The organism is Georgenia sp. EYE_87 (genome assembly GCF_023148685.1).
Lineage (GTDB): Bacteria > Actinomycetota > Actinomycetes > Actinomycetales > Actinomycetaceae > Georgenia.
Map to the genome: position 1 here is coordinate 399,123 of NZ_JAHXNL010000002.1, position 115,343 is coordinate 514,465.

Genomic DNA, 115,343 nt, shown 5'->3' on the forward strand with positions numbered 1-115,343 from the left:
CGCCAAGGCCCTGGTCGCCGGCGCGGACTCCGTGATGCTCGGCTCGCTGCTCGCGGGCTGCGAGGAGTCCCCGGGCGAGCTCGTCTTCGTCAACGGCAAGCAGTACAAGCACTACCGCGGCATGGGCTCCCTCGGTGCCATGGCGTCCCGCGGTCGCGTGTCCTACTCCAAGGACCGGTACTTCCAGGCCGACGTCGACACCGACGACAAGATCGTCCCCGAGGGCATCGAGGGACAGGTGCCCTACCGTGGCCCCCTGTCCGCCGTGGCCTACCAGCTCACCGGCGGGCTCCACCAGTCGATGTTCTACGTGGGCGCGCGCACGATCCCCGAGCTGCAGCAGCGCGGCAAGTTCGTGCGCATCACCCCGGCCGGGCTCAAGGAGTCGCACCCGCACGACGTCCAGATGACCTCCGAGGCGCCGAACTACTCCGCCCGCCGCTGACGGACGGCGGGGTGCGGTCGCGCCCCGCCCCGCCGTCGGTCATGCTCCGCCGTCGGTCATGCCCCGGCGACCGCCGGCGCCGCCGTCAACGGCTGGGGCCAGCCCGGGTCCACGCCGGGCCCGGTGAGCCCCTGGTCGGCTCGCCAGGCGTTGAACTGCTCCGCCCACTCGCGGTACCGGACGACCTGCCAGCCGTGCAGGTCCTCCAGCGTGCGGTCACCGATGCGCGGGAACCGCGCGGCGATCCGCGCCAGCACGTCCAGGGTGGCGACGACGTCCACCTCGGCCGTGTGCAGGTTGCCCTGCTCCGGCACGTCGTAGTGGATGCAGAGGTCCACCAGCTTGCGCTGGCCCTCGCGGTCCGGGTCGAGCCCGCGGTCCAGCACCAGCGGATCCACCACGGGCAGGCAGTCCCGGCCGAGCCGCTCGGCCAGGCGGGGCAGGCCGTGCCTGGTGAGCTCGTTGTCGAGGATCGCCAGGTCGAACGCCGCGTTGTACGCGACCACCGGCACTCCCTCGAGCTGCGCCTCGACGATCAGCGACGCGATCTCGTCGAGCCCGACCGCCGGCTCGGTCCCCTCGGCCCGGGCGTGCGCGGTCGAGATGCCGTGGATGGAGCTGGCCGCCTGCGGGATCTCGACGCCCGGGTCGAGGAGCCAGGTCCGCACGCGCGTCGAGCTTCCGTCACGGTGCACCAGGGCCGCCGAGACGATGCGGTCCGAGACGACGTCCACCCCGGTGGTCTCGGTGTCGAAACCGAGGAACGGGCCGTTGCACCAGCTGCTCATGAGGCCTCCTTCACTGCTCAGCACTGTGCCAGCGCCCACCCACATCCCCCGGTAACCGGGGCGGCGCGCCCGGCGGATCGGTCGTGTCTCGGTCGTGAGATCCCCCGCTCGCCGTCGTGTGGTCGAATGCCTCAGACGGCGGACCGAGGCGGCGCGGGAAGGGACGGGACGTGGACGAGAACCAGAACCCCTGGGCGGTGCGCCGCGCCTCGCTGCTCGACCTCGCACGGAGCGCCGCCGGGGGCGGCGCGCCCCTGCGCGGTGTGAACGCCTACGACGCCGAGGCGGCCCGCAACTTCCGCCCCTCGGCCGTCCTGCTGCTGTTCACCCCGCCGGAGCGCGGCACGGAGCCCGACCTCTTCCTCGTGCAGCGCTCCCGGGAGCTGCGCCACCACCCCGGGGAGATCGCGCTGCCCGGCGGGCGGCTCGAGCCGGGGGAGGACGCCGTGACGGCGGCGCTGCGCGAGACGCACGAGGAGATCGGCGTGCACCCCGACCACGTGGACGTCCTGGGCGAGCTACCCCCGATCCTGGTCCCGGTCACGCGGTACGTGGTGACTCCGGTGCTCGGATGGACCGACCGCGCGGACGAGGCCACCCACGTCGAGCCCGGAGAGGTGCTCCACACGATCCGGGTCTCGGTCGGGACCCTCACCGACCCCGAGCGGCGCCGGACCGTCCGGATCTTCGGACGGCGCACCCACGGGTTCCTCCTACCAGACGGGCTGGTGTGGGGGATGACCGCGAACCTCCTGGACCACGTCCTCGCCGAGCTCGGCTGGGCGCAGGAGTGGGACGCCACACGTGAGGTCGTCATGCGGCGCGGGGACGACGGCAGGGTCTGGGAACCGGACCTGTGAGGCGGCCGGTCGCGTGACACCCGGCTTCAGGAGGCACCGGACCGGGACGTGGCACGTCGGGGCGGGGCCCGGCCGGTCCCGGTAGCCTGCAACGGTGACCAACGAGATCGAGATCGGCCGCGGCAAGCGCGCCCGCCGGGCCTACAGCTTCGACGACGTCGCCGTCGTCCCCTCCCGCCGCACCCGTGACCCCGAGGACGTCTCGGTCAGCTGGCAGATCGACGCGTACCACGTCGACCTGCCGGTGCTGGCCGCGCCGATGGACTCCGTCATGAGCCCTGCGACCGCCATCGAGCTGGGGCGCCTGGGCGGCATCGGGGTGCTCGACCTCGAGGGACTGTGGACCCGCTACGAGGACCCCGCGCCGGTGCTCTCCGAGATCGTCGGGCTGGCGGACGGCGACGCGACCCGGCGGATGCAGGAGATCTACGCCGAGCCGATCAAGCCCGAGCTCATCACCCAGCGGCTGCGCCAGATCCGGGACTCCGGCGTCACGGTCGCCGGCAGCCTCAGCCCGCAGCGCACCCAGGAGCACTGGCGCACCGTCGTCGAGGCAGGGGTGGACCTGTTCGTCATCCGCGGTACCACCGTCTCCGCGGAGCACGTCTCCTCGCGGGCCGAGCCGCTCAACCTCAAGCGGTTCATCTACGAGCTCGACGTGCCCGTGATCGTCGGGGGCGCGGCCACCTACACCGCGGCGCTGCACCTCATGCGCACCGGAGCCGCCGGCGTCCTCGTCGGGTTCGGCGGGGGCGCCGCCCACACCACCCGCCGCTCCCTCGGCATCCACGCCCCCATGGCCTCCGCCGTCGCCGACGTCGCCGCGGCCCGTCGTGACTACCTCGACGAGTCCGGGGGCCGCTACGTCCACGTCATCGCCGACGGCGGCGTCGGCCGCTCCGGCGACCTCGTCAAGGCCGTCGCCTGCGGCGCGGACGCCGTCATGCTCGGCGCCGCGCTCGCCCGCGCCTCCGACGCGCCCGGCAGGGGCTGGCACTGGGGGCCCGAGGCGCACCACCCCGAGCTGCCGCGCGGGGAGCGCGTGCGGGTCGGGACCGTCGGCACGCTCGCCGAGATCCTCCACGGCCCCTCGAGCTCCGCGGACGGCACCCTCAATCTCATCGGCGCCCTGCGGCGCACGATGGCGACCACCGGCTACTCCGACGTCAAGGAGTTCCAGCGGGTGGAGGTCGTGGTCTCGCCGTACAACCCGTTCTGATGTGGATCGGGGCGACCGCCGGCTCGCCGGCGCTCGCCCCTGACGGGCGACGACCCATCGCGGACGATTTCGGACCTGTACGGATGGGTGGATACGCTCGCAGGACCAGTGCCGGCACAGATGCCCACCGTTCAGTCTCGAAAGGATCAGCCATGGCCCAGCGCAGCGCCGTCGTCGCCTCCAAGGTCGGGCTCCACGCCCGCCCCGCCGCCGTCTTCGTCAAGGCGGTCGCCGCGAGCGGGGTGCCCGTCACGATCGCCAAGGAGGGGGCCGAGCCTGTCGACGCCGCGAGCATCCTCGGCGTGATGACCCTCGGCGCAGAGCACGGCGACGAGGTGGTCCTCACCGCCGAGGGCGACGACGCCGAGCGTGTCCTCGACGAGCTGGTGGAGCTGCTCTCGCAGGACCTCGACGCCTGACGGGCCGCCCGCCATCCGGCCACCGGGCAGGCCCCGGGGGTCGACGGCGCGATGCGAGAAGATGGCAGGGCCGGCGCACGGCCGCGCCGGTAACGCGAACGAGAGGCATGGAGCAGCAGTGAGCCAGCAGCAGCCCGGCAGCGCGGACGACTTCCGCATCGAGCACGACACGATGGGCGAGGTGCGCGTCCCGCGCGACGCCCTCTACTCCGCGCAGACGCAGCGGGCGGTCGAGAACTTCCCCATCTCCGGGCGCGGCCTCTCCTCGCACCACATCGCCGCGCTCGGGCAGGTCAAGCGCGCCGCCGCGATCGCCAACGCCGAGCTCGGTGTCCTCGACAGGGAGGTCGCCGACGCCATCGTCGGTGCCGCCGAGGAAGTCATCGCGGGCCGGCACGACGCGCAGTTCCCCATCGACGTGTTCCAGACCGGCTCGGGCACGTCGTCGAACATGAACACCAACGAGGTGGTCGCCAACCTCGCCTCCACCCGGCTGGGCCGCCCGGTCCACCCGAACGACCACGTGAACGCGTCGCAGTCCTCCAACGACGTCTTCCCGTCCTCCATCCACATCGCGGCCGTCCAGGCTGTCGTCGAGGAGCTGATCCCCGGCCTGGAGGTCCTGGCCACCTCGCTCGAGCGCAAGGCCGAGCAGTGGAAGGACGTCGTCAAGTCCGGGCGCACGCACCTCATGGACGCCACCCCGATCACCCTCGGGCAGGAGTTCTCCGGGTACGCCACCCAGATCCGCTACGGCATCGACCGCGTGAACGCCACCCTGCCGAGGCTCGCCGAGCTGCCGCTGGGCGGCACCGCCGTCGGCACCGGCATCAACACCCCGCTCGGATTCTCGCAGCGGGTCATCGAGCTGATCGCCGAGCACACCGGCCTGCCGCTGGTGGAGGCGCGCAACCACTTCGAGGCCCAGGCCGCCCAGGACTCCCTCGTGGAGACCTCCGGCGCCCTGCGCACCATCGCGGTCTCGCTGACCAAGATCGCCAATGACCTGCGCTGGATGGGCTCCGGCCCGCGCACCGGCATCGGCGAGCTGCAGCTGCCCGACCTCCAGCCCGGCTCCTCGATCATGCCGGGCAAGGTCAACCCGGTCGTGCCCGAGGCCACCGTCATGGTCGCCGCCCAGGTCATCGGCAACGACGCCGCGATCGCCTTCGCCGGCGCGCAGGGCAACTTCGACCTCCTGGTCATGCTGCCGGTCATGGCCCGCAACCTGCTCGAGTCGATCACTCTGGTCGGTAACGTCTCCCGGGTGCTCGCGACGAAGACGGTCGACGGGCTGGTCGCCAACGAGGAGCGGTGCCTGGAGCTCGCGGAGTCCTCGCCGTCCATCGTCACCCCGCTGAACCGGATCATCGGCTACGAGGCGGCGGCGAAGATCGCCAAGCACTCCGTGGCCAAGGGCATCACCGTGCGTGCCGCGGTCGAGGACCTCGGCTACGTCGAGCGCGGGGAGATCACCCCCGAGCAGCTCGACGCCGCCCTCGACGTGCGGTCGATGACGGCGCCGAAGCAGGCCTGACCCCCCGACGACGACGGCGCCCCTCTCCACAAGAGGGGCGCCGTCGTCCTGCGTGGGCTCACATCGCGTTCGGGGTCAGAGCAGGGAGACCGCCTGGCGGGCGATGGCGAGCTCCTCGTTGGTCGGCACGACCAGCACGGCCACGCGGGCGCCGTCGGGCGAGATGAACCGCGCCTCCTTGCTGCGGGCCTCGTTGCGGGCCTCGTCGATCTCGACGCCGAGGAACTCCAGTCCCGCGACGGCCCGGGCCCGGACGATCGTGTCGTTCTCCCCGACGCCGGCGGTGAAGCTCAGGACGTCGAGCCCGCCCATCACGGCCGCGTAGGCGCCGATGTACTTGCGCAGCCGGTGCGCGTAGACCTCGACGGCGAGCGTGGCCGCCTCGTCCCCGGACTCCGCGAGACGGTGCACCTGACGCAGGTCGTTGTGCCCCGTCAGGCCCTTCATGCCCGAGCGCTTGTTGAGCAGGTCGTCGATCTCGTCGATGCTCATGCCCGCGTTGCGGGCGAGGTGGAAGACGACGGCCGGGTCGATGTCCCCGGTGCGGGTGCCCATCACCAGCCCCTCCAGGGGCGTCAGGCCCATCGAGGTGTCGACCGCGTGCGCGCCGACGACCGCGGAGGCGGACGCCCCGTTGCCCAGGTGGAGCACGATCTGGCGCAGGTTCGCGCTGTCGCCGCCGACCAGCTCCGCCGCCCGGGCGGAGACGTACTGGTGCGAGGTGCCGTGCGCGCCGTACCGGCGGACCTTGTACCGCTCGGCCACCTCCCGGTTCAGCGCGTACGTCGCCGCCGGTGCCGGGAGGTTGCGGAAGAACGCGGTGTCGAAGACCGCGACGTGCGGGACGTCCGGCAGCAGCTCCCGCGCCACGCGGATGCCGGTGAGGTTCGGCGGGTTGTGCAGCGGCGCGACCGGGGAGAGCCGGTCGATGACGCCGACCACCTCGTCGTCGACAAGCACGGGCCCGTCGTAGTACTCGCCGCCCTGCACGACCCGGTGGCCCACCGCGACGATGTTCGCGTCCGCCAGCACCGGCCCGACCTTCTCGAACAGCCCGAGCACCGTCCGCATGCCGTTCGCGTGATCCGGCACCGGGTCGTGCAGCTCGGTGGTCTCGCTGCCGGCACGGTGCTTCACGTGCCCCTCGCTCTCGCCGATCCGCTCCACGAGCCCGGACGCCAGGGACTCTCCCGAGGCGGGGTCGACGAGCTGGTACTTGATCGAGGACGAGCCGGAGTTGATGACGAGGACGGTCGAGCTCATGCGTTGTTCTCCTTGAGGGTGGCGGCGACGGCGGACTGCTCGGTCCCGCCCTCGGCGGGGCGGCCGGCGGTGTCGGTGGCGGTGCTCGTCGTCGGCGCGGTGCTCGTCGTCGGCGCGGTGCCCGCCGCGGCGGCGGCGTCCGCCTCCGCCTGGACGGCGGTGATGGCGACGGTGTTGACGATGTCCTGCACGAGGGCGCCGCGCGAGAGGTCGTTGACCGGCTTGTTCAGGCCCTGCAGCACCGGGCCGATCGCGATGGCGCCGGCCGAGCGCTGGACGGCCTTGTAGGTGTTGTTGCCGGTGTTGAGGTCGGGGAAGATGAAGACCGTCGCCCGGCCGGCGACGTCGGACTCCGGAAGCTTCGTCGCGGCCACCGAGGCGTCCACGGCGGCGTCGTACTGGATCGGGCCCTCGACGAACAGGTCGGGGCGCCGCTCCCGCACCAGGGCGGTGGCGGTGCGCACCTTGTCCACCTCGGCACCGGATCCGGACTGGCCGGTGGAGTAGGACAGCATGGCCACGCGCGGCTCGATCCCGAACTGCACCGCGGTCTCCGCGGAGGAGATCGCGATGTCGGCGAGCTGCTCCGCCGTCGGGTCCGGGTTGACCGCGCAGTCCCCGTAGACGAGCACCCGGTCCTCCAGGCACATGAGGAAGACCGAGGACACGATCGACGTGCCCTGCCGGGTCCGGATGATCTCGAACGAGGGCCGGATGGTGTGCGCCGTGGTGTGGTTGGCCCCCGAGACCATCCCGTCGGCCGTGCCGGTGTGCACCATCATCGTGCCGAAGTAGGAGACGTCCCGGATGATCTCGCGGGCCCGCTCGACGGTCATGCCCTTGTGGGCGCGCAGCCGGGCGTACTCCCGGGCGAAGGGCTCGAGCAGGTCCGACGTGGCCGGGTCGACGACGGCGGCCGCCTCGATGTTCAGGCCCAGCTCGGCGGCGCGGGCCCGCACGTGCGGCTCGCTGCCCAGCAGGGTCAGGTCCGCCACGTTGCGCGAGAGCAGGGTGGACGCCGCACGCAGGATACGGTCGTCGTCGCCCTCGGGCAGGACGATGTGCTTGCGGGCGGCCCGCGCCCGCTCGAGCAGGCGGGACTCGAACATCAGGGGCGTGACGACGTCGCTCGGCGGGACGTCCAGGAGGTGCAGGACCTGCTCGGGGTCGACGTGCTGCTCGAACAGCCCCAGGGCGATGTCCCGCTTGCGCTGGGTCCCGCGGGAGACCACGCCCCGCGTGCGGGCCACGATCGAGGCGGACTCGTAGGTGTCGTGCGGGGTGGCGATCACCGGCAGGCGCTGGCCGAGGCCCTCGACCATCTTCACCACCTGGTCCGACGGCTTGTAGCCGCCGTTGAGGACGATGCCGGCGAGGGAGGGGAAGTTGTCCGAGGCGTGCGCCGCCACGAGGGTGATGAGCACCTCGGGCCGGTCGCTGGCCGCCACGCACAGCTGGCCCTCGCGCAGCCGCTCGAGGATGTGCTCGGTGTTCATGCCGGAGACGAGCATGTGCTCGGCCTCGCGGTCCAGGAGGGCCTCGTCGCCGAGCACGAGCTCCCCGCCGAGCGCCGTCATGAGGTCGCGGACCACCGGGGCGGAGAGGAGCGGGACCTCGGGCAGGGCCCACGCGGGCAGGCCCTCCCGCGCGAGCCGCTCCCGCACGGCGTCGAGCTGGTCCGGGTCGCACCGGTTGGCGAGCACCCCGACCGTGGTGGCGTGCTCCTGGGCGATCTCGGCGATGGCGAGCTCGGCGACCTGGGCGACCTCGTCGGCGCTCCGGCCGAGCGCGGAGACCACGAGGAGCACGGGCGCGCCGAGGTTGGCGGCCACGCGGGCGTTGAACGCCAGCTCCGCGGGGGTGGCGACGTCGGTGTAGTCCGAGCCGACGACGATGACGACCTCGTGGTCCCGCTCGACCGGCCGGTACGCCTCGACGATGCGGCTCAGCGCCTCCTCCTGGTTGGCGTGGACCTCGTCGTAGGTGACGCCCAGCGCGTCCTCGTAGCCGACGTCGACGCCGCCGTGCCCGAGCAGGAGCTCGACCACGGTGTCCCGCTCGCTGCGGCTGCGGGTGACGGGGCGGAAGATGCCCACCTTCTCCACGCGCCGGGCGAAGAGGTCGACGAGCCCCAGCCCGACGGCCGACTTCCCGGTGTGCCCCTCGGCGGAGGCGATGTAGATGCTGCGGGCCACGCGCGGGTCCCTCTCTCCTCGTCGCCGGCCTGGCCGGCGGGTTCGTCGTCCTACGGCGTCGTCACCGACGCCCGGCAGTGGTGGTCCCGGCGCGGGGCGCTCTGCCGCCCGGCGCCGGGACCGCTGCTCCTGCGGGTGCTGCTACTCGTTGTCACCGCCGGTGGTCAGGAAGGCGTTGGGGCCGCCCTGCTCGGTGCCCGTCTCGCCGACGTCCGGCCACACCCAGTCGGCCACGGCCGGGATGTCGGTGCCGTTGTCGTACGCGTACATCCGCGCCTCGAGGCGGGCGTCGATCATGCGCTGCTTCAGCGGACCGTACTTGGACCCCAGGCCCGGGACCCGGTCGATGACGTCCATGACCAGGTGGAAGCGGTCGAGGTCGTTGCGCATGACCATGTCGAACGGGGTGGTGGTCGTGCCCTCCTCCTTGAACCCGCGCACGTGGAGGTTGCTGTGCCCGTTGCGCCGGTAGGTGAGGCGGTGGATCAGCCACGGGTAGCCGTGGTAGGCGAAGATGATCGGCTTGTCCGCGGTGAAGATGTTGTCGAAGCCGCGGTCGGAGAGCCCGTGCGGGTGCTCCTTCTCGTCCTGCAGCCGCATGAGGTCCACGACGTTGACGAAGCGGACCTTGAGGTCCGGGACGTTCTGGCGGAGCAGGTCCGCGGCGGCCAGCGCCTCCAGGGTCGGCACGTCGCCGGCGCAGGCGAGGACGACGTCGGGGTCCTCGCCCTCGACCTCCGAGCCGGCCCAGTCCCAGATCCCCAGCCCGCGGGCGCAGTGCTTGATCGCGTCGTCCACGCTCAGGAAGTCGGGTGCGGGCTGCTTCCCGGCCACCACGACGTTGACGTACTGCTTGGATCGGAGCACGTGGTCGTACGTGGACAGCAGGGTGTTCGTGTCCGGTGGCAGGTAGACCCGGATGATGTCGGCCTTCTTGTTGACCACGTGGTCGATGAACCCGGGGTCCTGGTGGGAGAAGCCGTTGTGGTCCTGGCGCCACACGTGCGAGGACAGCAGGTAGTTCAGCGAGGCGATGGGCTGGCGCCACGGGATGTGGTTGGTGACCTTCAGCCACTTGGCGTGCTGGTTGAACATCGAGTCGACGATGTGGATGAACGCCTCGTAGGAGCTCATCAGGCCGTGCCGGCCGGTGAGCAGGTAGCCCTCCAGCCAGCCCTGGCACTGGTGCTCGCTGAGCACCTCCATGACCCGGCCGGCCCGGGCGAGGTGGTCGTCGGAGTCGGTCGGCAGGTAACCGGCGTTCCACTGCTTGTCCGTGACGTCGTAGACGTCCTGCAGGCGGTTGGAGGCGGTCTCGTCCGGCCCGAAGATCCGGAAGTTCTCCGGGTTGAGCCGGACCACCTCGCGCAGGTACTTGCCCAGGACGCGGGTGGCCTCGGTCATCGGCCCGCCCGGCGTCTCGACGTCGACGGCGAACTCGCGCCAGTCGGGCAGCTTCAGGTCGCGCAGCACGAGGCCGCCGTTGGTGTGCGGGTTCGCGCTCATGCGCAGGTGCCCGGTCGGGGCCAGCGAGGCGATCTCGGGCAGGAGGCGGCCGTTCTCGTCGAAGAGCTCGTCGGCGCGGTAGGACTTCAGCCACGTCTCGAGGTCCTGCAGGTGCTCGTCGGTGTCGCGGGCGCTGGCGAGCGGCACCTGGTGGGCGCGCCACGAGTCGGTGCTGCGCTTGCCGTCGATCTCCGCCGGGCCGCTCCAGCCCTTCGGGGACTTGAAGACGATCATCGGCCACAGCGGCCGCTCCAGCTCGTCCTCGGGCGTCTCGGCGGCGCGGGCCTTGATCTCGGCGATCTCGTCGAGGACGACGTCGAGCAGCTCGGCGAACCGGCGGTGGAAGTCCGCCGGGTCGTCGCCCTCGAACCCGCCGGTGAAGAAGTGCGGCGTGTGGCCGTAGCCGCGCATCAGGTCGGCGAGCTCCTCCTCCGGGATGCGGGCGAGCACGGTGGGGTTGGCGATCTTGTAGCCGTTGAGGTGCAGGACGGGCAGGACCACGCCGTCCTTGGCCGGGTTGACGAACTTGTTCGAGTGCCAGGAGGTGGCCAGGGGGCCGGTCTCCGCCTCGCCGTCGCCGACGACGGCGAAGACCAGCAGGTCGGGGTTGTCGAACGCGGCGCCGTAGGCGTGCGAGAGCGCGTAGCCGAGCTCGCCGCCCTCGTGGATCGAGCCCGGCGTCTCCGGGGCGACGTGGGAGGGGATGCCGCCGGGGAAGGAGAACTGCTTGAACAGCCGGCGCAGACCCTCCTCGTCCTGGGTGATGTGGGGGTAGGTCTCGGTGTAGGTGCCCTCGAGGTAGGTGTTCGCCACCAGCCCGGGGCCGCCGTGGCCGGGGCCAGTGATGTACATGGCGGAGAGGTCGCGCTCGTTGATGGCGCGGTTCATGTGCGCGTAGAGGAAGTTCAGGCCCGGCGTCGTGCCCCAGTGGCCCAGCAGGCGCGGCTTGACGTCGTCACGGCTGAGCGGGCGCCGCAGCAGCGGGTTGTCCAGCAGGTAGATCTGTCCGACGGACAGGTAGTTCGCGGCCCGCCACCAGGCGTCCACCTGCTCCAGCGTGGCGTCGTCGAGCTCGTGCGGGGCGGCGTCGGCGCGTGTGCGCCAGGCCGTCGGGGCTGGGGACGTGGTGGTCATGCGAGATCTCCTCCGTTGATCGTCTCCGACCGGCGCATCCTGGGCTCCCGGACCTCAGCCCGAGGCGCCGGGACCGGCCGGGTCGAGGCCTGCATTCCGACGTCGTTCAGTCTCCTCCATTTGTCCCATTCGTGCGTGGGCGGGCGGTCCCGGCCCGGCGCAGGACGACCGCCCTGTGCCCAAGAGCACAGGGCCGTGAGCACGGGCCGCGGCACGTAACCTGGGACCGTGGACCCACGCCGCACCCTCCGGTCCGACCCTGCCGGGGCCGAGACCGCGCCCGGCGGTCCCCGCGGCGCCCGTCCGGCCGACGACCACCTGCCGGCCGACGACCACCTGCCGGCCGACGATCTCCCGGCCGACGACGTCGCTCGCGACGCCGTCGGGCCCGGCGAGCTCGGGTCGCTGGAGCTCGGGCCCGACGACCTCGCGCCCGCCGACGGCCAGCCGCCGGCGGACGGCACCCTCCGCGACTACCGCCGGGTCGCCCTCACCCCGCGGATGATCGGCCTGTTCGTCCTCCTGCTCGCCGCCGCCCTGGTCTGCGTGCGGCTGGGGGCGTGGCAGCTCGACCGGGCGAGCCTCCGGGGCGCCACCGAGGCCGAGGAGGCGCACGCGGCCGTGCTGGCCCGCGACACGGTCCCGATCGAGGACGTCCTCGCCCCGCAGACGTCCTTCCGGGCCGAGCACCTCGCCGTGCCCGTCGAGGTCACCGGCCGCTACGACGCCGACCAGCAGGTCTACGTCACCGGCCGCGCCGTCGACGGGCGCGACGCCGTCCTCGTCGTCACCGCCCTGCGGGTCGGCGAGGGCGCCCACGCCGGCGCGATGATCCCGGTGCTGCGCGGCTGGGTCGACCCGGCCGACGTCACCACGGCCGGCGGCGCGGCCGCCCCGGCCGACGACGCCACCGCCGACCTCCTGGCCGTTCCCGCGGGGGAGGTGACCGTGACCGGCTACCTCAAGGACTCCGAGGTCGGCCGCGGCGGGAACCTGCCCGACGGCGTCGTCGAGACCATCAGCTCCGCCGAGCTCGCCAGCCTGTGGGGCGGGCCCACCTGGAGCGGCCACCTCGTGGAGTTCACGACGACGGCGGACGGCCGGTCCGACGTCTCACCCACGAGGCTGTCCCACGTGCCGCCGCCCGGGATGGCGCAGGACACGGGGCTGAACATCCAGAACCTCGCCTACGCGGTCGAGTGGGTCATCTTCGGCGGCTTCGCGATCGCCCTGTGGGTGCGGATGGTCCGCGACGAGGTGAGGCACCGCCGCGAGGACGCCGGCCTGCTCTGACGCCCGGCCGGCTCCTCGGCCGCGGCTACTCCTGCTGCCAGGAGTGCCACAGCGCGGCGTACTCGCCGCCCGAGGCCACCAGCTCCTCGTGCGGACCGAGCTCGACGATGCGCCCGTCCTCGACCACGGCAACCCGGTCGGCGTCGTGCGCGGTGTGCAGGCGGTGCGCGATCGCCACCACGGTGCGGCCGGAGAGCACCGCGGACAGCGAGCGCTCGAGGTGACGGGCCGCGCGCGGGTCGAGCAGCGACGTGGCCTCGTCGAGCACCAGCGTGTGCGGGTCGAGCAGCACCAGGCGGGCGAGGGCCACCTGCTGGGCCTGGGCGGGGGTGAGCTCCAGCCCCCCGGAGCCCACCTCGGCCGCGAGACCGTCGTCCAGCCGGTCGACCCAGTCCAGCGCGTCGACGGCGGCCAGCGCCTCGCGCATGTCGGCGTCCGAGGCGTCGGCCCGCGCCAGGCGCAGGTTGTCCGCGAGCGTGCCGACGAACACGTGGTGCTCCTGCGTCACCAGCGCCACGTGCGAGCGCAGGTCCTCCTCGGGCAGGTCCACCAGCGGAACCTCGCCCACGGTGACCGTCCCGCCGGTGGGCGGGTGGATGCCGGCGAGCATGCGGCCGAGCGTGGACTTGCCGGCCCCGGAGGGCCCGACGACGGCGAGCCGCTCGCCGGGGACCAGGTCGAGGTCGACGTCGTGGAGGACGTCGGTGCCGGCGCGGTAGGCGTAGCGCACCTTGCGCGCCTCGACGTGCTCGTCCGTCGGCCGTGCGCCGGTGGGTGCCCGGTCCGGCTCGACGAGGCCGACGCCGAAGATGCGGGACAGGCTCGCCAGCGCCACCTGCAGCTCGTCGACCCAGAACAGCAGCTCGGAGACGTACGGGCGCACCTGCATGGAGTACAGGGCGATGGTGGTGACCGCGCCCAGGGACGCGGCGCCCTGCTGCACGAGCCAGGCGCCCCAGACCAGCGCGGCGGCCACGGGCAGCATGAAGGAGATGCCGAGCCAGAGGAACAGGCTCACCCGCATGCGCAGCGTGACGACCTCCGTCTGCCACGCCTCGGCGACGGCCCGGTCGGTCCGGGCCCGGCGGCGCGCACCCAGACCCAGGGCGTCCACCGTGGCGGCGTGCTCGACCGACTCGGTGAGCACGCCGTTGAGCCGCGCGTACGCCTCGGAGTTGCGCAGGTAGGCGGGGGTGGCGGTCCGGAGGTACCGACTCACCGCGAGGACGATGATCGGCACGCCCACCAGCAGCGACAGCGCCACCACGGGGGAGGCCAGGAAGGCCGCGACGACGGTGAGGAGGATGGTCGCGCTCGTCACGAGCACCCGCGGGACGCCGAACCGCACCATCCACTGGACGCGGTCGACGTCGTTGGTGGTCCGGCCCAGCAGGTCGCCCGTGCCGGCGCGCTCGACGGTCGAGAGCGGCAGGTGCGTGACCGTGGCGAGGAACTCCTCGCGCAGCCGGGCGAAGACCTCCTCGCCCAGGATCATCGCGTCGCGGTGGGCGAAGCGGGTCAGCAGCGTCTGGGCGAGCACCACGGCGACGAGCGTGAGGCCCGTGCGGTCCACGAACGACGCCGTCGTCCCGGCCGCGACGGCGTCGACGAGGTCCCCGAGGAGCCACGGCAGCGCGAGGGCGGCGAGGGCGGCGAGGGCCTGGACGGCCACCACCCGGGAGAGCCGGCCGCGGTAGCGGAGCAGCAGGGCGCCCGCCTGCCGGCGGACCGTCCGGGCGTCCGCGACGGGGAGCAGCATCAGGCGTCCTTTCCGTGGGCCGGGGCGGCCGCGGCGGGCTCGTCGGCGGCCGTGGCCTCGCGGGTGACGACGAGGCGGTAGGCGGCGGCGTCGGGGTCGCCGGCGACGGCCCGGGCGAGGAGGTCCCGGTGGGTCCCGCGGGCGCGCTCGCGGCCGCCGTCGAGCAGGACGACCTCGTCGGCGTGCTCGAGGACCAGCGGGGAGGCCGAGACGACGACGGTGGTCCGGCCGGCCCGGTGGTCCACGAGGCGGGTGGCGATCCGCGCCTCGGTGTGGGCGTCGACGGCGCTGGTCGGCTCGACGAGGACGAGGGTCTCGGCCTCGGTCAGCAGGGCACGCGCCAGCGCCACGCGCTGGCGCTGGCCCCCGGACAGCGAGCGGCCCTTCTCGGTGATCTCGCCGTCGAGGCCGTCCGGCATCGACGACAGCACGTCGTGCGCGTCGGCGACCTCGAGGGCCCGGTACAGGGCCGCCTCGTCGCCGCGGTCGCGCACGTCGAGCTCGTCGCGCAGGCGCCCGGTGAAGAGCTGCGGCGTCGCCCCGGCGACGACCACACGCTCGCGGACCTCGGCGAGCGGCAGGTCGGTCAGCGCGGTCCCGTCCAGGGTCACGGCGCCGTCGGCGTCGTCGAACCGGCCCAGGCGGGTGGCCAGGGCGGCGGAGTCCTCGGGCCGGGAGGAGACGATCGCCGTCGTGCGGCCGGGCCGGATGCGCACGCCGGTGGTGAGGTCGACCAGGTCGGCCGCGGCCCGGTCCTCCGACCCGCGCGCGTCGGACCCGCGCGCGGCCGCGCCGGCGGCGTGGTCGGTCCCGACCTCGGCCCCGTCGGTCGTGCCGACCCCGTCGGCCGCCTCGGACTCGGCGACCGTGCCGGCCGCGGGCCGGACCTTCAGGACGGCGATGACCTTGCGGGCCCCCACGCGCGCCCGGGTGAACATCTGCACGAACTGCGTCGCGGCGCGCAGCGGCTCGGAGAGGAAGGCCGTGTAGCCGTAGAACGCGACCAGCTGCCCGGCGGTGATCTCGCCGCGCAGCGCCAGGTGCGCGCCGAACCAGACGACGCCGGCGACGAACAGGCCCGGCAGAAGCACCTGGAGGGCCTGCAGGACCGCCGAGGTGCTCGCGACGCCGACCCCGGCGGCGCGCACCCGCTGGGACTGCTCGGCGTAGCGGGCCGCGAAGACGTCCTCCCCGCCGATGCCGCGCAGCACCCGGAGGCCGGAGACGGTGTCCGACCCGAGGGTCGTGAGCCGGCCCGAGGCCTCGCGGTGCACGGCCTGGCGGGCGTGCAGGGGCCGGACCAGGAGGGCGAGGACCGTCGTCGTCACCGGCAGGCCGACGAGGATCGCGAGCCCGAGCGGCACGGACTGCTGGAGCACCACCGCCGCGACCACCACGTAGGCGACGACTGAGCCGACGAAGCGGGGGAAGACCTCCATCATGTTGCCGATGTGGAACGCGTCGGACGCGACGGTCGAGACGACCTCACCCGTGGGCAGCTCGTCGGAGATCGCGTCGCCGGTGCGAGTGACGTGGTGCCCGACGAGGCGGGAGGTGCGGAAGGCCCCGTGCAGCCAGCCGCCGATCTCGCCGATGTGACCGAGGGCGGAGGCTCCGGCGCCGACGAGCCCGACCAGGACGAGCAGCCCGCACGTGCGGAGCAGCGCTTGGGAGAGGCCGTCGGCGAGGCCCTCGTCGAGCGCCGTCCCGAGGAGGTAGGGGACGGCCGCGAGGGCCACCGACTCGACGACGGCGAGCGCGACGGCGAGCAGGAGCACGCCCGCCTCGCGCCGGGCCAGCCACCCCAGGAAGGTCACCGGGCGGGTGAGCGGGGGATGACCGGGATGGCCGGAGGGGACGTCGAGCACGAAGGTGCAGGCTACGCGGCCACAGGGCGGGCGGCGACCGAATTACCGCGGCGGCACGCGCACCGCCGGAGCGCCGGGTGGACGGCGTGAGGACCGCACGTCGTGCTGGGGACCGACATCCGGACCGGGGTCCTCGGCGCAGAAGGAGGTCCTCGCGCGCACCTGAGAGACTGGGGGTGCAGCCACCGAGAGGAATCCATGAGCACCGAGCAGCCGACCCCGGCCCCCGCCCCCGCAGCCCCCGCCGTCGCCGAGCGGGAGCGGAAGGCGCGCAGCGCGTTCCGCAGCTACAAGGTGATGGCGTTCGTCACCGGCGGGATGCTGCTCCTGCTGTGCCTGGAGATGATCCTCAAGTACGGGTTCAACGGCGGTCAGCCGGTGCTCGGCACGTGGATCGCGATCGTGCACGGATGGATCTACGTCATCTACGCGGTCACGGTCTTCAACCTGTGGTCCACCATGCGGTGGGGCTTCGGCCGGGTGGTCGTGCTCATCGCCGGCGGCGTGGTCCCGGTGCTCTCCTTCGTGATGGAGCGGCGGGCGCAGCGCTGGTTCGACGCGGACCTGCCGGCGGTCCTCCGGCGGGTGGCCGCCCGCACGCGCTGACCCGAGCGCCGTCTATCCTGGCGGGCGTGAGCACCCCCGAACAGGCGTCACCGGCGCCCACCGACACCGCACCGCAGACAGCCCCGGGGACCACGTCGCCGGCCGCGCCCCGGCCCGTCCTCGTGGTCGACTACGGCGCCCAGTACGCCCAGCTCATCGCCCGCCGCGTGCGCGAGGCCAGCGTCTACTCCGAGATCGTCCCGCACACCATGCCCGTGCAGGACATCCTCGCCAAGGACCCGGCGGCGATCATCCTCTCCGGCGGGCCGTCCTCCGTGTACGAGGAGGGTGCCCCGGCCACCGACCCCACGCTCTTCGAGGCCGGGGTCCCGGTGCTCGGCATCTGCTACGGCTTCCAGTCGATGGCCCGCGCGCTGGGCGGGAAGGTCGCGAGGACCGGCACCCGCGAGTACGGCGGGACGGTCGTGAGGGTCGAGGGCGACGGCGAGCTGCTCGCCGGCTCGCCCACGCAGCAGACGGTGTGGATGAGCCACGGCGACTCCGTGCAGGAGGCCCCCGAGGGCTTCGACGTCCTCGCCACCTCCGACGGCTCCCCGGTGGCGGCCTTCGAGGACCGCAAGCGCCACCTCTACGGCATGCAGTGGCACCCCGAGGTCAAGCACTCCGTGCTCGGGCAGGAGGCCCTCGAGCGCTTCCTCTACGACGGCGCGGGGCTGGCCCCCGAGTGGACCCCCGGGAACGTCATCGCCGAGCAGGTCGAGGCCATCCGCGCCACGGTCGGCTCCGACCGGGTCATCTGCGGCCTGTCCGGCGGCGTCGACTCCTCCGTCGCGGCCGCGCTGGTGCAGAAGGCCGTGGGCGACCAGCTCACGTGCGTCTTCGTCGACCACGGGCTGCTGCGCGCCGGCGAGGCCGAGCAGGTCGAGCAGGACTTCGTGGCGGCCACCGGCGTCAACCTCAAGGTCGTCGACGCCTCGCAGACCTTCCTCGACGCCCTCAAGGGCGTGACGGACCCGGAGACCAAGCGGAAGATCATCGGCCGGGAGTTCATCCGCGCCTTCGAGAAGGCCGCCCGGGAGATCGTCGCCGAGTCCGGCGACGGCGAGGGCGAGGTCAAGTACCTCGTCCAGGGCACCCTCTACCCCGACGTCGTCGAGTCCGGCGGCGGCGAGGGCGCGGCGAACATCAAGAGCCACCACAACGTGGGCGGCCTGCCCGACGACCTGCAGTTCGAGCTGATCGAGCCGCTGCGGACCCTGTTCAAGGACGAGGTCCGGGCGGTCGGTCTCGAGCTCGGCGTCCCGGAGGCGATCGTCTGGCGCCAGCCCTTCCCCGGGCCGGGCCTGGGCATCCGCATCATCGGGGAGGTCACCGCCGACCGTCTCGAGGTGCTGCGCGCCGCAGACGCCGTGGCTCGCGAGGAGCTGACGAGGGCGGGCCTGGACCGGGACATCTGGCAGTGCCCCGTCGTGCTGCTGGCCGACGTGCGCTCGGTGGGGGTGCAGGGCGACGGCCGGACCTACGGTCACCCGATCGTGCTGCGCCCGGTCTCCTCGGAGGATGCGATGACCGCGGACTGGTCGCGCCTGCCCTACGAGGTGCTCGCGACGATCTCCAACCGCATCACCAACACGGTGCCGGAGGTCAACCGGGTGGTCCTCGACGTCACCTCCAAGCCGCCGGGCACCATCGAGTGGGAGTGAGCCCCGCGGCGCAGGGCGACCCCCCGCCGGGGCTGCGCGTCGTCCACGTCTCCGACTGCTTCCCGCCCCGGGTCGGCGGCATCGAGACGCAGGTGCGCGACCTCGCCGCGCACCAGGCCGCAGAGGGGTTCGACGTCCACGTGCTGACGGCGACGGCGGACCCCGCCCTGCCGGGCGGCGGCCGGAGCGGCAGCTCTGTCGTCGACGGCGTGCGCGTGCACCGGTTCGCGTCACGGACGACGCTCGGCGCGCCGTTCCACCCGCTCGAGGACGTGCTGGTGCCCCGGGCGCTGCGGGAGCTCCGCCCGGACGTCGTGCACGTGCACGCCGGGGTGGTCTCGCCGTTCGCCTTCGCCGGCGCCTCGGCCGCCCGGCGCATGGGTCTGCCGCTGGCGATCACGTGGCACTGCATGCTCGACGGCATCGTCCCCGCGCTGCGCCTCGGGGCGAGGGCGACCGGGTGGGACACCGCCCCGGCGGCACTCTCCGCGGTCTCCCGCGTCGCCGCCGACCGGGTCGCCGCCGCGCTGGACCGGCCGGCCGCCGACGTGCTCGTCCTCCCGAACGGGCTGGACGTCGCGAGGTGGGCGCCGGCGGTGCCCGACCTGCCGGAGGATCTTCCGCCGTCGGGCCCCCTGCGGGTGGTGGCGACGCAGCGGCTGGCCCCGCGGAAGCGGGTGGTGCCCCTCGTCCGCGTCGTCGCCGCGGCCCACGAGCGACTCGGCCGCTCCGACGGAGCGTCGAGGATCCGGCTCGACGTCTTCGGCGGCGGACCGGTCGGGCCCGTGGCGCGTGCCGAGGCCGCCCGAAGGGGTGTCGGCGACCTGGTCACCCTCCACGGGAAGGTTCCGCGCGGCGAGCTGACGCGGCACTACGCCGGCGCCCACGTCTTCCTCTCGCCGTCGCGGCTCGAGGCGTTCGGGATCGCGGCCCTGGAGGCCCGCGCCGCCGGGCTCGCCGTCGTGGCCGGGCGGGGGACGGGGATCAGCGAGTTCGTCGTGGACGGCGTGGACGGGCTGCTCACCCCCGACCGGTCCACCGGTCTGGACGACGACGCCGCCGACGCCGCCCTCGCGGAGGCGCTCGTCCGGCTCGCGGAGGACGGCGAGCTGCTCCGCCGGATCCTCACGCACAACCGGGGCCTCCCGCCCTCGGCCGGGTGGCCGGACGTGCTGGCCGCGGCGCGGCGGCTCTACGACCGGGCACGCGCCCTGGGCTGAGACGGAGGTCACCACCGCAGGTAGGGACACGCGGGGCGTCTAGGACCTTCGGCACGCCGAGGGGCGATATGTCCCCAATAGTGTTCTTCATGTCAGAACGGATCGGGCAAAACGCCTGAACCGGAAAGCTCGCCGGTGCACCCGGCACCTAGTCCTGAAGGGCATCTGCCATGAAGAACAGCACCGCCAAGCTCGCGGGCATCGTCTCCATCGTCGCCGGCCTCATCTTCATCATCGCCGGAGCCGTCACGTGGGGTCTGATCACCTCCAACCTCGCGGAGCAGAACATCACCGTGGCCGAGGACTCCTCGATGCTGCCCGGTGACGACGTCAACGGCCCGTTCTCCGCCTTCGCCGAGGCGCAGATCATCAACGAGCACGCGCTCTCCGCGACCGACGGCAAGACCTACGCCGAGCTCGGCGCCGAGGTCCGCGCCGCCGAGGAGGCCGGCGACACCGCCCTCGCGGAGGAGCTCCAGGGCCAGCGCACCACCGTCATGAACGCCTCGTTCCTGCGGGCCTCGCTGTTCACCTCGGTCGTCTCCTACGGCGTCGCCGCCCTGGTCGTCGGTCTCGGCGTCCTGCTCCTGATCTTCGGTGCCGCCTTCAGCTCCCTCGCCAAGACCGCCCCGGCCGTCGCCGCCGCCCCCGCTCGCAGCGAGGTGCCCGCCCGGGTCTGACCCTCAACCCGACGCACGGGAGCCCCGCCACCTTCTGGTGGCGGGGCTCCTTCGCGTCCGGGAGCGGTCAGGTGACGGGCCCGTCGTCGCGGTCACGCCTGCCGCGCTGGAGCAGCGGCACGAGGAGCAGCGCCACGGCCGCGACCACCAGCACGACGATCACCGAGAGCTGCAGGTCGAGCTGGTAGCCCAGCCCGGTGACCAGCGCACCGAACCCGGCCAGGGCCAGGACGAGGCCGAGGATCAGCGTGCCGGTCCGCACCCCGCGCGGTGCGGCCACGGGAGGGGCAGCGGTGGCCGCGGACCACACCGGCGGCTCGGGCGACGGGGACCAGGGCCGGGGCTCGGGAGTTGCGGACCATGCCGGCGGCTCGGTCTGCGGTCCGGGAGTCGCGGACCACGCCGGCGGCTCGGTCTGCGGCCCGGACCATGCCTGCCCGGGGGAGGCGGTCGGCGCCAGGCCGTCCGGCGTCGTGGAGCGCCACGTGCCCGTCTCCCCGGGCGGTGCGGCCGGGGACCCGCCGACCGGTGCGGCGGCTGCCGGCGCGTCGGGCGACGCGATGCCGGCCGCCGGAAGCGTGTGGGTTCCGGCACGGGCCGGCAGGACGTCGGTGTCGCCGTGGGTGGGCAGGACGTCGGTGCCCCCGCCGGCGGGCACGTTCTCGGGACGCGTCCCGCCGTCGTCGGGCAGGTCGTCGCGCTTGTCGTTCATCGTTGCTCCTCGATGTGGATGTTGCCGGCGCCCACGTGGACCTGGACGACGAGCTCGGCGTCGTCCTCCTGGGCGGCGGGCGAGAGGAAGGTGGCGTCGATCGCGTTCCCGTCGGCCCAGGTGACCGGGCCGACCGAGTCGGAGGAGCCGGAGCTGATCGGTCCCGACCAGCCGGGCTGGGTGAGCCCCCGGATCCGGCCCGCTCCCAGCTCGGCCTCGATCCGGACCGCGGCACCCTCGGGGACGGCCAGGCGGAGGTCACCCGCGCCGAGCGACAGGGGGACGGTGACCGGCTCGCCGGTCAGGTCGAGCTGGCTGAGATCGACGTCGAGGTCGCCCGCCACCAGCTGGTACCCGGCCGCCGCCGATCCGGCCGTGGCCGGGGTGAAGCTGCGGTCGCCGAACCCGGCACCGGTGCTCAGCCCCTCGTGGAACGGCGCGACCGTGGAGGCGAGCGTCGCCGGCACCACGACCAGCGCGAGCAGCACGCCGAGGATCGCCAGGGCGCCGCCGCGGCGCCCGCGCAGGGCGGAGGCCATCACGCCGAGCCCGAGCAGGAGCAGGATCGAGCCGCCGATGGTGACGGGCAGCAGCCAGCCCTGCGGGTCGGCCAGGTCCCACAGCAGCAGGGCAGCGGTGGTGAGGAGGCACAGCGCGAGCACCACGGCGACGACGGCGGAGCCTGGCCCGGGAGTCCGCGGGCGTGGAGGAACCGGAGGCAGGGGCCGGGCCTGGTACGGCGCGGGCGCAGGTGCGCCCTGGTACGTCGCCGTGGCCGGGTAGGCCTGGAAGTACGGCGGTTGGGCCGGGGTGTACCCGGTGGTGGGGGCAGGGTCAGGCCGCTGCGCGGCTCCCGGTGCCGGGTCGCCGTAGGCGGCGCGGCCGTACGCGGTGGACGCGGCCTCGTCGCGCTCCTCGGCCCAGGTGGCCGCCGGTGTGGAGGGCGGCGGTGGCGTCGACCACTCCTGGGGCCCACGAGCGGGCTCGGCAGCCGCCGGCCCGGCCGGGGGACGCTGCGGCCCGCGCCGGGAGATCGCCGCGACGACGATGAGCACGACCGCGACCACCGCCAGGCTGAAGAGGAACCAGCCGCCGCCGCGGTAGTCCCAGCCGCCCCACCAGGTCCCCGGCCGCGAGATGCCGATCACGGCGAAGGCGACGGCGCCGGCGAGGGCCGCGTCGACGTTGCCCCTCAGCGCCTCCTGGAGGTGGATCCGGCCGTCGGACTCCTCGGGCAGGAGCGCCCAGCCGAGGCCGTACAGCAGCAGGCCGAGGCCCCCGAAGAAGCTCATCACGACGAGGATCCCGCGCACGAGGAGCGGGTCGACGTCGAGGCGGCGGGCGACGCCGGCGGCGACCCCGCCGATCCAGCGGTCCTGCCCGCGCCAGATCCCCGTGCGGCGCAGGGAGTCGAAGAAGCCCGCGGTGCTCTCCTGCCGGGGCGGGCCTGCCCACGCGGGCGGCTCCTGCCGGGGCGGGCCTGCCCACGCGGGCGGCTCCTGCCGGGGCGGGCCTGCCCACGCGGGCGGCTCCTGCCGTGGCGGGCCTGTCCAGGCGGGCGGCTCCTGCCGTGGCGGGCCGCCCTCCGGGCCGGCATGAGCCGGTCCCGACTGCGGGCCGGACGGGGCCGGTCCGCCGTCGAGGGGACGTTCGTCGGGCGTCCGGTCCGGGCGTCCCGGCTCGGACGAGCTGTCATTGGTGGTCATGGACCAAGCCAACCGCTCCGGGGTCCCTCGCCACCATCGGGGACCACCCTGGTCGGACCCTGACCTTGCCCTCAAGGAACCCTGGAACATGGTCCCGCCGCCCGTGGGACGGGCCGCCGACGTGTGACGATGGGCCCGTGAGTGCACCCGCCGCACCCGGCGTCCGACGCCGGCTCCCGCTGCGCCGTCCCCGACAGGGGCGGTGGATCGCCGGCGTGTGCACGGGCCTGGCTGCGCACCTCGGCGTGCCGGTCCACTGGGTCCGGCTCGGCTTCGTCCTGACCTCCCTCGTGGCCGGCGCCGGGGCCCTCCTGTATCTCTGGCTGCTGATCACGGTCCCCGCGGGCGACCCCCTGGAGACGGTTCGCCCGGCGGGGCTGAGCCGCCTCGCCCCGCGCCTGCGCCTGGGGCAGCTGTCCGCCACGGCCCGCGACGTGACCATCGCGGTGGTGCTGCTGCTGGCCGCCGGGGTGCTGCTGCTCGTGCGCACGGACGTCGCGCTGCCGGCCTCGTGGCTGGTCCCGGCGCTCTTCGTCGCGGCAGGTGCGGCGCTCGCCTGGGGCGAGCTCGCCGCCGTCTCCAAGGACGACGGCGCCACCCGGGTGAGCCGCGGCAGGATCGTCCTGCGGGTCGGCGTGGGGGTGGCGCTCGCGGTGGTCGGCGCGCTCCTGCTCATCGGCCCCGGCCGGTCCCCGCTCGAGCTGATCCAGGCCACCCTCGCCGGGCTCGCGGTGGTGGCTGGGGTCGGCGTCGTCCTCGCCCCGCTCGGGCTGCGCCTGGTCCGCGAGCTCGGGGCCGAGCGCGTGGCGCGCGCCCGGGAGTCCGAGCGCGCCGACATCGCCGCCCACCTGCACGACTCCGTGCTCCAGACGCTGTCCATGATCCGTTCGCGGGCCGGCGACAACGAGGAGGTCGCGCGGCTGGCGCGGGCCCAGGAGCGTGAGCTGCGGGAGTGGCTCTACACCGACCGGCCCGAGCCCGGCACGTCCACGGCTGACGCCGTGCGGCAGGTGGCCGCCGAGGTGGAGGACCTCCACGGCGTGGCGATCGACGTCGTCACGGCCGGCGACGCCGAGCCGGACGCCCGAACCGAGGCGCTCACCGCCGCGGCCCGCGAGGCGCTGTCGAACGCCGTCGTCCACGGCCGCCCGCCCGTGAGCCTGTACGTCGAGGTCACCCCCGAGCAGACCGAGGTCTTCGTGCGCGACCGGGGGGACGGCTTCGAGGTCGACGCGGTGCCCGCGGACCGGCACGGTGTGCGACAGTCGATCATCGGGCGGATGGACCGCCACGGCGGGCGCGCCACCGTGCGCTCGCGCGCCGGCGGCACCGAGGTCCATCTCGTCATGCCACGGAAGGGGCAGCAGTGAACGACCAGCAGATCCGGGTCCTCCTCGTCGACGACCACGCCCTCGTCCGCACCGGGGTGCGGGCCGAGCTGACCAAGCGTGCCGCCGACGTCGTCGTGGTGGGGGAGGCGGAGGACGTCGAGGGCGCCGTGGCTGCCGTGCACGCCCTCCGCCCCGACGTCGTCCTGCTCGACGTCCATCTCCCCGGCGGCGGGGGCGGGGGCGGGGCCGAGGTGGTGACCGCCTGCGCCGACAGCCTCGCCACCACGAAGTTCCTCGCCCTGTCCGTCTCCGACTCCAGCGAGGACGTCGTCGCCGTGATCCGCGCGGGGGCGCGGGGCTACGTGACCAAGGCCATCAGCGCCGAGGACCTGGCCGACTCCATCCGCCGCGTCGCCGCGGGGGACGCGGCGTTCTCGCCGCGCCTGGCCGGCTTCGTGCTCGACGCGTTCGGCACCGCGGCCGCGGACGTCGCCGTCCGCGACGACGAGCTCGACCGCCTCACCGCGCGCGAGCGGGAGGTCATGCGTCTGATCGCGCGGGGGTACACCTACAAGGAGGTCGCCTCCGAGCTGTTCATCTCGATCAAGACGGTCGAGACGCACGTCTCGGCGGTGCTGCGCAAGCTCCAGCTGTCCTCCCGCCACGAGCTGACCCGTTGGGCCGCCGCCCGCCGGCTGCTCTGACGCGCCCGACGGCTGTGAGGCCCGCCACGAGCCTCCGGTTTCCGACGCCGTGCCACTGATCCGTACGCTGACCAGCATGGACATCCTGTCGGGCATCATCCTCGTCATCCACATGATCGGCTGGGCCATCGTGCTCGGCGGCGCTCTGACCTCGATGCGCGAGCCGCGCATCGCCAAGGGCGTGACGCACGGTGCCCTGACGGCCCTGGTGGCGGGCATCCTCCTGGTGGGCCTGGTCGAGATGGGCGGCGGCGAGGTCAACAACATCAAGATCGCCGTCAAGCTCGTGGTCGCCCTCGTCATCACCGCGATGGCGTTCTGGGGCGACAAGAACCAGGAGAAGGTGAGCCGCGGCTTCCTCGGCGGTCTCGCCGGCCTGACGGTGCTGAACATCGCGGTCGCCGTCCTGTGGCGCTGAGCGGCACCGCACCGGCCGGCACGGCAGGATGAGGCACCGTGGACCCCATCGCTGAGCTGATCGTCGGGCTCGTCATCGTCGTCGGACTCGTCGGCGCCGTCATCCAGATCTACCCGGGCAGCATCATCGTGGCCGTCGCGGTGGCCGTGTGGGGCGTCGTCACGGGCGGGACGATCGGCTGGGTCGTGGCCGTCGTCGGCGTGCTCGCCGTCGCCGTCGCCGGGGTCGCGAAGTACCTCTACGCGGGCCGCTACCTCAAGAGCGCCGGCGTGCCGAACCGGACGCTGCTGCTGGGGGCGGTGCTCGGCGTCGTCGGGTTCTTCGTCATCCCCGTCGTCGGGCTGCCGATCGGCTTCGTCCTGGGCGTGTACCTCTCCGAGATCGGGCGGCACCGCGACCACCGGGGCGCGTGGCGGGCCACCCTGGCCGCGATCAAGGCCACCGGGCTGACGATCCTCATCGAGCTGGCCGGCGCGCTGATCGCCACGGGGGCGTGGGTGGTCGGGCTCCTGGCGACCTGACTCCTGAGTCGGGCGCCACTGTGGGTGGAGGCCGCCGGTGTCGGTGCGGGCGCCTAGCATGGCTGCAACATGATCTCCCTGTTCGACAACCTGCCGCTGCCCGGCATCGCCGGCGCAGGAGTCCCGCCGCTGCCCGCCGCCGTCCCGCCGCGGGACGACGACGCAGCGGAACGACCCGGGCCCGCTGAGCCGGCGCCCGTCGACGACCCCGTCGAGCGGGCGCGCCGCCGCGCCGCCGGTGGTGGGCCCGCGGGTCGCGGCGCGGGTGGCGGCCGTGGTGACGCGACCGGCCGCGGCGACGAACCTCGCCTCGGTGGCGACCCCGCAGCCCTCCTGGAGGGGCTCAACCCGCAGCAGCGCGCCGCCGTCGTCCACTCGGGCGGGCCGCTGCTCATCGTGGCCGGCGCCGGCTCCGGCAAGACGCGCGTCCTCACGCACCGCATCGCGTACCTTCTCGCCACCGGGCAGGCCCGGCCCGGCGAGATCATCGCGATCACGTTCACCAACAAGGCCGCGGCCGAGATGCGCGAGCGGGTCAGCGACCTGGTCGGGCCCGCCGCGGGCCGGATGTGGGTGTCCACCTTCCACTCCGCGTGCGTGCGCATCCTCCGCCGCGAGCACGAGGTCCTCGGCCTGCGGTCGAGCTTCTCCATCTACGACGCCGCCGACTCCCAGCGGCTCATGACCCTGGTCTGCCGCCAGCTCGACCTCGACCCGAAGCGGTATCCGCCCAAGACCTTCTCCCGGAAGGTCTCCGACCTGAAGAACGAGCTGGTAGACCCGGAGGAGTACGCCCGCTCGGTCAGCGACTCGAACCCCTTCGACTCCGCGCTCGCACAGGCCTACAGCCTCTACAACCAGCGGCTGCGCCAGGCCCACGCCCTGGACTTCGACGACCTCATCATGACGACGGTGAACCTGCTGCAGGCCTTCCCCGCGGTCGCGGAGCACTACCGACGCAGGTTCCGGCACGTCTTGGTCGACGAGTACCAGGACACCAACCACGCCCAGTACGTCCTCGTGCGCGAGCTCGCCGGCGTGGACAGGGACGACGACGGGCGCGCCGACGGCGACCCGCGCGGCCTGCCGCCGGCGCAGCTGACCGTGGTCGGCGACGCCGACCAGTCGATCTACGCCTTCCGCGGCGCGACGATCCGCAACATCCTCGAGTTCGAGGAGGACTACCCGCAGGCGACGACGATCCTGCTCGAGCAGAACTACCGCTCCACGCAGAACATCCTCAGCGCCGCCAACGCGGTGATCTCCCAGAACCCCGGGCGCCGCGCCAAGAACCTGTGGACCGAAGCGGGCGACGGCCCCAGCATCGTGGGCTACGTCGCGGACTCCGAGCACGAGGAGGCCCGGTTCATCGCCGAGGAGATCGACCGGCTCGGCGACGAGCACGGCGTCCGGCCGGGCGACGTCGCGGTCTTCTACCGCACCAACGCCCAGTCCCGCGCGCTCGAGGAGGTGCTGGTGCGCACCGGCATCCCGTACAAGGTCGTCGGCGGCACGCGCTTCTACGAGCGCAAGGAGATCAAGGACGCCGTCGCCTACCTGCGCGCCGTCGCCAACCCCGACGACGCGGTGAACCTCCGCCGCATCCTCAACGTGCCCAAGCGCGGGCTGGGCGACCGCGCCGAGGCCATGCTCGCCGCGCACGCCGAGCGCGAGCGGGTCTCCTTCGGCGAGGCGATCGCCCACGCGGCCGCCGAGGGCGAGCAGCGTGACACCGTCCCGGAGGTCATCGGGCTGGCCACCCGCGCCCGCACCCAGGTGCGGGGTTTTCACGAGCTGCTCACCGGGCTGCGTGACCTCGAGGCCTCGGGCGCCACCCCCGCGGAGGTCCTGGACGCCGCGCTCGACCGCTCCGGCTACCTCGCGGAGCTGCGCGCCAGCGAGGACCCGCAGGACGCCACCCGGGTGGAGAACCTCGCCGAGCTGCACGCCGTGGCCGCCGAGTTCTCCAAGCTGGACCCCGAGGGCGGGCTCGGGGACTTCCTCGAGCGGGTGTCCCTGGTCGCGGACGCGGACCAGATCCCCGACTCCGACGGCGTCGACCAGGGCCAGGTGACCCTCATGACGGTGCACACGGCCAAGGGGCTGGAGTTCCCCGTCGTCTTCGTCACCGGCATGGAGGACGGCACCTTCCCCCACCAGCGGTCGCTCACCGAGACCGACGAGCTCTCCGAGGAGCGCCGGCTCGCCTACGTGGCGCTCACCCGGGCCCGCGAGCGGCTGTACGTCTCGCGCGCCGCGGTGCGCACCGCCTGGGGGATGCCGCAGGAGCTGCCCGCCTCCAGGTTCCTCGACGACATCCCGTCCGAGCTGCTGGACTGGCGCCGGGCCGAGTCGTCCATGGACGTCCTGCGCCAGGGGCGCGGCGGCTCGAGCGGCTTCGGGTCGGGCGGGTACGGATCCCGGTCCTACGGGTCCGCCTCCTACGGCGGCCGCGGTGGCGGCATCGGCGGGCGCGACCGCGAGGTCCGCGGCGCGTCCGGGGCTCGTAGCGGCCCGGTGCGCACCGGGAAGCTCGGCGTGAAGGACACCGCCACGACCGCCGGCACCAAGGTCGCCGACGCGGCTCCCCGTCCTGCCGGCGAGGGGCTCGGTCTGGACATCGGCGACAAGGTCACCCACGACACCTACGGCCTCGGCACAGTGGTCGGCCTCGAGGGTGCGGGCTCCTCCGCCGTCGCGAAGATCGACTTCGGCGGGGGCCAGGTCAAGCGGCTGCTCCTGCGGTACTCCCCGGTCACCAAGCTCTAGCCCGCGCCCCGGCCGGTCCGTATTCGCAGGGCGTCTCCCGCGCGCCTGCGCCGTGATGTCCCCGGCGCCTCCTAGCCTCGACCCAGGACAGGTGAGCCCGGGAGGCGGCCCATGGCGACGCAGGTGCAGGAGCCACGCACCCGGTCCGGCACGGCCGACCGGCCCCCCGCCGCCCGCCCCGGCCGCCGGCCCGGGCGGTCAGGCTCCCGGCCGGGCGGCGGCAGGATCGAGGGGCTCGACGGCGTGCGCGCCGTGGCGATCGTCGCGGTGCTCGTCTACCACCTCCGCCCGGAGTCGCTGCCCGGCGGGTTCCTCGGCGTGGACGTCTTCTTCGTCGTCTCCGGATTCCTCATCACCACACTCCTCGTCCGCGAGCTGGGGAGCCGCGGCCGCCTCGACCTGCCCCGGTTCTGGGTCAGACGCGCCCGGCGGCTGCTGCCGGCACTGGCGCTGGTGGTCGTCGTCAGCATCCCGACCGCCTGGGCGGTCAGCTCGGACCTGCTGGTGAGCATCGGCCGCCAGGCGCTCGGGGCGCTGACCTTCTCCAGCAACTGGTTGGAGATCGCCGCGGGGTCCAGCTACTTCACGGCAACCTCGCCCCAGCTGTTCGTGAACTTCTGGTCCCTCGCGGTGGAGGAGCAGTTCTACCTGCTGTGGCCGCTCGTCCTCGCGGCGGTCATGGCGGCGACGTCGACGGCCCGTCCCCGGACCCGGCTGGCCCTGGGCGCCGCCGCCCTCTCCGCCGTCCTCATGGCGGTGCTCCACACGCCCGGCGAGGACGCCACCCGCGTGTACTACGGCACGGACACCCACCTGTTCGGCCTGATGATCGGCGTCGCCCTGGCGTTCGCGTGGTCCGACCCGCAGGGCGTCCTCACGTCCCGCGTCTGGCTGCGGTGGCGGCAGGCGGCGGCCCTGGTCGCGCTCGCCGGGCTCGTCGCGCTGATGCTGACGATCGAGCAGTCGAACCCGCTGACGTTCCGCGGCGGCATCCTGCTGGCCTCGGTTCTCACCGCCGTCCTGATCGCGTCGCTGCTCGGCCGGCCGGCCCTGTTCCAGCGACTCATGCGGCTGCGCCCGCTGGAGTGGCTGGGACAGCGCTCGTACGGCATCTACCTGTGGCACTGGCCCGCCATCGTCATCCTCACCGAGGCGCTGCCCACGGCGCACGACTCGCCGGCCCACTGGGCGGTTCGCGGGCTCGCCCTGCTCGTCACCCTGGTCGTCTCCGCCGCTTCGTACCGCTGGCTCGAGCAGCCCGTGCGCGAGCACGGGTTTCGCGGGGCGGTGGCCAGGGTGCGGAAGGCGCTGCGCAGCCGCGTCCCCGCCCGGCGTGGCCTCGCGCGGACGGCCGTCGCGGCCTCCGGCGCCCTCGTGCTGCTCACCGTCGGCGCCGTGGCGGTGGCTCCCGAACGCTCGCGCACGCAGGAGCAGATCGAGGCGGCGCAGGCCGCGGTGGACGCCTCCGCGGAGAAGGCGGCCGCGGTCGACCTCGCGGCCCGGGCCGACTGGTCCATGCCGTCGGGGGAGGAGATCACCGGCTTCGGCGACTCCATCGTCGTCACCAGTGCCGACGGCCTGGAGCACCGCTTCCCCGGCATCATGCTCGACGCGAGGTCGATCCGGCGCTGGTCCGACGGCGAGGCCGCGGTGGACGCGCGCCTCGCGGAGGGGACCGTGCGCCGGGCCGTCTTCCTCGACTTCGGCACGAACGCCGGGATCGAGGACGAGGCGGTGGTGCGCAGGGTGATGGACAAGCTCGGCCCCCAGCGGCTCGTCGTCGTGGTCAACCTCTACGGCGGCAGCGACTGGATCCCGGAGGCGAACGCCACCCTCGCGGAGATCGTCGCGGACTACCCCAACGCGATCGTCGCCGACTGGCACGGCGCGATCTCGCAGCAGCCGGAGCTGCTCCAGTCCGACCGGATCCACCCCGGCATCGAGGGTGCGCACCTCTACGCCGAGGTGCTGGAGTCCGCGTTCGCCGCACTGTCGGAACGGCTCACGGGCAGCCCCGTGCTCTTCCCCGACCAGATCGGCGGTGACCTGGGCGGAGCCGCGGCCGTCGGCGCCGGTCTGGGCGGCGAGGTCACGGAGGCCGCCGGGGCGGGCACCGCTTCCGACGAGGCCGCGGGCGGCTCCGACGACGTGGCCGCGTCCACCGACGGCGTGGCGGCGTCTCCCGAGGAGGCGGCGGCAGGAGAGTGACGTCGGTCACGCGCGCGTGACCCGGGCCGCCGCCGCTCCGACGACCCTCCGCGCGGTGGCCGAGCGGGAGACCGGCCGACCAGCCGCAGGTCAGCACGGCGCGGCGGACGGACGCTCCGGGCATGGCCGGACGTACCGACGAGGAGCATCCCGATCCTGAGAGCCACGTCTCACCACCTGGTGGTCGCGCGGCCACCTCGCACGGCGCGATAGTCTCTTTGGCGGATGTCTCGATGTCGAAACATCGTGTTGTAGACAACGGAAGGACGCAGCGGGGTGGACCTCTACGAGTACCAGGCTCGTGACGTTTTCGAGAAGCACGGTGTGCCCGTGCTCCGCGGGATCGTCGCGACGACACCGGCCGAGGCCAAGGCCGCGGCGGAGCAGCTGGGCGGCGGCACCGTCGTCGTCAAGGCCCAGGTCAAGACGGGCGGCCGCGGCAAGGCGGGCGGCGTGAAGCTCGCCCACAGCCCGGAGGAGGCCGAGGCGCACGCGAGCGAGATCCTCGGCATGGACATCAAGGGCCACACCGTCCACCGGGTCATGATCGCCGAGGGCGCGAAGATCGCCGAGGAGTACTACTTCTCCGTCCTGCTGGACCGGTCCGAGCGCCGCTACCTGGCGATGGCGTCCGTCGAGGGCGGCGTGGAGATCGAGCAGCTCGCCGTCGAGCGCCCCGAGGCGCTGGCCCGCGTCGCGGTCGACCCGACGGTCGGCATCGACGAGGCCAAGGCGAGGGAGATCGTCGAGACGGCCGGGTTCGCCCCCGAGATCGCCGACGAGGTCGCCGGCGTGATCCAGAAGCTCTGGACCGTCTACGAGGCGGAGGACGCGACGCTGGTCGAGGTCAACCCGCTCGTGCGCACCGAGGACGGGGCGATCATCGCCCTGGACGGCAAGGTGAGCCTCGACGCCAACGCCGACTTCCGGCACGCCGACCACGCCGAGCTCGAGGACAAGGCCGCAGCGGACCCGCTCGAGGCCAAGGCCAAGAACCTGGGCCTGAACTACGTCAAGCTCGACGGCGAGGTCGGCATCATCGGCAACGGCGCGGGTCTGGTCATGTCGACCCTCGACGTCGTCGCCTACGCCGGCGAGGAGTACGGGGTCAAGCCCGCCAACTTCCTCGACATCGGCGGCGGCGCCAACGCCGAGATCATGGCGAACGGCCTCGACGTCATCCTGGGCGACGCCCAGGTCAAGTCGGTGTTCGTCAACGTCTTCGGCGGCATCACCGCCTGCGACGAGGTCGCCAACGGCATCGTGAAGGCCCTCGAGATCCTCGGTGACGCGGCGGCCAAGCCGCTCGTCGTCCGCCTGGACGGCAACAACGTCGAGGAGGGCCGCAAGATCCTCGCCGAGGCGAACCACCCGCTCGTCACCGTCGTGCCCACGATGGACGAGGCCGCGGCCAAGGCCGCCGAGCTCGCGGCCGCGAAGTAAGGACGGACAGAACAACCATGTCGATCTTCCTCAACTCCTCCTCCAAGGTCATCGTCCAGGGCATGACCGGTGCGATGGGCCAGATCCACACCTCCCGCATGCTCAACGCCGGCACGCAGATCGTCGGCGGCGTGAACCCCCGCAAGGCGGGCACCAGCGTCGACTTCGACGTCCAGCCCCTCGGGCCGGGCGCGGAGTCCCGCCAGGCCGGCACCGTCTCCGTGCCGGTCTTCGGCTCGGTCACCGAGGCCCGCGAGGCCACCGGCGCCGACGTCTCGGTCATCTTCGTCCCGCCGGCCCACACCAAGGCCGCCGTGATCGAGGCCGTCGACGCCGGCGTCCCGCTCGTCGTCATCATCACCGAGGGCGTCCCGGTCGCGGACACGGCGGAGTTCTTCACCTACGCCGAGTCCAAGGGCGTGCGCCTGATCGGCCCGAACTGCCCCGGCATCATCACCCCGGGTCAGTCCAACGTGGGCATCACCCCGGCCAACATCACCGGGCCGGGCCGCATCGGCCTGGTCTCCAAGTCGGGCACGCTCACCTACCAGATGATGTACGAGCTCTCCGACATCGGCTTCACCACCGCCATCGGCATCGGCGGCGACCCGATCATCGGCACCACGCACATCGACGCCCTGCAGGCCTTCCAGGACGACCCGGAGACCGAGCTCATCGTCATGATCGGCGAGATCGGTGGCGACGCCGAGGAGCGCGCCGCGGCGTTCATCAAGGAGAACGTGACCAAGCCGGTCGTCGGCTACGTCGCGGGCTTCACCGCTCCCGAGGGCAAGACCATGGGCCACGCCGGCGCCATCGTCTCGGGCTCCTCCGGCACGGCCGAGGCCAAGAAGGTCGCCCTCGAGGCGGCCGGGGTCCGGGTCGGCAAGACGCCGTCCGAGACCGCTCGTCTCGCCCGCGAGCTGCTCGGGGCCTGACACTCCGCAGTGACCATGACGGCGGCCGTCCCGACGGGGCGGCCGCCGTCGCCGTCCCCGGCACCAGGCGCCGGGCAGGGCCCGTCAGGGTGCGGCGGCAGCCCGTGGCCGACACGCCGCGCCGGGACCGCGCCCGGGGGCCGAGGAGGCCGGACCATGGATCTGATGCCCGCCACCACCGACTCCCGCGTGCCGCACGTCATCGACGTGCCGATGATGACCCCCACCCGCCGCCTGCCCGAGGGCTGGCTCAGGGGACTGGTCGGCGGCGTGGAGGCGGCCGTCCTGAGCTGGCTCACCGTCGTCGTCCCCGCGATCGCCGCGTACGTCGCGACGGCGGCCGCCCCCGCGCTCGGCGACGCCGACTGGCAGGCCGCCGCCCGCACCGGGACGTCGCTGTGGCTCCTCGCCCACGGCGGTGCGGTGACCGGTGCCGGCGGGGCCGTCACCCTGCCTCCGCTGGGGCTGACCCTGCTCAGCCTCGCCCTCGTCTACGGCGCCAACCGCCGGGTGCGGCTGGACAGCTACGGTGCTGGCGCGTTCGCCGTCGTCGGCTTCGTGCTCGCGATGCTCCTCGCCTCGGTGACGGCCGGGCCGGGGCTCCAGCCGCTGGCCCTCCTCGGCGGCGCCGCCGTCGCCGTCCTCGGTGTCGGCGCGGGGGTCCGCCGCACGGGTGCAGCCACCCCGGCCTGGTGGGTCCGCTGGTGGGGGCGCGTCCCCGACTGGGTCGGCGGCGGGCTCCGTGCGGCAGTCTGGGCGTTGGTCGGGCTCCTGGCGCTGGGCGTCGCCGCCGCCGCGGTCGGGACGGTCGTCGGCTGGGACCGGGTGCGCATGGTCCAGGACGCGTACGTCCTCGACCCGCTCGGCACGACCCTCATGACGCTGGCACAGCTGCTCTACCTGCCGACCGTCATCGTCTGGGCGCTGGCCTGGGTGGCCGGTCCCGGCTTCGCCGTCGGCAGCGGGACGCTGTTCGCGCCGGGGGAGGTGCTCGCCGCGCCGCTGCCGGCCGTCCCGCTCCTCGGTGCCCTGCCCTCCCCGGAGGCGCCCGGCCCGCAGTGGGTGGTCGTGGCGCCCGTTGTCGTCGGCATCGTCGTGGGGGTGCTGCTCCACAGGCGACTGCCCCAGGACTCGCTCGCCCGGGCTGCCGGCTCGGCGGTCGTCTGCGCGCTTGGCGCCGCCCTCGTCACGGCTGCACTCGTGCGGGCCGCAGCCGGAGCCATCGGGCCGGGGCGCATGGCCCAGACCGGTGGCGATCCCGCCGCGGTGGGCGGCATGGTCCTCGCCGAGCTCGGCACGGCGGTGCTCCTGACGGTCGTGGCGCTGCACCCCCGCACGGCCGAGCGGCTCGGTGCCGGCGCCCGCGGGGCGCGTGAGCGGATGAGCGAAATCGCGGAGAGGCGCGGTGCGCGTCGCGAGGGGGTCAAGGACGACGACGGCGGCCGCGAGGCTGCCGGTGCCGGCGGGACCGCACATGACGAGTCGCAGGACCTGTCCAGGGAGGGCGAGGCGCAGCAGGACGCGGCGGAGACCGGCGCGGACGAGGACCGCGCACCGGTCCGCAGCGACGCGGAGGTCCGTGGCGACGCGGAGGTACGTGGCGACGCAGAGGCACGCGTCGAGCCCGAGCCCGAGGCCGCGGTCCGGAGCGACGACGACCTGCCCGACACCTCCCGCAGCGCTGCCTCACCACCGGACTGGCACGCCGTGACCGGCACAGTCGGTTCGTCGGCCGTCGCCCGAAACGCCGTCACGGGGGACGCCGTCACCCGCGACGTCGCCGCACCCGCCCCAGCCGGTGACCCGCCGACCGAGGAGAAGCCGCGCGGTCGACGCCTCGGCCGGTGGTCCGGGCCCACTCTGTCCGACTGGACGGAACCCAGCCGCGACTGAGCGCGACGGCGAGGCCACCGCCGTCCGGAGGAGTCTGGGTACCGCCGGGTCTCAGCCCTGCGGCGCCTCGAGCACCTGGCGCATGCGCTCGTCGAGGGATCGCTCCAGCTGCGCGAAGCAGGAGTCCTTCGCCTGCCCGGTGATCGCCCCCTCCATGCACTCCGAGTAGGCGCTGTACTCCCGCCACAGCACCACCTGGCCGGACGCCGCCAGCGTCAGGAACGCCGCGAGCACCAGCCCCACGATCAGGACGGGCGTGACCGCGCCGCGGACCCTCGCCCGGCGCACCTTGACCAGGGCGACGATGCCCAGGACGAGCGCCGCCAGGCACAGCAGACCGGGCAGGAGCGCCCAGGGCCAGGGCAACGTGAGCAGACCCAGCCCGAGCGCCGTGACGATCGCGAGGCCGAAGAGACGGACCCATCGGTGCGCGTCGCGCTGTGCGGTCTCGTCCGCGCCCGGGCCGGGGCCTGCGGGACGGCCGGACCCCGGGCTGCGGCCGGGTCCGCCTGTCGGCGGCGTCGGCGACGGCGGACGCCCCTGACGAGGGGGCGCCCCCTGCTGTCGAGTCGCCGGCCCCTGCCGGGGCGGGCGGACCTGCTGCTCGGGCATGGCCCCATCATCTCCCACCGGGCCGTTACCCTCGGCAGGGTGACCAGCGACGCGCCCGCCAGCCTCCATGCCGCACCGGGCAGGCCAGCCCGTCTCGTGGTGCTCGTCTCCGGCGGCGGCTCGAACCTCGCAGCGCTCCTCGAGGCGACGGCGGACCCGGCCTACGGGGCCCAGGTCGTCGCCGTCGGGGCCGACCGGGAGGGCACCGGCGGCGAGGCGATCGCCCGTGCGGCCGGGATCCCCACGTTCGTCGAGCGGGTCGGCGCCTACGAGGACCGCGACCAGTGGGACGCCGCCCTGACGGCACAGGTCGCCGCCCACCGGCCGGACCTGGTGATCTCCGCAGGCTTCCTGAAGCTGTGCGGCCCACGGTTCCTCGAACGCTTCGAGGGCCGGTACGTCAACACCCACAACACCCTCCTGCCCGCGTTCCCGGGGATCCACGGGCCGCGCGACGCCCTGGCGTACGGCGTCAAGCTCGCCGGGGCGACCCTGTTCTTCGTCGACGCCGGGGTCGACAGCGGGGCGATCCTCGCCCAGGTGGCCGTCCCGGTGCTCGACGACGACGACGAGGCCTCGCTCACCGAGCGCATCAAGGTCGCCGAGCGGGCCCAGCTGGTCGAGCAGGTCGGCCTCCTCGCTCGCGAGGGATGGCGCATCGAGGGTCGTCGGGTCCACCTCGGGACCTGAGCGGCGGCGGGCCCCCGGTGCGCCTCGGCCGGTTCGCTAGAGTGGGCACCGGCCGTGACTGGCGAAGGTGGAGCACACCACCGGGGAGCGGCCGGAAGTTCCCTTCAGCGCACCGCACGCCTGGGTGCCTGGGTCGGGCGTCGTCTGACGCCCGCTGCACACGCCGTCGACCCAGGAGCTTTGCCATGAGCCAGAACCCCATCATCGAGCCGGTCGGGGACCAGGTGCCGCTGCGCCGGGCGCTCGTCTCCGTCTACGACAAGACCGGCCTGACCGAGCTCGCCGCGGCCCTGCACGCCGCGGGCGTCGAGATCGTGTCGACCGGCTCCACCGCCCGGACGATCGCCGAGACCGGCGTCCCCGTCACCCCCGTCGAGGAGGTCACCGGGTTCCCCGAGTGCCTCGACGGCCGGGTGAAGACCCTGCACCCGCGCGTGCACGCCGGCGTACTGGCCGACCGTCGGCTCGCCACCCACCGCGAGGAGCTCAGCGAGCTCGGCGTCGCGCCCTTCGACCTGGTCGTCGTCAACCTCTACCCGTTCACGCAGACCGTCGCCTCCGGCGCCGGCGTCGACGAGTGCGTCGAGCAGATCGACATCGGCGGGCCCACCATGGTGCGCGCCGCGGCCAAGAACCACCCGTCCGTCGCCGTCGTCGTCGATCCCTCCCGGTACGACGACGTCGCCCGCGCCGCCGCGGGCGGCGGCTTCACCCTGGCCGAGCGTCGGGCGCTGGCTGCCCAGGCGTTCCGGCACACCGCGACCTACGACGTCGCCGTCGCCTCCTGGATGGGCAGCGTCCTCGCGCCCGACGACGAGGTCGACGGCTCGGCCACCGGCTTCCCCGGCTGGGTCGGGGCCACGTGGGACCGGCAGGCGGTGCTGCGCTACGGCGAGAACCCCCACCAGCGTGCGGCCCTGTACACCAGCGGGCACGGCGAGCCGGGGCTCGCGCAGGCCGAGCAGCTCCACGGCAAGGCCATGAGCTACAACAACTACGTCGACGCCGACGCCGCCTGGCGCGCCGCCCACGACCACCAGGGCCCGGCCGTCGCCGTCGTCAAGCACAACAACCCCTGCGGGATCGCCACCGGGGCGGACATCGCCGAGGCCCACCGCAAGGCGCACGCCTGCGACCCGGTCTCCGCGTACGGCGGGGTGGTCGCCGCCAACCGGCCGGTCACCGCCGAGATGGCCGAGCAGCTGGCCCCGGTGTTCACCGAGGTGGTCCTCGCTCCCGACTTCGAGGAGGCGGCGGTCGAGATCCTCTCGCGCAAGAAGAACGTCCGGCTCCTGCGCGTCGCGGGCTCGGCCCGCGGCGCCGTCGAGACGCGCCCGATCAGCGGCGGCCTGCTCCTGCAGGCCACCGACCGCGTCGACGCACCCGGTGACGACCCGGCCGTCTGGACCCTGGCGGCCGGGCCGGCCGCCGACGAGGCGACCCTGGCGGACCTCGAGTTCGCCTGGCGCTCCGTGCGCGCGGTGAAGTCCAACGCGATCCTGCTCGCCCGTGACGGGGCGAGCGTCGGCGTGGGCATGGGGCAGGTGAACCGGGTGGACTCCTGCCGCCTCGCGGTCGAGCGCGCCAACACGCTCGGGGCGCCGGTCACCTCCGTGGTCGACTCCGCGGGCGGGGCCGAGAACGTCGACGGAGCGGCCCCCGGCCCGGAGCGCTCCCGCGGGGCCGTGGCCGCCTCGGACGCGTTCTTCCCCTTCGCCGACGGCCTCCAGGTGCTCATCGACGCCGGCGTGCGCGCCGTCGTCCACCCCGGCGGGTCGATCCGGGACGAGGAGGTCGTCGCCGCGGCCGACGCCGCCGGCGTCACGATGTACTTCACGGGCACCCGACACTTCGCCCACTGACGTACGTCACGGACGAGGCGGCGCGGTCGTCCGGTAAGTGCTCCTGGGCAGATACAGCGCTCCTGGGACGACTTGTCCTGCTCAGGAGCACTTTCCGGTCCGCGGCGGGTGGTACCGGTGCGGGCACGGGCGCCGGTGCGGGTGCGGGCGTGGGGACGGGTACCGGTGCGGGCGCGGGTACGGGCGCCGGGTCCGCAGCCCGTCAGCCCGCCACGGCCCTGCGCAGCGGGACCGACGGGTCGAGCGCCCGGTCGAGGTCCAGGACGGGGCGGGCGCCCCCCGCGAGCAGTTTGCGCAGCGGCGAGACGTCGCGCGGACGGTCCACCGTGAACCCGCCCACCAGCCGGGCCGGGCCGGCCGGGGGGTCGGTCGGCAGGTACGCGTCGCGGGTGAGGTACAGGGCGGTCCAGCCGCCGGCGTCCGGGTCCCCACGCAGCACGACCTCCTCGCCGTCGTGCGGCCTGCCCACCAGGGTGAGCTCGTGCCCGAGCTGGGTGGAGAAGACGTACGGCGCCGGGGTCGGTGGGGCGTCGTGCCCCAGCAGGCCGGCCACCAGCGCCGCGGGATGGGTGAGGGCGGCGTCCCAGTGCCCGCCCGGCACGGTCCCGACCCCGGCGACCGTCATGTCGGCGCAGTCCCCGACCGCGCGGACCGCGGCCGGCCCGCCGATCACCCGGCCCGACTCGTCGACGGGGACGGCGCCGCGCGGGGTCAGCGGCACCGCGCCGGCGAGCCACCGCGTGGCCGGACGGACCCCGGTGGCGGCGAGGACGACGTCGGCCGGAAGGATCTCGCCGTCGGCCAGCTCGACCTCGCCGGGACGCACGGCCCCGACGGCGGCGTCGCACCGCAGCTCGACACCGGCCGCCGCGTACCAGGGCACCGTCAGCGCCCCCACCCGGGTGCCCACCTGCCGGGCGAGGGGGGTCGGCGCCGCCTCCACGACCCGCACCTCGCACCCGCGGCCCGCCGCGAGCCCGGCGACCTCGGCGCCGATCCACCCGGCGCCGACGACGACGAGGCGCCGGCCCGGCGCCAGCTGGGAGCGCAGGCGCTCCGCGTCCGCGGCCTCGTGGAGGAGCAGCGCGCCCGACCACCCGGGCGGCGTCACGGCGTGCGCGCCGACCGCCAGGACCACCGCGTCGGCCTCGAGGAGGACGCTCCCCCCGCCGGCCCCGGCGTCGGCCTCGACCCGGGCGTCGCCGTCGTGCGCGTCGAGCCGCACGGCGCGGTGGCCGAGCAGCACCCGGTCCGCGAGATCGGCGAGGTCGCCGTAGCCCTCGCCGGCCAGCCACACGGGCTCGGACCGGGTGAAGAGCTCCTTCGACAGGGGCGGCCGGTCGTAGGGGGCGGTGGTCTCGGCGCCGACCACCGTGATCTCCCCGGAGAACCCCTGCGAGCGCAGCTCGGCGACCGTGCGCAGACCGGCGAGCCCGGCGCCGACGACGAGCACCGAGCGGGGCGGGCGAGGCGTGTTTCCAGTCTCTCCGGGCCGGACAGGCAGAGTTTCGGGCACGCCGCCACGGTAGTCTCGTCCGCACCATGACCAGCGCGCGCCTCCTCCGCTCGACCACCTTCGCGGTCGTCGTCGCCGCGATCGTCCTGGTCTGCCTGCTGGCCTTCCTCGTGGACGCGCGCACCGGCGTGACCGCGCTCGCGGCGTTCCTCGCCCTCGGTGCGGTCCTCCGCGCCGTCGTGCCGGAGTCCGTCCTCCCGGGGGCGCGGTCCCGGGCCTTCGACGTGGTCTTCCTCCTCGCGCTCGCCGTCGCCCTCGGCTACCTCAGCCCCTGGGGGAACGCGACCGTGCCGCCGGGCAGCTGAGGGCGGGTTCGCTCCCTCGCCGGTCCGGTCTGCGAACGCGGGCCGTCCGGTCCTGGCCGACAATGGTGCGGTGAGTGCCGTCATCACCGACATCGCCCTCGTCCTCCTCTTCATCCTGGTGGGCGGGGTGTTCGCAGCGTCCGAGATGGCGCTGGTGTCCCTGCGGGACAGCCAGGTGCAGGCCATGGCGCGACGGGGCGGCGCCGGCGCGAAGGTCGCGCGGCTCACCGCCGACTCCAACCGGTTTCTCTCCGCCGTTCAGGTGGGCGTCACCCTCGCCGGGTTCTTCTCGGCCTCCTTCGGCGCCGCGCAGATCGCGCCCGTCGTCGCGCCGGTCCTCGAGGGGTGGGGCGTGCCGGGGTCGGTCGCCCACGGGGTGGCGTTCGTGGCGACGACGGTGATCATCTCCTACCTGTCGCTCGTTCTCGGCGAGCTGGTGCCCAAGCGCCTCGCCATGCAGAGCGCCGAGACCGTGTCGTTGCTCGTGGCCCGGCCGCTGGACTGGATCGCCACCCTGCTGCGCCCGGTCATCTGGTTCCTCGGCGCCTCCGTGGACGTGGTCATGCGCCTGCTGGGCCGGGACCCGAGCGCGCAGCGGGAGGAGATGGGGGCGGACGAGCTGCGCTCGCTCGTCGCCCAGCACGAGTCCCTCGGCGAGGAGGAGCGCGACATGGTCGTGGACCTGCTCTCGGTCGGGGAGCGCACCGTGCAGGAGATCATGACCCCGCGCACCGAGGTGGAGTTCCTCGACGCCGCCATGCCGGTGGAGGAGGCGCAGCGCCTGGTCGGCACCCTCGAGCACTCCCGCTACCCGGTGCGGGGCGAGAACAACGACGACGTCCTCGGCTTCATCCACATCCGCGACCTCATCAACCCGGCGCCGCACGTGCGCACGATCGGCGACGTCGTCCGCGACCTGCTCTACTTCCCGACGGGCAAGCAGGTCCTCACCGCCCTGACGGAGATGCGCCGCGCCCACGCCCACCTCGCGATCGTCGTCGACGAGTACGGCGGCACGGACGGGATCGTCACCCTGGAGGACGTCGTGGAGGAGTTCGTCGGCCAGATCCAGGACGAGTACGACCGGGAGGACCCCGAGGTCGTCGGCCACGGGGAGACCGAGAGCGTCGCGGGCCTGCTGGGCCGCGCGGAGGTGGCCAAGGTGCTCGGCCGCGAGCTGCCGGACGGCCCCTACGACACGCTCGCCGGCTTCATCATGTCCGAGCTCGGCCGGCTTCCCGCCGTGGGGGACTCCGTGACCTGGGGCGACGCCGTGCTCACCGTGACCGCGATGGACGGCCGCCGGGTGGACCGGGTGGAGGTCGCCCGGGAGAAGGCCCGCACCGCCTGATATCTCGACATCGAGTAATCTGTGTCTGGCGCCGGGGCCCCGGCGCAGAAGTCGACAGCGCCCCTCGCGGGCGGTCAGGAGTGTTGCGGGACCATGACGAAGATCAAGGTGGCGGGCCCGGTCGTCGAGCTCGACGGCGACGAGATGACCCGGATCATCTGGCAGTTCATCAAGGACCGGCTCATCCACCCCTACCTGGACGTGGACCTGCGGTACTACGACCTGTCGATCCAGAACCGTGACGCCACGGACGACCAGGTCACCATCGACGCGGCCAACGCCATCAAGGAGCACAACGTCGGCGTCAAGTGCGCCACGATCACGCCCGACGAGGCCCGCGTCGAGGAGTTCGGCCTGAAGAAGATGTGGGTCTCGCCCAACGGCACGATCCGCAACATCCTCGGCGGCGTCGTCTTCCGCGAGCCGATCATCATCTCCAACGTCCCGCGCCTCGTGCCGGGCTGGACCAAGCCGATCGTCATCGGCCGTCACGCCCACGGCGACCAGTACAAGGCCACCAACTTCAAGGTGCCCGGCGCCGGCCAGCTCACCATCACCTTCACGCCGGAGGACGGCTCCGAGCCGATCCAGCACGTCGTCGCCAACTACGGCGAGGACGGCGGCGTGGCGATGGGCATGTACAACTACAACAACTCCATCGCCGACTTCGCCCGGGCCTCGTTCGCCTACGGCCTGCAGCGCAACTACCCCGTGTACCTCTCCACGAAGAACACCATCCTCAAGGCCTACGACGGCGCCTTCAAGGACATCTTCCAGGAGGTCTTCGAGAACGAGTACAAGGCCCAGTTCGACGCCGCCGGGCTGACCTACGAGCACCGCCTCATCGACGACATGGTCGCATCGGCCATGAAGTGGGAGGGCGGCTACGTGTGGGCCTGCAAGAACTACGACGGCGACGTCCAGTCCGACACCGTCGCGCAGGGCTTCGGCTCCCTCGGGCTCATGACCTCCGTCCTCATGACCCCGGACGGCAAGACCGTCGAGGCCGAGGCGGCCCACGGCACGGTCACCCGGCACTACCGCCAGCACCAGGCCGGCAAGCCGACGTCGACCAACCCGATCGCCTCGATCTTCGCCTGGACCGGCGGCCTCAAGCACCGCGGCAAGCTGGACGGCACCCCCGAGGTCACCGGCTTCGCCGAGGCCCTCGAGGACGTCGTCATCAAGACGGTCGAGTCGGGCAGGATGACCAAGGACCTGGCCCTCCTCGTCGGCCCGGACCAGGAGTGGCAGAGCACCGAGGAGTTCCTCGCCACCCTGGACGAGAACCTCCAGACCCGCCTGGGCTGACCGCAGCCCTGCCGAGAACGCCCTGACCGCCCGTCCGCCACCCGGTTCGAGCGGTCAGGGCGTTCTCGTCCCCACCATCAGTCGTGAGATGCCATTCCCGTGGTGAGTCATCTCCTCGGACGGCGAGGTCTTGACACCTCACCGAGTTGTCGACATGTCACCCGATGGTGGGCAGGTCGCCGGCCCACGGGGAGGCCACCCCTCGGACGCCCGCATGTGGTCCCCGCCACGGGGAGTAATCTTGACGCCGAGATATCTCCCACCCCACGAAGGAGTGCGTCGATGACCACGACACCGGTGAACGTCACCGTGACCGGAGCTGCCGGCCAGATCGGGTACGCCCTGCTGTTCCGCATCGCCTCGGGCCAGCTGCTCGGGCCGGACACCCCGGTGAAGCTGCGTCTGCTCGAGATCCCCCAGGGCGTCAAGGCCGCCGAGGGCACCGCGATGGAGCTCGACGACTGCGCCTTCCCGCTGCTCGCCGGGATCGACATCTTCGACGACCCGAAGCAGGGCTTCGAGGGTGCCAACGTGGCGCTGCTCGTCGGCGCCCGTCCCCGCAGCAAGGGCATGGAGCGCGGCGACCTGCTCGAGGCCAACGGTGGCATCTTCGGCCCCCAGGGCGAGGCGATCAACGCCGGCGCCGCCGAGGACATCCGCGTGCTCGTGGTCGGGAACCCGGCCAACACCAACGCTCTCATCGCCCAGCAGCACGCGCCGGACGTCCCGGCGGACCGCTTCACCGCGATGACGCGCCTGGACCACAACCGTGCGCTGAGCCAGCTCGCCGCCAGGACCGGCGCGCCGGTCTCGTCGATCAAGAACCTGACCATCTGGGGCAACCACTCCGCCACCCAGTACCCGGACATCTTCCACGCGACCGTCGACGGCCGGCCCGCCGCGGAGCTCGTGGACCAGTCCTGGCTGGAGAGCGACTTCATCCCGACCGTCGCCAAGCGCGGCGCCGCCATCATCGAGGCCCGCGGGGCCTCGTCGGCCGCCTCGGCCGCGAACGCCGCGATCGACCACGTCCACGACTGGGTCAACGGCACCGGTCAGGACTCCTGGACCTCCGCCGCCATCGTCTCCGACGGCTCCTACGGGGTGCCCGAGGGCCTCATCTCCTCCTTCCCCGTGCGGGCGAAGGACGGGAAGTGGGAGATCGTCCAGGGCCTGGAGATCTCCGAGTTCTCGCGCGGCAAGATCGACGCCTCGGTGAACGAGCTCGTCGAGGAGCGCGACGCCGTCAAGGAGCTCGGCCTCGTCTGACGGGCGCATCTCAGCCTCAACAACTGGCTGACCGAAGGGTCTGTACCGGGTACCGGTACGGACCCTTCGGTCTGTCCGGGCGAACTTGCGGTCATGGCATCTGCAACCTTGCTGAAAATTTGCAAGGACCGCTACTCTCGGGTCGACCTGCGCGTCGTGGCGCAGCCGACGAAGGAGTCACCCGAGCATGGATCACCGCCCGCGCACCGCCGTGGCCGCGCTGAGCGCGACCACCCTCGCCCTCGCCGGGCTGAGCGCCGCCGCCACCTCGCTGGCCGCCCCCGCCGCCGCCGCCGACCGCCAGGTCGTCCTCACCGGCTCGCTCCAGACCGAGCTCGGCTGCGCGGCCGACTGGGACACCGCGTGCGCCGCGACGGCCCTGGCGGCGACCGGCACCGCGGGCGTCTACGCCCTCGAGGCCGAGGTCCCCGCCGGGACGTACGAGTACAAGGTCGCCCTCGACGGCACGTGGGACGACGCCCACCCCGCGCAGAACGTGCCGCTCCACCTGACGGCGCCCGCGACGCTGCGCTTCGTCTTCGACGACGCCACGGACCGCGTCAGCATCGAGGTGCCCGGCCTCGCCGGCGGCTACGCCCCGGAGGACGACGCCCTCGTCGCGGCGCCGGTGCGCACGCCGGGCTCGGGCGAGAACTTCTACTTCGTCCTCACGGACCGGTTCGCCAACGGCAGCCCGGCGAACGACACCGGCGGCCTCGAGGGCGACCGGCTCACCACCGGGTTCGACCCCACGGACAAGGGCTTCTACCACGGCGGCGACATCGCCGGTCTGCGTGAGCGGCTGGACTACATCGAGGGCCTGGGCACCTCCGCCATCTGGCTGACGCCCTCCTTCAAGAACAACCCCGTCCAGGGCGAGGGCGCGAACGCCTCCGCGGGCTACCACGGCTACTGGATCACCGACTTCACCCAGATCGACCCCCACCTCGGCACGAACGCCGAGCTCGAGAGCTTCGTCGACGACGCCCACGCCCGGGGCATCAAGGTCTACTTCGACATCATCACGAACCACACCGCAGACCTGATCGACTACGCGGAGAAGCAGTACACCTACGTCGACCTGGCCACCGCGCCCTACCTCGACGCGGCGGGCAACGCGTTCGACCCCGCCGACCACGCCGGGACGGGCGCCTTCCCGGAGCTCGACGCCGCGACGTCGTTCCCCTACACGCCCGAGCGGACCGGCGAGGTGGTCCCCGAGGCCCTGAGCGACGTGCGGCTCTACCACAACCGCGGCAACTCGACCTGGTCGGGGGAGTCCGTCACCTACGGCGACTTCGACGGCCTCGACGACCTGATGACAGAGCACCCGACCGTCGTGGAGACGATGACGGACGTCTACACCACGTGGATGGACCTCGGCATCGACGGCTTCCGGATCGACACCGCCAAGCACGTGAACTTCGAGTTCTGGGAGCAGTGGACCGCCGCGATCGACGCTCACGCCGCCGCCACCAACCCCGACTTCTTCACCTTCGGCGAGGTCTACGACGCCGACGCCCGGCTCACCTCGCCCTACGTGCGCGAGACCGACATGTCCTCGGTCCTCGACTTCGCCTACCAGTCGGCGGCGCTGAACTTCGCCAAGGGGTTCACCACGGCCGGCCTGGCGGGCCTGTTCGCCTCCGACGACCACTACACGACGCCGCACTCCAGCGCCGACGCGCTGCCCACCTTCCTCGGCAACCACGACATGGGACGGGTCGGCAACCTGCTCCAGGGCAGCGGGGCCGAGCTCGAGCGGTCCGAGCTGGCCCACTCGCTCATGTACCTCACCCGCGGCCAGCCCGTCGTCTACTACGGCGACGAGCAGGGGTTCGTGGGCCTGGGCAACGACAAGTCGGCCCGCCAGGACATGTTCGCCTCACAGACCCAGGAGTACGTGGACCAGCCGCTGCTCGACGGCACCGCCTTCGGGGCCGGCGACCACTTCGACACCACGGCGCCGCTGTACGAGCACATCGCCGGGCTCGCCGCCCTGCGCGACGCCCACCCCGCCCTGGACAGCGGCGCCCAGATCGAGCTGCACGCCACCGACGGCGCCGGGGTATACGCCTTCGCCCGGGTGGACCGGGAGGAGAAGGTCGAGCACCTCGTCGCCGTCAACAACGCGACGACGCCGCAGACCGTCACCCTCACCACCCTCACCCCGGGGGCGACCTACGCCCCCCTGCACGGCACGCAGGAGCCGGCGACGGCGGACCCCGCCGGCTCCGTGACGCTCACCGTCCCGGCCCTGACCGCCGTCGCCCTCGAGGCCGACCGGCCGGTGGCCGCCGCGGAGGAGCAGACCATCGTCCTCGCCCCGGCCGCCGGGGCCAGGGTGGAGGGGCTCGCGCCGGTGAGCGCCGACGTCGCCGACGACCGCTGGGCCGAGACCTCGTTCGCCTACCGTCTCGTCGGCGAGGCCGGCTGGCACCCGCTCGGCACCGCCGAGGACGACACCCCGCGCGTCTTCCACGACACCGCCGGCCTGCCGGCCGGGACGCTCGTGGAGTACCGCGCCGTCACCGTGGACGCGGCCGGCACCCGGGCGGCGGCGTCGACCCTCGGCTCGGTCGGCGTCGACGTCACGGGGGACCCGGCCGAGGAGCCCGTCGGCGGCGACCTCGTCACCGTGCCCGGGAGCCACAACGCCGCCATGGGCTGCCCGGGCGACTGGCAGCCGGACTGCGCCGCCGCGGCGCTGACGCTGGACCAGGCGTCCGGGAAGTACGTCGGCACCTTCACGCTGCCCGCGGGCGACTACGAGTACAAGGTGGCGGTCGGCGGCAGCTGGGACGTCAACTACGGCGCCGGCGGCGTGCCCGGCGGCGACAACGTCCGCTACACCCACGCCGGCGGCGCGGTGACCTTCATCTACGACCCGGTCACCCACGACTTCACGAACACCTCGCAGGGCCCGATCATCACCCTGCCCGGGTCGTTCCAGAGCGAGCTCGGCTGCCCCGGCGACTGGCAGCCCGACTGCCTCGCCACCTGGATGCTCGACCCCGACCGCGACGGGACGTTCACCTTCACCACCGACGCCCTGCCCGCCGGCTCGTACGAGGTCAAGGTCGCCCACGACCGCAGCTGGGCCGAGAACTACGGCGTCGGCGGCGCCCGCGACGGCGCCAACTACACCTTCGCCGCCACGGCGGGCAGGGCGGTGACGTTCACCTACGACATCGACACCCACGAGCTGACCATCGAGGTCACGGACCCGCCGCTCGCCGGCGTCGGTCAGCAGCGTGCGCTCTGGCTCGACGCCGGGACGATCGCCTGGCCGCGGGACCTGCTCGGCGGCGCCGACCCCGCGACGCTGGGCTGGTCGCTGCACCACGCGCCGGAAGGCGGCCTCGAGCTCGCCGACGGCACGGTCACCGGCGGCGAGGAGGTCAGGCTCGCCCGCGACCCCGGCGGTCTGAGCGAGGAGCTGCGTCAGCGGTTCCCGCACCTGGCGGACCACGTCGCGCTCGCGGTCGAGGGACTCGACCGCTCCGCCGTCGGCGACGTCCTCACCGGCCAGGTCGCCGTGCTCCAGCGCGGGGCCGACGGCGGCGCCACCGCCTTCACCGGCGTCCAGGTGCCGGGCGTGCTCGACGACCTCTACGCCGACGCGGCCGCGGACAGGGCGCTCGGTGCCGAGTGGTCGGGCGGGGCCCCGTCGCTGGCGCTGTGGGCCCCCACCGCCAAGGACGTGGACCTCCTGCTCTGGGCCGACGGTACCGGCACCGGCGAGCCGGAGCGGGTCGAGATGACCCGGGAGGACGACGGCGGCTGGACGGTCGCGGGCGCGGCGGACTGGGAGGACCGCGCCTACCGCTACGAGGTCGACGTCTACGCCCCCGCCACCGGGGCGGTGGAGACCAACGTGGTCACCGACCCGTACTCCGTGGGGCTGACGCTGAACTCGACCCACTCCGTCCTCGTCGACCTCGACGACGACGTCTGGGCGCCCCGGCTCTGGGCGGAGACGCCCGCGCCGGTGATCGAGGACCCGGTGGACCGCACGATCTACGAGCTTCACGTCCGCGACTTCTCCGTCGCCGACGCCACCGTCCCCGAGGAGCTGCGCGGCACCTACGCCGCCTTCGCGCTCGAGGGCACCGCGGGCACGGACCACCTGCGCGACCTCGCCGAGGCCGGCATGAACACCGTGCACCTGCTGCCCACGTTCGACATCGCCACGATCGAGGAGGACCGGGCGCACCAGGCCGTGCCGGACCTCCCGGCCGACGCCGCGCCCGACTCGGCCGAGCAGCAGGCGGCGGTGGCCGCCGTCGCCGACCAGGACGCCTTCAACTGGGGCTACGACCCATACCACTTCTCGGCGCCGGAGGGCTCCTACGCCTCGCCCGGCAACCAGCACGGCGGAGCGCGCGTGGCCGAGTTCCGCTCCATGGTGGGCGGTCTGCACGACGCCGGTCTGCAGGTGGTCCTCGACCAGGTCTTCAACCACACCGCCCAGTCCGGGCAGGGCGAGAAGTCGGTGCTGGACCGCGTGGTCCCGGGCTACTACCACCGCCTCAGCGCCACCGGCTCGGTGGAGACCTCGACCTGCTGCCAGAACGTCGCCACCGAGCACGAGATGGCCGAGAAGCTCATGGTCGACTCGGTCGTGACCTGGGCGGGGGACTACCGCGTCGACGGGTTCCGGTTCGACCTCATGGGCCACCACAGCGTGGAGAACATGCAGGCCGTCCGGGCCGCGCTCGACGAGCTGACGCTCGAGGAGGACGGCGTCGACGGCTCCTCGGTCTACCTGTACGGCGAGGGCTGGAACTTCGGCGAGGTGGCGGACAACGCCCGCTTCACCCAGGCCACCCAGGGCCAGCTCGGCGGCACCGGCATCGGGACCTTCTCCGACCGGCTGCGCGACGCCGTCCGCGGCGGCGGGCCCTTCGACGAGGACCAGCGGGTGTACCAGGGCTTCGGCTCGGGCCTCGCCACCGACCCGAACGCCGTGGCCGCGGGCACGCCCGAGGAGCAGGCGGCGCGGCTCGCCCACGCCACCGACCTCGTGCGGCTCGGCCTGGCCGGCAACCTGCGCGAGTACTCGTTCCTCACGAGCTCCGGGGCCGTCCAGCGCGGCGACGAGCTCGACTACAACGGGCAGCCGGCCGGCTACGCCGACAGCCCGGAGGAGGTCGTCACCTACGTCGACGCGCACGACAACGAGACGCTCTTCGACAATCTCGTCCTCAAGCTGCCCGTGGACACCCCGATGGCGGACCGGGTGCGGATGAGCACGCTGTCGCTGGCGACGACGGCGCTGTCGCAGACCCCGAGCTTCTGGCACGCGGGGGCGGACCTGCTGCGCTCGAAGTCGCTGGACCGCAACAGCTACAACTCGGGCGACCACTTCAACCTGCTCGACTGGTCCCGGCAGACCAACAACTTCGGGGTCGGGCTGCCGCCGGCGGCGGACAACGAGGACAAGTGGGGCGTGATGGCGCCGCTGCTCGCCGACCCGGCGCTCCGGCCGGCCCCGGCGGACATCGACGCCGCGGCGGCCCAGGCGCAGGACCTGCTCCGGCTGCGCACCTCCACCGAGCTCTTCCGGCTCGGCTCGGCCGGGGCGATCCAGGAGAAGGTCAGCTTCCCCGGCTCCGGCCCCGAGGCGACGCCCGGCGTCATCGTCATGCACGTCGACGACCGCCTGGGCGAGGACGTCGACCCCGACCTGGACGGCGTGCTCACGGTCTTCAACGCGTCGCCCGAGCCGGTCACCGAGACCGTCGTGGGGCTGGCGGGCCGCGAGTACGTCCTCTCGCCGGTCCAGGCGGCCGGCGCGGACGACGTCGTGCGTGCCACCACGTACGACGCCGCCACCGGCACCGTGACCGTGCCGGCGCGGACCGTCGCGGTGCTCGTCGAGGCCGCCCCGGGGGAGGAGCCGCCGTCCGGCCCCGGGTCCGGCATGCCGTCCGACCGGCCCACCGGGCCCGGTCGGCCCGGGGAGACCCCGGTCGGGCCTCCCGCGGACCGCCCCGGGCGCGGCCCGGCCGGCGAGGTGCCCGCGAAGAGCTACTCGCGGGCCGAGAAGCCGGGGGCCTGAGACCCCGGAGCCAGGGACCACAGGAGGCGCCGCCCGCCGCGGGCGGCGCCTCCTGCGCGCGCGGTCGCGTCAGAGGCGCGGGAACCGGGCGGCCCTCGGGTACGCGTCCCAGCGGGGGCCGCCGCGTGGCGGCGTGGAGGACGAGACCGACGACGACGCCGAGCCAGGTGTCGGGCAGGAGGCCCGCCAGGGCAGCACGAGGAGCGCGACGGACGTGCCGAGCGGGTGACGCACGAGGGTGAGGCTAGCTGCCGGTGCCCACGCTCTCGAGGCAACGCTGGAGCGCCGTCGGGTCGTCGCCGTACTGCTCCATGCACGCCTGGAACTCCGGGCCGAGGACCTCGGAGAGCAGGAAGGAGCCGAACATCGTCGAGGCGACGGCCAGCAGGATCGCGAGCACGCCGATGACGATCCCGGCGATCGCGGTGCCGCGGTTCGTGGCCTCGCCACGCTTGGCGCGGCCGAGCCCGATGGCGCCCAGCACGACGGCGATCAGCCCGCCGAGACCGCCGAGGAGTCCCAGGAACGGGATCCATGCGATCAGCAGTGAGATGACGGCGAGGATCAGCGCGGCCAGCCCCATGCCGTTGCGCGGGGCCTGCCCGCCGTACGAGGTTCCGCGGTAGCCGCCGCCGTACGGCGTCCCCTGGTACTGACCGCCCTGATACTGCCCACCGGTCTGGTACTGGCCGCCGCCCTGGTACTGGCCGCCCTGGTAAGGGGCGCCCTCGTAGGGCTGGCGCGGGGTGCTCTGGTAGTCGGCGTCCGCGTAGCCGGGCTCGGGATAGCCGGGGTACGCGGCGGTGCCGGGAGGAGCCTCGGAGCCCTGGTACGGGACGCCCTGGTAGGGGGTGCCCGTCGACCCCGGCGGCGGGCCGCCCTGGTAGCCGGCGCCGTGGGGCTGGGGGTAGACCGTGGTGTCGTCCTGCGCGGCGCGGCCGCCGGCGTCGTCGGGACGGTCGCCCTCGGGGCGGGCATCTTCGGGGTCGTGCCGGCCGGGCTCGTACGGCTCGCGGCCGGGGGGCGTTGACGACATCGGAGCGCTCCTCACGTCGGTTCCCGCCATGCTCCCACGTGCGCGGGTGGCCCGCAGGCCGCCCGCGCACGGCGCGGGTCAGCCCTTGACCGAGCCCGACATCAGGCCACCGATGAAGTACTTGCCCAGCACGATGTAGACCAGCAGCGTGGGCAGCGACGCCAGCAGGGCGCCGGACATCGACACGCCGTAGTTCTGCAGCAGCGCGCCGTTGGCCAGGTTGTTCAGCGCGAGCGTGACGGGGCCGTTCTGGCTGGAGGAGAAGAACACCGCGAAGAGGAAGTCGTTCCAGGCGGAGGTGAACTGCCAGATCAGCACGACCACGAAGCTCGGGATCGAGATCGGCAGGACCACCGAGACGTACGTGCGGAGCATCCCTGCGCCGTCGACCCTTGCGGCCTCGATGAGCTCCTTGGGCACCGACTCGTAGTAGTTGCGGAAGATCAGTGTGGTGATCGGGATGCCGTAGATGACGTGCACGAGGATCAGGGACGGGATGCCGCTCGGGACGTCCAGGCCCAGCATCAGCTGCAGCAGCGGGATCATGACCGCCTGGTACGGGATGAACATCCCGAACAGGATCAGCGTGAAGACGATGTTCGCGCCGCGGAAGGACCAGCGCGAGAGCACGAAGCCGTTCATCGACCCCAGGAAGGCGGAGATGATCGACGCCGGGACCACCATCTGCACCGACCGCCAGAGCGACGGCGAGAGCGTCTCCCACGCGGCGGTCCAGTTGTCCATGGTCCACAGCTGCGGCAGCGCCCAGGCACGGGCCGGCGTGGCGTCGCCCGGACCCTTGAAGCTGGTGACGATGAGCACGTAGACGGGGATCAGGACCAGGAGGAGGGAGGCCAGCAGGATCGCGTACCTCAGGGTCCGGCCCGCGGAGAACCGGCTCGCCGGGCGCCGCTCGGGCGCGCTCACGGGCCGCCTCGCCGCGACGTCGACGGGGGCGGGGGCCGGGACGGCGGTGGTCATCGGCCGCCCTCCTTCCGGGTGGTGTACACGAGGTAGGGGATGATCAGCAGCGCGACGATGATCAGCAGGATCGCGCCGACCGCCGCCGAGTTCGCGTAGTCGAAGCTCGACTTGAACACGTACATGTCGACGGCGGGCACCTTGGTCTGGTAGTTCGCCGGCTTCGAGATCGACATGATCAGGTCGAAGGCCTTGAGCGACATGTGCCCGATGATGATCAGGGCCGAGAGCGCCACGGGGGAGAGCTGCGGGAAGATCACGTGGCGGTACAGCTGCCACTCCGAGGCGCCGTCGATCCGCCCCGCCTCGCGCAGCTCGTCCGGGATGCCGCGGAACCCGGCGAGGAACAGCGCCATGACGTAGCCGGAGAGCTGCCAGATGGCCGGGATGGCGATGGCGGCGATGCCCCACGTGACGTTGTTCCACCAGGGGTTCTGGAGGAAGTCGAGGCCGACGATCTGGAACAGGCGGTTCAGGCCGAGGGCGCTCTCCCCCTCGTTGGAGTTCAGCAGCCAGCGCCACACGACGCCGGAGGCGATGAACGAGACGGCCATGGGGAAGAGGAAGATCGAGCGGAAGAAGCCCTCGCCCTTGGCGGGCCGCTCGAGGACCCACGCCCACACGAAGCCGATCACCATCGTCCCCACGAGGAAGACGGCCGTGTAGAGCAGGAGGTTCTTCAGCGAGTGCTGGAAGGCCTCCGAACCCAGCAGCGCGACGTAGTTCTCCAGCCCGACGAAGACGGTGGGCATCACCCCGGTCGCCTGCGGGGCCGTGTGGGAGTCGGTGAACGAGGTCTGGAAGTTGACCGCGATGAGGCCGTAGACGAAGACGGCGATCAGGATCAGGGAGGGGGTCAGCAGCAGCAGCGGCGGACCCCAGCGCTTGACGGTCTTCACTTCGGTCTCCAGCGAAGGTCGGGAACGATGGCGCGGACGCGGTGACGGGTGCGGGACGCCGCACCCGTCACCGACTCGGGTCAGCTGCCGGCGGCGGTCGCCAGCTCGCTCTGGAACGTCGCGAGGTCGGACGCCCCGGTGGTGAACTTGCTCGTCGCGTCGGAGACGCCGTTCAGCACGGCGATCGGCGAGGCGGCTCCGTGGGCCAGCGAGGGAACGATCGCGTCGTCGGCGTAGGCCTCGATCGCGCTCTGCTGGTACTCGGAGAACTCCGCGGGGTCGGCGTCGGTCCGGGCCGGGATGGAGCCCTTCGCCTTGTTGAACGCCACCTGGCCCTCGAGGGAGCCGACCGTCTCGAGCCACGCCTTGGCGCCGTCGGGGTTGGGGGCGCCCACCGGGAGGGTGAAGGAGTCGGCCAGGAAACCGAACATGCCGTCGGTGCCCGGGACCGGGAAGTCGACAAAACCGGTGCCGCGCTCGATGCCCTGCTCCTCGAACGCCGCGACCGCCCAGTCACCCATCACGTTGTAGGCGGCGGAGCCGTCGATGACCATCTGGGTCGACTCGGGCCAGTCGAGGCCGTCACGGTCGGTGTTGGTGAAGCCGATGAGGGTCTCGAAGTGCTCGAGCGCCTGCGTGACCTCCGGGCCGGCCCAGTCGGTCTCGCCGGTCCAGAGGCCGTTGTAGGCCTCCTCGCCGAGGTCGGCCATGAGCACCGTCTCGAGCAGGTGCACCTGGGTCCACGTCGTCGCCACCGACAGCGGCGTCTTGCCCGCGGCCTGGACCTTCTCCAGGTCCGCGATCCAGGCGTCGATGTCGGCCGGGACGGCGGCCGGGTCGATCCCCGCCTCCTCGAGCACGGACGGGTTCGCCCACACCACGTTGGAGCGGTGGATGTTCGAGGGCACCGAGTAGATCGCGTCCTCGACGGTGAGCAGGTCGATGAGGTCCTGCGGGAAGACGTCGGTGAGCCCGAACTCGTCGTACATGGCCGAGACGTCCTCGAGCTGGCCGGCGTTGATGTAGTCGGTGAGCTCCTGGCCGGCGTGGGCCTGGAAGGTGTCCGGCGGGTCGCCGGCCTGCAGGCGGGACTGCAGCATGTCCTTGGCGGCGGAGCCGGCGCCGCCGGCCACCGCACCGTTGATGAACTCCACGTCGGGATGCTGCTCGTTGAACACCCCGACCAGGGCGTCCAGGCCGGCCTTCTCCGAGCCCTGGGCCCACCAGGTGAAGACCTCCACCTGGTCCCCGCCGCCCCCGCCACCACCGCCGGTGGCGCCGTCGGTACCGCCGTCACCGTCGCCGCCGCAGGCGGCGAGGATGAGGCTGGCGGCCGCGATCCCGGCCACCGTCGCTGTGCGTCGCATCGTGCTTCTCCTTCGAAACGTCGTCGTCCCGACCGTTCCGGCGGGCCGCCGGGACGGGGACCGGCCGAGGGCCGGGCATCCGGTTCTTCAGTGTGCCCCTAAACCGATATTGGGTGAGGCATTGGAGGAAATCGTCGCCGTGTTGTGATCTGGCGGGCGACATATTGCCACAAGTGGAGTCCGCGTATCGCACTTCCTCTCACGTGATCGAACATGGTCGCTCAGTCCAGCAGGTAGCCGTACGGCGTGGGCGCGCTCTCCAGCGCGAGCGCGAGCGCACCCAGCACCTCTGTGCGGGGGCCGAGCGCGGCGGGCACGACCCGCAGGCGCCTGGCGACGGAGGGGATGACGGAGCGGCGCAGCGACGCGCTCACCGCCGCCAGGAAGGGCTCGCCCGCGGCCACCAGCGGCCCGCCCAGGACGACGACCTCGGGGTCGACGAGGTTGCCCAGCAGCGCGACGCCGCGCCCCAGGTTGCGCCCGACGTCCTCGATCATGCGGCGGCAGGGCGGGTCCCCGGCTGCTGCGGCGGCGACCACCTGCTCGATGGTCAGTCCCTCACCGAGCGTCGGACGGAGCATCTGCAGCACGGCGGGCACCGAGGTGACGGTCTCCAGGCAGCCACGGTTGCCGCACCGGCAGACCGCGCCGTCCGGCTGGAGCGGGGTGTGGCCGAGCTCGCCCGCCGTCCCGCCGGCGCCGCGGTGCAGACGGCCGCCGAGCAGCAGGCCCGCGCCCACGCCGGTGGAGATCTTCACGTAGGCGGCGTCCGTCGCGCCCTGCGCGGCGCCCCAGCGCGCCTCGGCCAGCATGCCCAGGGTGGCGTCGTTGTCGGCGACGACGGGGACCCCCAGCGCCTCCTCGAGCCGGCCGGCGACGTCGAAGCCCGCCCAGCCGGTGAGGATCGTCCCGGGTCCGACCGTGCGCTCGGGGCCGTCGACCGGTCCGGGCAGGCCGACCCCGACGGCGACCAGCTCCCCTCCCTGGTCCGAGGCGTCCCTGAGCAGGTCCCCGATCAGGTCCAGCACGACCGGGACGGTCCGTTGCCCCGTGTGGTCCGCGGGCAGCGCGACCTCGCGCTCGGCGCGGATCTCCCCGTCACGGGTGGCCAGCGCGGCCCGCAGGTGCGTGCGCCCGACGTCGACACCGGCCACGAGCCCCGGTGCGGGCACCAGGGAGATCGTCCGGGCGGGTCTGCCCCGGCGCCCGTCCGCGGCCGCCTGCTCGACGGCGGAGCCGCTCTCCAGCAGCTCCGTCACGAGGTTGGAGACCGTGGTGGGGGAGACGCCCAGCTCGCGGGCGATCTCCGCACGTGAGCGCGGTCCCTCGGAGAGCAGCGCGATCACCGCGCGGCGGGTGCGGCCCCGCGCGCGCGAGGTGGTCGGATCTGCGCGACCCACGTGCTTCCCCCTTTTCGGTCCGCCGTTGGACCAAAAGATGCGATGTCGGTAGCCCATTGATGCTCCGAATGGAGAAAACGTAGCCGACCAGGTGGAGGATGTCGAGCAACCCCGGTACGCGGGAGCCGAGGGTGCCGCCAGGCAGGCCGGGAAGTGGCCTGCCGGGCAGGCCGGGAACTGGTCAGGCCGGCGTGGGGGCGCCGTGCAGAGGTCAGTCCCCGCGACGTGCAGAGGTCAGTCCCGCCGTCGCGCGACGAGGTCCGTCCCTACGGGAGGTGGCGCGATCCGTCCCTACGGGAAGACGACGGTGCGCCGGCCGTCGATGAGCACCCGGTGCTCGGCGTGCCACCGCACGGCGCGGGCGAGGACCCGGCGCTCCACGTCCTGCCCGCGCGCCACCATCTCGGCCACGTCGTCGGCGTGGGTGACCCGTTCGACGTCCTGCTCGATGATCGGGCCCTCGTCGAGGTCGGCGGTCACGTAGTGCGCCGTCGCGCCGATCAGCTTCACGCCGCGCCCGTGCGCCTGCGCGTACGGGCGGGCACCCTTGAAGCTCGGCAGGAAGGAGTGGTGGATGTTGATGACGTTGCCCGCGAGCTCCTGGCACACCCGGTCCGAGAGGATCTGCATGTACCTCGCGAGGACGACCAGCTCGACGTCGAGGTCGCGGACCAGCCGCAGCAGCTCGGCCTCGGCCTGGTCCTTCGTCTCCCTCGTGACCGGGACGTGGTGGAACGGGACGTCGTAGAACTCTGCGATCGGGGCGAGGTCGGGGTGGTTCGCGACGACCCCGACCGGCTCGATCGGCAGCCGCTGGAAGCGGTGGCGGAACAGCAGGTCCGACAGGCAGTGCGGGTCCTTGGACGCCATGATCAGCGTCCGCACCGGCCGGCCCACCTCGTCGAGGGTGAACGTCATGGCGAACGTGCCGGCGATGTCCTCGAGCGCCGCCCGCACCTCGGTGAGCGGTGCCCGGGTCTCCACCTGCACCCGCATGAAGAACAGTCCCGTGGAGGGGTCGCCGAACTGCTGGGACTCGGTGATGTTGCCGCCGTGCTCCGCGAGCGCCCCGGAGACGGCGTGCACGATCCCGGGCCGGTCCGGGCAGGACAGGGCGAGGACGAGGTGCGCGGTCGAGGTGCTCATCCGTCGCAGGGTAGTCGGCCCGGTCCCGCGCGGGCGCCGCGTCCGCGGTGCGGGTACGGACCACCACGTCCGCGCTCTGATGCCAGACTGTGGGGATGGACGACGTCAAGATCGACCTCATCACCGAGGAGGGGGCCGGCGAGCTGCTCACCGTGCGGCGGGCCGCCTTCGTGACCGAGGCGCAGCTCTACGGTGACCCCAACCTCCCGGCGCTCACGCAGTCGCTCACCGAGCTCGTGGCCGACATCGGCCGGCCCGATGTCGTCACCCTCGGCGCGTGGATCGGCCACCGCCTCGTGGGCTCGGTCCGGGTGGAGCTGGAGGCCGAGCGTGCGACCCTCGGCCGGCTCGCCGTCGTCCCCGACCTCCAGGGGCGTGGGATCGGCACCCAGCTCCTCATGGCGGTGCTGCAGTACCTCCCCGAGCAGACCAAGGAGGTCTGGGTCTTCACCGGGCAGGACTCCAAGCACAACCTGGCGATGTACAACAAGGCTGGCTACGAGCACCAGTTCGACCAGCACACCGGCGACCTGACGTACGCCTACCTGCGGCGCATCCTCGGCGAGGACGGCCCGGAGGCCGACGCCGGGCTCGCCGACCTCCCCGAGCGTGACGTGACGGCCTGAGCCTCGGGCACCGCGCCCCCCGACCCCCGACCCCCGACCCCCGCATCCCCACGGTCACCCGGCCCCCGACCACCCGAGCGAGAGTCCGGGAACCGGTCACCGGGACTTGGTAGTCTCGTCCGCGTCGCAACTGGCGCCAGCAGGTGGGTCACCACCGGGGAGCGACACGAGCAGGATCCCCGAGGTCGTCCGCCTGGGCCGAGGGTCACCTAACGGAGTGCATCCACGCACGTGCCGTGCGTGACCGACAGCGGAGGAACCATGAGCCAGACCAGACCTGACACGTCCGTGGCCGACCAGAGCCTCGCGGAGCTGGACCCGGAGATCGCGGCCGTCCTCGACGGCGAGCTCGCCCGGCAGCGCGAGACCCTCGAGATGATCGCCAGCGAGAACTTCGTCCCGCGCGCCGTCCTGCAGGCGCAGGGCTCCGTGCTGACGAACAAGTACGCGGAGGGCTACCCCGGCCGCCGCTACTACGGCGGCTGCGAGCAGGTCGACATCGCGGAGAACCTCGCGATCCAGCGCGCCACCTCCCTCTTCGGCGCCGAGTACGCCAACGTCCAGCCCCACTCCGGCGCCCAGGCCAACGCCGCGGTGCTGCACGCCATCGCCACGCCCGGGGACAAGGTCCTCGGCCTCTCGCTCGCCCACGGCGGGCACCTCACGCACGGCATGAAGATCAACTTCTCCGGCAAGCTCTACGACATCGCCGCCTACGGCGTGGACGAGCAGAGCCACCGCATCGAGATGGACGCCGTCCGCGAGAAGGCCCTCGAGGCCCGGCCGAAGGTCATCATCGCCGGCTGGTCCGCCTACCCCCGCCAGCTCGACTTCGCCGCGTTCCGGGAGATCGCCGACGAGGTCGGCGCCTACCTGTGGACCGACATGGCGCACTTCGCCGGCCTCGTGGCCGCGGGGCTGCACCCGTCCCCGGTGCCGCACTCCGACGTCGTCTCCTCCACGGTCCACAAGACCATCGGCGGCCCCCGGTCCGGGTTCATCCTGTCCCGGGACAAGGAGGCCTTCGGCAAGAAGCTCGACTCCGCCGTCTTCCCCGGCCAGCAGGGCGGACCGCTCATGCACGTCATCGCCGCGAAGGCCGTGGCGTTCAAGATCGCGGCCGGCGAGGAGTTCCAGGACCGCCAGCGCCGCACCCTCGAGGGTGCGCGGATCATCGCCGAGCGGCTCTCCGCCCAGGACGTGCGCGACGCCGGCGTCTCGGTGCTGACCGGCGGCACCGACGTCCACCTCGTCCTCGTGGACCTGCGGAACTCCGCCCTCGACGGCCAGCAGGCGGAGGACCTCCTCCACGACGCCGGCATCACCGTCAACCGCAACGCCGTGCCGTTCGACCCGCGCCCGCCGCGGGTGACGTCCGGCCTGCGCATCGGCACCCCGGCGCTGGCGACCCGCGGGTTCGGCGCCACGGAGTTCACCGAGGTCGCGGACATCATCGCGACCACCCTGGTCAACGGAGCCGCCACCGACGCCGAGGCGATGAAGGCGCGCGTGCGTGCGCTCACCGACTCCTTCCCGCTGTACCCGGGCCTGCAGCAGTGACCGCTCAGGTCCTGGACGGCAGGGCGACGGCGGCGACGATCAAGGCCGAGCTGGCCGGGCGCGTCGCCGCGCTGAGGGCGCAGGGGGTCACCCCGGGTCTCGGCACCGTGCTGGTGGGGGAGGACCCCGGTTCGAAGGCGTACGTGGCGGGCAAGCACCGCGACTGCGCCGAGGTCGGCATCGCCTCGATCCGGGAGGACCTCCCGGCCGACGCGTCCCAGGCCGCCGTCGAGGCCGCCGTCGAGCGGCTCAACGCCGACCCCGCCTGCACGGGCTACATCGTCCAGCTGCCGCTGCCGAAGGGCATCGACACCAACGCGGTGCTCGAGCTGATCGACCCGGCCAAGGACGCCGACGGACTGCACCCGACGAACCTCGGGCGGCTCGTCCTGCGCGTGAAGGAGGAGGTCACCTCCCCGCTGCCGTGCACCCCGCGGGCGGTCCTCGAGCTGCTCGCGCGCCACGGCATCGACCTGGCGGGCAAGGAGGTGTGCGTCGTGGGGCGCGGCACCACCGTGGGCCGCTCCATCGGGCTGCTCCTCACCCGCAAGGACGTCAACGCCACCGTCACGCTCACCCACACCGGCACGCGCGACCTCGCCAAGCACGTCGGCGAGGCGGACGTGGTCGTCGCGGCGGCGGGCCAGCCCGGGATCATCACGGCGGACATGGTCAAGCCGGGTGCCGTCGTCCTCGACGTCGGCGTCTCCCGGACCGTCGACCCGGTCTCCGGCAAGGCGAAGCTGCGCGGGGACGTCGCCGACGGCGTCGCCGAGGTCGCGTCGTGGCTCTCGCCCAACCCGGGCGGGGTCGGGCCCATGACGCGGGCGATGCTCCTCGCGAACGTGGTGGACACGGCGGAGCGGCAGGCCGCGCAGGCCTGAGCCGCGCGGAGCGTGGTAGGTGACAACGGGGATGATCGGTGCCCGCCCGGGACACCGATCATCCCCGTTGTCACGTCCTCGGAGCGACCGTCGCTCGGGTTCGCGGTGCGCCGGTCGGTCGGGTTCTCGGAGCGCCGGCGGGCGGGCCTGCCGCACGCCCGAGTGGCGAATCGCACCGTGCCCGTCGCCCGGCCGCGGTCCGGGGATGTCCGTGGCATCGGCGACCATGGAGGCATGAAGATCGCCTCCGTCAACGTCAACGGCATCCGCGCGGCCTACAAGCGCGGCATGGGCAGGTGGGTCGAGGAGCGTCGGCCCGACGTGATGCTGCTGCAGGAGGTGCGCGCCACCGACGACGTCCTCGAGGCGCATCTCGGGCAGGAGTGGACCACCGCCCACCACGCGTGCGACGTCAGGGGCCGCGCCGGCGTCGCCATCGCCTCGCGCCTGCCCGCCACGGCCGTGCGCGTTGGCCTGGGCAACGGCGTCCCCGAGGAGCCCGTGGACACCGGGCGCTGGGTGGAGATGGACCTCGACGTCGCGGGGGCGGAACGGCCGCTGACCGTGGTGTCCGTCTACGTGCACTCCGGCACGGCGAACACGCCCAAGATGGAGGCGAAGTACGCGCACCTGGAGAAGGTGACCAAGCGTCTGGGCGAGCTCGCCGAGGAGGCCAGGGACGGCCGGCGCGACGTCGTCGTCGGCGGGGACCTCAACATCGTCCACCGCGAGGTGGACATCAAGAACTGGAAGGGCAACCACAACAAGGCGTCCGGGGTGCTCGACGAGGAGATCGCCTACCTCGACAAGTGGTTCGCCGACGGGTGGGTGGACGTCGGCCGCAAGGTCGCCGGCGACCGCCCCGGCCCGTACACGTGGTGGTCGTGGCGCGGGAAGGCGTTCGACAACGACGCCGGCTGGCGCATCGACTACCAGCTCGCCACCCCCGAGCTCGCGGAGCGGGTGACGGACGCCGGGGTCGACCGGGCCGCCTCCTACGACCAGCGGTTCTCCGACCACGCCCCGGTGGTCGCCACCTACGACGTGCAGAGGTAGCGCCGCCCAGAGGGCAGACGGGTATCGGAGAAGATTCTCGGTAGTCCGTGAAATGTGGAGCGGCGTGCCGGACATGTACGGGGTGAGAGGCCGGGACCGGGCGGCCGCCGAGCACGACACGGAGGGGATGACGTGCCGATCGACCACGACACCGCCGTCGAGGCCTTGTACGTCCGGCACGCCGGCACCGTCCACCGCTACGTCTACCGCCGGGTGCTCGACCGGGCGACGGCGGACGAGCTGACCAACGACGTCTTCCGGATCGCGTGGCAGCGGCTGCGGAAGGCGCGTTCGGTGGACCTGCCCTGGTTGATCGGCACGGCGAAGAACCTCGTGCTCAACGAGGTCAGGGCGCGCGGCCGGCGAGAACGGCTGACGGCACGGCTGCGCGACGGCGCCGTCGCGGGCTCCCCGGCACCGGGGTACGACCTGGTGCGAGACAGCGTGCTTGAGGTGCTCGCGACGATGCGTGAGCAGGACCGGGACGTCCTGATGCTCGCCTACTGGGACGGGTTCCGCGGGGCGGACCTGGCCGCCGTCCTGGGCTGCGGGGAGGCCGCCGCTGCGTCGCGCCTGTTCCGCGCCCGCAAGGCCTTCGCCCGGCTCGCTCCTCCGGAGCTCGTCGGGCACGACATCGTCATGGACGGAGGGCAGCGCTGATGGACCGCATCGAGGAGCTGATGAAGGCTGCCGACCCCGCGCGCGAGGCGCCCGGCCCCCGCCCGTTCCGGCTCGCGGAGATGAAGGGGCCGTCGAAGGCGTCCACGACCCGGCGGCGCAGGCGTCGCGAGCACCTGGCGGTGTGGGGCGGCGCCGTCGGGGTGGCGGCCGCCCTCGCCGGCGGTCTGGTCCTCGCCCACCAGTGGCAGACGACGCCGGACGTGCCCGCCCAGCCCGCCAACCCGGACGGCAGCTCGGCCCCAGGTGTGCCGACCGAGCCACCCGCGACGCCGTCTCCCGAGCCCTCGGCCTCACCCACCGGTCTGCCCAACGGGCTGGTCCCGGCGCACGACGACGTCTTCTTCGAGGACTCCGCCGTGTGCGAGGCTCTCGACGTCACGCAGGTGCTCACCCAGGGCGACCACGCGCTCGCCACCGAGCCGTGGGAGTACCCCGTGGTCGGCTGCGTGGACGGCATCGCCGCTCTCAACATGTCGGACCGGTGGTTCTCCGCGGCCGACGTCGACGACGTCGCGGCCGGGATCATCCTGGCTCGCTGGGAGGACGATCGGTGGGCCGTCGAGGACCCGCGGGAGCTCCCCGACGGCACGGTGGCCGTGCCGGTGTACCACTCCTGGCCCGCCCTCCTCGGCTACCGGCTGCCCGGGGACCCGCCCGCCGCGCAGAGGATGGCCGAGCAGTACGCGCAGATCGGGGTCGACGCCGAGACCGGTCAGCGGCTGCTCGGTCCGGAGACCGTGGCCTGGACGGTCGGCACCCCGGCCGGGAGTTGGGCGTCCGGGACCGCGGGACCCGCGGAGTTCTCCTGGCGGTCGGACGCCGCCTGGGCCCACGACGAGCTCCGCGGTGCGGCCGCCGGCGGCGGGGCCGACGACGTGCGGCACGAGGTCGCCTACTTCGACCCGCGAAGCAAGAGCGTCGCCCGGCTCACGGTGACGACGCGGGAGGGCGAGCAGCCGGAGTGCGCGACGATGGACGCCACGTACCTCGTCGAGGGTCGCGAGCCCACCCAGCTGCAGTCCCAGCTCGGGCCGCTGGACGTCGGGCTGGTCACGGCCGTGGACGCCCTCGGGGTGGAGCTCTCCACCACCAGGTACGTCCCGTCCGCCGCACCGGACTCCGGTGCGTGGTGCGACCTGCCCGAGGAGCACATCGTCGGTGACGTCGCCGTCCGGCTCGACGGCGCCCGGTACCAGTTCCGCACCGCGGACGAACGGGCGGCCTACCTCGCCTCCCAGGAGTTCGCGGACGTCGTCCGGCTGGCCACGTCGATCAGGATCGACTGACCGCAGGCGTCAGCGGGCGGCGGCCCGGGCGCAGGTGACGCAGAGCGTCGCCGTCGGCCGCGCCTCGAGGCGGCCCGGCTCGATGGGGTTCCCGCAGTTCTGGCAGACGCCGTACGTGCCCTGCTCCAGCCGCTCGAGCGCGGCGTCGACCTCGCCCAGCGTGTGCCGGGCGCTCTCGGTGAGCGCGACCACCTGGGCGCGCTCGTAGCCGATGGTGGTGCCCTCGGGATCGTGCTCGTCGTCGGCGTTGGCGCTCTCGCTGGCCGCGACGACCTCCTCGAACGTGCCGTCGAGCGCCGCGAGGCGGGCCTCCGTGGCCGCGCGCAGCGTGAGGAGCCGTTCCCGTGCCGTGCCGTCAGGCTTCTCGCCGTCCGTCATGCGGACACGGTACTCCGGCCACCTGCCCAGGGTGCGGTTTCCGCCGCGGACGCCGCCGGGTGCCGCCGGGTGCCGCCGGGCCCACGTGCACCGGCGCGGAACGGCGGGCTCAGCCGGCGGCGCGCCCTGCCGGGCCCGACGCCGTCGCGCGGAGGAAGGCCGGATCGGCGAGCCCGCCGGCGGAGAACGCGGCGGCGACGGCGGACATCACCTCGCCGGCCTCCCCGGCCTGGACCAGGGCGATCGCCGAGCCGCCGAACCCGCCGCCTGTCATGCGGGCACCGTGCGCCCCGGCCCGCCGGGCCGCCGCCACGGCGAGGTCGAGCTCGGGGCTGGAGACCTCGTAGTCGGCGCGCAGGGACTCGTGCGACGCGTCCAGCAGCGCCCGGGCCCGCTCGAGCGCCGGGCCGGCCAGCCCCTCACCGGGCGCGGCGCGCAGGACGTCGACCAGCTCGCGCACCCGTTCGATCTCGGTGACGACGTGCCGCACCCGACGGCGCTGCTCGTCGTCCGCCAACCGCGGCAGGACCTCGTCGAGCGTGGTCCCGCCGCCCCGGACGGCGTCCGCCACGGCCCGCAGGTCCGGCACCCCGAGCACCGACGCCGCGGCCTCGCACACCTGGCGGCGACGCGCGTACTGCCCGTCCACCAGGCGGTGCTCGGCGCGCGTGTCGATCACCAGGAGCTCCAGGTCCGCCGCGGAGAGGTCGAGCGGCACGTGCTCCACGTGCCCGTCCCGGCAGTCGAGCAGCAGGGCATGACCCGGCCGCGCCCGCAGCGCCACCGCCTGGTCCATCCCGCCGGTCGGGGCGCCCGCCACCTCGTTCTCGGCCCGGACGCACGCCGCGGCGAGGCGCGCCCGGCCGCCGTCGTCGGGCGCCCCGGCGGGCCCGGCCAGGCCGAGCCCGGCGAGGTCGTCCACCGCGGTCGCGACGGCGCACTCCAGCGCCGCCGACGAGCTCAGGCCCGCCCCGGCCGGCACGCACGAGTCGACGGCGACGTCCAGGCCGGGGAGCCCGGCGGCGAGCCCCTCCGCCTCCAGCGCCCAGAGCACGCCCGCGACGTAGGCGGCCCAGCCGGGCACCTCCCCGGCGGTGCCGGCGGGGCCGACCGCGTCGAGATCCACCTCGCGCGGGGGACCCGGCTCCTGGGCGCTGACCAGGCGGAGCCGACGGGTCCCGGGGCGGGCGGCGACGGCCGCGTACGTGCGGTGCGGCAGCGCGATCGGCAGGCACAGCCCGCCGTTGTAGTCGGTGTGCTCGCCGACGACGTTGACGCGCCCCGGCGCCGACCACACGCCGTCGGGCGGGCCGCCGAAGGCGCTCGCGAACAGGTCGCGCGCACGGGCGGCTCCGCCGGCGTCGTCCCACGCGGGCCGCAGGGACGGCTGGGGCGGCCGCCGGGAAGGGCCGGGCGGGCGGGTGCCGGTCACGCGCCCGGCTCCTCGACGTCGTCGGAGACGACCTCGCGCCAGCGGTCGGCGATCCGCTCCGGCGTCGTGTCCGAGATCCACGCCCCCATCCCGGACTCGGAGCCGGCCAGGTACTTCAGCTTCCCCGGCGCCCGCAGCACGGAGAACAGCTGCAGGTGCAGCCGCAGGTCCTCCCGACCCGCACGGACCGGGGCCTGGTGCCAGGCCGCGATGTAGGGCAGCGTGATCGGCTCGCCGGCGCCGCCCGGGGCCCCCGGCTGCGTGAAGAACCGGTCGCCGGCCTGCAGCACCCGCAGGTAGAGCCGGGCGAGGTCCGCCCGCTCGGCGTCCGTCAGGGCGGGCAGGTCCGGCACGTCGCGTCGCGGGGCCAGGTGGATCTCCACGGGCCAGCGTGCGGCGGCGGGGACGTACGCCGCCCAGTGCTCGGACTCGGCGACCACCCGCCGGCCGGCCCGCAGCTCGGCCTCCAGCACGTCCCGCAGCAGGTTGCCCCCGGTGCGCTGGCGGTGCGCGCGGGCCTGGCGCAGCATCGTCGCCGTGCGCGGGGCCAGGTAGGGGTACGCGTAGATCTGCCCGTGCGGGTGGTGCAGCGTCACCCCGATCTCCTTGCCCCGGTTCTCGAAGCAGAAGACCTGCTCGACGCCGGGCAGCCGCCCGAGCGCGGCGGTGCGGTCCGCCCAGGCCTCGATGACCGTGCGCATGCGGCGCGTGCCCACGCCGGCCAGCGAGCCGGACGGGTCCGGGGAGAAGCAGATGACCTCGCAGCGTCCGGCGGCCGGCCGCAACGGCCACAGCGCCTCGCCGTCGAGGTGGGCTACCTCGTCGGGGACGCCCGGGACGGCGGCCAGCGAGGGGAAGCGGTTCTCGAAGACGACGACGTCGTAGTCGGTGTCCGGGATCTCGCCGTCGGAGTACGCGGCGCCGGGCCGTGCCGGGGCGAGGGGGTTGGCGTCGGCCGGCGGCAGGAACGTGCGGTTCATCCGGTGGCTGGCCATGGGGACCCACTCGCCGGTGAGGACGTCGTAGCGCATCTCGGGCGCGGTCACCGGCCGGGGCGTGCCGTCCGGCCCGACCACGTCGGCGAAGCGGTGGGGGAGCGGCCGGGGGTCGTCCAGGCGGCGGGTCGCGCCGCCGGAGACGAACGGCTCGGTGTCGTCGTAGTAGATGAGCTCGCGGCCGTCCGCGAGGTGGGTGGACGTGCGGCGGACCCGCGCGGTCGCCGTCATCGTGCGCGCCCGTCGGTGCCGGCCACCTCGAGGAGGATGCCGTGCTGCTCGGCGGCCTCCCGGGTGGCCTCCCCGGGCTCGGCGTCGGTGACGAGGACGGCGATGTCCTGCACGGCGCAGAACGTCCGCAGCCCCAGCACGCCCCACTTCGAGGCGTCGACGACTGCGACCGGCGTGCGGGCGCTGGCCACCATCGCGGCGTTCGTCGCGGCCTCCGACAGGTTCGGCGTCATGAGGCCGATCGCCGGGTCGAAGCCGTGGGCGCCGAGGAACGCCCACTCCACGCGCATCGTGCGCAGGGTGTCCACCGCCACGGGTCCGACGAGGGCGTCCGAGCGCGTGCGTTCCCCGCCCGTGAGGAGGACCGTCGGCGCGGGGCGGGACTCGGCGCGGGCCTGCTCCGCCGCCTCGTGCAGGACCTGCGCGGCGGGCAGCGAGTTCGTGATCACCGTCAGCGTGCCGAGGTGCGGCAGCGCCGCCAGAGCCCGGGCGACGGCGAGCGTCGTCGTGCCGCCGGTGAGGGCGACCGAGTCGCCGGGACGCACCCGCGACGCCGCGAGCGCGCCGATCGCGGCCTTCTCCGCCTGGTGATGGGACTCCTTGGTGCGGAAGTACGGCTCCTCGGCGGCGCCCGCCGGGGCGACGGCGCCGCCGTGCACCCGGTCCACGAGACCGCGCGCGACCAGGTCGGTGATGTCGCGGCGCACGGTCATCTCGGACACGCCGAGCGCGTCGACGACCTCCGCGACGCGCACGCCGCCGTGCTGGGCGACCTGGCCCAGGATGTAGTCCTGTCGCTGACGGGCGAGAAGCGGAACCCCTTCGGTGACCATGGCCCTAGTGTGCCTGACCAAACAAAACCTAACAAGGTCGAACAACGCGTGCGTCTCGGCCGGGGAGCGGCGCGAACCGTGAGGTACGCGACGGCTGCCGTCCGGCGAGCGTGCCGCAACGTGGTCAAAGACGCCCGTACCTGCCAAGATGTCCGGGTGCCGACGCCGACCCACCTCGCGAACCCGCGTCACGGGAACGGCTGAGCCGTGCATCTTCCGGAACGCCGCGCGGGGCAGGTGCGCATCGGGGTCGCGCTGCAGATCCCGCCGCCGTACTCGACCTGGCTGCAGGGAGTGCGCGCCCGGCTGCGTGACCCGATGGCGCACGCGGTCCCGCCCCACGTCACGCTCCTGCCGCCGACGGTGGTCGAGTCGGGACAGATGGACCGCGTCACCGAGCACCTGGCGAGGATCGCGGCACGCACCACGCCGTTCGTCATGGCGTTGCGAGGTGCCGGCACGTTCCGCCCGGTCAGCCCCGTGGTCTTCGTCAACGTGGTGCGCGGGGCGGACCGCTGCGAGGCGCTGCAGCGCGAGGTGCGCACGGGCCCGCTCGCCCAGGACCTGCGGTTCCCGTACCACCCGCACGTCACGGTGGCCCACGACCTCGACGAGGGCTCCCTCGACGCGGCCATGGATCTGGTGGGGGACTTCGAGGCCACGTACGCGCAGGGCAGCATGCGCCTGTACGAGCACGGCGACGACGGCGTCTGGCGCACCGTCGCGCGCCTCGTGCTCGCTGGCTCCCGGGTCGAGGACCCCGTGGCCCGACCGTGAACCGGACCGGCTCGGCCCGCCAGTTCTCGTAGGGTTGGGGTCATGCCGCCGAACCCTCCCGAGCCGCTGCACGCCATCGTCCCCGCCGGCGGGGCGGGCACCCGGCTGTGGCCGCTCTCGCGCCGCAGCGCGCCGAAGTTCCTCCTCGACCTGACCGGCTCGGGCCGCACGCTGCTGCAGCAGACCCACGACCGGCTGCGCCCCCTCACCGAGGGCGGCGGCGTCGTCGTGGTCACCGGTACCGCCCACGCCCCCGCGGTGCTGGACCAGCTGCCCGACGTCGGCGAGGAGAACCTGCTCGCCGAGCCGAGCCCGCGCGACTCCATGGCGGCCATCGCGCTCGCGGCCGCTGTCGTGCGCCGGCGCCACGGTGACGTGGTGGTCGGCTCGTTCGCCGCGGACCACGTCATCGCCGACCAGGCGGCGTTCGAGCGGGCGGTGCGCGAGGCCGTCACCGTGGCGCGCGCCGGGTACGTGGTCACGATCGGCATCGAGGCCGACCACCCGTCCACCGCCTTCGGCTACGTCCGCTCCGGCGACCCGGTCGCGCGCGCGGACGGCACCGCGGCGCCCACCGCCCGCCACGTCCTCGGCTTCACCGAGAAGCCCGACGCCGCGACCGCCGCCGAGTACCTCGCGACGGGGGAGTACCGCTGGAACGCGGGGATGTTCGTGGTGCGCGCGGACGTCCTCCTCGACCACCTGGCCGTCCAGCGGCCCGAGCTGCGCGCCGGGATCGACGAGATCGCCGACGCCTGGGACACCCCCGCCCGGAAGGCGGTGCTGGACCGGGTCTGGCCGACGCTGGAGAAGGTCGCCATCGACCACGCGATCGCCGAGCCGGTCGCCGCGGAGGGCGGGGTCGCCGTCGTCCCCGCGGCCATGGGCTGGGACGACATCGGGGACTTCGCCAGCCTGGCCGGTCTCGTCCCCGCCGGCGCGGACGGCGTCCGGGTGCTGGGGGAGCGCGGCCTGGTGGTGGCCGACGACGCCGAGGGGGGCCTCGTCGTTCCCGGCGCCGGACGCACGGTGGCGGTGCTCGGCGTGCCGGGCCTCGTCGTCGTCGACACCCCGGACGCGCTGCTGATCACCACGCGCGAGCACGCCCAGCGGGTCAAGGGCGTGGTCGAGAGCCTCGGCGAGGGGCGCGAGCACCTCCGGTGACGGGGCGCCTTTCCCGCGCGACCGGGTCGGGTGCGCGCCCGGGCGGGCCCGGTGGGGGCCCGGCACCGGGCGCTGCGGGCGGTCCGACGGCGGACTAGGGTCGAGTCCGTGCGACCCGTCCCAGCCCCGACCGGCTCGGCCGTCGCCCGGCGCGTCAACACGATCGTCGCCGGGCTCGAGCCGGACCTCATCGCCGCGCGCCAGCACCTCCACGCCCATCCCGAGCCGGCGTGGATGGAGCACGAGACGACCGCGTACGTCGCCGAGCGGCTGCGCGCCGCCGGCCTCGAGCCGCGCGCGCTCAAGGGCAGCGGGCTGGTCGTCAACATCGGCGCGGACCCCCGTGCGCGCGGCCGCCGCCGCATCGGCCTGCGCGGCGACCTCGACGCCCTGCCGCTGACCGAGACCTCGGGACTGCCGTTCGCCTCGACCCGGGACGGGTACGCCCACGCCTGCGGGCACGACATCCACACCACCGCCCTGCTCGGCGCCGCCCTCACGCTCAAGCAGCTCGACGACGCCGGGCAGCTGCCGGTCGGCGTGCGCTGCATCTTCCAGCCCGCCGAGGAGGTGCAGCCCGGCGGGGCCGTCTCGGCGATCGACCAGGGCGCCCTGGACGGCGTGGACCAGATCTACGCGCTGCACTGCGACCCGAAGGTGGCCGTGGGCCAGGTCGGCTCCCGGATCGGCGCGATCACCGCGGCCTCGGACACGGTCACCGTCACCGTCAGCTCGGACGGCGGCCACACCTCCCGGCCGCACCTGACCGGCGACGTCGTCTTCGCGCTCGGCCAGCTCATCACCACGCTGCCCGCCGTCCTCGGTCGTCGCATGGACCCCCGGGCCGGCGTCAACCTGACCTGGGGCGCCGTCCACGCGGGCAAGGCGGCCAACGCGATCCCGGCGACGGGGTCGGTGACCGGCACGATCCGGTGCCTCGACTCCCGCGAGTGGCACCGCGCGGCGAAGATCGTCCAGGAGTCCGTGGACCACGTGGTGGCGCCCTACGACGTCGAGGTCTCCCTCAGCTACGCCCGGGGCATCCCGCCGGTGGTCAACGAGGAGCGGGCGGTGCGCGTGGTCGACGCGGCCGTCAAGGACGTCATCGGCCCCGACGCCGTCGTCCTGACGGAGCAGTCGCTCGGCGGCGAGGACTTCGCCTGGTACCTCACCCGGGTGCCCGGGGCGCTCGTCCGGCTGGGCACGCGCACGCCCGGCGGGCCCTCGTACGACCTGCATCGCGGCGACATCGTCTTCGACGAGCGCGCCATCGCGATCGGCGCCCGGGTCCTGGTGCGCACGGCGCTGCTCGCCGGCGACGGCCAGATCGGGGAGGGAGCGCGGACCACGGCCGAGGCCACGGCGGCCGCGTCCTGACCCGGACGATCTCCGCCGAGGGGCGCGGGGAGATAATCGGGGCGGTGACGCCCGGAAACCGGGACTTTCGGCCCGGGCGGGGCCCGGGGCGGTTGTCCGCCCGTGAAACATTTCGGTAACGCTTTTCCCGAAGATCTCACGATGTGGCTCGTCGGGCGGGTGGGGCGGGTTAATGTCGGCTCTGTTGACCGCCGATCCAGGACCGCGCGGACGGGTGCTCTCCCTGAAGAGCGTGCGACCCGCCTCCACGGGCCTCGGCCCCACACATGCAGGAGATACGCGTGAAGAAGAGCATCTACGCGACGGCGCTTGCTGCGACCGCCGCCCTCGCGCTCGCGGCCTGTGGCGCAGCGCCCGAGGACGAGCCCGCCGGCAACGCCAACGGTGGCGACGGCACCAGCGCAGCCGGGGGGGACAACGCCGACTTCCTCGCGTGCGTCGTCTCCGACCAGGGCGGCTGGGACGACCAGTCGTTCAACCAGTCCGCGTACGAGGGCCTCCAGGCCGCCGTCGAGGAGCTCGGCATCGAGCAGGCCGACGCCGAGTCGCAGGCCGACTCCGACTACGGCCCGAACGTCGACTCGATGGTCCAGCAGGGCTGCGACCTGACCATCGGTGTCGGCTTCCTCCTCGAGGACCCCATCCAGCAGGCCGCCGAGGCGAACCCGGACACGAACTTCGCCCTCATCGACTCGGCGTTCTCCGGCCCGGACTTCGCTCCGGTCGAGCTCGAGAACGCCAAGCCGATCCTCTTCAACACGGCCGAGGCCTCCTACCTCGCCGGCTACGTCGCCGCGGGCACCACCAAGACCGGCACGGTCGCCACCTTCGGCGGCCTGCAGATCCCGTCCGTGTCCATCTTCATGGACGGCTTCGCCGACGGCGTCGCGAAGTACAACGAGGACAACGGTGCGGACGTCCAGCTCCTCGGCTGGGACAAGGAGGCCCAGAACGGCTCCTTCACCGGTGACTTCGAGAACCAGGCGAACGGCCAGACACTGACCGAGCAGTTCATCGCCCAGGGCGCGGACATCGTCATGCCGGTCGCCGGCCCGGTGGGTCTCGGCGCCGCGGCGGCCGCCCAGGCCGCGGGCGACGTGATGATCGTCGGCGTCGACTCCGACTGGTACGAGTCCACCGAGTACGGCGCGATCGTGCTGACCTCCGTGGTCAAGCAGATCGGCCAGGCGGTCCAGGACACCATCACCGAGTCCGTCGAGGGCGAGTTCACCAACGAGCCGTACGTCGGCACGCTGGAGAACGAGGGCGTGGGCCTGGCGCCGTTCCACGACTTCGACGCCGAGGTCCCGCAGGAGGTCAAGGACGCGGTCGCGCAGCTGCAGGAGCAGATCATCTCGGGCGAGATCACCGTGGAGACGCCGAACGCCCCGTGACCCGCTGATCGCACATGCACTGTGACGGCCCGGCCCTGGCGGCCGGGCCGTCACACGCTCGCCCGGTACCGTGACGACGCGGTACCTGAATCGAACGGCGGCTGCCGAACCGGATGGAGCCCAGGGACGTGAAGCTAGAACTGCGCGGGATCACCAAGGCCTTCGGGCCGCTGGTCGCGAACGATCACATCGACCTGGTGGTCGAGCCGGGTGAGATCCACGCCCTCCTCGGTGAGAACGGGGCCGGCAAGAGCACGCTCATGAACGTGCTCTACGGCCTGTACACCCCCGACGACGGGCAGATCCTCCTCGACGACAGGCCCGTCACGTTCTCCGGCCCGGGCGACGCCGTCGCCGCCGGCATCGGCATGGTCCACCAGCACTTCATGCTGGTCCCGGTCTTCACCGTGGCCGAGTCGCTCGCCCTGGGCTACGAGCCTGTCGGCGCGGCCGGGCTCATCAAGGTCGACGAGGCCCGGCGCCGGGTGAAGGAGATCTCGGACCGCTTCGGCTTCGACGTCGACCCCGACGCCTACATCGAGAACCTGCCCGTGGGCGCGCAGCAGCGGGTGGAGATCATCAAGGCCCTCTCCCGCGACGCGGAGGTGCTCATCCTCGACGAGCCCACGGCGGTCCTGACCCCCCAGGAGACCGACGAGCTCATCGAGATCATGCGTCAGCTCAAGGCGAGCGGCACCTCGATCGTCTTCATCACCCACAAGCTGCGCGAGGTCCGCGCCGTCGCCGACCGCATCACCGTCATCCGCCGGGGCAAGGTCGTCGGCGAGGCGAGACCCACGTCGTCCGAGACCGAGCTGGCCTCGATGATGGTCGGCCGCTCCGTGAACCTCGGCGTGGACAAGGCGCCCGCGCAGGGGGGCGAGGAGTCGTTCGTCGTCTCCGGCCTCACCGTGCTCGACCCCGCCGGTAAGACGATGGTCGACCGGGTCAGCTTCGCCGTGCGCCGCGGCGAGATCCTCGCCGTCGCCGGCGTGCAGGGCAACGGCCAGACCGAGCTGACCGAGACGATCCTCGGGCTCACGGAACCGGTGTCCGGCTCCATCACCCTCGACGGCGAGGAGCTCACCGGCCGGACGGTCAAGGAGCGGCTGCGCGCCGGCGTCGGGTTCGTGCCGGAGGACCGGTCCACGGACGGCATCATCTCGTCCTTCTCCGTGGCGGAGAACCTCGTCCTCGACCTCTACGACACCGAGCCCTTCGCGTCCGGGCTGGCGATGAGCCCGGCGGTGGTCCGCGAGAACGCCGAGAAGCGCGCCCGTGAGTTCGACGTCCGGCTCACCTCGACCGCGGACCCGATCTCCACCCTCTCCGGCGGCAACCAGCAGAAGGTCGTCATCGCCCGCGAGATGTCCCGCCCGCTGCGGGTCCTCGTCGCCTCCCAGCCCACGCGCGGCCTGGACGTCGGCTCCATCGAGTTCATGCACAAGCGCATCGTCGAGGAGCGGGACCGGGGGACCCCGGTCGTCATCGTCTCCACCGAGCTCGACGAGGTCCTCGCCCTGGCCGACCGCATCGCCGTGATGTACCGCGGCCAGATCGTGGGCATCGTCGACGGCGGCACGGACCGTGACGTGCTCGGCCTCATGATGGCCGGCGTCCCCCTCGAGGAGGCGCAGGTGCAGGCCGCCGAGCACAAGACCACCCTGGCCGCGGCCGACGCCGTCGCCGAGCAGGAGGGAACGTCGTGACCGACCCCGTCAACGAGAACCCGCAGCCCGCGGCCCAGCCCGGCGACGTGGTCGCGCAGGGCGAGCAGGTGCCGGCTCCCGAGGGGACCCCGGGCTCCGCGGTCCGCGGCGGGCCCGGCGGTGAGACGCGCACCGGGCAGTTCTTCCGCGACCTGCTCTCCGGCACGTGGCTGGTGTCGGTCCTCGCCGTCGTCGTCGCCCTCGTGATCGGCGGTGTGCTCATCGCGCTGGCCGACGCACGGGTGCAGGAGACCGCGACCTACCTCTTCGCCCGGCCCGCCGACTTCTTCTCGGCCGTCTGGGACACCGTCTACGGCGCGTACCGGGCCATGTTCCGCGGCGCGATCTACGACTTCCGGGCCGAGACCTTCAGCCGGGCCGTCCGGCCGCTGACGGAGACCCTTGTCTTCTCCGTGCCGCTCATCCTGGCGGGCCTCGGGCTGGCCGTCGGCTTCCGCGCCGGCCTGTTCAACATCGGCGCCCAGGGGCAGATCGTCCTCGGCGGCATCTTCGGCGCGTTCATCGGCTTCACCTTCGACCTCCCGGTCGTGCTGCACGTGACGCTCGCCGCGATCGGGGCCGCCCTCGGCGGCGCCATCTGGGCCGGCATCGCCGGTTTCCTCAAGGCCCGCACCGGCGCCAACGAGGTGATCGTGACGATCATGCTCAACAACATCGCCGTCTACCTGGTCGCCTACCTCCTGACGACCCAGGCGTTCCGGCTCCCGAACTCGCCGTTCCCGAAGTCCCCGGACATCCCCTCGGACTCGGCCGCCTACCCGCTGCTGCTCGGGCCCAGCTTCCGGCTCCACGCCGGGTTCCTGGTGGCGATCGCGGCGACGTTCTTCGTGTGGTGGCTCCTCGAGCGCTCGACCATCGGCTTCGAGATCCGTGCGGCGGGCTCGAACCCGAACGCCTCGCGCACGGCCGGCATCTCGGTCAACCGCGTCGTGGTGCTGACCATGGTGATCTCCGGCGCCCTGTGCGGGCTCGCCGGGTCGGCCCAGGTGCTCGGCACCGAGCGCGCCCTGACCGCTGGCGTGGCCGCCAGCTACGGGTTCGACGCCATCACGGTGGCCCTGCTCGGCCGGTCCCGGCCGGTCGGCACGTTCCTCGCCGGCCTGCTTTTCGGCGCCCTGCGCGCGGGCGGCGTGCTCATGCAGTCGACCACCCAGACCCCGATCGACATCATCCTCGTGGTGCAGTCGATCATCGTTCTTCTCATCGCCGCGCCGCCCCTGGTGCGCGCGATCTTCCGGCTCCCCGCCCCGGGGGCCCGCCCGCGGGGTGCGCGCACCCCGGTCGTGAAGGAGGCGGCGGCATGAGTACCGCGATCACCGAGCAGGCCCGGCCGCAGGAGCGCACCGACGTCGTCCTCAAGCCCATCAGCTGGCGCTGGCCCATCCTTTACGGCGTGCTGACGCTCGCCGCGCTGCTGCTCTTCACCCTCCTGCCGCGCCTCGAGGGCGAGACCATCTACCAGGTGTCCCGCGGCAGCGACTTCGTCCAGATCCCCAACTTCGCGGTGCCCGCGGCGCTGACCAACTGGCTGCTGGTGGCCGTGATGACCGTCCTGACGGTCCTCGCCGGCTGGCTCACGAGGAGCCGGCGCGACGTGCTCAGATGGATCCCCGTTCTCTTCGGCATCGCCTTCGTCCTGACGTTCCTCACCTACGTGGGCGCCGGCCGCTCGACGGTCATCCCGGTGACCACCCTGCTCTCCGGCGCCCTGGCGCTGTCCGTCCCGCTCGTCTTCGGGGCCCTGTGCGGCGTGGTCTGCGAGCGCTCGGGCATCGTCAACATCGCCATCGAGGGACAGCTGCTGAGCGGCGCCTTCCTGGCCGCGGTGGTGGGCTCGCTGACCTCCAGCGCCTATCTCGGCATGATCGCGGCGCCGATCGCCGGCGCCCTCGTCGGGATGCTGCTGGTCTTCTTCGCGGTGCGGTACTGGGTGGACCAGATCATCGTCGGCGTCGTCCTCAACGTGCTGGTGGTCGGCGTGACGAGCTTCCTGTTCTCCACGGTGCTCACCGAGGACAAGGCCACCTGGAACGCCAACCAGCGACTCCCCGAGCTGCCCATCCCGCTGCTCTCCGAGATCCCCGTGATCGGTCCCGTGCTCTTCCGGCAGACGCTGCTCGTCTACATCATGTACGCGGTCGTGGTGCTGCTGCAGATCTTCGTCTTCCGCAGCCGCTGGGGCCTGCGCATGCGCGCCGTCGGCGAGCACCCGAAGGCCGCGGACACGGTCGGCATCAAGGTGAACCGCACGCGCGTGGTCAACACGATCTTCGGCGGTGCGATCGCCGGCCTGGGCGGCGCGTTCTTCACCGTCGGCTCCGGGCTGGCGTTCGGCAAGGAGATGTCCGCCGGGCAGGGCTACATCGCCCTGGCGGCGATGATCCTCGGCAAGTGGAACCCCACGGGCGCGGTGGCCGCGGCGCTGCTGTTCGGCTTCTCCAAGAACCTCGGGAACGTGCTGTCGACCATCGGCTCGACCGTGCCGTCCGAGTTCCTGCTGATGCTGCCCTACGCCGTGACGATCTTCGCGGTCGCCGGCCTCGTCGGCCGGGTGCGGGCGCCCGCCGCGGAGAACATCCCCTACATCAAGTGAGCGGAGATCCGTCCATGGGCACCATCACCGACGACGCCACCTGGGCCCTGCTGCGGGACCTCGCCACCGAGGCCATGACACGGGCGTACGCCCCTTACTCGCGCTACCCGGTGGGAGCGGCGGCGCTGGTGGAGGACGGGCGCACCGTCTCCGGGTGCAACGTGGAGAACGCCGCCCTCGGCGTCACCCTGTGCGCGGAGTGCGGGCTGGTCTCCGAGCTCGTCCGCTCGGGCGGCGGTCGCCTGGTCGCGTTCACGTGCGTCGACGGCGACGGCAGCATCCTCGTCCCGTGCGGGCGGTGCCGCCAGCTCCTCTGGGAGCACGGCGGCCCCGAGCTCGAGCTCCTGATGCCGGCCGGGGTGCGCACGCTGGCCGAGGTCCTGCCCGACGCGTTCGGGCCGGCCTACCTGAACCGGTCCCGCCCACCTGGAGAGAACGCATGACTGAGCCTTTCGACGCCGTCGACGTCATCCGCGCCAAGCGCGACCGCGAGGAGCTGAGCGGGGAGCAGATCGACTGGGTCATCGACGCGTACACGCGCGGCGTGGTCGCCGAGGAGCAGATGAGCGCCCTCGCAATGGCGATCTTCCTGAACGGCATGGGACGGGCGGAGATCGCCCGGTGGACCGACGCGATGATCCGCTCCGGGGAGCGGATGGACTTCTCCGCCCTCTCGCGCCCGACGTCGGACAAGCACTCCACCGGCGGGGTGGGCGACAAGATCACCCTGCCGCTGGCTCCGCTCGTCGCGGTGTTCGGCGTCGCTGTGCCCCAGCTGTCCGGACGCGGCCTGGGCCACACCGGCGGCACGCTGGACAAGCTCGAGGCCATCCCGGGCTGGCGGGCGGCGCTGTCGAACGAGGAGGTGCTCGCCCAGCTCGAGGACGTCGGTGCCGTGATCTGCGCCGCCGGTTCCGGGCTCGCCCCTGCCGACAAGAAGCTCTACGCGTTGCGGGACACCACCTCGACGGTGGAGTCCATCCCGCTCATCGCCTCCTCGATCATGAGCAAGAAGATCGCCGAGGGCACCGGTTCCCTCGTCCTCGACGTGAAGGTCGGCTCCGGCGCGTTCATGAAGGACCTCGACCGGGCCCGCCAGCTCGCGGAGACGATGGTGGCGCTCGGCACCGACGCGGGGGTGCGCACGGTGGCCCTGCTCACCGACATGTCCACCCCGCTCGGCCTCACCGTCGGCAACGCCCTGGAGGTCCGCGAGTCCGTGGAGGTCCTCGCCGGCGGCGGGCCCTCCGACGTCGTCGAGCTGACCGTCGCCCTGGCGCGCGAGATGCTCGCCGGCGCGGGGCGGGACGACGTCGATCCCGAGGCCGCGCTCAAGGACGGGCGCGCCATGGACGTCTGGCGCAGGATGATCGCCGCGCAGGACGGCGACCCCGACGCCCCGCTGCCCGTGGCCGAGCACACCGAGGACGTCGTCGCCGAGGCCGACGGGGTGCTGACGGGGCTCGACGCCTACGACGTCGGCGTCGCCTCCTGGCGGCTCGGCGCCGGGCGTGCCCGCAAGGAGGACCCGGTCCAGGCAGTCGCCGGGATCGAGATCCATGCCAAGCCGGGGGAGCGCGTCCGGGCCGGGCAGAAGCTGCTCACCCTGCACACCGCGACCCCGGAGAGGTTCACCCGCGCCAAGGAGGCGCTCGCCGGGGCCGTCACCATCGAGCCGGACGGCGCCGCCGAGGATCGCTCGATCGTGCTCGACAAGGTGACCGCCTGAGGGAGCGAACGGGCGGTGCGGGGTTGCCGTGCCCGCGCGGCCGGGTTGCCGGCCGCCGGGGGCGTCCGACACTCGGCCCGACTGGCCGCCCTTGACGTCCTACCCCCGGTCGCCGGCCGCCGGCACCTGCGGCACCCTGTCGTCCATGACCTTCCCCGGCTGGCGGCACCTGCACCTCGGCACCGTCCTGGGCCGCCTCGCCCGTCCACCGGCTGCCCGTCCATCGGCTGCCCGTCCGCCGGCCGCCCGTCCGCTGGCCGCTCCGCTGCAGGTGAGCCGCCACGACGGTCCTGCAGGCTCCGCCGGGCCCGGTCGCGAGGATGGCTCTGCGCGTCCTCGCGCACCCCGGGCCGCGGCCCGCACCCCTCGGCCCGTGCGACCCCAGCTCGTCACGCTCGGCGGCGCGCCGGCCCGGCAGAGCGACCCGACGACCTGCGGCTCGACCGTCCTGCTCATGCTCGCCGCGACCGGCGACCCGTTGCTCGCCGCCTGGCTCGAGGACGGCGCCATCCCAGGCGAGCTGCCTCCGCACCGGCTCCCGCCCGAGATCCCGCCCGGTCCCCAGGCCGCCGACGCCGCCGGCCGGATGGCCGCGGCGCAGCGCCACATCAAGGAGCGCACTGGCGCTCACGCCCTCGGGCCCCTGCGCTGGCCGGGTGCGCTCGGCACCCCGCCCTGGACCGCCGCCCGCGAGGCCCGGTTCCCCGGTGTGCGGTACCGGGCCGTCCCCGTCGACGACGCCTCCCCGGCCGGCGCCGCGCTGCTCTCGGAGGTCCACGCAGCCACCCTCGAGGGCGTTCCGGTGCCGCTGTACGCCGGCGGAGACCTCGGTGGTGGCGTCGCGGCTGCCGTCCCGCGGCACGTGGTGCTCGCCGTCCCGCCGCCGCCGGACGCCCCCCACCGCGGCCACGACGGCGAGGGCGACCCCGTCCTCCACGTGTACGAGCCCTCCGGCGGGCGGGTGCACCAGGTCCGGACGGCCGAGCTGCTCGGGCGGACCACGCCGCACCCCGCGCTGGGCGGCTGGACCCACGTGTGCTGGGTGCTGCTGCCCCGCCCCGCACGGGTCTCCGACTCCCTTGCGCCGCCCAGTCCCGCGCGGCAGGCTGGGCAGACGATTCCGTGACCGTTCGAGGAGGAGCAATGAGCGAGCAGCCCGACAGCACCGCCATCGAGCTGGACCCGGAGACCCTGGCGGAGGACCACCTCGTCACCGAGGACCCGGCCGACCTGCCCGAGGAGTACGAGCCCGACCCTGACCTCGTCTCGGCCACGCGCGAGGCCGACCACGCGGACGTCGCTGAGCAGCTCACCGAGGTGCCCGGCATGGACGAGGAGGGCGACGAGGGCGAGGCCGCGGAGGAGTTCTAGCTACCGGGTGCCCCGCCGCCTCCCCACGGGCGGCGGGGCACCGGGCGTCCGGCGTCCCGCCGACGCTCGTCCTGCCCGTACGGTGTCTCCCACCGTGCGTGGCCCCCAAGCAGGTGGAGGAACGATGACGTTGCAGACGGCCGCCCTGGCGCCGGCCGCCAGGGCCGTGCAGGTGCTCGGCACCGACCTGACCGAGAAGAGCCTGCGCCTGCATCTCGAGGGGTTGCCGGGCGTGGACGCGGTCGGGCTGGACCAGCGGGCCGCCGGGCTGGGGACGCGGTCAATCAAGACGACCTCGAAGGCGTGGGCCCTCGACAGGGTCATCTCCCTCATCGACCTGACCACCCTCGAGGGCGCCGACACTCCCGGGAAGGTGCGCTCCCTCGTCGCCAAGGCGGTGAACCCCGATCCCTCCGACCCGTCCACGCCCCACCCCGCGGCAGTGTGCGTCTACGGCGACATGGTCCCGGCCGCCGTCGAGGCCCTCGGCCCGTTGAAGGGACTGGACGCCGGCGGGATCAACGTGGCCGCCGTCGCGACCGCCTTTCCCAGCGGGCGCGCCTCGCGCGAGGTCAAGCTCGCGGACACCGCCGACGCCGTCGCCGCGGGCGCCGACGAGATCGACATGGTCATCGACCGGGGGGCGTTCCTCTCGGGGCGCTACGGGAAGGTCTTCGACGAGATCGTCGCCGTCAAGGAGGCCTGCCGGCGCCCGGACGGCACGTACGCGCACCTCAAGGTCATCCTCGAGACCGGGGAGCTGGCGACCTACGACAACGTCCGGCGCGCCTCCTGGCTGGCGATCCTCGCGGGCGGCGACTTCATCAAGACCTCCACCGGGAAGGTGTCGCCCGCGGCGACACTCCCGGTCACGTTGCTGATGCTGCAGGTGGTACGCGACTGGCACCGGCTCACCGGCGAGAGGATCGGCGTCAAGCCCGCCGGCGGGATCCGCACCTCCAAGGACGCCATCAAGTACGTGGTCACTGTCGCCGAGACAGTGGGGGAGCAGTGGCTCGACCCGCACCTGTTCCGGTTCGGCGCCTCGAGCCTGCTCAACGACGTCCTGCTCCAGCGCCAGCGCGTCACCACCGGCCACTACTCCGGCCCCGACTACGTCACGATCGACTGAGGTCACATGAGCTTCCTCGACTACGCCCCCGCGCCGGAGTCCACGGCGATCCTCAACCTGCGCGAGTCCTACGGGCTCTTCATCGACGGCGAGTTCGTCGATGCGGCCGGCTCGTCCTTCGCGACGATCTCGCCCGCGACGGAGCAGCACATCGCCACCGTGTCCGCGGCGAACGCCGCCGACGTCGACCGGGCCGTCGCGGCCGCCCGCCGGGCCTACGGGAAGACCTGGTCCCGCATGAGCGGCACCGACCGCGGCAAGTACCTCTTCCGCATCGCGCGCCTCGTCCAGGAGCGCTCGCGCGAGCTCGCCGTCGCCGAGAGCCTGGACAACGGCAAGCCGATCAAGGAGAGCCGCGACGTCGACGTCCCGCTGGTCGCGGCGTGGTTCTTCTACTACGCCGGGTGGGCCGACAAGCTCGACCACGCCGGGCTCGGGCCAGCTCCGCGGTCCCTGGGGGTCGCCGCGCAGGTGATCCCGTGGAACTTCCCCCTGCTGATGCTGGCGTGGAAGATCGCGCCGGCGCTCGCGGCGGGGAACACCGTCGTGCTCAAGCCTGCGGAGACCACCCCGCTGACGGCGCTGCTGTTCGCCGAGATCCTCCAGCAGGCGGACCTGCCGCCCGGGGTCGTCAACATCATCACCGGTGCCGGCGAGACCGGCGAGGCGCTCGTCAACCACCCGGACGTGAACAAGGTGGCGTTCACCGGCTCCACCGCCGTGGGGCGGTCGATCGCCCGGTCCGTGGCGGGGACGGGCAAGAAGGTCACGCTCGAGCTGGGCGGGAAGGCGGCCAACATCGTCTTCGACGACGCACCTCTCGACCAGGCCGTCGAGGGCATCGTCAACGGCATCTTCTTCAACCAGGGCCACGTGTGCTGCGCCGGCTCGCGCCTGCTGGTCCAGGAGAACATCCACGACGACGTCGTCGAGCGGCTCAAGGACCGCCTGTCCACCCTGCGGCTGGGCGACCCGCTGGACAAGAACACCGACATCGGGGCGGTCAACTCCGCCGAGCAGCTCGACCGGATCCGCACCCTCTCGCGCATCGGCGAGGAGGAGGGTGCGGAGCGGTGGACGGCGCCGTGCACGATCCCCGAGAACGGCTTCTGGTACGCGCCGACGATCTTCACGAACGTCTCCACCTCGCACCGCATCGCCCGGGACGAGATCTTCGGCCCCGTGCTGTCGGTGCTGACGTTCCGCACGCCCGCCGAGGCGGTGAAGAAGGCGAACAACACCCCGTACGGCCTGTCGGCCGGGATCTGGAGCGAGAAGGGCAGCCGGATCCTCGCCGTCGCCGACCAGCTCCGCGCCGGTGTCGTGTGGGCGAACACCTTCAACCGGTTCGACCCGGCGTCCCCGTTCGGCGGCTACAAGGAGTCCGGCTACGGCCGTGAGGGCGGGCGGCACGGGCTCGCCGCCTACCTGGAGCCCTCGGCGGAGACGGTCGGGCGGACGTTGCGCGTTGCGACCACGAAGGAGTCGGTGCGATGACCCGCCTGGCGGTGCCGAAGACGTACAAGCTGTTCGTGGGCGGGAAGTTCCCCCGCTCCGAGAGCGGGCGGACCTACGAGGTGACGACGTCGGACGGGCGGTTCCTCGCCAACGCGTCCCGCGCGAGCCGCAAGGACGCCCGCGACGCCGTCCGCGCGGCACGGTCCGCCCAGCCGGGGTGGGCCGGCGCGACGGCGTACAACCGGGGGCAGGTGCTGTACCGGATCGCCGAGCTGCTCGAGGGCCGCCGGGCCCAGTTCGTCGAGGAGGTCCGCGAGACCGAGGGCGTCGGCGCCGCGGCGGCGGCCGCCCAGGTGGACTCGGCCATCGACGTATGGGTCTGGTACGCCGGCTGGGCCGACAAGTACGCGCAGGTGGCGGGGAACGCCAACTCCGTGGCGGGGCCGTACTTCAACCTCTCGGCACCCGAGCCGACCGGCGTGGTCGCGGTCGTGGCCCCGCAGGAGTCGGCCCTGCTCGGGCTTGTCTCCGTGGTGGCGCCGGCGCTCGTGCCGGGCAACACGGTGGTGGTCGTCGCGTCCGAGGCCGCGCCGCTCTCGGCCATCAGCCTCTCGGAGGTGCTGGCCACCTCGGACGTGCCCGGTGGCGTGGTCAACGTCCTCACCGGCTCGCCCGCCGAGATTGCGCCGTGGCTCGCCGCGCACGCCGACGTCAACGCCCTCGACCTCGCGGGCGCCGGGGCGCTGGACTGGGTCGATCTGGAGATCGCCGCCGCCGAGACTCTCAAGCGGGTGCTTCCGCCCGTCGATGGAGTGCCCGCACCCTCGCTCGGCCGGATCACCTCCCTGACCGAGACGAAGACCGTCTGGCACCCCAAGGGCATGCTCTGACGGGCACGACGTCGGGATGCCTCAGGTCCGTGGGCATGACCCGACGGTGAGCGGACATGGCGAGGGGCCGGCGCACGGGTGTGCGTCGGCTCCTGCCGTGTGACGGGCCGGGGGTCAGTAGGGCGGGTCGGTGCCGGTGGTGGCGTTGATGGTGGCCCAGGGGTCGACGGCGGCCGGGGTGCCGGCGGGCGGGTCGGGGGTGTGGCGGTAGCGGTGGCGGGTGCGGGCGGGGATCCACAGCAGGGTGCCGTCGCGCTCGCGGCGGACGTGCCAGCGTCGGGTGGTCTTGAGGTTGTGGTGGCGCCGGCACAGGGGGTGGAGGTTGCAGGCGGACGTCTGCTTGACGAGGTGGGCGATGGCGGGGTCGTAGGCGATGCGGTGGTCGAGGTCGCAGACGATGGAGGGGCGGGTGCAGCCGGGGAAGGTGCAGGTGACGTCGCGGGCGCGGACGGTCCGGGACAGCTCGGCGCCGGGCCGGTAGGCGCGGGTGGACAGGCCGGCGAAGTGGCCGTCGCGGTCGGTGAACAGGGCCCGCCAGGTCGCGTCCTGGGCGATCTCGCGGGCGAGCTCGGCCGGGATCGGCCCGTACCCGGCGAGGTAGCCGGCCGCCTCGTCCAGGCCGAGCAGCGTGCCGGCTCCGACGGTGATCTGCGCCCCGGCCCGGGCCGGGGTCCCGGTGGGCAGGGGGTGGCCCGCGAGGTCGACGCCGCGGTCCAGGACGGCGGTGAAGAGGTCGACGAAGGCGTCGGCGCGGACCTGGTCCCGGGTCCGCGGGTCCTGACCGGGGTCGGTGTCGGCGACGGCGGCCTCGGCCAGGGCGTCCAGGGCGACCTTGACGGTGCGGGCGGCGTCGGCGCGCAGGAACGCGGTGATCCAGGCCATCCCGTCCGGGGCCGGGGTCAGGGTGACCTGGCGGGCGGCGTGCTCCTTCTTGCGCCGTTCCCGCCCGGCGTCGGGGTTGACCGACAGGGCCGCGGCCCGGATCCGCCGGCGCAGCCGCGGGCCGGGCACCCGGTCGGCGTCCTTGAGCAGGCCGGTGACCACCCGGCGGTGCTCGCGCACGCTCAGCCCTGGCTCGGTGGTGGCCAGGATGTTGGCCTTGCGGGTGTCGATGCGCCCGGTGGCCAGGGCGTCTGCGACCTCGGGGTAGGTGTCCAGGGCGGCGGCGAGGTTGACCTTGGCCGAGCCGACCGCGGGGGTCGAGCCCAGCCGGGCGCCGATCTCCGCGGCGGCCTGCTCGGCGGCCTTGGAGGAGGCGCCCTGGCGGTCGGTCAGCTCCCGCACGTGCTCGGCCTGCCGGGCGATGGCCCAGGACGCGATCCGCTCGTACCCGGCGATCGTCTCGACCAGGGTCGCCGCCCCGAGCTCCCCGGGAACCAGCGGCGCCAGCAGCACCGCGAGCGGTGCCCCGCCGGGCAGCGCCTCCAGGACGGTGGCCCCGGCCGCGTCGGCCTCCCCGTCCACCAGCCCCCGTCCCAGCGCCACGCCCAGCGCCGGATCCCCCGGCCCGGGCGGCGCAGCCGCGGGGACAGGGGCCGCACCGGTGGGCACCGCCGCCCACCACGGCACCGATTCAGCAGGGCCGCCCGGTACAGCGAGCGCACCCGGGACAGCGGAGTCGTCTGTGGCGGCGGGTGTGTCGGGGTCGGGCGAGGCATCCGCGCCGACCACGGGTCGGACGGTCCCGCCGGGGACGGGCAGGACCGTGCGCCGTCGGGCCGGCGGGTACAGCTCGAACCGGGACGCACCGTCCCCGACCACGACCGTGGTGACCTCACCGGCCGCCGCCCAGTCGGCCAGCACACGGGCGTAGACCCGCTCGACCTCGGACACGAGAACGCCCGCGGCGCCGACAACAGGGTCGCCGCCCGCCCCATCGATCTCGTCCTCGAACATGCGTCCAACACTAAAGCGGGCCACTGACATCCGCCGACAGCCGAGTCAGACCTGTGGAGAACGAGGCACAGAAGCAAGAGGAGTCGAGGGCGTGCGGACGAACCCGGCACGGGGCGCGGAGCGCGTGCTGCCGGTCCTGGCGTCACGCACCCACCAGAGCGAAGCCGTGCCGGCCAGCGCCTACATGGCGACGACGGCCGCCACGTCCGCCCGCAGCAGGTCCATGCGCACGGCGGCGGTGTGCCGGGCGGTGGTCACGTCGGGGCTCGACGGCACGACGACCTCGAGGTAGCACTTGAGCTTTGGCTCGGTCCCGGAGGGTCGGATGATCACCCGGTCGCCCGCGGCCGTGAGGTAGAGCAGCCCGTCCGTCGGCGGCAGGTCCGCCGAGCCGGCCGCCAGGTCCGTCGTCGTCACCACCGGGGCCCCGGCCAGGGTGGTGGGGCCGCCGGCGCGCAGCCGAGCCATGGTGTCCGCGATGAGCGACAGGTCCGAGACGCGGACCGAGACCTGGCTGGTCTCGTGGACACCGTGCCGCCGGGCGAGGTGGTCGAGCGCGTCGAGGAACGACTCTCCGCGGTCCCTGAGCTGGGCGGCGAGGTAGGCGATCCGCACGGCGGCCGAGATGCCGTCCTTGTCCCGCACCGCTTCGGGGTCGACGCAGTACCCGATGGCCTCCTCGTAGCCGAAGACGAGGCCCTCGGTCCGGGCGATCCACTTGAAGCCCGTGAGCGTCGTGCGGTGCTCCAGGCCGTGGGACTCCGCGATCCGCTCGAGCATCCGCGAGGAGACGACGGAGCTCGCGAGCACGCCGCGGCCGGCGAACGCCGCCGCGACGGCGGTCTGCTCGCCGAGCAGCGCGCCGATCTCGTCCCCGGTCAGCTGGCGCCACCCGCCGACCTGGTTGCGGTCGGGTACCGCCATGGTGCAGCGGTCTGCGTCCGGGTCGTTCGCGATCACCAGGTCGGCGTCGACGGCCCGCGCCCGGTCGAGGGCGAGGGCGAGCGCACCGGGCTCCTCGGGGTTCGGGAAGGCGACCGTGGGGAAGTCCGGGTCCGGCTTCGCCTGCTCGGGCACCACGTGGACGTCGCCGAAGCCCGCCCGGCGAAGCGCCTCGACCGCCGTCGCCCCGCCCACGCCGTGCATGGGGGTGTAGACGATGCGCACCTCGCGGGTGTGCCGCGGGGGAAGGAGCGAGGCCACGCGCTGCAGGTACGCCTCGTGCACCTCGTGGCCGAGCACCTCCCACCCGTCGGCGAGTGGCACGTCGGTGGCCGCGGGGGCGGCGGCGATGCGCTCGGCGATCCGCGCGTCGTAGGGCGGGACGATCTGGGCGCCCTGGCCGGCGCCCGTCACGGCACGGCCTCCCAGGTAGACCTTGTACCCGTTGTCTTGAGGCGGGTTGTGCGACGCGGTCACCATCACGCCGGCGTCGGTTCCCAGGTGGCGGACGGCGAACGCGAGCACCGGCGTCGGCAGCGGCGCCGGCAGGAGCAGGGCGCGACCGCCCGCGGCGGTGACGACAGCGGCGGTGTCCTTCGCGAACCGTGCTGAGCCGTAGCGGGCGTCGTAGCCGATGACGACGGTGAAGTCGCGGCCCACCTCCCGCGCCAGGAAGTCGCTGAGGCCGGCGGCGGCCCGGATGACGACCGCCCGGTTCATCCGGTGCGGCCCGCCCCCCAGCTCGCCGCGGAGGCCGGCGGTGCCGAACTCCAGCGGGCCGGAGAACCGCGAGTCGAGGTCGGCCTGCGCGGCGGCGGCCTCCTCGCCCGTGCCGGCGGCCTGCTCGAGCAGCTCGGCCAGCTCGGTGCGGGTGCGCTCGTCCGGATCGGCGGCGATCCAGGCGCGGACCTCGTCGGCGGTGACAGTCATGGTGTCGGTTCTCCTCGGGACGTCGTGCTTCACAGGCTGCGGACGATGTCCGCGAGCAGGCGGGAGATCCGCGGGCCGGCGGCGCGGCCGGCCTCGAGGACCTCCTCGTGCGAGAGCGGCTCGGGCGAGATGCCCGCCGCAGGGTTGGTGACCAGGGAGATCCCCAGGATCTCCAGCCCGGCGTGACGGGCGGCGATCGCCTCGAGCGCCGTCGACATGCCGACGAGGTGGCCGCCGATGCGTCGGGCCATCTGGACCTCGGCCGGGGTCTCGTAGTGCGGACCGCGGAACTGCACGTACACCCCTTCGGCGAGGGAGGGGTCGACGTCGCGGGCGATCTGGCGCAGCCGCGAGGAGTACAGGTCGGTCAGGTCGACGAAGGTCGCACCCTCGAGCGGGGACGCCCCGGTCAGGTTGATGTGGTCGCTGATGAGCACCGGCGTCCCGGGCGCCCACTCCGGGTTGAGCCCGCCGCAGCCGTTCGTCAGGACGACGCTCGAGGCGCCGGCAGCGGCCGCGACCCGCACGCCGTGGGCCACGCGACGCACGCCCAGGCCCTCGTAGAAGTGCGTGCGCGCGCCGAGCACCAGTGCGTGCCGGTCCGTGCCCTCGATGCGCACCGAGCTCAGGGTCCCGCCGTGCCCGACGACGACGGGTGCGCTGAAGCCGGGCAGCTCGACCGCAGGGATCTCTGCGACCTTCTCCCCGAGCAGGTCGGCGGCCCCGCCCCACCCGGAGCCCAGGACGAGGGCGACGTCGTGCCGCTCGACCCCGGTCCTCCGCGCCAGCAGCTCGGCCGCCTCACGGGCGACGGCGAAGGGGTCGGTCGCGGGGGCGTCCAGGTCGGCACCAGCGGGGGCGTCGTACGCGGCGTGGTCCATGGTCCGACGTTATCGCGAGTCCCGGCCCGTTACCGGCGACGACGGCGGAGCGGCTCATGCCCGCGCCGGCGGAGCTCCCACCTGGCCGACGGGCAGCGGCGTTCCCCGCGGCCCCCGCCCGGCGGTTCCTCCGGCCCGGAAGGGGCGCCCGGCGACCGGGACGGGCAGAATGCGTCGGGTGAGCACCACTTCCGGACCCGTCCCGCCCCCCTCCGTCGAGCAGCCCGGTGCCGCCCACACCGAGCACGACCACCGCCGTGACCACGGCGCCGGCGCCTCGCCGGTGCGCGAGGGGTCGCGGGTGGTCATCATCGGCGGCGGCCCCGGCGGCTACGAGGCGGCCCTCGTGGCCAGCCAGCTCGGCGCGACCGTCCAGGTGGTCGAGCGGCAGGGCATGGGCGGCTCCGCCGTGCTCACCGACGTCGTCCCCTCCAAGACCCTCATCGCCACGGCGGAGTGGCTCACCGTCACCGAGCAGGCCGGGGAGCTCGGCATCGGCGCCGACGGCGGGCCCGACGGCGATCCCGGGGCCCTGCGCGCGGACATGGACGTCGTCGACCAGCGCGTGATGCGCCTCGCGAAGAAGCAGTCCAAGGACATCCGGGCCCGCCTCGAGAAGGAGGGGATCGAGATCGTCTCCGGCACCGGGCGGGTGGGGCCGACGATCAGCGCGGAGGGCACCCGCCTGGTCCACGTGGAGCTGACCGACGGCGGCGAGCGCGAGCTGGTGGCCGAGATCATCCTCGTCGCCACCGGCGCCACCCCGCGGGTGCTGCCGACCGCCCAGCCCGACGGCGAGCGCATCCTCACCTGGGCACAGATGTACAACCTGACCGAGATCCCCGAGCACCTCGTGGTGGTCGGCTCCGGCGTCACCGGGGCCGAGTTCGCCGGCGCCTACAACGCGCTCGGCGCGACGGTCACGCTCGTCTCCTCCCGCGACCGGGTGCTCCCGGGCGAGGACGAGAACGCCGCCGAGCTCATCGAGGGCGTCTTCCGCCGCCGGGGCATGACGGTGCTGTCCCGCTCGCGCGCCGCGGCGGTGCGCCGCACCGGTGACGGCGTGGAGGTCGAGCTCGCCGACGGCCGGGTCGTCGAGGCGTCCCACTGCCTGGTCGCCGTCGGGGGCGTGCCGGCCACCGCAGGTCTCGGCCTGGAGGAGGCGGGCGTGGAGCTCGCCGAGACCGGGCACATCAAGGTGGACCGGGTCTCGCGCACCCGGGCCTTCCGCATCTACGCCGCCGGCGACTGCACCGGCGTGCTGCCGCTGGCCTCCGTGGCCGCCATGCAGGGCCGCATCGCGATGTGGCACGCCCTCGGCGACGCAGTCGCGCCGTTGGACCTGAGCACCGTCGCCGCGAACATCTTCACCGCGCCCGAGATCGCCACCATCGGCGTGACGCAGAAGCAGATCGAGTCCGGCGAGGTCGACGGCGCCATCACCCGCCTGCCCGTCGCGCGCAACCCGCGGGCCAAGATGCTCGGCATCAAGGAGGGCTTCATCAAGCTCTTCTCCGAGCGTTCGTCGGGCGTGGTGATCGGCGGCGTGATCGTGGCCCCGCGCGCGAGCGAGCTGATCTACCCGATCACCATCGCCGTCTCGCACCGGCTCACCGTGGACCAGCTGGCCAACGTCTTCACCATCTACCCCTCGCTCACCGGGTCCATCTCGGAGGCGGCCAGGACGCTGCACCTGGCCTGACGAGGCGGGCGCCGCGCGGGCACCGGGACACGGCGGGGCGCCACCCGGCCGAGGAGGCGGGGGAGGCCTGGCCGTAGGGTCTTCTCATGGCCGCCCCGACCTCCGCACCCGCCCTGCCCGACCTCACCGGCGACGTCGCCGCCCTCACCGCGGCGGTCTGCGACATCCCGTCGGTCTCGGGGGACGAGCGCGCCCTCGCCGACGCCATCGAGGCGGCGCTTCGGGCGCACCCGCACCTGGAGGTCCTGCGCGACGGCGACGCCGTCGTCGCCCGCACGCGCCTGGGCCGCGAGCGACGGGTCGTCGTCGCCGGTCACATCGACACCGTCCCGATCGCGTCGAACCTGCCCACCCGGCTCGTCAGGGCCGAGGGCGGCGCCGAGGAGCTGTGGGGCCGCGGCACCGTCGACATGAAGGGCGGCGTGGCCGTTGCGCTCCACCTCGCGGCGGTGCTGCGGGAGCCGCGCTGGGACGTGACCTGGGTCTTCTACGACCACGAGGAGGTGGCCTCCGCCCTCAACGGGCTCGGCAGGCTGGTGCGCAACCACCCGGACTGGCTCGAGGGCGACCTCGCTGTGCTCGGCGAGCCCACCGCCGGCGGCATCGAGGGCGGCTGCAACGGCACGCTGCGCGCCGAGATCCGCACCACCGGACGCACCGCCCACTCGGCGCGCGGCTGGCGCGGGGTCAACGCCATCCACGCGGCCGGCGAGATCCTGGACCGGCTGAACGCCTACCGGGCGCGCGACGTCGACGTCGACGGGCTCGTCTTCCGGGAGGGCCTCAACGCCGTCGGCATCACGGGGGGGATCGCCGCCAACATGATCCCCGACTCGTGCGTGGTCACGGTCAACTACCGCTTCGCGCCGTCGCTCGACCCGGCCGGGGCCGAGGCGCACGTCCGGCAGGTCTTCGAGGGCTACGACGTCACCGTCACCGACCTCGCCGGCGGCGCCCGCCCCGGCCTGGACGACCCGCTCGTCCAGGGGTTCGTCGAGGCGGTCACCGCGGTGACCGGCGGCGCGCCGGGCCCGAAGTACGGCTGGACCGACGTCGCCCGGTTCGCCGAGCTCGGCATCCCGGCCGTCAACTTCGGCCCCGGGGACCCGATGCTCGCCCACGCCGACGACGAGCGGTGCGACGTCGAGCAGGTCCGCACGTGCGCCAGGGCACTGCAGGCCTGGCTGGCGTAGAGGAGAATGGACTTCATGACACGCGAGGTCCGCAACAACCATGCCCACGACAGCTCCCGGAGCTATCGACGGGGCCCCGTCCTGCTGCGTCGGGACCTGATCCCCCAGGAGACGACCGACGCCCGGCTGCTGGCGCCCGAGCAGGACATCAGCTGGCTCCACCAGGACCCGTGGCGGGTGATGCGGATCCAGTCCGAGTTCGTCGAGGGTTTCGGTGCGCTCGCCGAGCTCGGGCCCGCGATCTCGGTCTTCGGCTCGGCGCGGGTGCGCCCGGGTGAGCCCGAGTACGAGCTGGCCGAGGACGTCGGGCGGCTCTTGGTCGAGGCGGGGTTCGCCGTGGTCACCGGCGGTGGCCCCGGCGTGATGGAGGCGGCGAACAAGGGCGCGTGCGAGGCCGACGGCGTCTCCGTGGGCCTGGGCATCGAGCTGCCGTTCGAGCAGGGCATGAACCAGTGGGTCGACCTGGGCGTGAACTTCCGCTACTTCTTCGCCCGCAAGACGATGTTCGTGAAGTACTCGCAGGGTTTTGTGGTGCTGCCCGGCGGTTTCGGCACCATGGACGAGCTCTTCGAGGCGCTCACCCTGGTCCAGACGCAGAAGGTCTCCTCGTTCCCGATCGTGCTGGTCGGGTCCTCCTACTGGGGAGGGCTGATCGACTGGCTGCGGGACTCGATGCTCGCCCGTGGCACCATCAGCGCCGCCGACCTCGAGCTCGTGCCCGTCGTGGACACCGCCGAGGAGGCCGTCGACGGGGTCCTGACCGGCATGGCGCAGCTCGCCAAGGAGGCAGAAGCGCAGGCCGCAGCCGCGGAAGAGGCGGGCGGAGCGGCCGAGTGATCTAAACTGGACGCAGTGATCACCCTGCCGGTTCGGCGGGGTCCGCCCTGTGCGGGGTGGTCGAGGATCCAGGGAGAAGAGGGGACACCACATGGCCGCGATGAAGCCGAGGACCGGAGACGGACCGCTCGAGGTGACCAAGGAGGGCCGTGGCATCGTCATGCGCGTCCCGCTCGAGGGAGGCGGCCGACTCGTCGTCGAGCTCACCCCGGCCGAGGCCGGCGAGCTGAGCGAGGCGCTCGGCGCCGTCGCCGTCTGAGGACCCGCACCACCGTACCGACCTCCGGCCGGCCAGCGACGCTGGCCGGCCGAAGTCGGTCCTCCCCCCCTTCTCACACGGAGCCCGATCGTGCCCTCGCTGCCGGAGTCCGCACCGCCGGAGGTCGTCCTGCCGGAGATCGTCCTGCCCGAGATCGTCATCCTCGACGAACGTCCGACGCACCCGCGCGACGGCGGCCGGTGGGCGGACCCGGTGCCGGACGCGCTGGCGGTCCCCGTGGCACCGCCCGTTCCGGGCGAGGAGGACCTTCAGCCCCGAGGCGGGGCCGCCGACGTGGCCGCGCTCTACGGCATCGACCTGCTCGCCGAGGCCGAGCGGGCCGAGCTGAGCGGGCGGGCGGGCTCCACCGCTCTCGTCCGGCTCCCGCGGGTCCTGCCCGGCGTGGTCGACCTGCCCTGGAAGGGGCTGCCGGGCACGATCGTGCTGGTCGGCGTCGGGAGCGGCTCGGCCGACGACGTGCGCCGCGCCGGCCTCGCCCTGGGCCGCGCCACGGCGGGCCTGGGCACCGTGGCCCTCAGCGCGGGCGAGGACCTGACGTCCGCGACGCTGCGCGCCCTCGCGGAGGGCTTCCTCCTCTCCGCCTTCCGGATGCCCCGCACCGGTCGCACTCCCGCTCCTGGCCGCCCCGCCGCCGATCGCCTCGTGCTGCTGGGCCGCGCCGGGACGACGGCGGAGGCCGGGGCGGTGCTCGCCCGCGCCCGGGCCGGCGCGCGCGCCACCTGGCTGACCCGCCTCCTCGCCGCGACGCCGTCGAGCACGAAGAACCCCGTCTGGCTGGCGGAGGTGATCGGCGGGCTCGTCCGCGACGCGCCGGCCGACGGCGGGACCCTCACCGCGCAGGTGCACGACGAGACGTGGTTGCGGCGCCAGGGGATGGAGGCCCTGCTCGCCGTCGGCGGCGGGTCCCGCACACCCCCGCGCCTGGTGGTGGTGACCTGGGCCCCGCGCCGCGCCGGCGGGCACGTGGCGCTCGTGGGCAAGGGCATCACCTTCGACACCGGCGGCATCTCCCTCAAGCCGCGCGAGGCCATGGTGCCGATGAAGACGGACATGGCCGGCGCGGCCGCCGTCCTCGCCGCGACGCTCGGGGCCGCGGAGCTCGGGCTCCCGGTGCGCGTCACGGCGGTGCTCCCGCTCGCCGAGAACGCCATGGGCGGTCGTTCGTACCGGCCCGGGGACGTGGTGCGCACGTTCGACGGCACCACGGTCGAGGTCTCCAACACCGACGCCGAGGGGCGGATGGTCCTGGCGGACGCGCTCGGGTGGGCGGTCGCCACGCGGGGGGCCGACGCCGTGGTCGACCTCGCCACGCTCACCGGCGCCGCCGCGCGCGGGCTCGGGCTCGGCCATGCCGCGCTCTTCTCCGGGGCCGACGACCTCGCCGCCGAGCTGCTCGCCGCCGGGGAGGCGGCGGGTGAGCGGGCCTGGCGGATGCCGCTGGTGGAGGACTACCGCGCGGCGCTCGACTCCGCCGTAGCCGACGTCGCGCACACCGCGACGGATCCCCACGTCGGCGGCGGGTCCGTCGTCGCCGCGCTGTTCCTGCAGCGCTTCGCGGGCGACGCCCGGTGGGCCCACCTCGACATCGCGGGTCCGGCCCGTAACGGCAAGGGTGCGCACGAGCTGCCCAAGGACGCGCCGACCGGGCACGGCGCCCGGCTGCTCCTGCGCTGGCTGGAGGAGCTGGCGGGCTGACCCGGGCGAGCGCTCCCGCGGCTCAGCGCCGGACGGCGACCAGCAGCCCGTCCCCGCTCGGCAGCAGCGCGCTGACGAGGCGGTCGTCGTCGCGCACCTGCTTGCCGAGCTCGCGGACCGCGACGGTGACCTCGTCGCGCCGTGCGGGGTCGGCGACGCGGTCGTGCCACAGGGCGGCGTTGACGGCGAGCACCCCGCCGGGGCGGAGGAGCCGGACGGCCTGGGCGACGTCGTCGGCCGCCTCGGTGGGGTCGCCGTCGACGACCACCATGTCGTAGACCCCGTCCGCCAGGCGCGGCAGGACGTCCAGCGCCCGGCCGCCGATGAGCCGGGTGCGCGCCGGGCGCAGGCCGGCGCCCGCGAAGCTCTCCCGGGCGGCGCGCTGGTGCTCCGGCTCGACGTCGATGGTGGTGAGCACGCCGTCGGGGGCCATGCCCGCGACGAGCCAGAGCCCCGAGACGCCGGTGCCCGTCCCCACCTCCGCGACGGCGCGCGCCTGGCAGGCGGCGGCGAGGAACCGCAGGGCGGCGCCGGTGCCGGGGGTGACCGGCTGGACGCCGAGCTCCTCGGCGCGCATCCGCGCCTCGACGACGGCGTCGTCCTCGGTGACGAACTCTTCGGTGTAGGCCCAGGACAGGGCCTTGTCGGCGGTGATGATGGGCCTCCCGGACTGGTCGGCGGCGACTGCCGCAGCCGCCATGCTACCGGTGGGTCCCCAGCTCCCAGGTACCCCTCAGGTTCGCTCCGTACCATGGCGAGGACCGATGACGGAACGAGGACGCCCGATGCTTCACGCCAACCGCCCCACCGACGACGACCGCGGCGCCCCCGGTGCCGACGGCGGGGCGTTCTCCGGTGACGACGGTGCGGCCCCGGTCGCCGCGGCCGACGGCGGAGCGCACCCGGGCAACGGCGGGGAGCCGCCCGTCTGGTCCCCGCCCTCGTGGGAGCAGATCGTCGTGGAGCACTCGCCCCGGGTGTACCGCCTCGCCTACCGTCTGACCGGGAACAAGGCCGACGCCGAGGACCTCACGCAGGAGACCTTCGTGCGCGTGTTCCGCTCGCTCCACAAGTACGAGCCGGGCAACTTCGAGGGCTGGCTCCACCGCATCACCACCAACCTCTTTCTCGACCAGGCGAGGCGGCGCACCCGGGTGCGCATGGACCCCATCGGGGAGGCGACCGAGCGGCTGCCCGCGGCGCACGACTCCGGGGAGCCGGAGCGCGGGTTCGAGCACGCCCATCTCGACCTCGACGTCCAGGCCGCCCTCGACGCCCTGCCGCCGAAGTATCGTGCTGCCGTGGTGCTGTGCGACATCGAGGGACTCTCCTACGAGGAGATCGCGGCGACCCTGGGCATCAAGATGGGCACCGTGCGCTCGCGGATCCACCGTGCGCGGGCGATGCTGCGCGACCAGCTCGCCCACCGTCGCCCGGCCACCGCCGCGAACCCGGTGCACGCCGCGCAGGGGGTCGGATGAGCCACCTGCGCGACGACGTCAGCGCCCTGGTCGACGGCCAGCTCCCGCCCGAGCGGGCCGAGGCCGCGATGGTGCACCTGGTCACCTGCGACTACTGCGCCGGCCTGGTGGCGGTGGAGCGGGCGTCGCGCCGCCACCTGGCGCAGGCCAGGGACGTGCGTCCGAGCGAGGACCTCACCGCTCGCCTGATGCAGCTCGGCCAGTCCCCGGTGCCCCCGGCACCGCAGGGTGCCAGGGCCCTGGTCGGGCGGGCCTGGGAGCCGCTCGCCCACGGTCGCGGGCGCCGGCGTGCGGTCGTGCGTGGCTCCGCCGTCCTGGTCGGGGCCGCGGGGGTGCTGGGCGCCCTGGTCGTCGTCGGCACCCTCAACCAGCGCACCGGGGACCCGGCGGCGATGCTCGCCGAGGTCGCCGGACCCGCGCACGAGCCGGTCCAGCTCATGGTCACCGCGGACACGATCCGCCTGGCGGAGGCACCGAGCGCGACGGAGGAGGCGCTGGTCTGGCTGCGTGAGAACGGCTGGGCCGCGCCTGGCGCGCTGCCGGCCGACGTGGACGTCCAGCACGTCGGCACCACCGGTGGGACGGGGGAGCAGGTCCTCACCGTCGAGATCGTCCGGGACGGCCACCACGCGACCGTGGTGGAGAAGCGCGGGGTGCTCGAGCCGGCGACGCTCACGAACCTGCCGGTGGTCGACGTCGGGAACTTCAGCGTGCACGCGCTGCCCGGTCCCGGCACGACGGTCGTTCTCCAGTGCGAGGGCACCACCGTCCTCGTCACCAGCAGCGACGCGCCCGACCTCGTCCACGAGGTGGCCGGCGCATTCCCGGCGACGCCGCCGGGCTCCGGCGTGGCAGACCGGATCGACCACGGCTGGCAGACTTTGGTCGACTGGACCGACCTGCTCGTGCAGACGCGGTGACGGCCGGCCCGCAAGGCCCGGAAGGAGCGCCCATGACCCCCGACGAGCAGTCCGCCGCGCCCGTCGGGCCGGGGCGTGCCGAGGAACCGGCGGACGGGGCGGAGCCCGCCCCGGGGCAGGCACCGCCCGCGAACCCCGCGCGGACCCGCTACGACTACGCGCCCACCCCCGCTCCGCAGCCCGAGGCCTACCACGCACTGGGCCGGACCACCGGTCCGACGTCGCCGGCGCCGCCTCCGGCCGGCGTCCCCTCGCGCTCGCGGAGGTCCTTCCGCAGCGCCCGGCGCGGCGACCGACACGGCGAGGGACCGACCGCCACCGCCGTGACTCCGACCGCGGCCGCCGGCACGCACTCCGCCGCAGGTGGCCAGCCTGCCGCAGGTGGACAGCCCGCCGCGGGCGGGCCCCCGCCGTACTGGGCGCCGGTGGGCGACGGCGGCGCCACCCGCGCGCTGCCGGTGCGGCAGGCGCCCGGCCAGCCGTGGCCGGGCCAGCCCGCGCAGGTCGGTCAGGCGGTGCCCGGGCAGTCTGCGGCCGGTCAGGCGGCGGCCGGTCAGGCGGTGCCCGGGTCCGGGTACTACGCTCCGCCCACGCCCGCGGACGGGACCGCCGGCGCGTTCCCGGGCTCCTCGGCCGGCACGGCCGAGCCCACGCGGCTCGGCGACCTCTTCGGCCATGAGCGCGCCGAGAAGCCCCCGCGCCGGCAGCGTCAGGTCGCGCTCGGGATCGTCGTGCTGCTCGTGCTCCTGTCGCTCCTCGCCGGGATGCTCATCGGCGGGCTGGGCGCGCGGTCGTTCTTCGCGGTCGGCCAGGGCGGGCAGACCCTCCCGACGGCCTCCGCCGTCGACCGGGCGCCCGACTCGGTGGCGGGCATCGCCGAGGCGGTGCTGCCCTCCACCGTCTACATCCAGGCCCGCGGGAACGGGCAGGGCAGCTCCGGCACCGGCCTCGTGCTGCGCGAGGACGGCTACATCGTCACCAACAACCACGTGATCGAGACGGCCGCGGACGGCGGCCGCGTCGTCGTCGGGTTTCCCGACGGCAGCGAGGACGAGGCGGAGATCGTCGGCCGGACCGCGGACTACGACCTCGCCGTGCTCCGCGTAGACCGGGACGGGCTCGAGCCGCTCGTGCTGGCCGACTCGGACACCCTCGCGGTGGGGGACACCGTGGTCGCCGTCGGTGCGCCGCTGGGCCTGGAGGGCACCGTGACCTCGGGCATCGTCAGCGCCCTCAACCGGCCCGTCACCGCGGGCGGCGGCGGCACGACGACGTTCATCAACGCCATCCAGACGGACGCCGCCATCAATCCGGGGAACTCCGGCGGCCCGCTGGTGGACGCCAGCGGCCAGGTGGTCGGCATCAACACCGCCATCGCGCAGGCCTCGGGCGCCGCCTCGGCCACCGGCAGCATCGGGCTGGGGTTCGCGATCCCAGCGAACCAGGTACGGCGCACCACCGAGCAGATCATCGCGACGGGCAGCGCCACCTACCCGGTCATCGGCGTCTCCCTGGACACCCGGTACACGGGCGAGGGCGTGCAGGTGCTCGAGGACGACGTCGACGACAACCCCGCCGTGGTCCCCGGCGGGCCGGGGGACCTGGCGGGCATCCGCCCGGGTGACGTGATCGTCAGCATCGACGGGCGACCGGTGACCGACCCGGACGAGCTCATCGTCGCTGTGCGGTCCAAGGCGCCGGGCGACACCGTGGTCCTCGGGGTGCGCCGCGGCAGCGGCGTCGAGGAGGTCAGCGTGGTTCTGGGGGAGAGCTCGGGCTGAGCCGCCGGGGCCGTGGGCCGTGGAGGGGTGAACGGCGGCACGGTGGCCGTCCCCGGCGCCGTATCCTGAGGCCGTGTTCGGGATCAACGGGGGTGAGCTGGTCGTCCTGCTCGTGCTCGCCTTCCTCCTCATCGGGCCGGAACGACTGCCGGAGCTCGCCCAGCAGCTCGGCCGGCTCACGCGTGAGGTGAAGAAGATCGCGACGGGCGCCAAGGAGAAGGTGCGGGAGGAGCTCGGGCCCGAGTTCGACGACCTCGCCGCCCTCGACCCGCGCCAGTACGACCCCCGCCGGATCGTGCGCGAGGCCCTGATGGAGGACGACGAACCCGCCAGGCCCGCGCGCCCCCGCGCCGCACGGCGGCCCTCCCCGTCGACGAAGACCCGCACCGGCTCGACCGCCGCGGGTGCCGCCGTGGCCGGCGGTGCCGCAGCGGGCGTCTCGGCCTCCGACGGTCAGCCTTCGACCGCCGGGCCTGAGCCTGAGGTGGTGGAGCCCGCACCGCGCACTACCGAGACTTCCCCGAGGACGACTGCGCCCGGGACACCTGCGCCCTCGACACCCGCACCCGGGACACCTGCGCCCTCGACACCCGCGCCCGCGCCGGCTGCGCGTGTCGCCGCCGTCACCCCGCCCGCTCAGGTGCTCGCCGAGGCCCGCGGTGCTGCGCCGACCGCGACGGCGCTCGCCGAGGAGCCGGTGGAACCGGCAGCCGACGACGAGCCCTACGTCGTCCCGTTCGACGACGAGGCCACCTGACGCAGGACGCCAGGGCCCCGGTCGTACCGTCCGGGAGACCGGGACGTTCCTAGCGGGCGACCGGGCTGATGCCGAGCGAGCGGCCCGCCAGACCGCGCGCCCGGTGGGACAGCGAGCGGGCCAGCGACAGCAGCGCCTCGGCCGCCGGGCTGCCGCTCTCGCGGAGCACCAGGGGCACGCCCGAGTCGCCGCCCTCGCGCAGCTCGAGCTCGATCGGCACCTGCGCGAGCAGCGGCACCTCGTAGCCCAGCGTCTTCCCCAGCTCGGTGGAGACGCGCTCGCCGCCGCCGGAGCCGAAGAGCTCGACACGTCCGCCGTCGGGCTGCTCCAGCCAGGACATGTTTTCGACGACGCCGACCACGTGCTGGTGCGTCTGCTCGGCGATGACGCCGGCGCGCTGGGCCACCTCGGCCGCGGCCACCTGCGGGGTCGTCACGACGAGGATCTCCGAGTTCGGGAGCATCTGCGCGACCGAGATGGCGATGTCGCCGGTCCCCGGCGGCAGGTCGAGCAGGAGCACGTCGAGGTCGCCCCAGAAGACGTCGGCGAGGAACTGCTGCAGGGCGCGGTGGAGCATGGGCCCGCGCCAGACGACCGGGCGGCCGTCCTGGGTGAACATGCCGATCGAGATGACCTTCACGTCGTGCGCCACGGGCGGCAGGATCATGTCGTCGACCTTGGTCGGCGGGTGCGTGACCCCGAGCATGCGGGGGATCGAGAAGCCGTAGATGTCGGCGTCGACGACGCCCACCTTGAGGCCGTCGGCGGCCATGGCAGCCGCGAGGTTGGCCGTGACCGACGACTTCCCGACGCCGCCCTTGCCCGAGGTGACCGCGTAGACGCGGGTCAGGGAGCCGGGCTTCGCGAAGGGGATCTCGGGCTCGGCGACGCCGCCGCGGAGCATGGTGCGCAGGTCCTTGCGCTGCTCGTCGGTCATGACGCCCATCTCGACACGGACGCCCGAGACGCCCTCGATGGCGCCGACGACGTTCGTCACGTCCCGCGTGATCGTGTCCTTCAGCGGACAGCCGGCCGTCGTCAGATCGACGCCGACCACCACGAGGCCGCCGGGTTCGACGTCCACCGACCGGACCATGTTGAGCTCGGTGATGGGACGGCGGATCTCCGGGTCCATGACGTTGACCAGTTCGGCCCGGACAGCGTCGACGCTGGGTGCACTCATGCCCCCCATCGTAGGTGGCCCCGCGACGTGCCCGGCCGCGGGGTACGTCACACGGGATCAGGCCCGCAGGGGTCCGCCGTCGCGGCCGTCGTCCCGGCGCCCCTCATGGCCACCGTCCTGGCGGGCCTCGCGGTCGTCGTCCCGACGTGCCTCGCGGTCGTCGTCCCGACGCCCCCGCTCCATCTGGGCGAGCTCGGCCTCGAGCTCCCGGATGCGTGCCTCCCGCTCCTCGACGATGTCCTCCAGCAGGCCGCGCAGCTCCGAGCGCACGAAGTCGCGGGTGGCCACCTCGCCGAGCGCGAGGCGGACGGCCGCCATCTCTCGCGCCAGGTACTCGGTGTCCGCCAGGTTCCGCTCCGCCCGCTGCCGGTCCTGCTCGGCGCTGACGCGATCACGGTCGTCCTGCCGGTTCTGCGCCAGCAGGATCAGCGGGGCCGCGTAGGAGGCCTGCAACGAGAGCATGAGCGTCAGGGCCGTGAACCCGAGCGCGGCCGAGTCGAACTGCAGGTGCGTCGGCCCGAACGTGTTCCACAGCAGCCACACGGCGCAGAAGATCGTCAGCCACAGCAGGAACCGGGGCGTGCCCATGAACCGGGCGATGCCCTCGGAGGTGCGGCCGAAGAACTCGGGGTCGACCCGCGGGCGCCAGCGCCGCTTCGCCTCGAGCGGGGTGTCCAGGCGCTCAGCCATGTGCCGTCCTCGTCATGGCGCGGTCGGTGACGTCCTCGTCCGCCTCGCGCCAGTCGTCCGGCAGCAGGTGGTCCAGCACGTCGTCGACGGAGACCGCGCCGAGCAGGCGGTGGTCCTCGTCCACCACGGGCAGGGCGGTGAGGTTGTAGGTCGCGAGCAGGCGGGTGACCTTGCCGATGTCGTCCGACGGCAGCAGGGCGTCGACGTCCTTGTCGAGCAGCCCGCCGATGAGCTCGTGGGGCGGTTCGCGCAGCGCCCGCTGAAGGTGGACGACGCCGAGCAACCGGCCCGTGGGCGTCTCCAGCGGCGGTCGGACCACGAAGATCATCGCCGCCAGCGCCGGGGTGACGTCCTGACGCCGGGCGTGCGCGAGCGCGGTGGCGACCGTGGCCTCGGGCCCGAGGACGAGCGGCTCGGTGGTCATCAGGCCACCGGCCGTGTGCTCCTCGTAGGCCAGCAGCCGGCGCACGTCCTTCGCCTCGTCCGGCTCCATCCGCTCGAGCAGCTCTCGCGCCCGCTCGACCGGCAGCTCGGAGACCAGGTCGGCTGCGTCGTCGGGCTGCATCACGTCCAGGACGTCCGCGGCACGGTCCAGGTCCAGCCCGGAGACGATCGCGACCCGGTCCTCCTCACCCAGCTCCTCGAGGACGTCGGCGAGGCGTTCGTCGTTGAGCTCGCTCGCCACCTCGAGGCGGCGGCTCTCCGGCAGGTCGCGCAGGACGTCGGCGAGATCGGCAGGCTTCAGGTCCACCAGGGTGGCGAGCAGCGCCGTCGCGCCCTGCTGCTCCGGGGTCCCCGCGAGCCCCGTGACGTCGTCCACGTCGACGACGAAGGCCTCGCCGCGCCGCCCGACCAGGCCGCTGCGGCCCGACCGCCGCACGAAGAGCTTGGTGACGTACCAGTCTCGGTTGCGCTGCTGCTCGATCGCGACGTCCTCGACCGTCGCCGTGCCCGAGCCGTCCTTCAGGGAGACCTGCCGGTCGAGGAGCTCGGCGACGACGAGCGTCTCCGTGGCGCGCTGCGCGAATCGGCGGATGTTCAGCAGGCCTGTGGTGATGACGGCACCGGCGTCGATGCTCGTGATGCGGGTGAGGGGGAGGAACACCCGCCGCTTCGAGCTGACCTCGACCACCAGGCCGACGGCGCGGGGGGCGCCCCGGAGGCGCATGACGACGACGACGTCGTGGACGCGGCCGACCTGGTCACCCAGCGGGTCGAAGACGGCCGTGCCCTTCAGCCGTGCGACGTACACACGGCTGGTGCTGCTCGGGCGCGCGGTCGGCTGGTTCACGTCGTCAGCCTAGGACAGGTCCCGCACTCGTCACGGCGTCCGTGCCCGGCGCGGTGACGAGAGGGCCGGCCCCGACGGTGCCGCCGGCCGGCCGGCCGCGCGCCGCGCCGCCGGGGCGGCTTGGCGCCATCGGCCGCCAGAGAGGAAGATCGAGGCATGTCACTGACCGGCAAGCCCCCGGGCGGAACCGTGCCCACCATGCCCACCGGTGTGGAGGTCGCGTCCTACGCCACCTACCTCGAGGCCCAGAAGGCGGTCGACCACCTCTCCGACAAGGCCTTCCCGGTCCAGCTCGTCACGATCGTCGGGACGGACCTGCGCCTGGTCGAGCGCATCACCGGACGACTGACGTACGCGCGCGTCGCCGGTGCCGGCGCGATGAGCGGGGCCTGGTTCGGCCTCATGATCTCGTTGCTGTACTGGGTCTTCACGCCGTCCGGGGAGTTCCCGCTCCTCGCGGGCGTGCTCATCGGCGCCGCGTTCGGGATCCTCTTCGCGATCGTGTCCTACGCCTTCACCGGCGGGAAGCGCGACTTCACCTCGGCCAGCCAGGTGGTCGCCTCCCGCTACGCCGTGCTGTGCGAGCCCGGCCACGCGGGCCAGGCCAGCCAGCTCCTCGCCGAGGGCGGGTTCCAGGGCCGGACGCGGCCCGCGCCGTCGGCCACGCCGGCGGGCCCGTACGGCCAGCAGGGCGGCACCGGGCAGCCGGGTCCCTACGGGCAGCAGGTGCCCACGGGCCAGCCGGGTCCCCACGGGCAGCAGGTGCCCACGGGCCGGCCGGGTCCCTACGGGCAGCAGGTGCCCACGGGCCGGCCGGGTCCCTACGGGCAGCAGGCACCCCCTGCGGAGTCCGGTCGCCACGCGGACCGTCCGGCGTCGGCGCCCCCCGAGGAAGCGGCGGCGCCCGCCCCCGACGAGACGCCCGCCAAGCCCACCGAGTTCGGCTCCCGGCCGGACGAGCGTCCCCGGTACGGACTCCGCCTCGAGGACCTCGACAGGGGCAAGGACGGCGACGCGCCCGGTCAGGCGGGCCCTCAGGGATGACCCGCGGCATCCCGGTCGGCCTCTCGACATCCTCGGTGTACCCCGGTGGGGTCGCCGAGACCTTCGCCCTCGCGAAGCAGCTCGGGTACGACGGCGTCGAGGTCATGGTGCTGCGCGACCCCGACAGCCAGGACGAGCGTCGCCTGCGCGAGCTCAGCGACGAGCACGAGCAGCCGGTGCTGAGCATCCACGCTCCCACGCTGCTGCTGACCCAGGGCGTCTGGGGCAACGACCCGTGGGACAAGGTCGACCGGGCGACCGAGCTCGCGCACGACGTCGGCGCGAACGTCGTGGTGCTGCATCCCCCGTTCCGGTGGCAGCGTTCCTACGCCGAGCACTTCGTCGGTGCCATCGCCGAGCGGGAGCGGCTCGACGGCATGCGGCTCGCCGTCGAGAACATGTTCCCCTGGCGTGCGCGCTCGAAGAAGCGCGAGCGGACCATGCAGGCCTACCTGCCCGGGTGGGACCCGCTCGAGCACGACTACCGCTCCGTCACGCTCGACCTCTCGCACACGGCCACCGCCGGCATGGACGCCGACGCCGCGCTGGCGATGGCGGACGAGCTGGGGGACCGGCTCGCGCACCTGCACCTGGCGGACGGCACCGCCAGCTTCATGGACGAGCACCTCGTGCCCGGTCAGGGCGAGCAGCCCTGCGCGGACGTGCTGCAGATGCTCGGCGCACGGGGGTTCGACGGTGCCGTCGTCGTGGAGGTCAACACGCGCAAGATGTCCGCCGTCGGCCGGCGGACCGCGCTCGCGGACTCCCTGAGCTTCGCGCGCGCGCACCTCGCGACGGGGGAGGGCTCCAGGGGCCCGCGGCCCGTGACCGACGCCCCCGAGGAGGGGTGACCTCCCGCACTTACGGACTGTCCGATATGTTCCTGTGGTACTTTCTTGGCTGTTCGCAGGGCAAGGGCACAGGAAGTGCCGACGGCGCCCCGTGAGTCGTCCCGCGTGGCGGGACGGTCGGGGCCGAGCCGGACGGGCCGCCAGCGGTCCGTTCCCCACCCCCGGTGAGAGATCTCCCGAGTGGGGCTTCCCGGTGAACGGCAGCCGCCGAGCGGGGCGACGCCGACGACGAGCGGGTACAGACCGCACGGTCGTCGCGGGCGTGACTCCGCCCGGTCCGGTCGATCGCACGATCGTGGCTGCAGCGCGCCGGTAGCCGGCGCGCGGCGGGCTGTGCTCCCGCGCGTGCCGGTCCCACGGTGCGCGGGGCACGAGGGCATTCGGCTCCCTCCCTCCCGCCGTGACCGAACGGATCGAGAGAAGGAGGTGGCGCGCGTGCAGGGTGCGGAACTCGCTCAGCTCGGCGTCGGAGTCGTGGTGGTGCTCCTGGTGGCGTTCTACGGGGGCACCTTTCTCATGTCGACGAGGATCGGCAAGAAGGAGGAGGACGCCGACGCGTACATGACGGCGGGGAACAAGGTCGGCTTCGGCATCTCGGCCGCCAGCATGACGGCCACGTGGATCTGGGCGTCGTCGATGTACGCCTCGGCCACGTCCGGGTACACCTACGGCGTCTCGGGGCCGATCCACTACGGGCTGTGGGGCGCCCTGATGATCCTGTTCATCTACCCCTTCGGCAGGCGCATCAGAGCGGTCGCCCCCAAGGCGCACACCCTCGCCGAGGTGATGTACGCCCGGCACGGGCGCTCCAGCCAGCTCATGCTCGCCGGCTCGAACGTGGTCGGGTCGGTGATCTCGCTGATGTCGAACTTCATCGCGGGTGGTGCGCTCATCTCCCTGCTCTCCCCGCTCACCTTCATGCAGGGCGTGATCATCGTGGCGGGCGGGGTGCTGCTGTACACGCTGTGGTCCGGCTTCCGCGCGTCGGTGATGACGGACTTCGCGCAGGTCATGGCGATGCTCGGCGCCGTCGCGGTGATCGTGCCGGCGATCTTCTTCGCCGCCGGCTTCCCGACCTCGTTCACCGCCGGCGCGGACAACCTCACCGCGCAGCAGGGGAGCTTCTTCTCCTCGGAGGCGTTCATGAACCAGGGGGCGCCGTACATCGCCGCGGTCCTGGCCTACGCCATCGGCAACCAGACCATCGCCCAGCGGCTGTTCGCGGTGCGCGAGGACCTCATCAGGCCCACCTTCGTCACGGCCACGATCGGCTACGGCGCGATGGTGATCGGCGTCGGCATGCTCGGCGTCCTGGCGCTCTACCTCGGCATCGAGCCGATGGGCGGGGACCCGAACAACCTGGTCCCGCAGATGGCCGCCACGTTCCTGCCGCCGGTGCTGCTCGCCGTGTTCTTCGTGATGATCATCGGGGCGCTGTCCTCCACCGCCGACTCGGACCTTTCTGCGCTGTCGTCGATCATGATGGCCGACGTCTACGGCCAGACCGTCGCCGGCAAGGGGAAGGCCGACCCGCGGACGATGCTGCTGGTGGGCCGCGTGACGATGGTCGTCGCCACCGCCCTGGCGGTCGCCTTCGCCAGCATGCGGCTGAGCATCCTCGACCTGCTCGTCTTCGTCGGAGCCCTGTGGGGGGCGCTCGTCTTCCCGGTCATCGCGAGCTTCTACTGGAAGAAGGTCACCAACCGGGCCTTCACGGCGGGAGTCGTCGCCGCCCTTGCCGCGTTCCTGCCGGTGCGTTTCGGGCTCGTCCCGCTCGACGGCGTGGCCGGCCTCGTGGTGGACGTCCTCGCCGTCATCGGGATCGGCGTCGTCGTCGGGCTCATGGCGTTCGGGTTCTTCGGGCTCAGGGTCGCCAAGGTCGTTGGGGTGGTCGCCGTCGTCGCCGCGGCTCCCTTCGCGCTCGGCGCCCTGCACGAGTACGCCACGCTCAGCTCCTCGCTGCTGGCGTACGCCGTGAGCACGCTCGTCTGCTACCTCATGTCGTTCCGGAGCCAGGAGTCGTTCGACTTCGAGCTCATCAAGCAGCGCACCGGTGACTTCGACCGCGAGCCGCAGGCCGCGCAGGTCCGCGCCGGTGCGGCCGTCAGCGACTGAACAACCGACCGAAGGAGGAAACATGGAGGGTGTGCTGAGCGCCTACGTCCTGGTGTGGCCCGTCACGGTCCTGGTGATCATGGGCGTGATCGCCCGCGGCTTCGCCAAGGACGTGCACCAGGCGCACGTCGAGGGCCGCGACGTCATCTGACGTCGCGTCCCGAGCAGCAGGGCCCCGGCACCGCGCGAGCGGTTCCGGGGCCCTGCACGTCTCCGGGGACAGTCTCCGACGACCGGTTCCGGGGACCGTCGTCGGGGGCGGGCCGACGGTCGGTCGCCTCAGGCGCGCAGGCGTGCCATCCAGACCTCGATCTCCTCGGGCGTGCGGGGCAGCGCCGCCGAGAGGTTCTCCACCGAGCCGTCCTCGCGCACCAGGATGTCGTCCTCGATCCGGACCGCGATGCCGCGCAGCTCCTCGGGCACCTTCAGGTCGTCCTCGCGGAAGTACAGGCCCGGCTCGATCGTGAAGATCATCCCCGGCTCCAGGTCCGCGTCGAGGTACATCTCGCGGCGGGCCTGCGCGCAGTCGTGGACGTCGAGGCCCAGGTGGTGGCTGGTGCCGTGGACCATCCAGCGCCGGTGGTACTGGCCCTCCGGCGCGAGCGACTCCTCGGCGCTGCCGGGCAGCATCCCCCACTCGGCGAGCCGGGTGGCGATGACCTCCATGGCGGCGGCGTGCAGGTCCCGGAACTTCGCGCCGGGCCGGCCGGCGCGGGCGAAGGAGGCGTCGGCGGCCTCCAGGACCACCTCGTAGACCCGGCGCTGGGCGTCGGTGAAAACCCCGTCGACGGGGAGGGTGCGCGTGACGTCCGCCGTGTAGAGGGAGTCGACCTCCACGCCGGCGTCGATCAGGACGAGCTCGCCCGGGCGCACGGCGCCGTCGTTGCCGATCCAGTGCAGCGTGTTCCCGTGGTTGCCGGCCGCGGCGATGGTGTCGTAGCCCAGACCGTTGCCCTCCTCGCGCGCCCGGGCCCCGAAGACGCCCTCGATGACGCGCTCGCCCCGCGGGTGCTCGACGGCGCGGGGCAGGTTGCGCACGATGTCCTCGAAGCCCTTCGCCGTGGCGGCGACGGCGGCACGCACCTCGGCGATCTCGAAGGGGTCCTTGCGCAGCCGCAGCTCCGACAGCGCCTCCGCGAGGGCGGCGTCCGCCTCGGCGGCGCCCTGCGTCAGCCCGGACTGCTCACGCACCGTGGCCACCCGGCCCTCGACCGCGGCGTCCGACTGCGGGACCACCCGCACCTGGACCTGCCCGGCGCCGACGTCCTTGGCGAGCGCGTCGCCGAGCGTGTCGATGTGCTCGGCGCGCAGACCAGTCTGCGCGGAGATCTCCTCCAGCGACGGGCGGACCCCGACCCACAGCTCGCCGTAGCGGGAGTCCGCGTAGAACTCCTCGGTGTCCCGGCCCGCGCGGGGCCGGAAGTACAGGACGGCCTCGTGGGTGGGGGCGGCGTCGTCGCTCCCGGCCGCGGCGCCCTCGGCGCCGGCACCCCCCTCGGCCGCCCCCGCGGGCCCCGCGCCGGCCGCGTCCAGGGGATGGAGGACCAGCACGGCGTCCGGCTCCTGGTCCGTGCCGAGGCCGGTGAGGTGCGCGAACGCCGAGTGCGGGCGGAAGCGGTAGTCGTTGTCGTTGTTGCGGGTGACGAGCTGCCCGGCCGGGATCACGAGCCGCTCGCCCGGGAACCGCCGGCCGAGCGCGGCGCGGCGGGCGGCGGCGTGGCCGGCGGCGGGGGAGCGCTCCGGCAGCGCGTCGGGGCGCGGGCCCCAGCCGTCGGCGACGAACGCACGGAACGCCTGGCTGGAGGGACGTTGCGAGCGGTTGGAGCCGCGCTCGCTCAGCGGCTGCTCCTCGGTTCTCTTCGACTCGGTCATGGCGCCATCCTCCCACCCGCGCGCGGTCCGTCGTCGTCGCGGACCTCCGCCGGCACGCCGGGCGACGACGGCGTGCGGGGAGACCGCGGCGGGCGGCGGGGCGCGAGCGACGCCGGTCCGGAACCGGTGTCCCGAAGCCGTACCCTGGCCCCTGTGTCAGCAGATGAGACGCGCATCGACCCGCACACCCACTCCGTGGAGTCCGACGGCACCGACAGCCCCTCGGACGTCCTGCGGGCCGCCGCCCGGGCGGGGCTCGACGTCGTCGGCCTCACCGACCACGACTCGGTGCGCGGGTGGGACGAGGCGACCTCCGCCGTCGCCGGCACCGGGGTGGCGCTGCTGCGCGGCGCCGAGATCTCCACCCAGCACCGGGGCGTCTCCGTCCACCTCCTCAGCTACCTGCACGACCCCGCCGAGCCGACGCTCGCGGAGGAGATGGAGCGCTCGCGCCGCTCGCGCCTGGACCGTGCGAGGACCATGGTCGCCCGCCTCGCGGAGGACTACCCGATCACCTGGGAGCTGGTGCAGGCGCAGGCCGCCGACGGCGCCACCATCGGCCGTCCGCACATCGCCGACGCCCTGGTGGCCGTCGGGGCGATGCCGGACCGGTCGACCTGCTTCGACACGGTCCTGTCCGTGCGCGGGCCGTACTACGTGCCCTACCACGCGCCCGACGCCGTCGCGGCCGTCGCGATGGTGCGCGCCGCCGGCGGGGTGCCGGTGATGGCGCACCCGCGCGCCGGCGTGCGCGGACGCGTGGTCGCCGACGCCGTCATCGAGGCCATGGCCGACGCAGGCCTGTTCGCCCTCGAGATCGACCACCGCGACCACACCCCGGCCGCGGCCGCGGAGCTGGAGGCGCTCGCCGCCCGGCTCGGCCTCGAGCGGACCGGGTCGAGCGACTACCACGGCGACGGCAAGCCCAACGTGCTCGGCGAGCGCACCACGAGCCCCGCGGTGCTCGCGAAGATCGAGGAGGAGGGGCACCTGCCGGTGGTCCGGCCGTGAACGAGCTCATCGACCTGACCCTGATGTCGACGACCTTCTTCACGCTGTTCGTCATCATGGACCCGCCCGGCACCGTGCCCGTGTTCCTCGCGCTAACCTCCACGATGACGGCGAGGCAGCGCCGCACCGCGGCGCGGCAGGCGACCGTCGTCGCGTTCGGCGTCATCCTGGTCTTCACGCTCTTCGGGCAGTACATCCTCAATTTCCTGCACATCTCCGTGCCGGCGCTGCAGCTCTCCGGCGGCCTGCTGCTGCTGCTCGTCGCGATGGAGCTCCTCACGGGCAAGTCCGAGGAGCCGAGACCGTCGGGCAGCGGGGTCAACGTCGCCCTCGTGCCCCTGGGCACGCCGCTGCTGGCCGGTCCCGGGGCGATCGTGGCCGCGATGCTCGCGGTGGAGGAGTCGGACCGCTCCGTCCCCGCGTGGACGGCGATCGCCGTCGCGCTCGTCGCGATCCACGTGGTGCTCTGGCTGTCCATGCGGTTCGCCGGCGTCATCCACCGCGTCCTCGGCGACGGCGGCACCACCCTGGTCACCCGGCTCGCCGGTCTGCTGCTCGCCGCGATCGCCGTGCAGCTCATGGCGGACGCCGTCTTCGCGTTCATCGACCAGAGGTTCTGACCGGCCCGAGATTCCCGGTGTCGGACGGTGCCGGTATGGTGCGCGGCATCCGCACCCGACGAAAGGACCGACATGGGCGCGCTGTGGCACCCGTTCTCCGACATGGCCGCCGTCGAGCGCGACGGTGAGTTCGTCCTCGCCCGCGGGGAGGGCGCGTACGTCTTCGACGAGGCCGGGAAGCGGTACCTCGACGCCACGGCCGGGCTCTGGTACACCAACGTCGGGCACGGCCGGACGGAGCTCGCCGAGGCGGCCGCCCGGCAGATGTCCACGCTCGCCGCCTACTCGAACTTCGGGGACAACGCGACCCGCCCGACGAACGACCTGGCCGAGCGGCTCGCCGGCATCGCTCCGGTGGCGGGCAGCCGCGTGTTCCTCACCTCCGGCGGGTCCGACTCCGTGGAGACCGCCGCCAAGCTCGCCCGCCGCTACTGGGTGGAGGCCGGCCGGCCGGAGAAGACCGTCATGGTGGGGCGGCAGAAGGCGTACCACGGCATGCACTACGCGGGGACGGCGCTCGCGGGCATCCCCGGCAACCGCGAGGGCTACGGCGACCTTGGCCCGCGGACGCGCTCCGTCGAGTGGGACTCCGTGGACGCGCTCCGGGCGGCGTTCGAGGAGGTCGGGCCGGACCGGGTCGCCGCGTTCTTCTGCGAGCCGGTCATCGGCGCCGGCGGCGTCTACGCCCCGCCGGAGGGGTACCTCACCGAGGTGCGCAAGGCCTGCACGGAGTACGACGTGCTGTTCGTCGCCGACGAGGTGGTCACCGGCTACGGCCGCATCGGCGGGTCCTGGTTCGCCTCGACGCGGTACGGCCTCGAGCCGGACCTGGTCACCACCGCCAAGGGCCTCACCTCCGGGTACCTGCCGATGGGGGCGGTCCTGGTCGCGCCGCGCGTGGCGGAGCCGTTCTTCCGAGAGCCCGGCACCTGGCTGCGCCACGGGTACACGTACTCCGGCCATGCCACGGCGGCCGCCGTCGCGCTGGCGAACCTGGACATCGTCGAGCGGGAGGGGCTGCTCGACGAGGCGGCCCGGCTCGAGGCGACCCTCGCCCGCGAGCTCCGTCCCCTGGCCGGGCACGACCTCGTGGCCGAGGTGCGGGCGGGCACGGGCGCCGTCGCCGCCGTGCAGCTCACCGACCCGGCGCAGGCGCCGACGGCGGTGCTGGCCCTGCGTCAGGAGGGGGTCGCCACCCGCGTGGTGGGGGCGGGCGCCCTGCAGGTCTCGCCCGCGTTCGTCATGACGGACGAGCAGGTGGTCGAGCTGGCCGGGGCCGTCCGGCGGGCGCTGGACCGGGTCGCCGTCGCGGTCTGACCGGCGGCGCCGTCCGGGACGACGACGGCCGGGCGGGATCCCTCCCGCCCGGCCGTCGTCGTCGGATCAGTTCTGCGTGTCCTCGGCGGGCTTGCCGCCGCGGGTGCGGCGCCGGGGACGCCGACGGGGCCGCTCGCCCTCGCCGTCGTGCGTGCGTGCGCCCTCGGAGCGCGGCCGGCTCCCGTCGTGGGCGCGACCGCCGCGTCCGCCGTCGCGGCCGTTCGCGTGACCGGAGCCGCCGTGGCGCTTGCCGGTCTCGCCGAGGTCCTCGACCTCCTCGGCCTCGAGGCCGGCGCGGGTGCGGGCGCCGCGGGGCAGGCGGCCCGTGGTGCCCTCGGGGATGCTGAGGTCGGCGTAGAGGTGCGGCGACGTGTGGTACGTCTCCACCGGCTCGGCCGCGCCGAGGTTCAGCTGCCTGTTGATGAGGGACCAGCGCGGCATATCGTCCCAGTCGACGAACGTCACGGCCGTGCCGGTGTTGCCCGCGCGGCCGGTGCGGCCGATGCGGTGCAGATAGATCTTCTCGTCCTCGGGGCACTGGTAGTTGACCACGTGCGTGACGTCGTCGACGTCGATGCCGCGGGCCGCGACGTCGGTGGCGACGAGGACGTCGATCTTGCCGGAGCGGAACGCACGGAGCGCCTGCTCACGGGCACCCTGGCCGAGGTCACCGTGGATCGCGCCGGACGCGAAGCCGCGCTCGGCGAGGTCCTCGGCCACGCGGGCCGCCGTGCGCTTGGTGCGGGTGAAGACGATGGTCAGCCCGCGGCCCTCCGCCTGGAGGATGCGCGAGAGCATCTCGACCTTGTTCAGGGCGTGCGCGCGGTAGACCACCTGGCGGGTGTTCTTGACCGTGGCGCCCTGGTCGTCGGGGTCCTGGGCGCGGATGTGCGTCGGGCGCGTCATGTACCGGCGGGCCATCGCGACGACGGCGCCGGGCATGGTGGCCGAGAAAAGCATGGTGCGCCGCGTGGCGGGCGTGCGGGAGAGCAGCGTCTCGACGTCGGGCAGGAAGCCCAGGTCGAGCATCTCGTCGGCCTCGTCGAGGACGACGCTGCGCACGTGGGACAGGTCGAGGATGTGCTGCTTGAGCAGGTCGATCATGCGGCCCGGGGTGCCCACGACGACCTCGACGCCCTTCTGCAGCGCGTCGATCTGCGGCTCGTAGGCCCGGCCGCCGTAGACCTGGACGATGCGCACGTTCCGCCGGCGCGCGGCCGTGGTGAGGTCCTCGGCGACCTGCTTGGCGAGCTCGCGGGTCGGCACGATGACCAGCGCCTGCGGCTTGCCGGGCGCCTCAAGGTTCTCCCAGCCGTCCTCGCCGGGGCCGACGAGATTCTGCAGGAGCGGGATGCCGAAGCCGAGGGTCTTGCCCGTGCCGGTCTTGGCCTGGCCGATGATGTCGTGCCCGCCGAGCGCCACCGGCAGGGTCAGCGCCTGGATCGGGAAGGGGTGGGTGATGCCGACGTCGCGAAGGGCCTCGACGATCGGCGCCTCGACGCCGAAGTCGGCGAAGGACTTCTCCTTCAGGTCGGCGACGGAGACGTCGTCGCTCACGTCGGCGGTGCCCTCGTCGACGACGACGGCGGCGGGAAGCTCGGCGTCCAGGACGCCCGATGTGGTGTGCAGGTCGGTCATGTGGTTGTGCCTTGTCGGTCGTGGCACGCGGGAACCGCACCGCACCGGCTTCGCTCGCCGGGGCGCAGGCCCTTCGTGCCGTGCTCGTGGTAGCCGATCGTGATCATGTCGCGCCGCGCGTGGCGGCTCAGATTTGGGCTTCTACGAGACGACCGGGCAACCGTGTACCTCTCCAGGGTAGCGGGTCGGCTCCTCGAGCGGCAGGGCGGAGGTCCGTGGTAGCGCTCACGTGCGGGATCACCCGGTTCCGCACCTCGGACCGGGGCCGCCGGCACAGGGCGGGTCACTAGGGTGAGGCCATGCCCGGGACCCATGACGACCTGCACGAGACGACCCACGGCCGGTCCGGCGTCGTCGAGATGGTGGGGCTCCACGGGTTCGTCCAGCTCGCCGCATTCACCCGGCTCGCCACCGACGCCGAGCACGCGCCGGACCTGCGTGTCCAGGTGACCCTCGCGCGGATGGCGGCGGGCGAGCTCGCCGCGCTGGACCACCTGGAGCGCGTGGCCCGGGAGCAGGGCGCGGACCTGTACGAGGCGATGTCCGGGTACCTGGAGGTGCTCCGGGACTTCGACCGCCGCACCCCGCCGGGGGACTGGTGGGAGCGGCTGGTCCGGACGTACGTGGCGCACGGCGTCCTGGGCGACCTCCAGCGCGAGCTCTCGCGTGCGGTCGACGCGGACGGGCGCCCCCTGCTCGACGACGTCCTCGCGGACAGCGGCTACGAGGACTTCGTCGTCGCCCTGCTCGGGCCGGTGGTCGCCGCCGAGCCCCAGCTCTCCGCGCGCCTCGCGCTGTGGGGCCGGCGCGTCGTCGGTGAGGCCCTGGGCATCGCGCAGCGGGTGCTCGCCGAGCACCCCGGGCTGTGGGCCTTCGCGGCAGGTCAGGGCGCCGCCGAGCCCGGCGACGACGGCGGTTCGCTGCGCCGGCAGCTCTCCGCCGGGCACGCCCGGCGGCTGGACCGGCTGGGCCTGACGGCCTGACGGCGCTCGGCCCAGCCGGGATGGGGTCGGTCGGGGCGGGTCAGCCCAGGCCGAAGCCCACGCGACGCTGCTCGGTGGGGCCGAGCTCGACGTAGCCGAGCGCCCCGGCCGGGACGACGACGTGCCGGCCCTTCTCGTCCTGGAGAACCAGCGACGTGCTCCCCGCGAGTGCCTTGTCCACCGCGGCGAGGACCTCCTCAGGGCTCTGCGTGGACTCGAGGTTGATCTCTCGCGCGACGTTCCGCACGCCGATGGTGATCTCCACTGTTACCTCCTGTAGGGCGGTGTCGGACCGCCGCGCCAACTCGGCGGACGCGGGGGGTCCGGTGTGCTCCGTCCATCGTAGGTCGTCCGTGAGGGGCCGGCCGCGCCCGGACGGCCGGGTGCGCTGACGGCGAATTCTCCTTGCCGGGTCCCGCGGGACCGCGGCTCGCCGCGTGGCTGCGCGGGGGCCGGTGCGGGCCGGGGGTGAGAAGATGGGCACGTGCGTGCCCGATCGCGTCTGCTCCCGTCCGCCTTCGTGGCCCTCGGCGCCTTCGTGCTGCCGCTCGGGCTCGCGGCAGGGCCGGCGGGCGCGGCGCCGTCCGGCGGAGGGGGGACGACCTCCTACGACGGGACCCGGGACCGGGACCGGGAGGAGACCCGGGAGGTGCTCGAGGACGAGGCGGGGACGCCCGTCGACCTCGGCACCGTCGGGCTGCCGTGGCTGTCCCGCACCGTCGAGCAGCTCGGCCTGGCCCTACGCGCCAGGGCCGGCCTGATCTCCACCGAGGAGATGCCGCAGCGCGCGTCGGGCGAGCTGGTCACCGTGCCGGGCACCGAGGACGCACCTCGCGAGGCCGCGACCGTGCGCCCCGTGCGCGTCCAGGTCGAGGAGGGCCTGCCCGTCGACGGCGAGGCCTTCGCCGACTTCGTCATGCGGGTCCTCAACGACGAGCGCGGCTGGGGCCACGACGGGACGGTCGTCTTCTCCCGCACCGACGGGCCGACCGACATCTCCGTCGTCCTCGCCTCGCCCGACCTGACCGACGAGCTCTGCCAGCCGCTGCGGACGGTGGGGGAGTACTCCTGCGGGCGCAACGCGCGCGCGGTGCTCAACGCCGAACGCTGGTCAGACGGCGCCGCCCCGTTCCTCGACGCCGGGGGCAACATCACCGAGTACCGCCAGTACCTCGTGAACCACGAGGTCGGTCATCTGCTCGGCCACCCGCACACGGGCTGCGCGGTCCCGGGCGAGCCCGCCCCGATCATGCTGCAGCAGACCATCCGGCTCGACGGCTGCCTGCCGAACGCCTGGCCCGCGGGCTGAGGCCGGAGCGGACGGGACGTCCGCCGGGACGAGTGACCACCGTCCCGTGAGCCGTTCCGGCCCGATGTCGGTGGGGTGTGATGACATCGGGGCATGGACGACAGGACCCGTGGGACCGCGCTGGCGCTGCGGCTGCCCGCCCCGGTCCCCGGGCCGCCCGTCCTCGACGAGCAGCAGGCCGAGGCCGTGGCCTGGCCGCACGGGGGCGGCCACCTCCTCGTGGTCGGCGCGCCCGGCACGGGCAAGACGACGACGGCGATCGAGTCCTTCCTCGCCCGTGCCTCGGCCGCCGCTGACGGCGGGGAGGTGACGCCCGGCGACCAGGGCGTCCTGCTGCTCGTGCCCACGCGCCGGGGCGCGGCCCGGGTGCGTGACGCCGTCGCCGCGCGGCTCGGGCGCACCACCACCCAGGTGCTCGTGCGCACGCCCGCGTCCTTCGCCTACTCGGTGCTGCGCATGCGTGCCGCGCTCCTGGACGAGCCGCCGCCGACCCTGATCACCGGCCCGGAGCAGGACCAGATCCTCGCCGACCTCCTCGACGGCCACCGGGCCGGGCTCGGCGCGCCGGTGCGCTGGCCCGCGAGCGTCGGGCCCGAGACCCTCGCCATGGGCGCCTTCCGCGACGAGCTGCGGGACCTGTTCATGCGCGCCGCCGAGCTCGGTCTCGGGCCGGAGGAGCTGGCCGAGCGGGGCCGGCGCCACGACCGGCCGGAGTGGGTGGCCGCCGCGGTCCTGCTGCAGGAGTACCAGGAGGTGACCGCGCTCGGGGAGCTCACGCCCGACCGTGGTGCCCGGCTCGACGCCGCCCGCATCGTCGACGAGGCGACCGCCGCGCTGCGGGCCTGGGAGGGCGAGGTGCCCGCGCACCCCCGGCCGCGCTGGTCCGCCGTCGTGGTGGACGACCACCAGGACTCCACGCTCGCCACCGCCCGGCTCCTGCGGGTCCTCGCCGACGACGGCTCCCAGCTGCTGCTGCACGGCGACCCTGACGCCGGGGTCCAGGGGTTCCGCGGCGGCACCCCGGCCCTGGTGGGCCGGGCCGAGACCCGCGAGCCGCTCGGGGGCTTCGACGCCCACCGCATCGAGCTGCGCACCGTGCACCGTCAGGACGGTGCCCTGCGGGCGGCCACGGTCGCCGTCACCTCCTCCATCTCCACCCTGGGGGCGGCCGGCCACCGCCGGGCGCGGGCCGGCGCCGAGCCCGAGGGCCCACGGCCGGGAGGCACGGCGCCCCGCGGGGTCGAGCCGGCGGTGCTGCGCTCGCGGGCGCAGGAGGGGGCCTGGATCGCGCGGCAGCTGCGCGAGGAGCACCTCCACCACGGCACGCCGTGGTCGCAGATGGCCGTGGTCGTGCGCTCGGCGGGGCATCTGCGCGAGCTGCAGCGCTCCCTGCGCAGCTGGCGCGTGCCGGTCGGCGGGCAGGCGGCGCCCGGCGTGCTGCGCGAGGAGCCGGCCGTGCGTCCGCTCCTGGTGGCGCTCGCCGCGGTCCTCGCCGGCGCGCCGAGCCCCGAGCAGGCCGTCGAGCTGCTCACCTCCCCCCTCGGCGGCACCGACGCCGTCGGTCTGCGCGTCCTGCGCCGCACGCTGCGCGGGCTCGAGCGGGCGGCGGGCGGCGGGCGTCCGGCGGACGAGCTGCTGG

General features: G+C 73.7%; 95 protein-coding genes and 2 riboswitches (2 of these 97 cut by a window edge). Of the genes, 65 read left to right on the forward strand and 30 right to left on the reverse strand.

What is annotated here, in order from left to right; translation table 11 throughout:
• Window positions 1–445, forward strand: the final stretch of a protein-coding gene (guaB, locus tag KZX45_RS05250; protein ID WP_248256640.1) for an IMP dehydrogenase. 1,073 nt of this gene lie to the left of the window's left edge; the window shows 445 of its 1,518 coding nt (coding positions 1,074–1,518); its start codon lies beyond the left edge, outside the window; the stop codon is at window positions 443–445.
• A 56-nt stretch (window positions 446–501) separates the two neighbouring features.
• Here guaB and KZX45_RS05255 read toward each other — a convergent pair whose 3' ends face one another.
• Window positions 502–1,233, reverse strand: a complete 732-nt coding sequence (locus tag KZX45_RS05255; protein WP_248256641.1) for an exonuclease domain-containing protein — start codon at window positions 1,231–1,233, stop codon at window positions 502–504.
• A 170-nt stretch (window positions 1,234–1,403) separates the two neighbouring features.
• On the opposite strand from KZX45_RS05255, the gene KZX45_RS05260 reads away from it, so the two are divergent.
• From KZX45_RS05260 to KZX45_RS05275, 4 genes are all read left to right on the forward strand, one after another.
• Complete coding sequence (locus KZX45_RS05260) at window positions 1,404–2,093, forward strand: CoA pyrophosphatase (RefSeq protein WP_248256642.1); 690 nt, start codon at window positions 1,404–1,406, stop codon at window positions 2,091–2,093.
• 94 nt (window positions 2,094–2,187) lie between these two features.
• Window positions 2,188–3,312, forward strand: coding sequence for a GuaB3 family IMP dehydrogenase-related protein (locus KZX45_RS05265; protein WP_248256643.1), 1,125 nt, complete (start codon window positions 2,188–2,190; stop codon window positions 3,310–3,312).
• Between the two features lie 152 nt (window positions 3,313–3,464).
• Entirely contained in the window at window positions 3,465–3,731 is a 267-nt protein-coding gene (locus KZX45_RS05270) for an HPr family phosphocarrier protein (RefSeq protein ID WP_248256644.1), read from the forward strand.
• Between the two features lie 118 nt (window positions 3,732–3,849).
• Complete coding sequence (locus KZX45_RS05275; RefSeq protein ID WP_308221707.1) at window positions 3,850–5,268, forward strand: class II fumarate hydratase; 1,419 nt, start codon at window positions 3,850–3,852, stop codon at window positions 5,266–5,268.
• 75 nt (window positions 5,269–5,343) lie between these two features.
• Here KZX45_RS05275 and KZX45_RS05280 read toward each other — a convergent pair whose 3' ends face one another.
• The 3 genes from KZX45_RS05280 to KZX45_RS05290 all read right to left on the reverse strand — a co-directional run bounded on the left by KZX45_RS05280 (window position 5,344) and on the right by KZX45_RS05290 (window position 11,366).
• Window positions 5,344–6,531: an acetate/propionate family kinase gene (locus tag KZX45_RS05280; RefSeq protein ID WP_248256645.1), complete on the reverse strand. Its 1,188-nt coding sequence runs from the start codon at window positions 6,529–6,531 to the stop codon at window positions 5,344–5,346.
• The gene (pta, locus tag KZX45_RS05285; RefSeq protein ID WP_248256646.1) at window positions 6,528–8,726 is read right to left on the reverse strand and encodes a phosphate acetyltransferase; all 2,199 of its coding nucleotides are present in this window, start codon (window positions 8,724–8,726) and stop codon (window positions 6,528–6,530) included. The genes KZX45_RS05280 and pta overlap by 4 nt, the downstream gene beginning before the upstream one ends.
• 141 nt (window positions 8,727–8,867) lie before the next feature.
• The gene (locus tag KZX45_RS05290) at window positions 8,868–11,366 is read right to left on the reverse strand and encodes a phosphoketolase (RefSeq protein WP_248256647.1); all 2,499 of its coding nucleotides are present in this window, start codon (window positions 11,364–11,366) and stop codon (window positions 8,868–8,870) included.
• A 228-nt stretch (window positions 11,367–11,594) separates the two neighbouring features.
• On the opposite strand from KZX45_RS05290, the gene KZX45_RS05295 reads away from it, so the two are divergent.
• Window positions 11,595–12,659 carry an SURF1 family protein gene (locus KZX45_RS05295; protein WP_248256648.1) on the forward strand — a complete coding sequence of 355 codons (1,065 nt, stop codon included), beginning with the start codon at window positions 11,595–11,597 and terminating at the stop codon, window positions 12,657–12,659.
• Between the two features lie 25 nt (window positions 12,660–12,684).
• Here KZX45_RS05295 and KZX45_RS05300 read toward each other — a convergent pair whose 3' ends face one another.
• Together KZX45_RS05300 and KZX45_RS05305 are read right to left on the reverse strand one after the other, a co-directional pair.
• Window positions 12,685–14,418, reverse strand: a complete 1,734-nt coding sequence (locus KZX45_RS05300) for an ABC transporter ATP-binding protein (protein WP_248256649.1) — start codon at window positions 14,416–14,418, stop codon at window positions 12,685–12,687.
• On the reverse strand, window positions 14,418–16,286 hold the full coding sequence (locus tag KZX45_RS05305) for an ABC transporter ATP-binding protein (RefSeq protein ID WP_248256650.1): 1,869 nt from the start codon (window positions 16,284–16,286) through the stop codon (window positions 14,418–14,420). The genes KZX45_RS05300 and KZX45_RS05305 overlap by 1 nt, the downstream gene beginning before the upstream one ends.
• A 198-nt stretch (window positions 16,287–16,484) precedes the next feature.
• On the opposite strand from KZX45_RS05305, the gene KZX45_RS05310 reads away from it, so the two are divergent.
• From KZX45_RS05310 to KZX45_RS05325, 4 genes are all read left to right on the forward strand, one after another.
• Window positions 16,485–16,892, forward strand: a complete 408-nt coding sequence (locus KZX45_RS05310; RefSeq protein ID WP_248256651.1) for a DUF3817 domain-containing protein — start codon at window positions 16,485–16,487, stop codon at window positions 16,890–16,892.
• A gap of 122 nt (window positions 16,893–17,014) precedes the next feature.
• Window positions 17,015–18,556 carry a glutamine-hydrolyzing GMP synthase gene (gene guaA / locus KZX45_RS05315; protein WP_248256772.1) on the forward strand — a complete coding sequence of 514 codons (1,542 nt, stop codon included), beginning with the start codon at window positions 17,015–17,017 and terminating at the stop codon, window positions 18,554–18,556.
• The gene (locus tag KZX45_RS05320; RefSeq protein ID WP_248256652.1) at window positions 18,553–19,776 is read left to right on the forward strand and encodes a glycosyltransferase family 4 protein; all 1,224 of its coding nucleotides are present in this window, start codon (window positions 18,553–18,555) and stop codon (window positions 19,774–19,776) included. Before guaA ends, KZX45_RS05320 begins: the two co-directional genes overlap by 4 nt.
• Window positions 19,777–19,946: 170 nt before the next feature.
• Window positions 19,947–20,456 carry an aromatic ring-opening dioxygenase LigA gene (locus tag KZX45_RS05325; RefSeq protein ID WP_248256653.1) on the forward strand — a complete coding sequence of 170 codons (510 nt, stop codon included), beginning with the start codon at window positions 19,947–19,949 and terminating at the stop codon, window positions 20,454–20,456.
• A 67-nt stretch (window positions 20,457–20,523) separates the two neighbouring features.
• Here the strand turns inward: KZX45_RS05325 and KZX45_RS05330 are convergent, their stop codons facing one another.
• Together KZX45_RS05330 and KZX45_RS05335 are read right to left on the reverse strand one after the other, a co-directional pair.
• The gene (locus KZX45_RS05330; RefSeq protein WP_248256654.1) at window positions 20,524–21,168 is read right to left on the reverse strand and encodes a hypothetical protein; all 645 of its coding nucleotides are present in this window, start codon (window positions 21,166–21,168) and stop codon (window positions 20,524–20,526) included.
• Complete coding sequence (locus KZX45_RS05335) at window positions 21,165–22,874, reverse strand: PspC domain-containing protein (RefSeq protein ID WP_248256655.1); 1,710 nt, start codon at window positions 22,872–22,874, stop codon at window positions 21,165–21,167. The genes KZX45_RS05330 and KZX45_RS05335 overlap by 4 nt, the downstream gene beginning before the upstream one ends.
• A 137-nt stretch (window positions 22,875–23,011) precedes the next feature.
• On the opposite strand from KZX45_RS05335, the gene KZX45_RS05340 reads away from it, so the two are divergent.
• The 9 genes from KZX45_RS05340 to KZX45_RS05380 all read left to right on the forward strand — a co-directional run bounded on the left by KZX45_RS05340 (window position 23,012) and on the right by KZX45_RS05380 (window position 35,099).
• Window positions 23,012–24,244 carry an ATP-binding protein gene (locus KZX45_RS05340; RefSeq protein WP_248256656.1) on the forward strand — a complete coding sequence of 411 codons (1,233 nt, stop codon included), beginning with the start codon at window positions 23,012–23,014 and terminating at the stop codon, window positions 24,242–24,244.
• Entirely contained in the window at window positions 24,241–24,909 is a 669-nt protein-coding gene (locus tag KZX45_RS05345; RefSeq protein ID WP_248256657.1) for a response regulator transcription factor, read from the forward strand. The genes KZX45_RS05340 and KZX45_RS05345 overlap by 4 nt, the downstream gene beginning before the upstream one ends.
• A 76-nt stretch (window positions 24,910–24,985) precedes the next feature.
• Window positions 24,986–25,327, forward strand: coding sequence for a hypothetical protein (locus tag KZX45_RS05350; RefSeq protein WP_248256658.1), 342 nt, complete (start codon window positions 24,986–24,988; stop codon window positions 25,325–25,327).
• 38 nt (window positions 25,328–25,365) lie between these two features.
• The gene (locus KZX45_RS05355; protein ID WP_248256659.1) at window positions 25,366–25,848 is read left to right on the forward strand and encodes a DUF456 domain-containing protein; all 483 of its coding nucleotides are present in this window, start codon (window positions 25,366–25,368) and stop codon (window positions 25,846–25,848) included.
• Between the two features lie 69 nt (window positions 25,849–25,917).
• Complete coding sequence (locus KZX45_RS05360; protein ID WP_248256660.1) at window positions 25,918–28,617, forward strand: UvrD-helicase domain-containing protein; 2,700 nt, start codon at window positions 25,918–25,920, stop codon at window positions 28,615–28,617.
• A gap of 111 nt (window positions 28,618–28,728) precedes the next feature.
• A complete protein-coding gene (locus KZX45_RS05365) occupies window positions 28,729–30,825 on the forward strand; it encodes an acyltransferase family protein (RefSeq protein WP_248256661.1) in 2,097 nt (698 codons plus the stop codon).
• A gap of 276 nt (window positions 30,826–31,101) precedes the next feature.
• Entirely contained in the window at window positions 31,102–32,268 is a 1,167-nt protein-coding gene (sucC, locus tag KZX45_RS05370) for an ADP-forming succinate--CoA ligase subunit beta (RefSeq protein ID WP_248256662.1), read from the forward strand.
• 17 nt (window positions 32,269–32,285) lie between these two features.
• Window positions 32,286–33,206 (forward strand): succinate--CoA ligase subunit alpha, encoded by a 921-nt coding sequence (gene sucD, locus KZX45_RS05375; RefSeq protein WP_248256663.1) that lies wholly within the window; start codon window positions 32,286–32,288, stop codon window positions 33,204–33,206.
• A 156-nt stretch (window positions 33,207–33,362) separates the two neighbouring features.
• Window positions 33,363–35,099, forward strand: coding sequence for a DUF6350 family protein (locus KZX45_RS05380; protein ID WP_248256664.1), 1,737 nt, complete (start codon window positions 33,363–33,365; stop codon window positions 35,097–35,099).
• Between the two features lie 51 nt (window positions 35,100–35,150).
• On the opposite strand, the gene KZX45_RS05385 is transcribed toward KZX45_RS05380, so the two are convergent.
• Window positions 35,151–35,711, reverse strand: a complete 561-nt coding sequence (locus KZX45_RS05385; RefSeq protein WP_248256776.1) for a hypothetical protein — start codon at window positions 35,709–35,711, stop codon at window positions 35,151–35,153.
• A gap of 39 nt (window positions 35,712–35,750) precedes the next feature.
• Here KZX45_RS05385 and purN point away from each other — a divergent pair, with 39 nt between their 5' ends.
• Both purN and purH read left to right on the forward strand, forming a co-directional pair.
• Complete coding sequence (purN, locus tag KZX45_RS05390; RefSeq protein WP_248256665.1) at window positions 35,751–36,401, forward strand: phosphoribosylglycinamide formyltransferase; 651 nt, start codon at window positions 35,751–35,753, stop codon at window positions 36,399–36,401.
• 44 nt (window positions 36,402–36,445) lie between these two features.
• Window positions 36,446–36,534: riboswitch (ZMP/ZTP riboswitch) on the forward strand.
• 52 nt (window positions 36,535–36,586) lie between these two features.
• A complete protein-coding gene (gene purH, locus KZX45_RS05395) occupies window positions 36,587–38,263 on the forward strand; it encodes a bifunctional phosphoribosylaminoimidazolecarboxamide formyltransferase/IMP cyclohydrolase (protein WP_248256666.1) in 1,677 nt (558 codons plus the stop codon).
• 202 nt (window positions 38,264–38,465) lie between these two features.
• On the opposite strand, the gene KZX45_RS05400 is transcribed toward purH, so the two are convergent.
• On the reverse strand, window positions 38,466–39,779 hold the full coding sequence (locus tag KZX45_RS05400; RefSeq protein ID WP_248256667.1) for an FAD-dependent oxidoreductase: 1,314 nt from the start codon (window positions 39,777–39,779) through the stop codon (window positions 38,466–38,468).
• Window positions 39,780–39,805: 26 nt separating this feature from the next.
• Between KZX45_RS05400 and KZX45_RS05405 the strand changes: the two genes are divergently transcribed.
• The 5 genes from KZX45_RS05405 to pulA all read left to right on the forward strand — a co-directional run bounded on the left by KZX45_RS05405 (window position 39,806) and on the right by pulA (window position 50,079).
• Window positions 39,806–40,084: a DUF3017 domain-containing protein gene (locus tag KZX45_RS05405; protein ID WP_248256668.1), complete on the forward strand. Its 279-nt coding sequence runs from the start codon at window positions 39,806–39,808 to the stop codon at window positions 40,082–40,084.
• 70 nt (window positions 40,085–40,154) lie between these two features.
• Window positions 40,155–41,435 (forward strand): hemolysin family protein, encoded by a 1,281-nt coding sequence (locus KZX45_RS05410; protein WP_248256669.1) that lies wholly within the window; start codon window positions 40,155–40,157, stop codon window positions 41,433–41,435.
• Between the two features lie 93 nt (window positions 41,436–41,528).
• Window positions 41,529–42,746: an NADP-dependent isocitrate dehydrogenase gene (locus KZX45_RS05415; protein WP_248256670.1), complete on the forward strand. Its 1,218-nt coding sequence runs from the start codon at window positions 41,529–41,531 to the stop codon at window positions 42,744–42,746.
• Window positions 42,747–43,028: 282 nt separating this feature from the next.
• Window positions 43,029–44,015 carry a malate dehydrogenase gene (locus KZX45_RS05420; protein ID WP_248256671.1) on the forward strand — a complete coding sequence of 329 codons (987 nt, stop codon included), beginning with the start codon at window positions 43,029–43,031 and terminating at the stop codon, window positions 44,013–44,015.
• 187 nt (window positions 44,016–44,202) lie between these two features.
• On the forward strand, window positions 44,203–50,079 hold the full coding sequence (gene pulA, locus KZX45_RS05425) for a pullulanase-type alpha-1,6-glucosidase (protein ID WP_248256672.1): 5,877 nt from the start codon (window positions 44,203–44,205) through the stop codon (window positions 50,077–50,079).
• A gap of 244 nt (window positions 50,080–50,323) precedes the next feature.
• On the opposite strand, the gene KZX45_RS05430 is transcribed toward pulA, so the two are convergent.
• The 6 genes from KZX45_RS05430 to purU form a co-directional block, all read right to left on the reverse strand.
• Complete coding sequence (locus KZX45_RS05430) at window positions 50,324–51,115, reverse strand: DUF4190 domain-containing protein (RefSeq protein WP_248256673.1); 792 nt, start codon at window positions 51,113–51,115, stop codon at window positions 50,324–50,326.
• Window positions 51,116–51,193: 78 nt separating this feature from the next.
• Window positions 51,194–52,096: a carbohydrate ABC transporter permease gene (locus KZX45_RS05435; RefSeq protein WP_248256674.1), complete on the reverse strand. Its 903-nt coding sequence runs from the start codon at window positions 52,094–52,096 to the stop codon at window positions 51,194–51,196.
• The gene (locus tag KZX45_RS05440; RefSeq protein WP_248256675.1) at window positions 52,093–52,995 is read right to left on the reverse strand and encodes a carbohydrate ABC transporter permease; all 903 of its coding nucleotides are present in this window, start codon (window positions 52,993–52,995) and stop codon (window positions 52,093–52,095) included. The genes KZX45_RS05435 and KZX45_RS05440 overlap by 4 nt, the downstream gene beginning before the upstream one ends.
• A gap of 80 nt (window positions 52,996–53,075) precedes the next feature.
• Window positions 53,076–54,362, reverse strand: coding sequence for an ABC transporter substrate-binding protein (locus KZX45_RS05445; protein WP_248256676.1), 1,287 nt, complete (start codon window positions 54,360–54,362; stop codon window positions 53,076–53,078).
• A gap of 221 nt (window positions 54,363–54,583) precedes the next feature.
• The gene (locus KZX45_RS05450) at window positions 54,584–55,762 is read right to left on the reverse strand and encodes an ROK family transcriptional regulator (RefSeq protein ID WP_248256677.1); all 1,179 of its coding nucleotides are present in this window, start codon (window positions 55,760–55,762) and stop codon (window positions 54,584–54,586) included.
• Window positions 55,763–56,053: 291 nt separating this feature from the next.
• The gene (gene purU, locus KZX45_RS05455; RefSeq protein ID WP_248256678.1) at window positions 56,054–56,908 is read right to left on the reverse strand and encodes a formyltetrahydrofolate deformylase; all 855 of its coding nucleotides are present in this window, start codon (window positions 56,906–56,908) and stop codon (window positions 56,054–56,056) included.
• A gap of 95 nt (window positions 56,909–57,003) precedes the next feature.
• Between purU and KZX45_RS05460 the strand changes: the two genes are divergently transcribed.
• From KZX45_RS05460 to KZX45_RS05485, 6 genes are all read left to right on the forward strand, one after another.
• A complete protein-coding gene (locus KZX45_RS05460; RefSeq protein ID WP_248256679.1) occupies window positions 57,004–57,534 on the forward strand; it encodes a GNAT family N-acetyltransferase in 531 nt (176 codons plus the stop codon).
• Between the two features lie 116 nt (window positions 57,535–57,650).
• Window positions 57,651–57,740, forward strand: a riboswitch (ZMP/ZTP riboswitch).
• Between the two features lie 55 nt (window positions 57,741–57,795).
• A complete protein-coding gene (gene glyA / locus KZX45_RS05465) occupies window positions 57,796–59,094 on the forward strand; it encodes a serine hydroxymethyltransferase (protein ID WP_248256680.1) in 1,299 nt (432 codons plus the stop codon).
• The gene (locus tag KZX45_RS05470; RefSeq protein WP_248256681.1) at window positions 59,091–59,978 is read left to right on the forward strand and encodes a bifunctional methylenetetrahydrofolate dehydrogenase/methenyltetrahydrofolate cyclohydrolase; all 888 of its coding nucleotides are present in this window, start codon (window positions 59,091–59,093) and stop codon (window positions 59,976–59,978) included. Before glyA ends, KZX45_RS05470 begins: the two co-directional genes overlap by 4 nt.
• 234 nt (window positions 59,979–60,212) lie before the next feature.
• Window positions 60,213–61,034 carry an exodeoxyribonuclease III gene (locus tag KZX45_RS05475; protein WP_248256682.1) on the forward strand — a complete coding sequence of 274 codons (822 nt, stop codon included), beginning with the start codon at window positions 60,213–60,215 and terminating at the stop codon, window positions 61,032–61,034.
• Between the two features lie 132 nt (window positions 61,035–61,166).
• The gene (locus KZX45_RS05480; protein ID WP_248256683.1) at window positions 61,167–61,694 is read left to right on the forward strand and encodes a sigma-70 family RNA polymerase sigma factor; all 528 of its coding nucleotides are present in this window, start codon (window positions 61,167–61,169) and stop codon (window positions 61,692–61,694) included.
• Complete coding sequence (locus tag KZX45_RS05485) at window positions 61,694–63,001, forward strand: hypothetical protein (RefSeq protein WP_248256684.1); 1,308 nt, start codon at window positions 61,694–61,696, stop codon at window positions 62,999–63,001. Before KZX45_RS05480 ends, KZX45_RS05485 begins: the two co-directional genes overlap by 1 nt.
• A gap of 9 nt (window positions 63,002–63,010) precedes the next feature.
• Here the strand turns inward: KZX45_RS05485 and KZX45_RS05490 are convergent, their stop codons facing one another.
• The 4 genes from KZX45_RS05490 to KZX45_RS05505 form a co-directional block, all read right to left on the reverse strand.
• A complete protein-coding gene (locus KZX45_RS05490; protein WP_248256685.1) occupies window positions 63,011–63,379 on the reverse strand; it encodes a TraR/DksA C4-type zinc finger protein in 369 nt (122 codons plus the stop codon).
• Window positions 63,380–63,488: 109 nt separating this feature from the next.
• Window positions 63,489–64,811 (reverse strand): galactokinase, encoded by a 1,323-nt coding sequence (galK, locus tag KZX45_RS05495; protein WP_248256686.1) that lies wholly within the window; start codon window positions 64,809–64,811, stop codon window positions 63,489–63,491.
• Complete coding sequence (gene galT / locus KZX45_RS05500; protein ID WP_248256687.1) at window positions 64,808–66,037, reverse strand: galactose-1-phosphate uridylyltransferase; 1,230 nt, start codon at window positions 66,035–66,037, stop codon at window positions 64,808–64,810. The genes galK and galT overlap by 4 nt, the downstream gene beginning before the upstream one ends.
• Window positions 66,034–66,870, reverse strand: a complete 837-nt coding sequence (locus KZX45_RS05505) for a DeoR/GlpR family DNA-binding transcription regulator (RefSeq protein ID WP_248256688.1) — start codon at window positions 66,868–66,870, stop codon at window positions 66,034–66,036. The genes galT and KZX45_RS05505 overlap by 4 nt, the downstream gene beginning before the upstream one ends.
• 207 nt (window positions 66,871–67,077) lie before the next feature.
• Here KZX45_RS05505 and KZX45_RS05510 point away from each other — a divergent pair, with 207 nt between their 5' ends.
• From KZX45_RS05510 to KZX45_RS05575, 14 genes are all read left to right on the forward strand, one after another.
• Window positions 67,078–67,647 (forward strand): 2'-5' RNA ligase family protein, encoded by a 570-nt coding sequence (locus tag KZX45_RS05510; RefSeq protein ID WP_248256689.1) that lies wholly within the window; start codon window positions 67,078–67,080, stop codon window positions 67,645–67,647.
• 42 nt (window positions 67,648–67,689) lie between these two features.
• On the forward strand, window positions 67,690–68,811 hold the full coding sequence (locus tag KZX45_RS05515) for a mannose-1-phosphate guanylyltransferase (protein WP_248256690.1): 1,122 nt from the start codon (window positions 67,690–67,692) through the stop codon (window positions 68,809–68,811).
• 108 nt (window positions 68,812–68,919) lie between these two features.
• On the forward strand, window positions 68,920–70,188 hold the full coding sequence (locus KZX45_RS05520) for an amidohydrolase (RefSeq protein WP_248256691.1): 1,269 nt from the start codon (window positions 68,920–68,922) through the stop codon (window positions 70,186–70,188).
• Window positions 70,189–70,469: 281 nt separating this feature from the next.
• Window positions 70,470–71,582 (forward strand): BMP family ABC transporter substrate-binding protein, encoded by a 1,113-nt coding sequence (locus KZX45_RS05525; RefSeq protein WP_248256692.1) that lies wholly within the window; start codon window positions 70,470–70,472, stop codon window positions 71,580–71,582.
• A gap of 128 nt (window positions 71,583–71,710) precedes the next feature.
• Complete coding sequence (locus tag KZX45_RS05530) at window positions 71,711–73,291, forward strand: ABC transporter ATP-binding protein (protein ID WP_248256693.1); 1,581 nt, start codon at window positions 71,711–71,713, stop codon at window positions 73,289–73,291.
• Window positions 73,288–74,616 carry an ABC transporter permease gene (locus tag KZX45_RS05535; RefSeq protein ID WP_248256694.1) on the forward strand — a complete coding sequence of 443 codons (1,329 nt, stop codon included), beginning with the start codon at window positions 73,288–73,290 and terminating at the stop codon, window positions 74,614–74,616. Before KZX45_RS05530 ends, KZX45_RS05535 begins: the two co-directional genes overlap by 4 nt.
• A complete protein-coding gene (locus tag KZX45_RS05540) occupies window positions 74,613–75,905 on the forward strand; it encodes an ABC transporter permease (RefSeq protein WP_248256695.1) in 1,293 nt (430 codons plus the stop codon). The genes KZX45_RS05535 and KZX45_RS05540 overlap by 4 nt, the downstream gene beginning before the upstream one ends.
• A 14-nt stretch (window positions 75,906–75,919) precedes the next feature.
• Window positions 75,920–76,348, forward strand: a complete 429-nt coding sequence (locus KZX45_RS05545; RefSeq protein ID WP_248256696.1) for a cytidine deaminase — start codon at window positions 75,920–75,922, stop codon at window positions 76,346–76,348.
• Window positions 76,345–77,634: a thymidine phosphorylase gene (locus tag KZX45_RS05550; RefSeq protein WP_248256697.1), complete on the forward strand. Its 1,290-nt coding sequence runs from the start codon at window positions 76,345–76,347 to the stop codon at window positions 77,632–77,634. Before KZX45_RS05545 ends, KZX45_RS05550 begins: the two co-directional genes overlap by 4 nt.
• 373 nt (window positions 77,635–78,007) lie before the next feature.
• The gene (locus KZX45_RS05555) at window positions 78,008–78,760 is read left to right on the forward strand and encodes a hypothetical protein (RefSeq protein ID WP_248256698.1); all 753 of its coding nucleotides are present in this window, start codon (window positions 78,008–78,010) and stop codon (window positions 78,758–78,760) included.
• Window positions 78,761–78,777: 17 nt separating this feature from the next.
• A complete protein-coding gene (locus KZX45_RS05560) occupies window positions 78,778–79,005 on the forward strand; it encodes a hypothetical protein (RefSeq protein WP_248256699.1) in 228 nt (75 codons plus the stop codon).
• Window positions 79,006–79,129: 124 nt separating this feature from the next.
• Complete coding sequence (deoC, locus tag KZX45_RS05565; protein WP_248256700.1) at window positions 79,130–80,137, forward strand: deoxyribose-phosphate aldolase; 1,008 nt, start codon at window positions 79,130–79,132, stop codon at window positions 80,135–80,137.
• Window positions 80,138–80,143: 6 nt separating this feature from the next.
• Window positions 80,144–81,634, forward strand: coding sequence for an aldehyde dehydrogenase family protein (locus KZX45_RS05570; protein ID WP_248256701.1), 1,491 nt, complete (start codon window positions 80,144–80,146; stop codon window positions 81,632–81,634).
• Window positions 81,631–82,485, forward strand: a complete 855-nt coding sequence (locus KZX45_RS05575; RefSeq protein ID WP_248256702.1) for an aldehyde dehydrogenase family protein — start codon at window positions 81,631–81,633, stop codon at window positions 82,483–82,485. The genes KZX45_RS05570 and KZX45_RS05575 overlap by 4 nt, the downstream gene beginning before the upstream one ends.
• Window positions 82,486–82,599: 114 nt before the next feature.
• On the opposite strand, the gene KZX45_RS05580 is transcribed toward KZX45_RS05575, so the two are convergent.
• The 3 genes from KZX45_RS05580 to KZX45_RS05590 form a co-directional block, all read right to left on the reverse strand.
• Window positions 82,600–84,381, reverse strand: coding sequence for an HNH endonuclease signature motif containing protein (locus KZX45_RS05580; RefSeq protein ID WP_282453270.1), 1,782 nt, complete (start codon window positions 84,379–84,381; stop codon window positions 82,600–82,602).
• Window positions 84,382–84,561: 180 nt separating this feature from the next.
• A complete protein-coding gene (locus KZX45_RS05585; RefSeq protein WP_248256703.1) occupies window positions 84,562–86,253 on the reverse strand; it encodes a phospho-sugar mutase in 1,692 nt (563 codons plus the stop codon).
• Between the two features lie 29 nt (window positions 86,254–86,282).
• Window positions 86,283–87,134: a purine-nucleoside phosphorylase gene (locus tag KZX45_RS05590; RefSeq protein ID WP_248256704.1), complete on the reverse strand. Its 852-nt coding sequence runs from the start codon at window positions 87,132–87,134 to the stop codon at window positions 86,283–86,285.
• A gap of 169 nt (window positions 87,135–87,303) precedes the next feature.
• Here KZX45_RS05590 and KZX45_RS05595 point away from each other — a divergent pair, with 169 nt between their 5' ends.
• From KZX45_RS05595 to KZX45_RS05615, 5 genes are all read left to right on the forward strand, one after another.
• Window positions 87,304–88,836 (forward strand): NAD(P)H-quinone dehydrogenase, encoded by a 1,533-nt coding sequence (locus KZX45_RS05595; RefSeq protein WP_374112552.1) that lies wholly within the window; start codon window positions 87,304–87,306, stop codon window positions 88,834–88,836.
• A gap of 86 nt (window positions 88,837–88,922) precedes the next feature.
• On the forward strand, window positions 88,923–90,029 hold the full coding sequence (gene dapE / locus KZX45_RS05600; protein WP_248256705.1) for a succinyl-diaminopimelate desuccinylase: 1,107 nt from the start codon (window positions 88,923–88,925) through the stop codon (window positions 90,027–90,029).
• 15 nt (window positions 90,030–90,044) lie between these two features.
• A complete protein-coding gene (locus KZX45_RS05605; protein ID WP_248256706.1) occupies window positions 90,045–90,866 on the forward strand; it encodes a TIGR00730 family Rossman fold protein in 822 nt (273 codons plus the stop codon).
• Between the two features lie 91 nt (window positions 90,867–90,957).
• Window positions 90,958–91,125: a DUF3117 domain-containing protein gene (locus KZX45_RS05610; protein ID WP_248256707.1), complete on the forward strand. Its 168-nt coding sequence runs from the start codon at window positions 90,958–90,960 to the stop codon at window positions 91,123–91,125.
• A gap of 90 nt (window positions 91,126–91,215) precedes the next feature.
• Window positions 91,216–92,841 carry a leucyl aminopeptidase family protein gene (locus KZX45_RS05615; RefSeq protein ID WP_248256708.1) on the forward strand — a complete coding sequence of 542 codons (1,626 nt, stop codon included), beginning with the start codon at window positions 91,216–91,218 and terminating at the stop codon, window positions 92,839–92,841.
• Between the two features lie 22 nt (window positions 92,842–92,863).
• On the opposite strand, the gene KZX45_RS05620 is transcribed toward KZX45_RS05615, so the two are convergent.
• Window positions 92,864–93,541: an O-methyltransferase gene (locus KZX45_RS05620; RefSeq protein ID WP_248256709.1), complete on the reverse strand. Its 678-nt coding sequence runs from the start codon at window positions 93,539–93,541 to the stop codon at window positions 92,864–92,866.
• An 85-nt stretch (window positions 93,542–93,626) separates the two neighbouring features.
• Here KZX45_RS05620 and sigE point away from each other — a divergent pair, with 85 nt between their 5' ends.
• The 4 genes from sigE (at window position 93,627) to KZX45_RS05640 (ending at window position 97,780) form a co-directional block, all read left to right on the forward strand.
• A complete protein-coding gene (sigE, locus tag KZX45_RS05625) occupies window positions 93,627–94,322 on the forward strand; it encodes an RNA polymerase sigma factor SigE (RefSeq protein WP_248256710.1) in 696 nt (231 codons plus the stop codon).
• Entirely contained in the window at window positions 94,319–95,242 is a 924-nt protein-coding gene (locus KZX45_RS05630) for an anti-sigma factor (RefSeq protein WP_248256711.1), read from the forward strand. The genes sigE and KZX45_RS05630 overlap by 4 nt, the downstream gene beginning before the upstream one ends.
• A 32-nt stretch (window positions 95,243–95,274) precedes the next feature.
• A complete protein-coding gene (locus KZX45_RS05635; RefSeq protein ID WP_248256712.1) occupies window positions 95,275–97,023 on the forward strand; it encodes a trypsin-like peptidase domain-containing protein in 1,749 nt (582 codons plus the stop codon).
• A gap of 73 nt (window positions 97,024–97,096) precedes the next feature.
• The gene (locus KZX45_RS05640) at window positions 97,097–97,780 is read left to right on the forward strand and encodes a twin-arginine translocase TatA/TatE family subunit (protein WP_248256713.1); all 684 of its coding nucleotides are present in this window, start codon (window positions 97,097–97,099) and stop codon (window positions 97,778–97,780) included.
• Between the two features lie 49 nt (window positions 97,781–97,829).
• Here the strand turns inward: KZX45_RS05640 and KZX45_RS05645 are convergent, their stop codons facing one another.
• The 3 genes from KZX45_RS05645 to KZX45_RS05655 are packed head-to-tail and all read right to left on the reverse strand — an operon-like array spanning window position 97,830 to window position 100,944.
• Window positions 97,830–98,972, reverse strand: a complete 1,143-nt coding sequence (locus tag KZX45_RS05645) for an Mrp/NBP35 family ATP-binding protein (RefSeq protein WP_248256714.1) — start codon at window positions 98,970–98,972, stop codon at window positions 97,830–97,832.
• 48 nt (window positions 98,973–99,020) lie between these two features.
• Window positions 99,021–99,653 (reverse strand): DUF1003 domain-containing protein, encoded by a 633-nt coding sequence (locus KZX45_RS05650; RefSeq protein WP_248256715.1) that lies wholly within the window; start codon window positions 99,651–99,653, stop codon window positions 99,021–99,023.
• The gene (locus tag KZX45_RS05655; protein WP_248256716.1) at window positions 99,646–100,944 is read right to left on the reverse strand and encodes a magnesium transporter MgtE N-terminal domain-containing protein; all 1,299 of its coding nucleotides are present in this window, start codon (window positions 100,942–100,944) and stop codon (window positions 99,646–99,648) included. The genes KZX45_RS05650 and KZX45_RS05655 overlap by 8 nt, the downstream gene beginning before the upstream one ends.
• 156 nt (window positions 100,945–101,100) lie before the next feature.
• Here KZX45_RS05655 and KZX45_RS05660 point away from each other — a divergent pair, with 156 nt between their 5' ends.
• The 4 genes from KZX45_RS05660 (at window position 101,101) to KZX45_RS05675 (ending at window position 105,105) form a co-directional block, all read left to right on the forward strand.
• Entirely contained in the window at window positions 101,101–101,988 is an 888-nt protein-coding gene (locus KZX45_RS05660) for a general stress protein (protein WP_248256717.1), read from the forward strand.
• Complete coding sequence (locus tag KZX45_RS05665) at window positions 101,985–102,839, forward strand: sugar phosphate isomerase/epimerase (RefSeq protein ID WP_248256718.1); 855 nt, start codon at window positions 101,985–101,987, stop codon at window positions 102,837–102,839. The genes KZX45_RS05660 and KZX45_RS05665 overlap by 4 nt, the downstream gene beginning before the upstream one ends.
• Before the next feature lie 516 nt (window positions 102,840–103,355).
• A complete protein-coding gene (locus KZX45_RS05670) occupies window positions 103,356–104,954 on the forward strand; it encodes a sodium:solute symporter family protein (RefSeq protein ID WP_248256774.1) in 1,599 nt (532 codons plus the stop codon).
• A 22-nt stretch (window positions 104,955–104,976) separates the two neighbouring features.
• Window positions 104,977–105,105 (forward strand): putative transporter small subunit, encoded by a 129-nt coding sequence (locus tag KZX45_RS05675; protein ID WP_248256719.1) that lies wholly within the window; start codon window positions 104,977–104,979, stop codon window positions 105,103–105,105.
• 128 nt (window positions 105,106–105,233) lie between these two features.
• Here the strand turns inward: KZX45_RS05675 and KZX45_RS05680 are convergent, their stop codons facing one another.
• Window positions 105,234–106,826 (reverse strand): aminopeptidase P family protein, encoded by a 1,593-nt coding sequence (locus tag KZX45_RS05680; protein ID WP_248256720.1) that lies wholly within the window; start codon window positions 106,824–106,826, stop codon window positions 105,234–105,236.
• Between the two features lie 153 nt (window positions 106,827–106,979).
• On the opposite strand from KZX45_RS05680, the gene KZX45_RS05685 reads away from it, so the two are divergent.
• The 3 genes from KZX45_RS05685 to KZX45_RS05695 all read left to right on the forward strand — a co-directional run bounded on the left by KZX45_RS05685 (window position 106,980) and on the right by KZX45_RS05695 (window position 109,774).
• Window positions 106,980–107,837, forward strand: a complete 858-nt coding sequence (locus tag KZX45_RS05685; protein WP_248256721.1) for a PHP domain-containing protein — start codon at window positions 106,980–106,982, stop codon at window positions 107,835–107,837.
• Entirely contained in the window at window positions 107,834–108,457 is a 624-nt protein-coding gene (locus KZX45_RS05690) for a MarC family protein (RefSeq protein ID WP_248256722.1), read from the forward strand. The genes KZX45_RS05685 and KZX45_RS05690 overlap by 4 nt, the downstream gene beginning before the upstream one ends.
• 72 nt (window positions 108,458–108,529) lie before the next feature.
• Window positions 108,530–109,774: an aspartate aminotransferase family protein gene (locus KZX45_RS05695; RefSeq protein ID WP_248256723.1), complete on the forward strand. Its 1,245-nt coding sequence runs from the start codon at window positions 108,530–108,532 to the stop codon at window positions 109,772–109,774.
• 66 nt (window positions 109,775–109,840) lie between these two features.
• On the opposite strand, the gene KZX45_RS05700 is transcribed toward KZX45_RS05695, so the two are convergent.
• Window positions 109,841–111,412 carry a DEAD/DEAH box helicase gene (locus KZX45_RS05700; protein WP_248256724.1) on the reverse strand — a complete coding sequence of 524 codons (1,572 nt, stop codon included), beginning with the start codon at window positions 111,410–111,412 and terminating at the stop codon, window positions 109,841–109,843.
• 299 nt (window positions 111,413–111,711) lie between these two features.
• Between KZX45_RS05700 and KZX45_RS05705 the strand changes: the two genes are divergently transcribed.
• Window positions 111,712–112,395 carry a ferritin-like fold-containing protein gene (locus tag KZX45_RS05705; protein WP_248256725.1) on the forward strand — a complete coding sequence of 228 codons (684 nt, stop codon included), beginning with the start codon at window positions 111,712–111,714 and terminating at the stop codon, window positions 112,393–112,395.
• Window positions 112,396–112,435: 40 nt separating this feature from the next.
• On the opposite strand, the gene KZX45_RS05710 is transcribed toward KZX45_RS05705, so the two are convergent.
• Window positions 112,436–112,660 (reverse strand): DUF3107 domain-containing protein, encoded by a 225-nt coding sequence (locus KZX45_RS05710; RefSeq protein ID WP_248256726.1) that lies wholly within the window; start codon window positions 112,658–112,660, stop codon window positions 112,436–112,438.
• Between the two features lie 219 nt (window positions 112,661–112,879).
• Here KZX45_RS05710 and KZX45_RS20195 point away from each other — a divergent pair, with 219 nt between their 5' ends.
• Together KZX45_RS20195 and KZX45_RS05720 are read left to right on the forward strand one after the other, a co-directional pair.
• Entirely contained in the window at window positions 112,880–113,704 is an 825-nt protein-coding gene (locus KZX45_RS20195; RefSeq protein WP_248256727.1) for a DUF3152 domain-containing protein, read from the forward strand.
• Window positions 113,705–113,797: 93 nt separating this feature from the next.
• Window positions 113,798–115,343 carry the 5' portion of an ATP-dependent DNA helicase gene (locus tag KZX45_RS05720; protein ID WP_248256728.1) on the forward strand. The gene runs 1,661 nt beyond the window's last position, so the window shows 1,546 of its 3,207 coding nt (coding positions 1–1,546); the start codon lies at window positions 113,798–113,800; its stop codon lies beyond the right edge, outside the window.

Coding starts and splice junctions, on each gene's coding strand:
- KZX45_RS05255 (WP_248256641.1), bottom strand. CDS start 1,233: ATGAGCAGCTGGTGCAACGGCCCGTTCCTCGGTTTCGACACCGAGACC.
- KZX45_RS05270 (WP_248256644.1), top strand. CDS start 3,465: ATGGCCCAGCGCAGCGCCGTCGTCGCCTCCAAGGTCGGGCTCCACGCC.
- KZX45_RS05280 (WP_248256645.1), bottom strand. CDS start 6,531: ATGAGCTCGACCGTCCTCGTCATCAACTCCGGCTCGTCCTCGATCAAG.
- KZX45_RS05290 (WP_248256647.1), bottom strand. CDS start 11,366: ATGACCACCACGTCCCCAGCCCCGACGGCCTGGCGCACACGCGCCGAC.
- KZX45_RS05300 (WP_248256649.1), bottom strand. CDS start 14,418: ATGCTGCTCCCCGTCGCGGACGCCCGGACGGTCCGCCGGCAGGCGGGC.
- KZX45_RS05310 (WP_248256651.1), top strand. CDS start 16,485: ATGAGCACCGAGCAGCCGACCCCGGCCCCCGCCCCCGCAGCCCCCGCC.
- KZX45_RS05325 (WP_248256653.1), top strand. CDS start 19,947: ATGAAGAACAGCACCGCCAAGCTCGCGGGCATCGTCTCCATCGTCGCC.
- KZX45_RS05330 (WP_248256654.1), bottom strand. CDS start 21,168: ATGAACGACAAGCGCGACGACCTGCCCGACGACGGCGGGACGCGTCCC.
- KZX45_RS05335 (WP_248256655.1), bottom strand. CDS start 22,874: ATGACCACCAATGACAGCTCGTCCGAGCCGGGACGCCCGGACCGGACG.
- KZX45_RS05350 (WP_248256658.1), top strand. CDS start 24,986: ATGGACATCCTGTCGGGCATCATCCTCGTCATCCACATGATCGGCTGG.
- KZX45_RS05360 (WP_248256660.1), top strand. CDS start 25,918: ATGATCTCCCTGTTCGACAACCTGCCGCTGCCCGGCATCGCCGGCGCA.
- KZX45_RS05365 (WP_248256661.1), top strand. CDS start 28,729: ATGGCGACGCAGGTGCAGGAGCCACGCACCCGGTCCGGCACGGCCGAC.
- sucD (WP_248256663.1), top strand. CDS start 32,286: ATGTCGATCTTCCTCAACTCCTCCTCCAAGGTCATCGTCCAGGGCATG.
- KZX45_RS05380 (WP_248256664.1), top strand. CDS start 33,363: ATGGATCTGATGCCCGCCACCACCGACTCCCGCGTGCCGCACGTCATC.
- KZX45_RS05385 (WP_248256776.1), bottom strand. CDS start 35,711: ATGCCCGAGCAGCAGGTCCGCCCGCCCCGGCAGGGGCCGGCGACTCGA.
- purH (WP_248256666.1), top strand. CDS start 36,587: ATGAGCCAGAACCCCATCATCGAGCCGGTCGGGGACCAGGTGCCGCTG.
- KZX45_RS05405 (WP_248256668.1), top strand. CDS start 39,806: ATGACCAGCGCGCGCCTCCTCCGCTCGACCACCTTCGCGGTCGTCGTC.
- KZX45_RS05415 (WP_248256670.1), top strand. CDS start 41,529: ATGACGAAGATCAAGGTGGCGGGCCCGGTCGTCGAGCTCGACGGCGAC.
- KZX45_RS05420 (WP_248256671.1), top strand. CDS start 43,029: ATGACCACGACACCGGTGAACGTCACCGTGACCGGAGCTGCCGGCCAG.
- pulA (WP_248256672.1), top strand. CDS start 44,203: ATGGATCACCGCCCGCGCACCGCCGTGGCCGCGCTGAGCGCGACCACC.
- KZX45_RS05430 (WP_248256673.1), bottom strand. CDS start 51,115: ATGTCGTCAACGCCCCCCGGCCGCGAGCCGTACGAGCCCGGCCGGCAC.
- KZX45_RS05435 (WP_248256674.1), bottom strand. CDS start 52,096: ATGACCACCGCCGTCCCGGCCCCCGCCCCCGTCGACGTCGCGGCGAGG.
- KZX45_RS05445 (WP_248256676.1), bottom strand. CDS start 54,362: ATGCGACGCACAGCGACGGTGGCCGGGATCGCGGCCGCCAGCCTCATC.
- purU (WP_248256678.1), bottom strand. CDS start 56,908: ATGAGCACCTCGACCGCGCACCTCGTCCTCGCCCTGTCCTGCCCGGAC.
- KZX45_RS05460 (WP_248256679.1), top strand. CDS start 57,004: ATGGACGACGTCAAGATCGACCTCATCACCGAGGAGGGGGCCGGCGAG.
- glyA (WP_248256680.1), top strand. CDS start 57,796: ATGAGCCAGACCAGACCTGACACGTCCGTGGCCGACCAGAGCCTCGCG.
- KZX45_RS05475 (WP_248256682.1), top strand. CDS start 60,213: ATGAAGATCGCCTCCGTCAACGTCAACGGCATCCGCGCGGCCTACAAG.
- KZX45_RS05485 (WP_248256684.1), top strand. CDS start 61,694: ATGGACCGCATCGAGGAGCTGATGAAGGCTGCCGACCCCGCGCGCGAG.
- KZX45_RS05490 (WP_248256685.1), bottom strand. CDS start 63,379: ATGACGGACGGCGAGAAGCCTGACGGCACGGCACGGGAACGGCTCCTC.
- galT (WP_248256687.1), bottom strand. CDS start 66,037: ATGACGGCGACCGCGCGGGTCCGCCGCACGTCCACCCACCTCGCGGAC.
- KZX45_RS05505 (WP_248256688.1), bottom strand. CDS start 66,870: ATGGTCACCGAAGGGGTTCCGCTTCTCGCCCGTCAGCGACAGGACTAC.
- KZX45_RS05515 (WP_248256690.1), top strand. CDS start 67,690: ATGCCGCCGAACCCTCCCGAGCCGCTGCACGCCATCGTCCCCGCCGGC.
- KZX45_RS05540 (WP_248256695.1), top strand. CDS start 74,613: ATGAGTACCGCGATCACCGAGCAGGCCCGGCCGCAGGAGCGCACCGAC.
- KZX45_RS05545 (WP_248256696.1), top strand. CDS start 75,920: ATGGGCACCATCACCGACGACGCCACCTGGGCCCTGCTGCGGGACCTC.
- KZX45_RS05550 (WP_248256697.1), top strand. CDS start 76,345: ATGACTGAGCCTTTCGACGCCGTCGACGTCATCCGCGCCAAGCGCGAC.
- KZX45_RS05560 (WP_248256699.1), top strand. CDS start 78,778: ATGAGCGAGCAGCCCGACAGCACCGCCATCGAGCTGGACCCGGAGACC.
- deoC (WP_248256700.1), top strand. CDS start 79,130: ATGACGTTGCAGACGGCCGCCCTGGCGCCGGCCGCCAGGGCCGTGCAG.
- KZX45_RS05570 (WP_248256701.1), top strand. CDS start 80,144: ATGAGCTTCCTCGACTACGCCCCCGCGCCGGAGTCCACGGCGATCCTC.
- KZX45_RS05575 (WP_248256702.1), top strand. CDS start 81,631: ATGACCCGCCTGGCGGTGCCGAAGACGTACAAGCTGTTCGTGGGCGGG.
- KZX45_RS05580 (WP_282453270.1), bottom strand. CDS start 84,381: ATGTTCGAGGACGAGATCGATGGGGCGGGCGGCGACCCTGTTGTCGGC.
- KZX45_RS05585 (WP_248256703.1), bottom strand. CDS start 86,253: ATGACTGTCACCGCCGACGAGGTCCGCGCCTGGATCGCCGCCGATCCG.
- KZX45_RS05590 (WP_248256704.1), bottom strand. CDS start 87,134: ATGGACCACGCCGCGTACGACGCCCCCGCTGGTGCCGACCTGGACGCC.
- KZX45_RS05595 (WP_374112552.1), top strand. CDS start 87,304: ATGCGTCGGGTGAGCACCACTTCCGGACCCGTCCCGCCCCCCTCCGTC.
- dapE (WP_248256705.1), top strand. CDS start 88,923: ATGGCCGCCCCGACCTCCGCACCCGCCCTGCCCGACCTCACCGGCGAC.
- KZX45_RS05605 (WP_248256706.1), top strand. CDS start 90,045: ATGACACGCGAGGTCCGCAACAACCATGCCCACGACAGCTCCCGGAGC.
- KZX45_RS05610 (WP_248256707.1), top strand. CDS start 90,958: ATGGCCGCGATGAAGCCGAGGACCGGAGACGGACCGCTCGAGGTGACC.
- KZX45_RS05620 (WP_248256709.1), bottom strand. CDS start 93,541: ATGGCGGCTGCGGCAGTCGCCGCCGACCAGTCCGGGAGGCCCATCATC.
- sigE (WP_248256710.1), top strand. CDS start 93,627: ATGCTTCACGCCAACCGCCCCACCGACGACGACCGCGGCGCCCCCGGT.
- KZX45_RS05630 (WP_248256711.1), top strand. CDS start 94,319: ATGAGCCACCTGCGCGACGACGTCAGCGCCCTGGTCGACGGCCAGCTC.
- KZX45_RS05635 (WP_248256712.1), top strand. CDS start 95,275: ATGACCCCCGACGAGCAGTCCGCCGCGCCCGTCGGGCCGGGGCGTGCC.
- KZX45_RS05645 (WP_248256714.1), bottom strand. CDS start 98,972: ATGGGGGGCATGAGTGCACCCAGCGTCGACGCTGTCCGGGCCGAACTG.
- KZX45_RS05650 (WP_248256715.1), bottom strand. CDS start 99,653: ATGGCTGAGCGCCTGGACACCCCGCTCGAGGCGAAGCGGCGCTGGCGC.
- KZX45_RS05660 (WP_248256717.1), top strand. CDS start 101,101: ATGTCACTGACCGGCAAGCCCCCGGGCGGAACCGTGCCCACCATGCCC.
- KZX45_RS05665 (WP_248256718.1), top strand. CDS start 101,985: ATGACCCGCGGCATCCCGGTCGGCCTCTCGACATCCTCGGTGTACCCC.
- KZX45_RS05670 (WP_248256774.1), top strand. CDS start 103,356: ATGTCGACGAGGATCGGCAAGAAGGAGGAGGACGCCGACGCGTACATG.
- KZX45_RS05675 (WP_248256719.1), top strand. CDS start 104,977: ATGGAGGGTGTGCTGAGCGCCTACGTCCTGGTGTGGCCCGTCACGGTC.
- KZX45_RS05680 (WP_248256720.1), bottom strand. CDS start 106,826: ATGACCGAGTCGAAGAGAACCGAGGAGCAGCCGCTGAGCGAGCGCGGC.
- KZX45_RS05695 (WP_248256723.1), top strand. CDS start 108,530: ATGGGCGCGCTGTGGCACCCGTTCTCCGACATGGCCGCCGTCGAGCGC.
- KZX45_RS05700 (WP_248256724.1), bottom strand. CDS start 111,412: ATGACCGACCTGCACACCACATCGGGCGTCCTGGACGCCGAGCTTCCC.
- KZX45_RS05705 (WP_248256725.1), top strand. CDS start 111,712: ATGCCCGGGACCCATGACGACCTGCACGAGACGACCCACGGCCGGTCC.